The organism is Sphingomonas sp. NY01 (assembly GCF_038809135.1).
Lineage (GTDB): Bacteria > Pseudomonadota > Alphaproteobacteria > Sphingomonadales > Sphingomonadaceae > Sphingomonas > Sphingomonas carotinifaciens.
Genome location: NZ_CP101722.1, coordinates 2,372,666 through 2,483,633, shown reverse-complemented (window position 1 = coordinate 2,483,633; position 110,968 = coordinate 2,372,666). Strand labels below are relative to the sequence as shown.

The following is a 110,968-nucleotide window of genomic DNA, read 5'->3' as shown; positions in this document are numbered from 1 at the left end:
TCCTGCTGTCGAGAGAGGGGCGGGGGATTTTCGTGCGGTACGGGTTTTCGGCGAAGTAGCGGGCGGGTGATGCTGTCGGCGGAGGAATGGGCGATCGTGCGGTTGTCGCTGCTGGTGGGGGGCAGCGCGATGGTGGCGATGCTGCCGGTGGCGTTCGCGCTGGCATGGGTGCTGGCGCGCGGCCGGTTTCCGGGCAAGGTGCTGCTCGACGGGATCGTCCACCTGCCGCTGGTGGTGCCGCCGGTGGTGACGGGATGGGCGCTGCTGCTGGCATTCGGGCCGAACGGGCCGCTGGGCATGTGGCTGGAAAACTGGTTCGGCGTCAGCGTGTTGTTTCGCTGGACGGGGGCGGCGATCGCGGCGGCGGTGATGGCCCTGCCACTGACGGTGCGCGCGATCCGGCTGTCGCTGGAGGGCGTCGACCGGCGGCTGGAACAGGCGGCCCGGACGCTGGGCGCGGGGCGCTGGCGGACGTTCCGGACGATCACGCTGCCGCTGTGCCTGCCCGGTGTGCTGGCGGGTGCGGTGCTGGGTTTCGCGCGGTCGATCGGCGAGTTCGGGGCGACGATCACCTTCGTGTCCAACGTGCCGGGCGAGACGGCGACCTTGCCGCTCGCCATCTATTCGGCGCTGCAACGGCCGGGGGGCGAGGCGATCGTGTGGCGGCTGGCGGGCGTCTCCGTCGCCTTGTCGCTGATCGCGCTGGTGGCGTCCGAGATGCTGGCGCGGCGGATGGGGCGGGGTTTGCATGTCCTTTGACGTCGATGTCGCGGTGACGCGCGGCGATGCGCGGATCGCGGCGTCGTTTCGTACCGGCGAGGGCGCGACGGTGCTGTTCGGCCCGTCGGGTGTTGGCAAGACCAGCGTGTTGCAGATGGTGGCAGGGTTGATCCGTCCCGATCGCGGGCATGTCCGTGTCGGGGGCGAGACGCTGTTCGACGACGCGGCCCGCACCGACGTGGCGGTGGAGCGCCGGCGGATCGGCTATGTCTTTCAGGACCCGCGCCTGTTTCCGCACATGCGGGTGCGCGCGAACCTGCTCTACGGGGCGGGACCGGCGCCGGCGAACTGGGACGCGACGATCGCGATGCTGGGTATCGGCCATCTGCTGGATCGCTGGCCGCGCAGCCTGTCCGGTGGCGAGGCGCGGCGGGTGGCGATCGGGCGCGCCCTGCTCAGCGATCCACGCGTCCTGTTGCTCGACGAGCCCTTGTCCTCGCTCGACCGGGCGCGGCGCGAGGAGGTGATGGCCGCGATCGTCGCGGTGCGCGACGCCACGCGGGTGCCGATCCTGATGGTGACGCACGACCCGGAAGAGGCGGCTCGCATCGGCACCCAGCGCGTGGATATGTAGCGCTATACCAGTTCGAAGCCGTGCCGCTCACCACTCGTGGCGTCGGTCGCGACCCACAGGTCGAAGGCGCCGGGTTCGACCACCCAGCCATCCTCTCCCCAGAAGCGCAGGTCGTCGCGGGTGAGGGTGAAGCGCACCGGCTTGCTCTCGCCGGGTTTCAGATCGACGCGGGCGAAGCCCTTCAACTCGCGCACCGGACGGGTGCGGCTGGCGACGCGGTCGTGGATGTAGAGCTGCACCACCTCGGCACCGGCGCGCGTGCCGGTGTTGGTGACGGTGGCGGCGACCTCGATCCGGTCGGTCATCCGGGGCGGCACGACGATGTTCGACAGGGCGAAGCGGGTGTAGCTGAGGCCGTGGCCGAACGGATACAGCGCCTCGTTCTTCGTTTCGCGGTAGCGCGCCTTGTATTCCTGCGACCCGGTATCGGGGGCGGGGCGGCCGGTATTCTTGTGGTTGTAGAAATAGGGCTGTTGTCCGCTTTCACGCGGAAAGCTGGCGGACAGCTTGGCGGACGGGTTCACGTTGCCGAACAGGACATCGGCGATGGCGTTGCCGCTTTCGGACCCAAGGAACCAGGTGGCGAGGATCGCAGGCGCATCCTTGACCGCGCCCTGCAGCGCCAGGGCGCGGCCATGGCGGAGCAGGACGACGATCGGCTTGCCGGTCGCGGCCACGGCCTCGGCCAGCGCCATCTGCGCCTCGGGAATGACGATCTCGGTACGCGACTGCGCCTCGCCGGACATGAGTTGCGTCTCGCCGAGCGCGAGCAGGACGATATCGGCACCCCGCGCGGCCGCGACCGCGGCATCGATGCCGCCGGCGATCGGCGCCTCGACCTCCGATCCCTTGACCACGTCCACCGCCAGCTTGCGGTTGCGCAAGCCCTGCGCGACCGAGACGTTGAGGCGCGCGTCCGCCATGAACGCCCAGGTGCCCACCACGTTGTCGCGATCCTCGCCGAACGGACCGATCAGCGCGATGCGGCCCGGATCGGCCTTGAGCGGCAGCAGGTCGCCCTCGTTCCGGAGCAGCACGATCGAACGGGCGCCCGCCTCGCGCGAGAGTTTCAGCATCGAAGGGGTCGAGACCTGTGTCCGCTCCGCCTTTGCACTGATCGAGCGATAGGGATCGTCGAGCAGGCCGATCGCGTCCTTGAGTTGAAGGACGCGGCGTACCGCCTCGTCCAGGCGGGCGACCGGCACCTCGCCCGTCTCCACCAGATCGGGAAGCCAGCGATTGAACAGGTCGGAGGCCATGGACATGTCCATGCCGGCCAGGAACGCCTTTTTCGCGGCATCGCGGCCATCGGCGGCATAGCCGTGCGCGACCAGTTCCTCGTCGGCGGTGTAGTCGCCCACCACCATGCCGCGAAAACCCCATTCCCCGCGCAGCAGGTCGGTCAGCAGCCAGCGATTGCCCGAGGCTGGCACGCCGTTCACGTCGTTGAACGACGACATGATGGTGGCGACGCCGGCATCGACGCACGCCTTGAAGGGGGCGAGATGCACCTCGCGCAGCGTCTGCGGCGAGATTTCGGTGTAGTTGTAATCCATCCCGCCCGACACCGCACCATAGGCGGCGAAATGCTTGGCGCAGGCCGCCAGGCTGTCGGATGCGCGCAGCGAGCGGCCCTGGAAGCCGCGGACGCGGGCCACCGCCAGTTGCGTGCCGAGATAGACGTCCTCGCCCGATCCTTCCGCCACGCGGCCCCAGCGCTGGTCGCGCGCGACATCGACCATCGGCGCGAAAGTCCAGTGCATGCCGAGCGCGGTCGTCTCCACCGCGGCGGCGCGTGCGGTGCGCTGCGCCAGATCGGGATCGAAGGCGCATGCCTCCGCGATGGGCAGCGGATAGGCGGTGCGCAGGCCGTGGATCACGTCGCCGGCGAAGATCAGCGGGATCTTCAGCCGGGTCTGCATCGCGGCGTCCTGTGCCGCCTTGGCGCCGGCATAGCCCACGCCGTTGAACAACATGCCGATCGCCCCCGTCCTGATCCGCGCAAGCTGTGCCGTGGCATCGTTGCGGGCGGGAAGGCCGGGGTTGAAGGGCAGGCCGATGGGGCGGATCTGGTCGGAGAAGCAGGAAAGCTGCCCGGCCTTTTCCGCCGGGGTCATGCGGGCGATCAGGGCCTCGATCCGGTCGGACCCTTGTGCCCAGGCCATGCGGCCGAGCGACAGGCCGGCGATGGTCGCACCGGCTTTCAGCACCTGGCGACGGGGGAGGGTGGCGGTCATGGCGGCTCCTGCACCTTGCTGGTCGTGCCTCGATTACCCGGTGTCGGCGCGGCGGGCAAATCGCGGGGCTTCGACCCAAGTCACTATGCAACCAAGGTCTTATCCAATTGCCGATCTTACCCGGAAAATCGTATACCCGGCCACAGGGATGGGGGGCATGGACACAGCGAAACGACGTGCGCAGACGCCGCTGGCCGACATGCTGCGATGGGGGCTGCTGGTCGGCAGCCTGACCTGGCCCGCTATGTCGGTGGCGCAACGTGCCCCGGCGAAGGACGACCGACCGGCGGAGGATATCGTCGTCACCGGACAGCGGCTGAAAGGATCGGTCGTGACCGAGGTGGCGCCGCTCGCGGTGCTGGATGAGAACACCATCCGCAGCCTGGGCGGCACCAAGATCAGGGATCTGCTGCGCGCCGTAAGGGCGCAGACGGCATCCGGACCCGAGACGGAACCGATCCTGCTGCTGAACGGCCGCCGCGTGGCGAGCGACGATCAGATCCACAGCTTGCCGCCGGAGGCGATCGAGCGGATGGAGATCCTGCCGGAAGCGGTGGCGGTGCAGTTCGGCTATGCCCCCACCAAGCGGGTGGTGAACTTCATCACCAAGCGCAATTTCACCGCGCGCACGATGGAGCTGGTGGGCGGCGGGTCCACGGATGGCGGTGCCGGTCAGGGTGGCGGAGAGATCGGCTCCACGATGTTGCGTGGCGATCAACGCTTTACCCTCAGCGCGCGGTATGATCGGACAAACGCGCTGCGGCAGGATGCGCGTCGGATCGTGCCGGACAGCGACATCCTGTTCGATCGCATCGGCAATGTCGTCGCCAGCGGCGGGGCGACTCTGGATCCTCGCCTGGATGCGCTGGCCGGTCGCCCGGTCGCCATCGCGGCGGTGCCGGCGGAGCCCGGCCGGCGATCGGCACTGGATGCCTATCTGGCCGGGGCGGGACAGCCACGCACGACCGATCTGGGCGCGTTTCGCACGCTGGTCCCGGCCACCGACGCCGTGCAGGTCCGCGGCCTCGTCACCCAGCAGGTCGGCCGTGCCATGCTGACGCTGGATGCGTCCTTTGCCGCCAACCGGTCCCGGGCGTTGAACGGTCTGGCGCCGGCGGTGGTGGCCATCGGCCGCGATCACCCCGCCAATCCGTTCGCCACCACGGTCAACCTGTACCGCTATTTCGAGGAAGCGGGGGTGCTGCGCCAGCAGGGAACCGGCACCACCGTTCACACCGGCGGCGGGCTGAACGGGGCGCTGGGCAAATGGAACTGGAACGTCACCGCAGCGTACGACCGATCGACCAGCGTCAACCGGAACGATCTGGGCGTCGATCCGGCCGTCGTGCAGGCGGCGGTCGATTCCGGCGCCAACCCGTTTCAGCCCTTGCCCCCGGCGATCGGGCGTAGCGGCAGCGCGACGGTGACCCGCAGTTTGAGCAACGCGGTACAGGCCAAGGCCTTCGTCAACGGCCCGGCGGCGCGGTTACCCGCAGGACCCGTGTTGATGACGGTGACGCTGGATCAGGCGCGCACCGCCAGCGATGCCGATCTGGGTTTCGCAGGCGCGCCGCGCGCGCGCGTGACGCAGGTGACGCGCAACGGATCGGTCGGGGTGGTGGTGCCGATCGCATCCGCGCGCGAAGGCGTGCTGTCCGCGCTCGGCGAACTGTCGGCCAATGCCGATATCCGCGTGGCGCAGGTGACCAATGCGGGCACCATGCTCAACACCAATTACGGGATGAACTGGACGCCGGTTCGCCCCTTGCGACTCGGCCTGATCTGGGCAGAGACGCGGACGCCGCCGCCGGTCCGGCAACTGACCGACCCCGTCCTGCTGGTGCCCAATGTCCCCTTTTTCGACTTCGCCACCGGGCAGTCGATCCTGGTCACCACCGTCAACGGCGGCAACCCGGCGCTTCGGCCCGAAGAGCGCCGGACACTGACCGTCAACGTCGACGTTCAACCCATCCGGGACGGGAAATTGACGGTCGGCGTCGGCTATACCGATACCGCGATCTCGAACCAGTTGATGATGCTGGGTGCATCGACACCCGCGATACTGGCCGCTTTTCCCCGGCTGTTTCAACGCGATGCCAATGCGCGGCTCATCGAAGTGGACATGCGCCCGGTCAACCTGTTCCGTCAGCGGCAGCAATCGGTGATGGGGCGGTTCAACATGTTCGGTACGATCGGGCCGGAACCGCAGATGCCGGACATGGCGGCGGGCCCACCGCCCGGCCCGCCGCCGCAGCCGAAATTCTATTATATGGGGCTGATGCCGACGTTGCGGCTGCGTGATCGCCTGACGCTGCAAGAGGGGGCGCCGCCGATCGACCTGTTGGCGGGCGACACGATCTCCGGCACCGGCGGGCAGCCACGCATGGAGGTTTTCGGCTTCATGGGGGTGAATGGCGGGGGCTGGAACCTGTCGCTGTCCGGGTTCTGGCGTGGTGCAACGCGGGTGCGCAGCGACTTGCCTGCGTCCGACCTGCGGTTTTCCAGCCTGACCAACATCAGCTTCTCGCTTTCCGCCGAACTGGAGCGGTGGCTGACATCGACGCCGCTTGCCCGGCGCACGACACTGGAATTGCAGATCGACAATCTGTTGAACCAGCGCCTGGACGTGCGCGACGGACTGGGCCGCACGCCGGACCGGTTTCAGCCGGCGTTTCTGGACCCGCTGGGCCGGGTGGCGAAGCTGACGCTGCGCAAGCTGTTCTGACGCGGTGACCCAACGGAAAAGGGCGGCCCGTTGCCGGACCGCCCTTTCGCGTAACGCAGATCTGAACCTGCGACTTAGCGCTTCGAGAACTGGAAGCTACGACGTGCCTTGGCACGGCCATACTTCTTACGCTCGACGGCGCGGCTGTCGCGGGTCAGGAAGCCGGCGGCCTTGACGGGGGCGCGCAGGACCGGCTCGTACTTGGTCAGCGCCTGGCTGATGCCATGCTTGACCGCGCCGGCCTGGCCCGAAAGGCCACCGCCCTTGACGGTGCAGATCACGTCATACTGGCCCTCGCGCTCGGCGACGCCGAACACCTGGTTGATGACGAGGCGCAGCGACGGGCGCGCGAAATAGACTTCCTGATCGCGACCGTTGATCGTGATCTTGCCCGAACCCGGCTTCAGCCAGACGCGTGCAACGGCGTCCTTACGACGGCCGGTGGCATAGGCGCGGCCGAACTTGTCCAGCTCCTGCTCGCGCAGGGGGGCGCGCTGCACGGCGGGCTCGTTGGTCTCGCCGGCGAGATAGGCGTCGGCGCTGGTGGCGGCGCCCGTGTCGGCATCGACGGCCGCATCGCGCTGCTGGTTCAGCGCAGCGCCGAGATCGGCGAGGGACTGACGGTTATCGGACATTATGCGCCCACCTTGTTCTTGCGGTTCATGCCCGCGATGTCGAGGACCTCGGGGTTCTGCGCCTCATGCGGATGCTCGGCGCCCTTGAAGATGCGCAGGTTGCGCATCTGCTCGCGACCCAGCGGGCCGCGCGGGATCATGCGCTCCACGGCCTTTTCCAGAACGCGCTCCGGGAAGCGGCCTTCCAGAACCTTGGCAGCGGTCACGCCCTTGATGCCGCCGGCATAGCCGGTGTGCTTGTAATAGATCTTCTTGGCGGCCTTGTTGCCGGTGAAGCGGATCTTGTCGGCGTTGATGACGATGACATTGTCACCGCAATCGACGTGCGGGGTGAACGACGTCTTGTGCTTGCCGCGCAGGACGTTGGCGATGATCGTGGCCGCGCGGCCGACCACCAGGTCAGTGGCGTCGACGATGTGCCACTTCTTCTCCACCTCGTGCGGCTTGGCCGACTTGGTGGTCTTCATGAGCGCCTTCATGGGCGTTGGACCTTTCGGTTTGAAATGCAGCACGCCGCCCCCGGACAGGAAGCGGCGCGAACGGCAGGTCCAATGATCGAAGAGGCGGTTTAAGTCAAGCTTTCCGCGGGTTTCCTGACGGGTATCTGGATACCGAGAGGGGCGCCGGGGGCGTTCCCAGCCGGTGTGCGGCGGCCACGGTGGCGATCAGCAACAGGGCCGCGTTCAACTGGTGCGCGACCGCCACGTCGATCTGCACACCGCTCAGCAGCGTGGCGATGCCGAGGGCGATCTGCACCCCGACCAGCGCCAGCACGACCGCGCCGGTGCGCAGCGCCCCGCCGCGCGCCGCGCGTACGGCGATCCACGCGAGCCCGGCGGCCGCGACAAAGGCGAACCAGCGATGGATGAACTGCACGACCACGGGATTGTCGACGGCGTTGGCGAGTGCCGGGGAGGCCATCGGCACGCCTTGCGGGAACCAGGCGTCCCCCATCAGCGGCCAACTGGCAAAGGCATAGCCCGCGTCGAGCCCGGCGGTAAGCGCGCCGTAGACGATCTGGACAAAGAGCAGCGCCAGCACGATCCCGGAGCCGCGCGTGAGGCGGGCGGGCGCGGCAAGCGGCGAGCGGCGCAGCGCCATGAGGTCCATGGCGGTCCATATGATCCCGGCAAGGATGACGAGCGCGGTGACGAGATGGACGGTCAGCCGGATATGGCTGACATCGGTGCGCTCGACCAGGCCGGAGGCGACCATCCACCAGCCGATCGCACCCTGCAATCCGCCCAGTGCGAGCAGCGCGACAAGGCGCGGCTTGTAGCCGGCGGGAATGCGCCCCCGCACCCAGAACCAGAGCAGCGGCAGGGCAAAGGCCATGCCGATCACGCGGCCCAGTACCCGGTGAAGATATTCCCAGAAGAAGATCGCCTTGAACCCGGCCAGCGTCATGTGCTGGTTGAAGGTCGTATATTCGGGGATGCGCTTGTAATTGGCGAACTCCGCCTGCCACTGCGCCTCGTTCAGCGGCGGCACGATGCCGGTGATCGGCTTCCATTCGGTGATCGACAGGCCGCTATTGGTCAGGCGGGTGATCCCGCCGACGACGACCATCGCGACGATCAGCGCGGCGACGCCGAACAGCCAATAGGCGATGGAACGGGGACGGGCGGTCGACATGAAGGCGGCACTGGGCTGGAGCATGATGTCCGAACATAGGCGTGTGGGCGGCGGCGGGGAAGGGCCATCGCCGTCGGCACCGCGGTGCACGGTCGCGGAACTTCCGCCGCATTGGCCGGATTTTTCGGCGATGTGATGTTGTAACCTCGTTTCTACTCTCCTAGATGCCGTTGCAAGATGATGACGGTGCAGTCCCGCCCCCGTTGGTTCGCCTCGCTCGATCGTATTGCGATCGGCCTGTCGGGGCTGTGCGTCGTCCATTGCCTTGCCACCTCCGTCCTGCTGGCGCTGATGTCGGCGGCGGGGGGCATGTTTCTCCACCCGGCGGTGCATGAGGTCGGGCTGGTACTGGCGATCATCCTGGGCGCGCTGGCGCTGGGGCGGGGCGCGATGACGCACGGTTACCTGATGCCCGCTGCGATGGGGGCCTTTGGTCTCGGCATCATGGCCGGGGCGATGAACCTGCCGCACGACGGATCGGGCGGGGAGGCGATGTGGACGATCATCGGGGTCGGCCTGCTCGCTTTCGGACATGATCTGAACCGCCGCGCCGAGGCCTGAACGCTTGCCGGTCGGGGGCGGCGCACCTAGGTAGGGTCCATGGCGCACGCGCATGATCATCACGAACCCCTTGGAGAAGACCTGTCGCGAGCCGCGCAGGCGACGCTGGAGCGCGCCGGCGAGCAATGGACGACGATGCGCGCAAGCGTGTTCGCGGCGCTGGCGGGCTTTTCCAAACCGGCAAGCGCGTATGACATCGCCGAATCGGTGTCCAAGTCGGAGGGGCGCCGCGTCGCGGCCAACAGCGTCTATCGCATCCTGGACCTGTTCGTGGCGTCCAACCTGGCGCGCCGGGTGGAAAGCGCGAACGCCTATGTCGCCAATGCGCATCCGGACTGCCTGCACGACTGCATCTTCCTGGTATGCGATTCGTGCGGGCAGACGACCCATCTGGACGACGACCATATCACCCGCGGCGTGCGCAGTGCGGCCGCGGCCGCCGGGTTCACCGCCGAGCGGCCGGTGATCGAGGTGCGCGGTCGGTGCGCGGCATGCGGGACCAAGGCGCGCGCCTGACCCCGTGCGGGGCATTGCTGCCGACATGTCGGTGATCGGCACGTTCGGTTGCAATCGACACCACCGCTTTGCTGCGATAAGCCGCTCCGATGGCTGACCTTCCCGCTACCCCGTTGCTCGACACGGTGAAGACCCCCGACGACCTGCGCACGCTGGCGCCGGAACAGTTGCGCCAGTTGGCGGACGAGTTGCGCGACGAAACGATCTCCGCGGTGGGCACGACCGGCGGCCATCTCGGCTCCGGCCTGGGCGTGGTCGAGCTGACCGTTGCGATCCATTACGTGTTCAACACGCCGCACGACCGGCTGGTCTGGGACGTCGGGCACCAATGCTATCCGCACAAGATCCTGACCGGGCGGCGCGAACGCATCCGCACGCTGCGCCAGGGCGGGGGCCTGTCCGGCTTCACCAAGCGGTCGGAGAGCGAATACGACCCGTTCGGGGCGGCGCACAGCTCCACCTCGATCTCGGCCGCGCTCGGTTTCGCCGTCGCCAACAAGCTGGCGGGGACGCCCGGCAAGGGCATCGCGGTGATCGGCGACGGCGCGATGTCGGCGGGCATGGCCTATGAGGCGATGAACAATGCCGAGCAGGCGGGCAACCGGCTGGTCGTGATCCTGAACGACAACGACATGTCGATCGCGCCGCCGGTGGGCGGGCTTTCGGCCTATCTGTCGCGCATCGTCTCCAGCCGCGAGTTTCTGGGGGTGCGCGAAACGCTCAAGCGCTTCGCCAAGAAGCTGCCGCGCCCCTTCCAGAATGCGGCGCGCAAGACCGACGAGTTCGCGCGCGGCATGACCATGGGCGGCACGCTGTTCGAGGAGCTGGGCTTTTATTATGTCGGCCCGATCGACGGCCACAATCTCGACCACCTGATCCCCGTCCTCGAAAACGTCCGCGATGCCGAGGAAGGGCCGATCCTGGTCCATGTCGTGACCAAGAAGGGCAAGGGCTATGCCCCGGCCGAGGCGGCGGCGGACAAATATCACGGCGTGCAGAAGTTCGACGTGATCACCGGCGCGCAGGCCAAGGCGCCGCCGGGGCCGCCGGCCTATCAGAACGTCTTCGGGGCCGCGCTTGCCCGTGAAGCCGCGCACGATCCGACGATCTGCGCGATCACCGCCGCCATGCCGTCGGGCACCGGACTGGACGCGTTCGCGACCAATTATCCGGACCGCTTCTTCGATGTCGGCATCGCCGAGCAGCACGCCGTCACCTTTGCCGCGGGTCTGGCGGCACAGGGGATGCGGCCCTTCTGCGCGATCTACTCCACCTTCCTGCAGCGGGCGTATGACCAGGTCGTCCACGACGTTGCGATCCAGAACCTGCCGGTACGCTTCGCGATCGACCGCGCCGGACTGGTGGGGGCGGACGGGGCGACGCATGCCGGCTCGTTCGACGTCACCTATCTGGCGACGCTGCCCAACATGGTGGTGATGGCCGCGGCGGACGAAGCCGAACTGGTCCACATGGTCCACACCTGCGTGCAGCATGATGCAGGGCCGATCGCGGTGCGCTATCCGCGCGGCAACGGCACCGGCGTGGCACTGCCCGAGACGCCCGAACTGCTGGAGATCGGCAAGGGTCGCATGGTGCGTGAGGGCAAGAAGGTCGCGATCCTGTCGCTGGGGACGCGTTTGGGCGAGGCGCTGAAGGCGGCCGACCAGCTGGAGGCCAAGGGCCTGTCCACCTCCGTCGCCGACCTGCGTTTTGCCAAGCCGCTGGACGAGGCGCTGATCCGCCGTCTGCTGACCACGCATGAAGTGGCGGTGACGATCGAGGAGGGCGCGATCGGCGGCCTGGGTGCGCATGTGCTGACGCTGGCGTCGGACGAAGGGCTGACCGATGCCGGCCTGAAGATCCGCACGATGCGCCTGCCCGACATCTTTCAGGATCAGGATTCGCCGCAGGTGCAATATGCCGAGGCGGGGCTGGATGCGGACCACATCGTGGAAACCGTGCTGACCGCGCTGCGCCACAACAGCGCGGGGGTGACCGCGGGCGCGCGCGCATGACCGGATGGCGCGCCGTCATCATCCTGACCGCGCTGATGCTGGTCGTGCTGATCGGCGTGAACGTGCGGTTGTGGCGGCGGATGAACGCCGCGGTGCGCAAAGGTCGCGAGGCGGAGAGCCAGTCGCCCCGCGACTGATCCTCAGCGGCCCAGATAATGGCTCTGCGCGGCGGCGGTCGCGTTGACCGCCAGGATCGACCGCGCGTCGCTGGGGTGGCGGGCATGGCCGTGGCCGTCGCTGCTCGCCTGGATCACCCGGTCGAGCAGTGCCTGACCCTCGGTCCACCAGCCAAGGCCGCTGGCCGCATTGATATGCCCCTGTCCGCCGGCATCGACGAAATGGCTGCCCCAGTTCACCGCAAGGCTGTGCGCACGCTCGATCCCGATCCAGGGATCGTCGCGGCTGGCGACCAGGATCGAGGGGAAGGGCAGGGGCGTCAGCGGGCTGGGTGCGAACCCCTTCAACGCGTCGGGCGCATCCGAGCGATCGACATCGGCCGGCGCCACCAGCAGCGCGCCCGCCACCGGCCAGCCATAGGGCTGCGGCGACAATTCCGCCCACCACGCCACCGCCAGGCATCCCAGCGAATGCGCGGCCAGGATGACGGGGGCCTGCGCCCGCCGGATCGCTTCGTCCAGCTTGGTCACCCAGGCATTGCGGTGCGGTGTGTTCCACATGCCCAGTTCGACGCGAACGGTGTCGGGCCGCGCCTCTTCCCACAAACTCTGCCAGTGCGAGCGACCCGAGCCGCCAAGGCCCGGCACGGTCAGGATGGTCGGCTGCGCGGCGTCGAACGGTGCGAACGAACCCATCGTGCATCTCCTGCGCTTTCGTGAGGGAAAGCCCCCGAAAGTCGATGCCGCCAACATATTCCTACTGATCTACTAGGCAATGGATGCTGCGACCGGTGGATGGCGGGTTGCGACGGATTGCCGGGGGTGCGACAGACGCGCCATGGCGAAGAAGAGGGTGGATCAGTTGCTCGTCGATCGCGGCCTGGCCGAGTCGCGCGCGCGTGCGCAGGCGCTGGTCATGGCCGGGCTGGTGTTTGCCGGCGAGGTGAAGATCGCCAAGCCCGGACAGGCGCTGGCGGAGGACGTGACGCTGGACGTGCGCGGCCGCGATCATCCCTGGGTATCGCGCGGCGGGATCAAGCTGGCGCATGGCCTTGATCATTTCGGCTGGGATGTCGCCAACGCGGTGGCGATCGATGTAGGATCGTCCACCGGGGGCTTTACCGACGTGCTGCTGACCCGTGGCGCGACCCGCGTCTATGCCGTGGACAGCGGCACGAACCAGCTCGCCTGGAAGCTGCGCCAGGACGAGCGCGTCATCGTCCACGAACAGACCAGCGCCCGCATCCTGACCGAACAGCATATCCCCGAGCCCGTCGACCTGATCGTCTGCGACGCCAGTTTCATCGGCCTGTCCAAGGTGTTGGAGCGGCCGATGACCTTTGCCGCACCCGGTGCCCGCCTGCTGGCACTGATCAAGCCGCAATTCGAGGCGGGGCGCCAGGAAGTGGGCAAGGGCGGCGTCGTGCGCGACCCAGCGGTCCATGCGCGCGTGTGTGACGCGGTGGTCGAATGGCTGGGGGGCGCGGGGTGGAGCGTTGCCGGCGTGACGCCCAGTCCGATCACGGGGCCAGAGGGCAATATCGAATTTTTGGTGGCTGCGTCCCGGAATTGAACCACTTACGTGGTGATGGGCCTGCCGACTGCAACGAAACTTTGCCATTGGCACTTTACCGATATGGCGTGACCCGCCACACCGGCACAGGTCATAGCGAATGAGGCACGAGTGGGCGCAATTGCTTCCAAGGGTCAGCTGCGGATGTCCTTCCTGCGCTGGGCGATCGTTACCGTACCCGGCGTGTTGCTGCTGGGCTTCGCATCGGGGCGATCGGTACCGTCGGGCAGCGAGAACGGGTGGTATGTCGCGCTGACCAAGCCGGAACTGACCCCGCCCGGATGGGTGTTTCCGGTGGCCTGGACCACGCTGTACATCCTGCTCGGTCTGGCGCTGGCGGTCGTGCTGAACGCGCGCGGCGCCCGGGGGCGTGGTGTCGCGGTCGGCCTGTTCGCCGTGCAACTGGCCTTGAACCTGGCCTGGACGCCGACCTTCTTCGGGGCGCACCGGGTCACGCTGGCCTTTGCGATCATCGTGGCGATGCTGCTGGCGTCGATCGCCACCACCTTCGCCTTTGCGCGCATCCGCCGCGTCGCGGCATGGCTGATGCTGCCCTATCTGGTGTGGATCAGCTTTGCCGGCGTGCTGACCTGGAGCATCGGGCGACTGAACCCCGGTGCCGACACTCTTGTGCCGGGCGCCCGCACCTCCCAAATGCTGTGAAATTTAGCGGGGAATTTGCAATGCAGTCCGACAACCGGATTTTCGACGACTTCGCCAAGATCGTGAATGGCTTTGCCGGCACCGTGGCCGGTATGGGCCGCGAGGCCGAATCGAGCGCACGCACGCGGGCGCGCGAGTGGATCGGCGGCCTGGATTTCGTCTCGCGCGAGGAGTTCGAGGCGGTGAAGGCGATGGCGGTGGCTGCCCGCGACGAGGCGGAAGCGCTGCGCGCGCGTCTCGATGCGCTGGAGGCCGGGCAGGACACGATCGCCGGCACGCAAAAGGATGTCGCGAGCAAGCCGGAAACCACGGCCGAGGCGGCCGCGCCGGAGATCATCCTCTGATCTATCCACAGCTTTCCCGGTGGGTGGGCTTCACAGGCCGATGCCGGGCTTGCGATACGGCGTCGACGCGGGCACGCTGCCCGCGTCACGATCCGTTCGCAGGATGACCTACATGCTCGAACACGCCGACCACGATACCGAAGATGCCGCCCCCATCGACATGCTGGAGGCGTATTACGCCGCGCATGGCTGGGACCATGAACGCCATGAGGACGAGGTGATCGCTACCGTCAAGGGTAGCTGGACCACCTATGAGCTTCGTGCCCTGTGGCGCGAGGACGACAGCGTTCTGCAATTCCTGGCGTTTCCCGACATCAAGGTGACCGATGACCGCCGCGCGGGCGTGTATGAGGCACTGGCCCTCGTCAACGAGCAATTGTGGGTCGGCCATTTCGAACTCTGGTCGTCCAGCGGCATCCTGCTCTACCGCCATGCCGCGATGATCGATGGTGGCGACGACGGCACGATCTCGCTCGCCGCAGCCGAATTGCTGGTCGAATCGGCGATCGAGGAGTGCGAGCGTTTCTATCCGGTGTTCCAGTTCGTGCTGTGGGGCGGCAAGAGCGCCAAGGAGGCACTGGCCGCCGCGCTGATCGAGACGCAGGGCGAAGCCTGAGTGACGTTTCCTGAAGGGCCGCTCTGGCTGATCGGTTGCGGCAATATGGGTGGCGCGATGCTGCGCGGCTGGCTTGCCGCCGGGCTGGACCCGGCCAGCGTCACCGTCATCACCCGCAGCGGCCGCGGCGCGCCGGAGGGTGTCCGCTCCCTCACCGCCCTGCCGGTGGACGAGACGCCGGCCACGCTGATGCTGGGGTTCAAGCCGCAACAGCTTGACGACGTTGCGCCATCGCTGGCGGGGCTGCATCCGCGGTTGTTGCTGTCGATCCTGGCCGGGGTCGAGGTGGCGGCGCTTGCCGATCGCTTCGTCGCCGATGCCATCGTCCGGATGATGCCGAACCTGCCGGTTGCGATCGGGCAGGGGGTGACGGCGCTCCACACGCCGTCCGCCGACGCCGATGTGCGCGCCGCGGCGGAGGCGTTCGCCACCCCGCTTGGCCATGTCGAGTGGGTCGAAGACGAGGGCCGGTTCGATTCGGTCACCGCCCTTGCCGGGTGTGGGCCGGGTTTCGTGTTCCGCTACATCGACGCCATGGCGCAGGCGGGTGTCGCGCTCGGTCTTGATGCCGATCAGGCGCGGAGGCTGGCGATCGCCACCGTGGCTGGCGCGAGCGCAATGGCGGCGGGCGCCGACGTATCGCCCGCGACGCTGGCGGATCGGGTGGCGAGTCCCGGCGGCTCGACGCGGCAGGGGCTCAACGTGCTGGACGATGGCGACGCGCTCGTCCGCCTGATGACCGACACGCTGGCGGCGTCCGACCGACGCAATCGGGAAATGGCGGCGGCGGCCCGGCGATAGGGTTTCCGACTTGCCGGACGGTATCTTGCCAGCGACGGCGCCTGCCCGCACACAGCCGGTCATGTCGCCGATCATCGAAACCGCGCCCGCCAAGATCAACCTGGCGCTGCACGTCCGTCACCGCCGGGCCGACGGCTATCACGAGCTGGAGACGCTGTTCGCCTTTGCCGAGGATGGCGACCGGATCGAGGTGGCGGTTGCCGAGGTGTCGGCGTTCACGATCACCGGTCCGTTCGCGGCGGAACTGGAGGCTGGGGGGGACAATCTCGTCACCCGTGCCGCCGCCGCCTTTCGCGCGCACTTCGCCATCGCGGCGCATCACGCGATCACGCTGCACAAGGTGCTGCCCATCGCGTCCGGCATCGGCGGGGGATCGGCGGATGCCGCCGCGACCCTGCGGGCGCTGGCGCGGCTTCACGGCATCGGACCGGATCATGCCGATCTGTTCGGGATCGCGGCCGGGTTGGGGGCGGATGTGCCCGCATGTCTGCTCGGCCGTACCACGCTCGGGCTGGGCAAGGGGGATGCGCTGGAGGTGATCGCCGGCATCCCGGGGCGTCCGCTGCTGCTGGTCAACCCCGGCGTCGCGGTGTCAACCGCCGCGGTCTTCGCGCGCTGGGACGGCGTGGACCGGGGGGGGATCGTCGAGGGCGATCTGCTGGCGCGGGCGGTCGCGGGCCGCAACGATCTGGAGGCGCCGGCTCGTGCGCTTGCCCCGGCGATCGACGCGGTGCTGGCGCTGCTGGCCGGTGCGCCGGCCACGCTGCTGTCGCGCATGTCGGGGTCGGGGGCGACCTGCTTTGCGTTGTTCGACGATGCCGCGGCGTGCCATGACGCGGCGATTGGCGCGACGGCGCGCGGCTGGTGGACGCTGGAGACGCGGCTGGGCGCCTAGGCGGGCCGGAACGTCATCGCCACGCCGTTCATGCAATATCGCTTGCCGGTCGGCTTGGGACCATCGTCGAAGACATGGCCGAGATGGCCGCCGCAGCGGCTGCAATGCACCTCGGTGCGGGCCATCATCATCGATCGGTCGGTGTGGGTGCCGACCGCGCCGCTGATCGGTGCCCAGAAGCTCGGCCAGCCGGTGCCGCTCTCGAACTTGGTGCGCGATGCGAACAGCGGCTGGGCGCAGCCGCGACAGGCAAAGGTGCCGGCCCGGTGTTCGTCGTTCAGCGGGCTGGTGAACGGGCGCTCCGTGCCTTCCCGGCGCAGCACGTCATAGGCGGGGGCGGGCAGCAGGCGGCGCCATTCGGCGTCGCTGTGCATGACCGGGAAGCGTTCCGCCGCGCGTGCCTCGCGACCGCATCCCCACAGCGCAAGGCTGGCGACACCCAGCGACAGGATGGAGCGACGGTCGGGATCAAATGCCATGCGCGCAAGATGGGATCGCCCCAGCCTGCGCGCAATATCGCATCACAGGGTGGCGGCGAGCGCCTTCAGATCGACCTGCGGGCGGGCGCCATAATGACTGATGATCTCGGCCGCGCAGGCCGCGCCCAGCGTCAGCGATGCGGTCAGGTCGCGTCCTTGCGCCTGTGCGTGCAGGAAGCCCGCCGCGAACAGGTCGCCCGCACCCGTGGTGTCGACCACCTGCTCCACCGGCTGTGCCGGTACCGCGTACCGTTCCCCGCCCCGTACCGCGCACGCTCCCCGCTCCGCCAGGGTAACCACCACCGTCTCCACCTTGTCCTCCACCGCCGCGATCGCCGCCTCGACATCCCCGGTCTCGCTCAACGCCATGATTTCCGCCTCGTTTGCGAACAGGACGTCGATCATCCCGCCGTCGAACAGGCTGTGGAAATCGGCGCGGTGACGCTCGATCACGAACTCGGCCGAAGCGGTAAAGGCGATCTTGCGACCGGCTTCGCGCGCGACCTGGATCGCGGCGCGCATCGCGGCGCGGGGTTCTTCGGGGTCCCAGAGATAGCCTTCGATGTAGAGGTAGGCGGCGTCGGCGATGAGGGCGCGGTCGAGGGCGTCGGCAGGGAGGTAGTGGGAGGCGCCCAGGAAGGTGTTCATGGTGCGCTGGCCGTCGGGGGTGACGAGGATGAGGCAGCGGCCGGTGGAGGGGCCGGCGGGGCGTGCGGGGGTGTCGAAGCGGACGCCGACGGAGCGTATGTCGTGGGCAAAGACCTCGCCCAGCTGATCGTCGGCAACCTGCCCGATAAAGGCGCATTTTCCGCCCAGCGCCGCGATGCCGGCCAGGGTGTTGGCGGCCGAGCCGCCGGAGATCTCGCGGCCGGGTCCCATCTTGCCGTACAGCGCATCGGCGTCGTCGGTGGAGAAGACGAGCTGCATCGCGCCCTTCGTCATCCCTTCCTGTGCGAGAAAGGCGTCGTCGGTGTTGGCAAGGATGTCGACCAGCGCGTTGCCGATCGCGACGACGTCGTAGGAAGGTTGAGTCACAAACAGGCTCCGGGAAACAGGCAGAAAGGCGTTGCCGTACCGGGGCGCATCGATGCGTGCAACGACCGATCCGGCGGGGCGGTTGACAGGGCGGCACCGAGACCGCCATCCCGTCCCCGTGTTCCGCGCCTTCCTCCGCTCACTGGCCCAGTTGGGCGATCCGCCGATCCTGCGGGTGCTGGCGCTGTCGATGGCGTTGACGCTGGCACTGTTCGGGGTGTTGGGCGTCGGTGTGTGGTGGGGGGTGCAGGCGATGCTGGCCCACTGGATCGCATGGGAGACGGACGGACTGGCGGCGGTGGTGGCGGTGGTCGTCACCGGGCTGGCGCTGTGGCTGCTGTTCCGGGCGGTGGCGATCGCGGTCGTGGGGCTGTTCGCCGATACGGTGGTGGAGGCGGTGGAGGCGCGGCATTATCCGGCGGCCTTGAAGACGGCCCGACCGGTGTCGTTCGCCAAGGGGGCCGCCATGGGCCTGCGGTCGGGGGCCCGCGTGATCTTGGTCAACCTGATCGCGCTGCCGGTCTATCTGGTCCTGCTGGCGACGGGCGTGGGGACGGCGGCGGTATTCTTCCTGGTCAATGGCTGGCTGTTCGGGCGCGACCTGGGCGACATGGTGGCGGTGCGCCATCTGGACGATGCGGGGTTGCGTGCCTGGCGCAAGACGACCCGGTCGGAGCGTTTCCTGCTGGGGCTTGCGGGTACGGCGCTGTTCGTGGTTCCGGTGCTGGCAATCCTCGCGCCGGTCCTCGGAGCGGCGATGGCGACGCATCTCTTTCACCGGAACCGGACATGACGACGATAAGGAACGGGCGGCCGGCATGGACGGTGCCGGCAGTGCTGGGCGCGATGCTGGCCGGGTGCGCGACCCCGGCGACCGTGGCGCCGCCAACGGTGGGGCCGGTGACGGTGCCCTATACCAGCGTCGGGCTGGAGCGGGTGGTGGGACAGGACATGGCCGGACTGGTCAAGCTGTTCGGCCAGCCCGATGCCGATGTGCGCGAAGGCAATGCACGCAAGCTTCAGTTCCAGGGCACGTTCTGCGTGCTGGATGCGTATCTGTACCCCAAGGGATCGGAGCCGCCGCGCGTCACCTATCTGGATGCGCGCGAGCCCGATGGCAGCGCGATCGACCGGGCGAGTTGCGTGGCGGCCCTCGTTCGGCGTGACGGCGGGCGGTAGGCGGTAGGCGGCCGTTCGGACCGAGCCATGCCCGTGAGGCAAGGCTCGGGGCATGGACTTCGACTTCGCTCCGTCCGAACGGCCGTTGGTGGCTTTGCCGCCCCTAACGGAGGCCGGTTCTCAGGCGAGGATGTGCATCAGCAGCGGCTGGCCGATGACGCTGGAGCTGCCGCGCAGGCGTTCCAGCGCCTGCGCGACGGCGCGTTCGGGACCCTCATGCGTGACGATCGCGACGAGGACGCCGCCGCCCGCGGTCGCGCCGCGCTGGATCAGACTTTCGATCGAGACACCGGCATCGCGCATCGCCGCGGCGATCTCGGCCAGCACGCCGACCTTGTCCTCCACGGTAAAGCGCAGATAGGCGCGGCCACGACGCTCCCCGGCATCGGCGGGCTTTTCCTGCACCAGCGACGCCGCGGGCATCGCGAAGGCGGGGCCGAATTCGCCGCGGGCGATGTCGATCAGGTCGGCGACCACCGCGCTGGCGGTGGGTCCGTCACCGGCACCGGCACCCTGGAAGAGCAGGCGGCCGACGAAATTGCCCTGTGCCACCACCGCATTGGTCGAACCGGTGACGTGCGCCAGCGGATGATCGAGGGGGACGAGATGCGGATGGACACGCTGGAACAGACCATGGGGCCCCGCCTCGCCGACGCCGACGAGGCGGACGCGGTAGCCAAGGGCGGCGGCCTCCGCGATGTCGGCGGCAAGGACGTGGCGGATGCCGCTGATCGCGACATCGTCAAACGCCGGCTGCGTGCCGAAGGCGATCGCGGCGAGGATCGACAGCTTGTGCGCGGCATCGACGCCGTCGATGTCGAAGCTGGGATCCGCCTCCGCATAGCCCAGCGCCTGTGCCTCGGCGAGCACCTCGGCAAAGTCGCGGCCCTCCGCCTCCATCTTGGACAGGATGAAATTGCAGGTGCCGTTAAGGATGCCGTAGACGTTGCCGATGACGTTGGCCGCCGCACCTTCGCGCAGGCCCTTGATGACCGGAATGCCGCCGGCCACCGCCGCCTCGAACTTGAGGGGGACGCCGGCCCCTTCGGCCTTTTGTGCCAGTTCCAGCCCGTGATGGGCGAGCATCGCCTTGTTCGCGGTGACGAATCCGCGCCCGGCGGCAAGCGTGTTGCGGGCGAGCGTCAGCGCCGGACCGTCCGATCCGCCGATCAGTTCGACCACCACATCGGCCTGAGCATGGGTGGCGAGTGCGGCGGTATCGTCGACCCAGTCGAAACGCGACAGATCGACGCCGCGATCCTTGGTCCGGTCGCGGGCGGATACCGCGACGACCTCGATCGGGCGACCCGCGCGCCGGGTAATCAGGTCGCGATTGGTGTCCAGCAGGCGGATGACACCGCCCCCTACCGTGCCGAGACCTGCCAATGCCACCCGTAGCGCGTCCGCCATCTTCCATCCTTGCTGGTTGAGGTGACCGCCTAGCGGATCGAAACGGTCGCTGTCGAGGCTGTCGGGGATCATTTGTTACGTGGGCTGATACGGGGAGGGGCTTGTTCTTCGACTTCAGCGCTCGGCGCTGAAGTTTATCCTGAGCGGGTGGCTTGCCAGCCAGTCGAAGGGCTCAGCACGAACGGGGGGGGCGGTGGTGCAGACGGTCGCGGGGATCAACCTGTCTCTCGATACACCGTCTCGGTACGCGGCTGCGCCGCTACTCGACGGTTACTCGAGACGAACGGGTGGGGGGTGAGCCGGGTTGGTGGCATTTTGCGCCGGACTGGCGCGGCGGCTGGTGGCGGCGTATAAGGCGTCATGTCCGAACCCGACTTCGTCGTGATCGACGTCGAGACCGCATGTCAGCGTACCAGCAGCATCTGCCAGATCGGCATCGTCGGCTATCGCGACGGGGTCGAGACGTTCGCCTATGAATCGCTGGTCGATCCGCTGGATGACTTCAGCCCGTTCAACACGCGCATCCATGGCATCGCCGCGCATCATGTGACCGGCCAGCCGACCTTTGCCATGCTGCATGAGATCGTGGCGGCGCATCTGGGGAACCGGATCACGGTGGCGCATTCCAGTTTCGACAAGGGGGCGCTGGGCCGGGCGTGCACGCTGCACATGCTGCCGCCGATCGCGGCCCGCTGGCTGGACAGCGTGGGCGTCGCGCGGCGGGCGTGGCCGGACCTGCCCAACCACAAGCTGGGCACGCTGGCGCGCCACCTGGGGCTGGAGCATCGTCACCATGATGCGCTGAGCGATGCGCGGGCGGCGGGGCAGGTGGTCCTGCATGCGATGGCCGTGACGGGGTTGACACTGGCCGAGTGGTTCACGCCCCCTCCACGCCGCAAGCGGACTGTTGCGCCGCAGCAACAGATTTCCTCGTTTAGCTGAGGTTCATGCAACCACGCCGGACCTTCGCCATTTGAAGCGTCCTCCCCAGCTTATCGGGGGAACGGTCAATGAGGGTATCCCATGCGTAAAATTGCTGTTGCTTTGCTTGTCGCCGGTTCGGCGGTCGCCACCCCCGCACTGGCGCAGTCGGGCGTGAACCCGATCTTCACCGGCCCGCGCGTCGAAGGAACGCTGGGTTGGGACCATGTCGGTGCCGGAAGCAGCGTCGACAACGACAATGACGGTAGCGACCAGAATATCGATGGCCTGCTGTACGGCGGTGGCATCGGTTACGACTTCGCGGCCGGCGGGGCGTTGCTCGGCGTTGAGGGCGAGATTACCGGTTCGACCGCCAAGAGCGATCGCCGCGCCTATGACGACCAGTTCGGGTTCGGCCGGGTGAAGACGGGCCGCGACCTGTATGTCGGTGCGCGTGCGGGCATCATGGCCGATCCGGCGACGCTGATCTACGTCAAGGGCGGCTATACCAACCTGAAGCTGAACGTGCTGGCGGGCAACACCAACACGCAGACCGACACCGGCTTCAAGCTGGACGGCTGGCGCCTGGGTGCCGGTGCCGAGCGCGCGATCAGCGGCAACACCTATGCCAAGCTGGAATATCGCTACTCCAACTACAATCGTGGCCAGATCGACTATGCCACCGGCGCGACCAGCGCGCGCTTCGACGTGGACACCGACCGTCACCAGGTGGTGGCGAGCTACGGCATCCGCTTCTGAGGCTTTCGGCCCTTCCCGCACAGGCGGGGAGGGCCGTTGCCCTTTAAGCCCTGGCCCGTTTCCAGAAGGGCCGCGCGCTGCCCGATTGCAGCACCCCGCGACGGAAGAAGCGCGCGCCCAGCGTCACGAAGATCGCGACCCACAGCGCCTGCCACGCCAGTGCCAGTGCGTGGGGCCACAGGTCCGGACTGTTGGCGGCATGCCCCGCCATGGCGAAGGGGGAGGACAGCGGAAACACCTCCGCCACCGTCGCGAGCCAGGAGCCGGGACGCCCCGCGGCGGCCGAGGACAGCGCGAACATGCCGACCTGCAACACCGTGATCGGCAGCGACAGCATCTGGATCTCGCGCATGGTCGAGGCCTGTGCGCCGACGCCGAGGAACACCGAGCCGAGCAGCAGATAGGCCATCGCGAAATAGGCGGCGAAGAGCAGCGCGAAGGTGGGGGCGCCGACCGCGGGGGACAGGTCGCCGAATGCGGCGGCGGCGGCGGGCGGCAGGTAGGACAAGGCCTGGCCCACGACGGTGCCCCAGAAGCCGACGAACAGCAGCGCGACGCCGAACATGCCGACCAGCTTGCCCAGGAACACGCTTTCCAGCGGTACGGCGGCGGCGAGGATCTCGATCACCTTGTTGCTGCGCTCCTCCGCCATGGTGCCGACGACCTGGCCGGAAAGGAACAGGGTGAGAAAGAAGATGCCGAACACCGCCAGGAAGGCGGAGCGGTTCTGCCCCCCTTGCGATCCGGTGGTGCGGGTCACGGAGGTTTTTGTCGCCTGCACGCGGGGCAGGCCGCCGTCCAGCGCCTCCGCGGCGAGCGTGCCTTGCGCCAGCAGGGTGAGATAATCGGCGGTGCGTGCGCCGCGCAGGCCATACAGGATCGTCGGCCGGTCGAGCGGGCCATAGAGGACGGCGGAGGCGTCATACGCCTTTGATTCGAAGGCGGCACGCGCCTGTGCCGCGGGGTCGGCGGACGGCGTCAGCGTCATCAGCGCAGGGGGCGCCTCTTCCTGGCGGAACACGCCGCGCAACCGCGTGTCGACCTCCGCGATCGGGCGGGCCAGCCGGTCGGGTACGATGGCGACGATGCGCGTCTTGTCCGATGCGCCGTCGGCGACCGCGGCGGCACCCGCCCCCCCGATCGCCCCGAACGAGCCCATGATGAGCGGCGCGAACAGGAACAGCAGGAAGATGGGGGTGAAGACGGTGGCGACGAAATCGCGGCGTGCGATGGTCAGCGTCTGGCGGATCAGGCGGCGGGCGTTGCTCATGCGGCCTTCTCCAGCGCTTCGCGGCCGACGATGCGGACGAACGCGTCGTGCAGGCGGGGACGTTCGATCGAGAGGCCGGAAATGCCGTGCCCGGCCTCGATCAAGCGGACGAGCAGTGGCTCGATCCCGCCATCGGGCACCTGGAAGCGCCAGCCCGATCCTTCGGACCGCGCATCGGCGGGCAGGAGCGCGGCGATGGCGGGATCGGGGCGGCGCGGCTGGTAATGAACCTGTGAGGGGAGGGTGGCGCGGGCCTCGTCCACGGTGCCTTCGAACCGGCGCTTGCCGCCCGCGATGATCGCCAGCCGGTCGCACAGCCGCTCGGCATGCGCCATGACGTGGGTGGAGAACAGGATGGTGGCGCCGCGGTCGCGCTCCGCCAGGATCAGCGCTTCCAGCTTTTCCTGATTGACCGGATCGAGGCCGGAAAAGGGCTCGTCCAGCACCAGGAGCGAGGGGCGGTGGACGACGGAGCCGAGCAACTGGACAAGTTGCGCCATGCCCTTGGAAAGCTTGCGGATCTTGGTATCGGCGGCGTGGCCGAGACCGGCGGCGTCCAGCATCTCGACGGCACGGGCGCGGCCGGTTTTCCAGTCGAGGCCCCGCAGCGCCCCCATGAAGGCGATTGCCTCGCGCGCCTTCATCGCAGGGTAGAGGCCGCGTTCCTCGGGCAGATAGCCGACCACGTCGCTGGCATCGCGCGGATGGCGGGTGTTCAGCAGGGTGCGGTGGCCTTCATCCGGCTCGATGATGCCGAGCAGCATGCGCAGCGTCGTCGTCTTGCCCGCGCCATTGGGGCCCAGCACGCCATAGACCGCGCCGGTCGGCACCGCGATATCCACGCCGTCCACCACCCGGCGGTCGCCGAAGCGTTTCACCAGTCCCGAGGCATGTACCGCCCATCGTTCGTCCATGCCCATGTTCCTCCCGCCTTCACGACGTGGTAGCGGGCGGGGGTGCCCCAAGACAAGCTGGAAACCCGGATCAAGGCCAAGGCGGCCGAACTCGGCTTTGCGAGCATCGGCATCGCGCGTGCCGATGCAGCGCCCCGCAGTGCCGCACGGCTGCGCGAATGGCTGGCGGACGGGGCGCACGGCTCGATGATCTGGATGGAGGAGCGCGCCCATCACCGCGAAAGCCCGGCCGGACTGTGGCCCGAGGTGCGCACGGTGATCGCGCTGGGCGTCAGCTATGCGCCGAAGGACGATCCGATGAAGCTGGCGGATGCGGCCGATATCGGGCGGATCTCGGTCTATGCGCAGGGGGCCGATTATCACGATGTGGTGAAGCGGCAGTTGAAGGCGTTGGGGCGGTGGCTGGTGGCGGAGGCGGCGTGCGAGCTGAAGGTGTTCGTCGATACCGCGCCGGTGATGGAGAAGCCGCTGGCGGAGGCGGCGGGACTGGGGTGGCAGGGCAAGCACACCAACCTGGTGAGCCGTGCGCATGGCAGCTGGCTGTTCCTGGGGGCGATCTACACGACGCTGGAGCTGACGCCCGACGTGGCGGGGCGCGATACGTGCGGATCGTGCGACGCGTGCCAGCAGGCGTGCCCGACCGCCGCCTTTCCCAAGCCCTACCGGCTGGATGCCCGGCGGTGCATCTCGTACCTGACGATCGAGCACAAGGGGCCGATCCCGGAAGAATTCCGGGTGGCGATGGGCAACCGCATCTATGGCTGCGACGATTGCCTGGCGGCGTGCCCGTGGAACAAGTTCGCGGTGGCGGCGAGCGCCAACATGGCATTCCACCCGCGCGCGGAGCTGACCGCGCCGGCGCTGGCCGATCTGCTCGATCTGGACGATGCCGGTTTCCGGCAGGTGTTCGCGGGGTCGCCGATCAAACGGATCGGGCGGGAGCGGATGGTGCGCAATGCCGCGATCGCGGCGGGGAACAGCGGCGAGGATGCGCTGGTGCCGGTGTTGCAGCGACTGGCGACGGATGCGTCGGAGACGGTGGCGGAGGCGGCGCGCTGGGCGTTGGAACAGCTAGGAAGACAGGCAAAAAAATAGCGGCCCGAAAGCCGCTATTTCCCTAGCCGAAGCTATGAACAGCTTAGTTGCTGTCGGCGTCGTCGTCCGAGTCGGCGACCACGACGATACCAGCGACAACAGCCGCCGCAGCGAGAACCGCCACGATCACGCCGCCACCGGCCAGCTCGTTCTTCTTGGCCGAAGCCGAACCAGCGCGGGCCGACTTGGCGACCGACAGGCTGGCAGCCGAGTTCGCCGGAGCGGCGAGAGCCGGAGCAGCCGTCATCGACACGGCAGCAGCAGCTACGAGAAACTTTCCAAGACGCATGATGAACTCCCTTTGTGCTCGTCAGGCTGCCCTATGGCAGTGCAGCAAGACCATGACAAGATACTAGTCGATCGACGCAAATTTGTAATATTTCCATGTTGCGCCGCGGTCACACTCGATCAGGCGGCGGAGGCGACATCGGGGGCCAGTATCGCCTCCAGCGTCCAGCTCTGGTCGTCCTGCAACCCCAGGGCGGTCAACCGGCCGCTGGTATAGGCGCCGGTATCGATGCCGATGCGGTGGGGAAGCCATTCGACCTCCTCGCTGACGGTATGGCCGTGAACGATCCGTTTTTCGAGCAGGCCGCGATGATCGAGAAAGGGATCGCGGATCCAGCGCAGATCGGCCGGACGCTGCGCATCGAGCGCGACGCCGGGGCGGACGCCGGCATGGACAAAGGCATAATCGCCGATCATCACCATCGTCTCCAGCGCACGCAGGAACGCCTGATGCTCCGGCGGCACCAGCGCGCCGAGCCGTTCCGCCACCTCGGCATAATCGAGCCGTTCGTAATCGGGCGCCGACAGGCCATAGCTCAGCATCGTCTCGCGCCCGCCGACGCGGCAGAACAGCCGCAGCGCCTTGGCATCGCCGTCCAGCGCGGAGAGCAGGATCTCCTCGTGATTGCCGGCGATCACGCGCACGTCGCGGCCGGTTTGCGACAATTGCAGCAGGCGCGTCACCACGCCGGCCGAGTCGTCGCCCCGGTCGACCAGATCGCCCAGAAAGATGAGCGTGGTTTCGGCCGGACCGCGGCCCGCGTCATCGGCGTCGATCTGCGCCAACAGCAGGTCGAGTAGGTCGAGCCGACCATGGATATCGCCGATCGCATAAACGCGCTGACCGGCGGGAATGGCCGCGTTGGCATCGGATGACCCGCGCCGGCGGCTTCGAAGGAACTTGGCGATCATCGGGCTGCTTCACTGTGGCAGGACCCATGGCCCATAAGCCCTTGGCCTCCGTACCGCAACGTGCGCGGCGACGATGCTCCCTCGCGCAGCCGGCGCGCAGCCGGCCGGTCAGGCAGTCGGTCAGGCCGGGGCGAGCGGCTGATCCGGCCAGAGCCCGCGCGTGTCGAGCACCCGCTTGCCCCGGCGTTCCTCCAGCGGGATCGAGCGGAACAGGTCATGGTCGACCAGCACGATCAGCACGGGGCAGGTTTCCAGCGCGGTATCGATATCGACCAGCGTGGCACCGGCATCGGCCAGCGTCGGCGGCAGCGCCTGTGCGTAGGGCTCGACCACGCGGATGCGGTCGGCATGGTTTTGCGCAAGCGCCTGCACGACGCGCAGCGCAGGGCTTTCGCGGAAATCGTCGATATTGGCCTTGAAGGCGAGGCCGAGACAGGCGACGGGCGCGTCGCCGGTGGCGGCGAGCAATGCCTCCGCCTGTGCGACCACATGGTCGGTCTTGCCGTCGTTCACCTCGCGGGCGGTGCGGATCAGTGGCGTCTCTTCGGGCGCGGCGGCGACGAGGAACCATGGATCGACCGCGATGCAATGGCCACCGACGCCGGGGCCGGGCGACAGGATGTTGACGCGCGGGTGCCGATTGGCGAGGCGGATCACCTCCCACACATCGACGCCGAGCCGGTCGGCAACGAGGCTGAGTTCGTTGGCAAAGGCGATGTTGACGTCGCGAAAGGCGTTTTCGGTCAGCTTCGTCATTTCGGCGGCGCGTGCGGTCGTCGTGACGCAGGCGCCGCGCACGAAGCGGCGGTAGAAGGCGAGCGCCTTTCGCGCACAGCGCGGGGTGATGCCGCCGATCACCCGGTCATTGTCGATCAATTCCACCAGGATGCGGCCGGGCAGCACGCGTTCCGGGCAATAGGCGATGGAGATATCCGGCTGGTCGGTGCAGCGACCGGGGACCTTCAGGTCGGGGCGCAGCTGCGCGATCAGGTCGCGGACCTGTTCGGTGGTGCCAACCGGGGAGGTCGATTCGAGGATGATCGTGTCGCCCGCCTTCAGCACGGCGGCGATGCTGGTCGCCGCTTGCAGGACATAGGCGATGTCGGGCTGGTGATCGTCGGCGAACGGCGTCGGCACGGCGATGACGAAGATGTCGGCGGGTGCCACCTCGGTGGAGGCGCGCAGCGTACCGCGGGCGACGACGCCCGAGACAAGACCGTCGAGATCGACCTCCTCGATATGGACGCAGCCTTCGTTGACGGTGTCGACCACGGTGGCGCTGACATCGATGCCCAGCACGCGGGCGCCCGTGCGGGCGATCACCGCGGCGGTGGGCAGGCCGATATAGCCCAGCCCCATGACGACGACGTTCAATTCAGGCGCGCCCAGCATCGGCGATGATCCTCGCTATCCGTGTCGCCGCCTGGCCATCGCCGAAGGGATTGTGCGCGCGGGCCATGGCGGCATAGGCCCCGCTATTGTCGAGAAGCGTGAAAACTTCGGAAACGATGCGGTTTTCATCGGTACCGACCAGCCGGGCGGTGCCGGCCGCGACCCCCTCGGGGCGTTCGGTGGTTTCGCGCATGACCAGCACCGGCTTGCCGAGCGCCGGCGCCTCCTCCTGCACGCCGCCCGAATCGGTCAGAACGATGTCGCAGAGTTCGAGCGCGCGCACGAAATGCGGATAATCGAGCGGCGGGATGCGCCAGACATTCCCGCGCTCGCCCAGCACGGCATCCATGACGCTGCCTACCGAGGGGTTCGGGTGCATGGGAAAGAGCAGGGCGACATCCTCGCGGTCGGCGATGCGGCCGATGGCGCGGGCGATCGCCCCCATGCCATCCCCGAAATTTTCGCGGCGGTGGGTGGTGACGAGGACGAGGCGGCGGCCGGCCAGGCGATCGGCGATGGGATCGAGCCCGGCGGCCAGCATCGGGTCGGCGGCGATGCGGCCTTGCGTCCAGAGCAGCGCATCGATGACGGTGTTGCCGGTGACATGGATGGCACCCGGATCGATCGTCTCGCGGCGCAGCGCCTCCGCAGCGGTGTCGGTAGGGGCGAAATGCCAGGTGGCGATCGGCGCGACGATGCGGCGGTTCACCTCCTCCGGCCAGGGATGGTAGATGTCGCCGGAGCGCAGGCCCGCCTCGACATGGGCGACGGGCAGCTTGCGGTAATAGGCGGCGAGCGCGCCGGCCATTGCGGTGGCGGTGTCGCCCTGCACGACGACGAGATCGGGGCGTTCGGCATCCATGACCTCGCCAAGGCCGGTGAGCAGGCGCGCGGTGAGCCGGTCGAGCGTCTGGCCCGGCTCCATCAGGTCGAGGTCGATATCGGGCGCGAGATCAGCGATCGCCAGCACCTGATCGAGCAGGCCGCGATGCTGCGCCGTGACGCAGGTGCGGACGCGCAGGGCCGGCTGGTCGGCCAGGGCGCGGACCACGGGAAAGAGCTTGATGGCCTCTGGCCGGGTGCCGAAGATGACGAGAACGGTGCGCTGTGTCATGAACCAAGCATAGCCGTGCGTTGTTTAAGAGCGTGTCAATTCTGGACGCAATCGGATTTGCCGCAAGCAGAACCGCACGCTAGGCGCAATGCACGGAATCTCAGGGAGAATTTCATACGATGACCATCAAGCCGCTCCGCAAGGCCGTGTTTCCGGTCGCGGGCCTGGGCACGCGCTTCCTGCCGGCGACCAAGGCCATGCCGAAGGAAATGCTGACCGTCGTCGACAAGCCGCTGATCCAATATGCGGTGGAAGAGGCGCTGGAAGCCGGGATCGAGCAGATCATCTTCGTCACCGGTCGCGGCAAGGGCGCGCTGGAGGATCATTTCGACGTTTCCTACGAACTGGAAGCGACGATGAAGGCGCGCGGCAAGTCGATGGCGCTGATCGAGGGCATCCGCCAGAAGCCGGGCAGCCCGGTCTATGTCCGCCAGCAGGAGCCGCTAGGCCTGGGCCATGCGGTGTGGTGCGCGCGCGAGATCGTCGGCGACGAGCCGTTCGCGGTGCTGTTGCCCGACGAGCTGATGGTCGGCACCCCCGGCTTCCTGTCGCAGATGGTGCAGGCCTATAACCGGGTCGGCGGCAATCTGGTCGGCGCGTTGGAAGTGGCGGACAGCGAAACCGACAAATACGGCATCATTTCGCCCGGCACGCGCGACGGCGCGCTGACCGAGGTGAAGGCGCTGGTGGAGAAGCCGGCGCGAGGGACCGCGCCGTCGAACCTGATGATCCCCGGCCGCTACATCCTGCAGCCCGACGTGATGCGCATCCTGGAAAAGCAGGAAACGGGTGCGGGCGGCGAGATCCAGTTGACCGACGCGATGGCGCAACTGATCGGGACGCAGCCCTTCCACGGCGTGACGTTCGACGGCGACCGGTACGATTGCGGCGACAAGGCGGGGTATGCGCAGGCGAACTTCGCGCTGGCGCTGGCCCGCGCGGATATCGGGCCGGCGGTGCGCGACTTCGCGCGCAATCTGCTGGGTTGAGGTGACGGGCGCAGGGCGGCGACGATGCCGCCCTGCGCCGCTCAGAATGCGTTGCGGTGAAGAACGACGCGGAAGGTCATCGCGATGATCTTCAGGTCGCGCCAGATCGACCAGCGCTCCAGATATTCCAGATCGGCCTGGAGGCGGTTCTTCAGATCATCCTCGATGATCGTCGCGCCGCGATAGCCGCGCACCTGTGCCAGTCCGGTCAGGCCGGGCTTGGCGGCGTGGCGGTGCCAGTAGCGGCCGTCGACTTCCCAGAACAGCTTCTCGGCCGCGCGGCTGCCCAGGGCATGCGGGCGGGGGCCGACGATGCTCATGTCGCCCTTCAGCACATTGAAGAGCTGGGGAAGCTCGTCGACGCTGGTCTTGCGCAGGATCGCGCCGATGCGGGTAATGCGGTCGTCGTCGCGGCTGGCGGAACGGGCCCCGGCGCTGTCGCAGCCCTCGACCCGCATGCTGCGGAATTTCCAGATGCGGAACATGCGGTTGGCGCGGCCGATGCGAATCTGCTTGAACAGGACGGGGCCGGGGGAGTCGTATTTGATGGCGAGCGCGGCCATGGCGAGCAGCGGGGCGAGCAGCAGGATCGCGGCGAGCGACAGGGTGATGTCGAACACCCGCTTCACGAAGCGTTCGAACAGGCCGAGCGGGCCGGCGGCGACGATGACCGTGGGGGTCTTGGCGTAGGACGAGGCGCCGAGCGGGGCGAGGGTTTCCAGTTCGGGCAGGAACATCTCGGCCTGGACGTTGGCGCCCTTCAGCGCATGCGCCCAGGCGGTGCGCTGCTCGGGCGCGCAGGCAACGATGACACGGTCCGCGCCGGACAGCGTCTCGGCCAGGCGGTCATACATCATCGGGTCGTGCCGGTCGGGGTCGAAGCCGTCGGCCGCGTTCAGGATCATCGAGAAGTCGTGGGTCGGCAGGGGCACGCGCCCGTCATGCAGCAGCATGACGTTGAACGGGCGACCGCCCACCAGCGCGGGCATGTTGCGCACGAACAGGTAGCGCGAGATCGCGACCATGACGAGGGTGGCGGCGGTGCCGATCGAGACCACCAGCCGCGGGAAGTGATCGGTCGCGCGGAAGCAGAAGGCGACCAGGATCACCGCGCAGACGGCGACGGCGGCGGTCTGCACCCCCTTGATCGCGGCGCGCGACGGCTCCTGGAGGTTCCGGGCGTCATAGGCATGCATGTAGAAGGCGGTGAACATGTAGAGCGGCAGCACCGCCGCGACGATGAACGCCCAGTGGGTGGTGCCGGGCTGTGCCTCGCGTGCCCATGCCGCCAGCGCGAAGCCGAGGACGAGGCAGGCGGCATCGAGGGCCACAAGGCCGCAGAACACGCGCGCGCGCAGCGTGGCGGCGGGCGGCTGCCAACGCGACGCCTGTGGCGGCGGCGCGGCCGGAAAAGCCTGTTGGGCGTGATGGGTCATAAGCTGCAACGCTCCCGCCTTCACGTCTGCCGGCGAGTGGCCGGCGGCACGATGATACGCTACTCGAAGCAGGGGGACGGATAAGTTCATCCCGCACCGCAACATGGATGCTGTAGGACGAAACTTCGTCGATCCCAAAGGGGGTTGGCGGGCAGAATGCGGTCAATCCTGTTGACCGGTGCGAAAGGTGCGGCATGCCGATGCCAGGCGTGGCCGCCGAGGCGACTTCGGCCGGTGCTTCAATCGGTTACGGCAAGACTCGAGGGGCCGCAGGCGCGGCAGCCGGGGTCCTTGGGCAGGCGCAGGGTGCGGTAGCGGGCGGCGAGCAGGTCGGCGATCAGGAGCGTGCCGGCCGGGTCCTCGCCAAAGGGGGCGACGGCGCGGATCGCCTCCAGCGCGGCGAGGCTGCCGATCATGCCGGTGACGGGGCCGAGAATGCCGGCGTCGGCGCAACTGAGCGCGGCGGCGTCGGGCGTGTCGCCGACGAAGCAGCGGTAGCAGGGGCGGCCGGGCTCCCAGCCGCGATAGACGGCGAGCTGTCCCTCGAACTGGCCGACCGCGGCGGAGACGAGGGGGACGCGCAGGCCAAGCGCCGCATCGGCGACCGCCAGGCGGGTGTCGAAATTGTCGCTGCCGTCGATCACCACGTCGGCGCGGGCGACGAGCGCGGGGGCTGTCGCGGCATCGATGCGAAGGCGCTGCGTCTCGACCGCGACATGGGGATTGCGCGCGGCGACAAAGGCGGCGGCGGCGTTGACCTTGGGCTGGCCGACCTGTGTCACATCGTAGAGCGTCTGGCGCTGAAGATTGGACAGGTCGACCCGGTCGTCATCGACCAGGATCAGGCGGCCGATGCCGGCGCCCGCCAGATAGGGGATGGCGGGGGCTCCGATACCGCCGGCACCGATGAGGAGCACGGTGGCGCCCTTCAGCCGCATCTGCCCGGCGCCGCCGATTTCCTTCAGGATGATCTGGCGGGCGTAGCGGGTGAGTTCGTCGTCGGACAGGCTCACCATTGATAGGTGATCGTCGCCTTGTACCAGCCGGGGCGCAGCGAGGCGGTCCGGACCGTACCGGTACGCACCATCGTCGAGACATAGCCGGCGGTATATTGTTCGACGGTGGGGCAATCGATCGCCTGCGGCAGCGCGCGGCGCACCGTGCCGTCGGCGGCGAGCAGCAGCGCCACGGGAGCGACGACCTGCGAACGGCCATCGGGGAGCGGATCGGCCTTGCAACGGCCGGCGGCGACCTCGGCGCGGGCATAGGTGATGCGCTCGCCGGCATTTTCGGGAAGCGGCAGCAGCGGCAGCGCGGTCCAGTCGGCGGGGGGCGTTTCCGTGGCCGGCACCTGGAGCGCGGCGAAGAGCAGGAGCGCGATCACCGGCCGGTCGACCCGAAGCCGCCGGCACCGCGATCGGTGTCGTCGAGCGCATCGACCTCGGCAATTAGCGCTCGCTGTACGGGGGCGGGGACGAGTTGCGCGATACGATCGCCGCGCGATACCTCGAACGGCTCCTGACCGAGATTGGCGAGGATCACCTTCACCTCGCCGCGATAATCATGGTCGATCGTGCCCGGCGTGTTGAGGCAGGTGACGCCGTGCCTGAGCGCAAGGCCGGAGCGGGGGCGGACCTGTACCTCATAGCCGGCCGGGATGGCGAGCGCGAAGCCGGTGGCCACCGCGGCGCGCGCGCCGGGCGCGAGCGTCAGCGACTCGGCGGCGACCACGTCCAGCCCGGCGGCACCGGCCGTCGCATAAGCGGGGAGCGGCAGGCCCTCGCCATGGGGCAGGCGGCGCAGGCGAAGAGCGATCGGATCGGTCATGACGCACCTTGTAGCGCATTTGCAATGCGTTGCGCGAGCCTGGCGGCGACGGTCGATTTGGGCAGCCGTTCCCAGCTTTCAACACCGTCCGCGGTGATCAGATGGACGGCATTCGCGTCCGCGCCGAACACGTCGGCCGAGACGTCGTTGGCGACGATCCAGTCCGCGCCCTTGCGGGTCCGCTTCGCGGTCGCATGCGCGACCACGTCCTGCGTTTCGGCGGCGAAGCCGATGACGAGGCGTGGCCGGCGCGGCGAATGGCCAAGGGTGGCAAGGATGTCGGGGTTTTCGACCAGCATGAGGGCGGGGGGGCGCCGTCGCCCTTTTTCACCTTCTGGCCGGCGGCCTCGACCCGCCAGTCGGCGACGGCGGCCACCATGACGGCCGCGTCGGCGGGCAGGGCCGCCTCGACCGCGGCAGCCATGTCGAGCGCGCTTTCCACGTCGATCCGCTCGACACCCGGCGGCGTGGGAAGCATGACCGGGCCGGAAATCAGCGTGACGCGGGCGCCAAGGCCGGCGAGTGCCGCGGCGATGGCATAGCCCTGCCGCCCCGAGGAGCGGTTGGCGATGTAGCGGACGGGATCGATCGCCTCGTGCGTCGGCCCGGCGGTGACGAGGATGTGGCGGCCGGAGAGCGATGGCTGCGCGCTGGCGAACTGCGCGTCGACCGCGTTGGCGATCGCCTCCGGCTCGGGCAGGCGACCGGGGCCATATTCGCCGCAGGCCATTGCGCCCTCGTCGGGGGCCATGACGGTGATGCCGTCGGCGCGAAGCTGCGCGACGTTGCGCTGCGTGGCAGGGTGCAGCCACATGCGGACATTCATCGCAGGGGCCGCGAGCACGGGCTTGTCGGTGGCGAGCAGCAGCGTGGTGGCGAGATCGTTGGACAGGCCGGCGGCCATGCGGGCGAGCAGGTCGGCGGTGGCGGGTGCGACGACGACCAGATCGGCCTCCCGGCTGAGCCGGATATGCCCCATCTCCGCCTCGTTCTTCAGGTCCCACAGGCTGGTATGAACCTGATCCTCGGTCAGGGCGGCCAGCGTCATGGCGGTGACGAAATGGCTGCCGCCCTCGGTCAGCACGCAGCGCACCGCATAGCCGCGGCGGCGGAGCAGGCGGATCAGCTCGCACGCCTTGTAGGCCGCGATGCCGCCGCCGACGATCAACAGGATGCGCTTCATCGTACCACCCGTGTAACCGTGATGCGCCGCGCGTCACGCGCCGAGCCGATCAGGTCGCGCAGGCCATCGAGAGCGAAGAGCAGGCCGATGGGGACGAGCGGTGCGATCAGCAGCACCCAGTAGAAATTGTCGGCGCGCGCAAAGAGCATCAACAGCAGCGCATAGCCCGCGATGACCGAGCCGGTCCGCCGCGCGACGGCATCGTCCCATGCCACCCAGCCGAACAGCGCCAGCACCACGCCGACCGCGGCGACGACCACGGGCAGCAGGGCAAGCGCGGTGGCGCCGGCGATCGCCTGCACAACAAAGCCGGGGCCCATCAGCCCGGTCCAGCCCGGCGAGACGGGGTCGAGCGGCTTGACGACGAGCGAGACGGCATAGGCATGGGCGGCGACCGCGACGGCAAGGACCGCGAGCGCGATCCCCCAGCCCCGCAACTCGCGCACAGCACCGCTGCGCCACGCCCATGCGGCCATGACGAGCAGATACAGCGCCGCCGTTTCGCGAATCAGGGCAGCGGCAAGGCCGAGTGCGGCGGCCTCCGCCCAGCGGCCTTGCGCATGGCGGCCCAGCGACCAGGCGATCAGCAGTCCGGCCCAGCTTTCGTGGAACCAGGCGAGCGACGGCTGGACCACGACGAACACTCCGGCGAGCAGCACCAGCATGGCGCCACCGCGGGCCAGCGGATTGGCGACGGCGACGCGCAGCCGCGGATACCAGCTCGCGATCACCGCCAGGGCCAGCCCCCACAAGGCACTAAGGAGCAGCCAGTGCGGCAGGGCGGCCTGCACCACCGCCAGCGTCGGCAGGCGAAAGGCGATAAAGGGCCGCAGCGGATAGCCGCCGGCGCGCAACTGCTCCGCCAGCGCGGGGTAGTAGTGACCGCCATGGCGCAGCGCCTCCACGACGCCGCTGTAGAGCGCGATATCGGTCTGGCCGTTGGTGGGCGCATCGCCGGCCAGCGGCGCGGCACCGAGCGCGGTCAGGCCGATCAGCAGCAGGACGACGAGCGCCGCCAGCACGACCCGCGCGGTGCGCGCCTCCACCCCGCCGAACCGGGTCGGTTGGGCAAGGATCAGGGGATGGGAGGCGCGGCGGGGCATGATGTCGGCCCGGTTACCGCAGCAGCGCCGCCAGCGTGGCGGCGACACCGGCCGCGCCCGACAGAGCGGCGACGAGCGCATAGCGCCAGCCGCCACCGATGCGCACCACCTCGATCTCCTTCAGCGGCGGGGCGGGGGGCTCGCCACCCGGTGCCGGATAGCGTGCCTCGATCCGGCGGACGAGTTCGGGCAGGCGGGCGAGCGTGCGCACGTCCTGAATCAGCCGGTCGGCGACATAGGCCTCCGGCCCCAATTCGGTGCGGATCCATTCGCGCACGAAGGGTGCGGCCGAGTCCCACAGGTTGATGTTGGGATCGAGGCTGGTCGCCACGCCCTCCACCATCACCATCGTTTTTTGCAGGAGCAGCAGATGCGGCTGTGTCACCATGTCGAAATCGCGGGTGATCGAGAACAGGCCGTCCAGCATCATGCCGATCGACATGTCCTTGACCGGCAGGCCCCGCATCGGCTCGCCCACGGCGCGCAGCGCGGTGGCGAATTCGGCGACATTGTGGTGCGCGGGCACATAGCCCGCCTCGAAATGGATTTCGGCGACGCGCTTGTAGTTGCCGGTGATCAGGCCGTAGAGGATTTCGGCCAGCCAGACGCGCGCGCGCCGGTCGATCCGGCCCATGATGCCGAAGTCGATCGCGGCGATCTTGTTGCCGGGCAGCGCGAACAGGTTCCCCTGGTGCATGTCGGCGTGGAAGAAGCCGTCGGCGATCGCCTGGCGCAGGAAGGCGCGAACCAGCGTCTGCGCCAGCCTGGGCAGGTCATATCCCGCATCGACCAGCGCCTGCCGGTTGGACAGCTTGATCCCGTCGATCCATTCGACGGTCAGCACCTTGGCGGTGGAACGTTGCCAATCGATCTGCGGCACGACGAAATCGGGCTCGGCGGTCATCCCCTCGGCGAGTTCGGAGGCAGAAGCCGCCTCGCGCCGGAAGTTCAGTTCGCGCAAGGTCCAGCGGCGGAAATTTTCAACCGTCAGGCGGGGGCGAAGACGGGCGGCCTCGCGGCTCATCCCCTCCACCTGTGCGGCCGCCCATTGATAGGTGTCGATCGCGCGGGTGAAATCGTCCTCCACACCGGGGCGCAGCACCTTGACCGCGACCTGCCGGCCATCGGTGGTGATCGCGCGGTGGACCTGCGCGATCGAGGCGGCACCGACCGGCATTTCCTCGATCCGCGAGAACAGCGCGGAGGGCGGGCGGCCGAAGCTGGCCTCCATCGCCGCGCAGATCGTCTCGAACGGGACGGGGGGCAACTGATCCTGAAGGCGCAGCAGGTCGTGTGCCGCTTCCTCGCCGACGAGATCGGGGCGGGTGGCGAGCGTCTGGCCGAGCTTGATGGCGGCAGGGCCGATCGCCTGAAACGCGTCCGCATAGGCAGGCTTGGCCGGCTGGCGCGCCCCGAAGCGGGCGACGCGCGCCAGCCGGCGGACGGGGGCGGGGGTGTTCGGGTCCCGCTCGATCCCGCGCAACGCGCCGTGGCGGGCGAGCGTGCGGCCCCATTTCAGCAGGCGCCAGAGATGCGTGACGGACGTGGTCATGCGGTGGTTACTTCCCGTTCCAAAGGCGGAACGGGAGGGTGGCTGCGCGCATCAGATCTTCCAGCCGGAATGGATCGCGACCAATCCGCCCATGATCGGCTCCACCTTGGTTTCGATGAAACCGGCGTCCCGGATCATCCGCTCGAAGGTCGGCATGTCCGGAAAGCGGCGGATCGATTCGATCAGGTAGCGATAGCTGTCGGCGTCGTTCGCCAGCAATTGCCCGAGGCGGGGCACCAGCTTGTGCGAATAGCTGTCATAGACCTCGGCGAAACCCGGCCACTGGGTGGTCGAGAATTCGAGGCAGAAGAAGCGCCCGCCGCGACGCAGCACACGGTGCGCTTCGCACAGGGCCTTGGGAATGTCGGTGACGTTGCGGATGCCGAACGCGATCGTATAGGCGTCGAAGAACCGGTCGGGGAAGGTCAGCGTCTCGGCATTCGCCCCGGTCCAGACCAGGCCGTCGATGCCGCGTTCCTGCGCACGCTTCATGCCGACGTCGAGCATCGCGGGGTTGATGTCGGCCACCGTCACGCTGGCGCCCGATTCGGCGAGGCGGAAGGCGATGTCGCCGGTGCCGCCCGCCATGTCGAGGATCTGGTCGGTCCGGCGCGGCTTCACGCGGCGGACGAAGCGGTCCTTCCACAACCGGTGCAGGCCGCCCGACATCGCGTCGTTCATCAGGTCGTAGCGGGCCGCGACATTGGTGAAGACGCCGCCGACGCGGGCAGTCTTCTCGGCGGGGGTGACGTCTTCGTAGCCGAAGGAGACGGTTTCGCTCATGACCATCGCCCTAGCCCGCCCTTGAGGCGGGGGCAAACGCTACCTAGTTTTGCAGGCACATGCCCGAGCTTCCCGAAGTCGAAACCACCGTGCGCGGGCTGACCCCCGTGCTGTCCGGCCAGCGGCTGACCCTGGTCGAGACGCGCCGCGCCGACCTGCGCCGCGCCTTCCCCGTCGACCTGCGCCAGCGGATGACGGGGGCGGTGGTGACGTCGCTGGGGCGGCGCGCCAAATACGGGCTGATCGACACCGATCGCGGCGACACAATGATCTTTCACCTAGGGATGTCGGGCCGGTGGCGGATCGATCCCGGCGAGGCGCAGCCGCACGACCATCTGGTGATCGAGACGGAGGCCGGGCGGCGGCTGGCGCTGAACGATGCGCGGCGATTCGGCTTTGTCGATCTGGTCCGAACGACGGCGCTGAACGCCTATCCGCCCTTTGCCGCGATGGGGCCGGAGCCGCTGGGGCCGGCACTGACCGGCGCCTATCTGCACGACGCGCTGAAGGGGCGGGCGGCGCCGATCAAGGCGATGCTGCTCGACCAGCGGATCGTGGCGGGGCTGGGCAACATCTATGTGTGCGAGGCGCTGAACGTCGCGGGGATCGCGCCGGGGCGTGCGGGCGGCCAGATCGCGCGGGCGCGGCTCGACCGGCTGGTGGAGGCGATCCGCAGCGTGCTGGAGGCGGCGATCGCGGCGGGGGGATCGTCTTTGCGCGATTATGTGCGTCCCGATGGCGAACTGGGTTATTTTTCCAAGGAATGGCGCGTCTATGGGCGCGAAGGTGAGGGGTGCCCGTGCGGCACGATCGTGCAGCGCCGCGTCGATTCGGGACGGTCGACCTTCTGGTGCCCCGCCTGCCAGAAAGGTTGACGCCCGCGAGCCGGCCGGGTAAGGGCCGCGGCTTCAAAGACGGTGCGCTGGCATCGCTTTTCCCTTTGTTCGAGATTTAGAGGAAACCATGGCGAACACGCCGCAGGCCAAGAAGCGCATCCGTCGTAACGACCGTCGTGCAGAGATCAACGGAGCGCGCATCGGCCGCATCCGCACCTTCGTGAAGAAGGTGGAAGCCGCGCTCGCCGCCGGCGACAAGCCCGCCGCCACCACGGCGCTGGCCGCAGTGCAGCCGGAGCTGGCACGCGGCGTCGCCAAGGGCGTACTCCACAAGAACACCGCCAGCCGCAAGTTTTCGCGGCTGACGAAGCGCCTCGCCGCGCTCGCCTAACCCGTTCCTCGAACGGGAAAAGATGGACCCGCCGGGGGCGACCCCGGCGGGTTTTTTCGTCGCCCGCGCGGGAACGAAATCGACCTTCGTGCAACGGCAGGATCTGCCGCGATTCGAGTGCGCGGCGGAAACGTAGGCGTGCGTCAGGCCTATGGTTAATCGTGCAATTTCAACGACTTACACGATTGTTGGACGCGTTTCTGCGCTCCAGGGGCTGTCAATCCGGTTTATTTCAGAAATGTGGCCGCGAGCGGACTTGATCGAGAGGCCCCAAGCTTCATAATCAGGCCCTCGCCAGCGGTGACCATCGCTGCGTCATGAACATGAATGTGGGCAAGCCGGGCGACCTGTTGGTCGTCCAACGGGGGCTTTTGTCCTGTATCGATTTACACGGCCGGGCGCCTTTCGCGTGCCCGCCGGAGGTGGAGTGCGCGCGTGACGAATTGGCAAGCCTCGCAAGCGACGTCGGACCAGGCCCGGGCCTGGGCGCGCGTTCGCGCGAGCTTGCGCGAGTCGGCAGGCGCGCGGTTGTTCGACCAGTGGCTGAAGCCGATGGAGCTGATCGAGGGCGACGAGCCCGACACGGTCCGCCTGGCGCTGCCGTCCGCCTTCATGACCAACTGGGTGCGCAGCCATTATGCGGACAGGTTGCACCTGGAATTCAAGGCGGCGCTGCCGGGCCTGCGCGCAGTGGTGGTGGAAACGCGCATGCCGTCGCGCACCGCTGCCGTGCTGACCGCCAGCACGCCGGTGGCATCGGCGCCGCGCACCCTGACCCCGGAAAGCCCGCGACCGGCACCGACGCTGTTCGAGGCACCCGCACCGGTCGCCACTGCACCGGTCCCGGCCGCACCGGCGCCGGTGGTGACGATCACCACCGACCGGCCGCCGCTGGACCCGCGCCTCACCTTCGACCGGTTCGTGGTCGACGGATCGAACCGGGTCGCGTTCAACGCCGCCCTGGCGCTGGCCGAGCCGGGCGTGCCGCGTTTCAGCCCGCTTTTCCTTCATGGCGGCACCGGGCAGGGCAAGACCCACCTGATGCATGCGGTCGGCCATGCCTTTCAGGCGAATGAGCCGGGTGCGGCGGTGCTGTGCATGTCGGCCGAGCGATTCATGTTTGAGTTCGTCGCTTCGATGCGCGCCCGCGATACCTTTGCATTCAAGCAGCGGCTGCGCTCGGCCGACCTGCTGCTGATCGACGATCTGCAGTTCATCGCAGGCAAGGACGCGACGCAGGAAGAATTCTTCCACACGGTCAACGAGATCGTCGGCGCGGGCAAGCGGCTGGTCATTTCGGCGGATCGCTCGCCGCAATCGCTGGACGGGGTCGAGCCGCGCATCCTGAGCCGGTTGGGGGCAGGGCTTGTCGCCGACATCAAGGCGCCCGACCTAGTGCTGCGCCGCACGATCCTGGAGCGCAAGGTGCGCGACCTGCCGGCGCAGACGATCCCGGCGGATGTGCTGGATCTGCTCGCCTCGCGCATTCACGCTAATATCCGCGAGCTGGAAGGCGCGCTGAACCGCGTCGTCGCCTATGCGCAGCTGACCGGCGACACGATCGACCTGGAGTTCGCCACCGCCACGCTGGGCGACATGCTGCGTCATACGCAGCGCCGCATTACCATCGACGAGATCCAGAAGCTGGTGAGCGCGCATTTCGAGTTGAAGCCGCTCGATCTGGTTTCCGCGCGTCGCAGCCGCGCCATCGCCCGACCGCGCCAGATCGCCATGTATCTGGCCAAGCGGCTGACGACGCGGTCGCTGCCGGAGATCGGGCGCAAGTTCGGCGGGCGTGACCACTCGACGGTGATCCATGCGGTCAAGAAGATCGAGCAGTTGCGCGATACCGATCGTGACATCGACAATGCGGTGCGCGTGCTGATGCGCGAGCTGGAAGGCTGATCCCTGCGCGGCGTCGCGTGACCTTCTAGTGCAGCATGTGATCGCAGGCGTGGATGAGGTTCACGCGAAGCCGCGAAGTCGCGAAGGGAATGTCGAGGCGATCGTCATGCGGCGGCGCAGAGGGCGCAAAGGCGTTGCGTCCGGGGCGATTACGCGGTTTGCGGCCGCTGCTGCTGGGTCCTGATCGGGCCCTGGGGCCGACAGGAATATGGGGTGGCAGGCAGCCACCCCTGACAGGTCAGATTTGCAGGCCGACCGCATCCTGTGCCGCCCGCAAGGTGGGGGCGGCGAGGGCGCGCGCCTTTTCGGCACCTGCCTCAAGGGCCTGGGCGACGGCGGTGCGGTCGTTCAGCAGGGCGACCATCCGGTCGCGGATGGGGCCGAGTGCGGCGATGGCGACGTCGGCGAGGACCGGCTTGAACTGGCCGAAGCCCTTGCCCTGCTGTTCGGCCAGCACGTCGGCCGGAGTCGTGCCGGCAAGCGCGGCGTAGATCGTCACCAGATTGCGCGCCTCTGGACGGTCGGCCAGTTCGGCCATCGTCGCGGGCAGTTCGGCCGGGTCGGTCTTCGCCTTGCGCAGTTTTTGCGCGATCGCATCGTCGCTGTCGGTCAGGTGGATGCGGCTGGCCTCGGACGGGTCCGACTTGGACATCTTGGCCGAACCGTCGCGCAGGGACATGATGCGCGGTGCCGCCTTGCTGACCAGCGGTTCGGGCAGCACGAACACCTCCGAGCCGAAATCGGTGTTGAACTTGGTCGCGATGTCGCGGGCGAGTTCGAGATGCTGCTTCTGATCCTCGCCGACGGGGACGTGGGTGGTGCGATAGACCAGCACGTCGGCCGCCATCAGCACGGGATAGGCGTAAAGGCCGATGCTGGCGCCTTCGCGGTTCTTGCCCGCCTTGTCCTTGAACTGCGTCATCCGGTTCAGCCAGCCGATGCGTGCGGTGCCGTTGAGGATCCAGGTCAGCTCGCTATGCGCGGGCACACGCGCCTGGTTGAAGAGGATGGAGCGGGCGGGATCGATGCCCGACGCAAGCAGCGCGGCCGCCATCTCGATCGTGTTGTTCGCCAGTTCCTTTGGGTCGATCGCGACGGTCAGCGCGTGAAGATCGGCGAGGAAGAACAGGCAGTCGTCGCCCGCCTTCATCGAATCCTGCATCGCCACCCACTGCTTGATCGCGCCCAGATAGTTGCCGAGGTGGAGATTGCCGGTGGGCTGGATGCCGGAGACGACGCGCATGACTTACCTTTTGATGAGCTTCCTGAGCTCCGCGACCCGGAACGCGCCGGTGGCGAAGCTGGCCGCGGCATAGACGAGGACGCCGGTGCCGACCAGTATGATGAGCGCGCCCCAGCGCTGAAGGCTGGACCCGGTGACATAGGGTTGGAAGAGGTCGTTCAGGAGCCACATGGTGGCGCCCATCAGGAGGGCGGCGACGATGAGGCGGGGGGTGCGGCGGCGGAGTTGCGGGTCGGCGACGAACTGGCCGCGGCGGGCGAGCGTGCGATAGAGCAGGGCGACGTTGACGGTGCTGGCGATTGCGGTGGCGAGGGGCGGGCCCATATGGCCGAGCGGGCGGATGAAGGCGAGGTTGAGGCCGAGGTTCACCAGCATCGACCAAGTGGCATAACGCACAGGCGTTTTCGTGTCCGACCGCGCATAATAGCCGGGCGTCAGCACCTTCACGAGAATATAGGAAGGCAGGCCGATCGAGAAGGCCGCGAGGGCCTGAGCGGTGTAGAAGGTATCGGTCGCGTCGAACTTGCCATGCTGGAACAGCGCGGCGGTGATCGGCGCGCCGCAGACGATCAGCGCGACGGTGGCGGGCAGCGTCAGCAGCAGCGCGAGTTCCATGCCGCGATTTTGCGTTTCCATCGCTTCCGCGTCGCGCCCGCTGCCCAACAGACGCGAGATGGTGGGAAGCAGCACGGTGCCCAGACCGATGCCGATCAGGCCGAGCGGCAACTGGTTCAGCCGGTCCGCCGTGTAGATATAGGACACCGAACCTTCGGGCAGCAGGCTGGCAGCAAGCGCGGTGGAGACGACAAGGTTGATCTGCACCGCACCGGCGCCTGCCGCCGCAGGCCCGATCAGCGCCAGAAGCCGCTTCACGTCCGGATTGATCGTCGGCCGCTTCAGGCGAAGGCGGACGCCGGCGCTGCGACAGGCCCACCACAGCCAGGCGAACTGGACGATCCCGGCCACCGATACCGCGATCGCCTGGTTGCGGGCGGTGAACAGCGGTTCGTGGTCATGGAACGCGAGCAGGGCGACGATCAGCGTCAGGTTGAGCAGGATCGGCGCCGCGGCATTTACCCAGTAGCGGTTCAGCGAATTGAGGATGCCGCCGAGCAGCGAGACGAGGCTGATGAACAGCAGATAGGGAAAGGTCAGCCGGTTGAGCAGCACGATATAGTCGAACTGCGCCGGCGTGCCGCGTGCATAGCCGAACGTCTGTATCCAGGTGACGGGCCAGGCCAGCACCAGGATGATCGCGGTGAAAAGCAGGAGGATCGGCAGCAGGACGGAAAGCGCATCCTCGGCAAAGGCGACGCCGCGGCGCAATCCGCTGCCCTTCTCCGCCGCTTCCCCTTCTGCCACCTTGCGGTTGAACATGGGGATGAAGGCGGCGGAAAAGGCGCCCTCCGCAAAAAGGGCGCGGAACATGTTGGGCAGGCGGAACGCGATCAGAAACGCGTCGGAGGCGAAGCCCGCTCCCACGAAACGCAAGAACAGCGAATCGCGCAGAACCCCCAGCACCCGGCTGGCGAGCGTCAGCCCGCCGACCGAGCCCAGCGCCTTGGCAAGGTTCATTTATGGATTCAGGCGTGACCGGTTTCGGGCGTATTCGGCTGCGCGGTGCCGGCATTGGCCTCGGCCTGCTGCATGTAGAGCTGCGCAAAGTCGATCGGCTCGAGGAGGAGCGGCGGGAAGCCGCCGTCACGCACGGCATCGGCCAGCACGCGGCGGGCGAACGGGAAGAGCAGGCGCGGGGCCTCGCCCAGCATGAAGGGCTGGATCTGGTCGGCGGGCACGTTGCGGAAGCCGAACAGGCCGGCATAGCTGAGGTCGACGATGAACGCGGTCTTGCCCTCGGCCTCGGCGCGAACCTCGATCTTCAGGACCAGCTCGTGCACTTCCTCGCCGACCTGCTGCGCGCCGATGTTGAACTGCACGTCGATGCCGGGCGCGGCCTGGTTCTGGTAGATGGCCGGCGCGTTCGGGTTCTCGAACGACAGGTCCTTGACGTATTGCGAGATCATGCCGGCGGCAGGGGCGGTATCCGCAGCGTCGCCGGCGGTCATGTCGAAGCCCTGCGGGGTGCCCAAATCGTCCATCGTCAATGTCCCATCATCAAGAAGGTGCAGGACCGATTGCACGCGTCATGCGTTCGGCCCGAATGGCCGAGCGGTTAGCAGTGGCCTGAAGTGGTTTCAACGTTGCTTAACGTGGGCGTGGGTTCGAATCGCACCGGGTTTGAATTTGCGGGCATTGAACCTATGTTGAGGCGGTTATCGAAAGGCTCGCAAGCGTTGTTCTACGTCGTTCTTCTCGCGATGGTCGCCCTTTTCCTGGCCCTGCGGCTCTACAGCGTGCTGGGCAAGCGGACGGGGCATGAGCAGCAGCCGCTGGCACGCGGCGCCGACGACCGCGGCGTACCGGTGACGGTCGCCCGGCCAGTCGAGGTCAGCCTGGAAAAGCGCGAAATGCCGAACCGCAATATCGAGGGGCGGGCCGAGCAGGGCGTGCGTGCGGTGATCGCGGCGGAGCCCGGCTTCGACGTGGCGCAATTCCTGAACGGGGCGCAGAGCGCGTATCGGATGACGCTCGAATCCTTCTGGAAGGGTGACGAGGAAGCATTGGCGACGCTGGCCGAGCCCGATGTGCAGGCGGTGTTCGCCGAGGCGATCGCAGCCCGCCGCGAATCGGGCGAAACGCTCGACAACCGGCTGGTTTCGATCGAGCGCGCGGTCATCACCGACGCCCAGGTGCAGGGCCGGGAGGCGCGGATCACGGTGCGGTTCGATGCCGACATCGCCGCGGTGACGCGCGACGCCAGTGGGCAGGTGGTTGCCGGGTCGCTGACCGATGCGGTCGAGACGCATGACGTCTGGACCTTCGCGCGGACGCTGAAGAGCAGCGATCCGAACTGGAAGCTTGCCGACACCGACGAAGCGTGAGCGCGTTTCGTTTCGCCGCGACGGCGGCGCTCGCTCTGGCGCTCTCTGCTTGCGCGGGTCGCATCGTCCCATCGGGCGGCCCGGCCGCGCCGGGTGAGCGGCCGACCGCGACTCGCCCCGGTCCGACGCGCCCGTCCGCAGGCAAGACGCCTGAGATCCGCGAACCGGGCCGCGTCGCCAGCGGTCCGGCGCGAATCGTACCGGCGACGCCGCTGCTGGCCGCGCCGTCGCTCCCCAATCCTGCCGCCACGACGGCGGCGACCGCCGGGGTGCTGCCCGGGCCTGCCATTGCGACCCTGCCGATCACCGATGCACAGGCCGAGTCGGCGCGGGCGGCCTTTGCCCTGTCCTGTCCGGGGCTGATGCGGCGGGCCGATACGTCCGGGCTGACCCGGGGGGCGGACTGGGGCCCGGCCTGTGCCGCGGCGCGAACCGGCGGGCGGGCGCGGGATTTCTTTGCGCGCTATTTCGAGGCGGTGCAGGTCGGGGACGGCAAGGCTTTCGCCACCGGCTATTACGAGCCGGAAATCCTTGGCTCGCGCGAGCGACGCTCGGGATATGACGTGCCGATCTATGCCCGGCCGCGCGACCTGATCGATGTCGATCTCGGCCAGTTCTCGGACAGCCTGAAGGGGCGCAAGATCCGCGGCAAGGTCGCAGGTACGAACTTCGTGCCGTTCGACGATCGCACCGCGATCGAACAGGGATCGCTGGACGGACGGGCGCCGATCCTTGCCTGGGGCAAGGATGCGGTCGAGGTGTTCTTCCTCCAGATCCAAGGCTCCGGGCGGCTGCGCCTGCTCGACGGATCGATCATGCGGATCGGGTACGACACGCAGAACGGGCGGGATTATACCGGGATCGGAAGCCTGATGCGGCAGCGGGGGCTGTTGCAGCCGGGGCAGGCGTCGATGCAGGGGATCGTGCAGTGGCTGCACGATCATCCCGACGAGGGCCGCGCGCTGATGCGCGAGAACAAGAGTTTTGTGTTCTTCCGGGAACTTGACGGGCCGCCCCAGGGCGCGATGGGCTATGCGGTGACGGGCCAGGTGAGTGCCGCGGCCGATCCCAAATATGTGCCGCTGGGCGCGCCCGTGTTCCTGTCGATGGATCGGCAGGACGTGACCGGATTGTGGGTGGCGCAGGATACCGGCGGGGCGATCAAGGGATCGAACCGCTTCGACACCTTCTGGGGCGCGGGCGAGACGGCCCGCAGCGTGGCGGGCGGCATGTCCGGGCGGGGCACGGCGTTCCTGCTGCTCCCCGTGGGCACGCTTGCGCGGTTGCAGGCAGGGGCGGGCGGTGCGGTCCCTCAATTCTGACGAGGCGCTGCTGTGGCAGCGGGTGATGGCGAGCGTGCGCCCGCTGCGCGCCGCCGTCGTACCCGCGCGCCCGGCGCCGGTGCCGGTCGCGGCCGAGACCCTGCCGACGCCCGGTGCGCCCAAGGTGCGCGGGCGCGTGCCGCCGGTACGCCAGCCGGCCGTCGCCCCGCCACCCGTGCGCAAGGGTCCCGGCGAGACGCTGGACGGTGGCTGGGACAAGCGGCTGACCCGCGGCGCGGTGATCCCGGACAGCTCGATCGACCTGCACGGCCACACGCTGGCATCGGCGCATGCGATGCTCGACGGTGGGCTGGAGCGCGCGATCGGGCGGGGCGACCGGCTGTTGCTGCTCGTCACCGGCAAGCCACCGCGGCCGGAAAGCGAACGCCCGCATGCCCGCGGTGCGATCCGCGCCGCCATCGCCGACTGGCTGGCGGGATCGCGCCACGCCGATCATATCGCGGCGGTACGCGGCGCCCATCCCCGCCACGGCGGACAGGGCGCGCTCTATATCGTTCTCAGGCGCCCGCGCGAGCGATGATCCCGGCATAGATGCGGGTGAGCGCGTGGAGATCGTCCACGGCCACCGCCTCGTCCACCTTGTGCATCGTCGCGTTGAGCAGGCCGAACTCCACCGTGGGGCAGAGTTTCGACAGGAAACGTGCGTCCGACGTGCCGCCGGTGGTGGAAAGCTCGGGCCGCGAACCCGTCTCGTCCTCGATCGCATCGGATACCAGCGTCGAAAAGGCGCCGGGCTCGGTCAGGAACGCCTCGCCCGAGATGCGGCCGGTAACCTCGGCGCCGGACGCGTGCGCGGCGGCGAGGGCGGCGATGCGATCGATCAGCGACTGGCCGCTATGTTCGTCGTTGAAGCGGATCGAGAGGCGGGCCTGCGCGCTGCCGGGGATGATGTTGTGGGCCGGGTTGCCGACATGGAGGTCGGTGACTTCGATGTTGGAGGGCTGGAACCAGGCGTTGCCGGTATCCAGGGTGATGGCGTCGATTGCGGAGAGGATGGCGATCAGGCGGGTGACTGGGTTGTCGGCGAGATGGGGGTAGGCGACGTGGCCCTGTCGGCCGGGCACGGTGATCCAGATGTTGACCGAGCCGCGACGGCCGATCTTGACCATGTCGCCGAGACGGGCGGCGGAGGTGGGTTCGCCGACGAGGCAGAGGTCGGGGCGGAGACCCCGCTCGTTCATGCGGTCGATCAGGGCGCGGGTGCCGTAGGTGGCGGGGCCTTCCTCGTCGCCGGTGATGACGAGGCTGAGCGGGATGGCGGCGGGCGCGGCGGCGCAGGCGGCGATGAAGGCGGCGACCGCGCCCTTCATGTCGACCGCGCCGCGGCCGTAGAGCAGGCCGTCGCGGACCGCGCCCGAAAAAGGACTGCCGGTCCAGCCCTCGCCGGCGGGGACGACATCGACATGGCCGGCGAAGGCGAGGTGGGGGGCGAGGTGCGCGCCGGTGCCGCCCCGCACCGCCAGCAGGTTTTCGACCGGGCCGTCCGGCGCCTCGCCGGTAACGAACCGGTCGACCGCGAAGCCGAGCGGGACCAGCGCGGTTTCCAGTATGTCGAACACGGCCCCTTGCGCCGGGGTGACGCTTTCGGCGCGGAGCAGGTCTTGCGCGAGGGTGAGGACGTCGATCACGGCGTCGGCTGCTCGAACCGTTCGATCAGCCATTCCTCTTCCTGCGCGGCGGCGATCCAGTCCTGCATGAAGGGATGCTGGAGCACGGCGTCCATATAGCCGGCGGCGAAGCGGGCGATGGGAAGCTGGTAGGTGACGATCCGGGTGACGACGGGGGCGAACATGATGTCCGCGGCGCCGAAGCTGCCGAACAGGAAATCGCCATTGCCGCCGAAGCGGGCGCGCGCCTGCGCCCAAAGCTCCATGATGCGGGCGAGATCGACCAGCACGTCGTCATCGGGGCGGCGCGCTTCATAGACCTGACGGATGTTCATGCTGTGCTTGCGGCGCAGCGCGGTGAAGCTGGCGTGCATTTCCGCCGCCATCGAGCGCGCCATGGCGCGTGCGGCCTCGTCGGCGGGCCAGAAGCGGTCGCGGCCGACCTTGTCCGCGAGATAGTCGACGATGGCGAGGCTGTCCCACACCACGGCGTCGCCGTCCCACAGGATCGGCACCTTGCCCGAGGAGGGGGCGAATTCCGCCCCCTCGCGCCTGGCGTCCCAGTCCGCGTCGTAGAGCGGCACGACCACCTCCTCGAAGGGGAGGCCGGACTGCTTGGCGGCGAGCCAGCCGCGCAGCGACCAGGACGAATAGGCCTTGTTGCCGATGATGAGCTTCATGCCACCGTGCCTAGCGGGGGTGGCGGCCGGGCTCAATCCGCCTTGGGCCGGCCGCCCGGCTTCCATGTCGGTGCCGCGTCGCTGTCGGCGAGATTGCGGATGGGGTCGACCAGCGCGGCGATCGCCTGCGTCATGAAGGGGAAGTCGATCGCCGCGATCGTGTCGGTCGGCTGGTGATAGGTCGGGACGACGGCCCAGCCGGACAGCGTGTGCGCGACGACGCCGCGCAGCGCGAGCGAATAGTTGTCGGAACGACGGAAGAAATTCTGGTCCGGATAGGGATCGGGCGCGAGGTGGGCGCCGTGGGCCGCGAGGCGCTCGCCGAGGTCGGAGCATTCGTAGCCGGTCATCATCAGCGCGCCCCCGGGCAGTTTCGGGTCCTGCGCGCCGATCATCTCGAACTCGATATTGGCGGCGATACGCTCGACGGGGACGGGCAGGTGGGTGCCGAAATATTTGGAGCCGAGCAGGCCCAGCTCCTCCGCGCCGAACGCACCGAACAGGATGCCGCGCTTCATCGGCTTGCCGGCGGCAAGCGTCCGGGCGAGTTCGAGAACCGCGACGGTGCCCGAGGCATCGTCGTTCGCGCCGTGCATGATCGTGCCGTCCTCGATTCCCAGATGGTCGAGATGGGCGGACAGGAGCAGGATGCCGGCGGCGGGGTCGGTGCCGGGCAGATAGCCGATGGCGTTGGTGGTTTCCTCGCGTTCCTCGCGGAAAGGAAGGTCGAAGCGGATCGTCTGCCGGCCCGCCCGGCGCGCCAGATCGGCGAGGGTAGCCGGTGGCAGCATGGCGATGGTCAGGCCGGGTTCGGCATCGTCGGCCAGCCGGACCCCGAGGGGGCGGCCGACGGCCCAGGCCGGGCCGGGCTTGACCGGCGCGGGGCCGATGATGAGCGATGCGCCCTTGTCGCGCGCGGCGCCGATGGCGGCCGCGAAATCGTCGGCGGGGCCGGTATAGATCACGATCGGTGCGCCGGTACGGATGCGCGATGCGGTGCGGGCGACCTGTGCGCGTCCGGTGACGGTGCCGCCGGGGGCGCGGCCCAGGGTCAGGCCGGCGATGGGCGCATCCCCGAGCGTCAGGCTGGGCGCGCCGGCGACGAAGCGGCGCGAGACAGGCGCTTTCTGGATATAGCCGGTCATGCCGGGCGGGGGCTTCAGGCCGTAAGCCTGGAACTGGGTGGCGACATAGGCGGCGGCGATCGCCTCGTCGCGCGTCGCGCTGCCGCGACCGGCGAGTTCGTCACCGGCGAGGAAGGTCTCGTGGGCGCGGACCCAGTCGGCGCTGACCTGCTGGGCGGATAGAGGCGCGCAGGTGGCGAGTGCGAGTGCCGTGAGGCCGAGTTTCAGCATTATCTTCCCCCTTATGTCGTGGGGGCATGCTTATCGGGTTTTGCGGAGGTCGCTAGCCTATGCGTGAGGCTTTTGCCCTCTCCCCCGCAGGGGAGAGGGAGGGGCCCGCCGCGCAAGCGGTGGGAGGGTGAGGGGGAGACCAGCAGTGCTCCGCTGCTTGGCAGCCCCTCACCCTTCCCACTGCCTGTCGGCAGCGGGCCCCTTCCCTCTTCCGCGGGAGAGAGGGTGCAGAAGATTAACCGATCGCTTCGAGGACGGCGGCGCGGAGTTCGGGGATGCCCATGCCGCCCTCGCTGGAGGTGGCGAGGATGTCGGGATGGGCGGCGGGGCGCTTGCGGGCCTCGGTCTCGGTCGCCTCGCGGACGGCGGCAAGGTCGGTCGCCTTGACCTTGTCCGCCTTGGTCAGGACGATGCGGTAGCTGACGGCCGCCTTGTCGAGCATTTCAAGGATTTCGCGATCAACGTCCTTGATGCCGTGGCGCGCGTCGATCAGCACAAGTGCGCGCTTCAGCGCCTGCCGCCCGCGCAGGAAGTCGTTCACCAGGAACCGCCACTGCTTGAGCATGTCCTTGGGCGCCTTGGCAAAGCCGTAGCCGGGCATGTCGACAAGGCGAAAGACCGGCGGCTGGCCGATGTCGAAGAAGTTCAGTTCCTGCGTGCGGCCGGGCGTGTTGGAGGTGCGGGCCAGACCGTTGCGGTTGGTGAGCGCGTTGAGCAGCGACGACTTGCCGACGTTCGACCGGCCGGCGAACGCCACTTCGGGCACCACCGCATCGGGCAGGTGCTGAAGCGCGGGCGCCGATTTCAGAAAGGAGACGGGGCCGGCGAACAGCTTGCGCGCCGCCTCCACCGTCTCTTCGTCAAAGCTGCCCTGGGGCGCGAAGTCGGTCACTTCGCCGCCGCCTGGTTGAGCCCGGGATGACGGGCATAGAGCAGGCGCTGTTGCAGGATCGAGATGCAGTTGGTGGTGATCCAGTAGACCTGCAGGCCGACCGCGAACGGCGCCATCACGAACATCAGCACCCAGGGCATGATCGCGAACACCTGCTTCTGCGTGTCGTCCATCGGCGCCGGGTTGAGGCGGAACTGGAAGAACATCGAGATGCCGAGCAGGATGGGCACGACGCCGATTGCGATGAAGTGGGGCGGCGTGAACGGGATCAGGCCGAACAGGTTCACCGGGGTCAGCGGATCGGGCGCGGACAGATCCTTGATCCAGGCGACAAAGGGCTGGTGACGCATTTCGATCGTCAGCATCAGCACCTTGTAGAGCGCGTAGAAGATCGGGATCTGGATCAGCGTCGGCAGGCAGCCGGCGAGCGGATTGACCTTTTCCTGCTTGTAGAGCGCCATCACCTCCTGCTGGAGGCGGACCTTGTCGTCCTTGTAGCGTTCCTGCAGCGCCTTCATCTTGGGCTGCACCGCGCGCATCGACGCCATGGAGGCGAACTGGCGCTGGGCGATCGGGAACATCAGCAGGCGGATGGTGACCGTCAGCAGGATGATCGCGACGCCGAAGTTGCCGACCATGCGGAACAGCCAGTCGAGATAATAGAAGATGGGCTTTTCCAGGACGCGCAGCCAGCCCCAGTCGATCGCATAGTCGAGCTTCGTCACGCCTTGCTTGTCGGTATAGCGGTCGAGCAGGCGAACTTCCTTGGCGCCGGCGAAGAAGCGCGAGGTCTGGGTGATGGCCTGACCCGGCGCGACGCTGCGCGGGGCGACCGCGTAATCGGCCTGATAGGTCTTGCCCGCGCCGGCGCGGAACTGGCCGTCGAACTGCGCCGCCTGATCGGGGATCAGCGCGGTCAGCCAGTATTTGTCGGTGAAGCCGAGCCAGCCGCCCTTGGTGGAGAAGCGCTGCGGGCCTTCGTCCACGTCCGAGAAGTCGGGCTTGTAATTCGCAGCGCCGTTGTTGACCGACATCGGGCCGGTGTGGATCGTCCAGCTGTCCGGGTCCTTCGACACGCCCGAGCGGTTGACGAGGCCATAGGCGGCGACGGGCACCGCGGCGTTGCCGGCATTGGCAACGGTCTGGCGGACGGTGAACATGTAGCCGTCGTCGACCGCGATCTGGATCTGGAAGCGCTGGCCGGTCGCGTTGGCGGCGGTGAGGGTGACCGGCTGGCCGGGGCGCAGCACGGGGGCGGAGGCGGTCCACACCGCATCGGCGGCGGGCGGGCTCAGCCCTTCGCTGCGCCAGCCGAAGCCGGCGAAATAGGCGTCCGGCGCACCGGCCGGCGACAACAGGCGGATGGGGGCCGAGTTCTTGGCGACCGTTTCCTTGTAGTCGATCAGCACCAGGTCATCGATGCGCGGCCCGCGCAGGTTGATCGATCCGCGCATCTGCGGCGTCTCGATCGCGATGCGCGGGGTTTCGCGCAGCACCACCTGACGCTCGCGGATCGCCGAGGGGGCGTCGGCGGTCGGGTCCGCGCCCGGCTGGGGCAGGGGCCTGGACTTGCCGTCCACGATCTTGGTGGCGGGTGGATTGGCGGTGGGGAAGAACTTGCCCTGGATCAGCGGCCAGCCGAACAGGATCAGCGCCGCGATCACCGCGAACAGGACGAAATTCTTGCGATCATCATTCACGATAGATGTCCCATATCATCAGGGAACCGGATCGGGCCCACACCCGCCCCAGGGATGGCAGCGCGCGATCCGCTTGAGCGCCAGCCAACCCCCCTTGGCTGCGCCATAGCGGGAGAGCGCCTCAATTGCATAGGCCGAACAGCTTGGCTGGAAACGGCAGGTGGGCGGCAGGATGACCGATGGGCCAAGCTGCCACCCGCGGGCGACGAGGATGAGGAGGCGGGCTATCACGCGTCCTGGCACGCCCGGCGTGCCCGCCCCAGCGCCTTGACCAGCTCCGCGGTCAGCGCCTGATAGTCGCGCTCGATCCCGCCGCTGCGGCCGATCAGCACATGATCCGCGCCGGGCAGGCCGTGCGCGGGTAACAGGTCGCGCGCGAGCGCACGCAACCGGCGCTTCATCCGGTTGCGCACCACGGCGTTGCCGATCTTCTTGGTGACGGTGAAGCCGACGCGCATGCCGGCCTCGCCATCATGGCGCGGGCGCAGCTGGAGCACGAAGCCCGGCATCGCCACGCGCCGCCCGCCATTGGCCGCAAGGAAATCGCGGCGGCGGGTAAGCGTGGTTACGCCGACAGCTTCTTGCGGCCGCGTGCACGACGCGCGCGGATCACTGCACGGCCGCCCGGCGTCGCCATCCGCGAGCGGAAGCCGTGACGACGTGCGCGCACCAGGTTGCTCGGCTGAAAGGTCCGCTTCATGGTTCATTCCTTGAGTACGTCTGAATAGAAAAGGGCCGCCACGGGGACGGCCTTGCTGGGGGTGCGCATAGGCAAAGCGGGTCCCCAAGTCAACGCGCTGCATCATCCGCGGCCCCGCACGATGCCATCTGTTTCGCTGGTGAAAAAGCGTTACAGACGGGGCGGGGGGAATGCATGGCAACGATCGTGTCCACGGTGGCGTATCTGGGGCTGGAGGCGCGCGCCGTCGAGGTGCAGGTGCAATTGATTCCCGGCCTGCCGGCGTTCAACTTGGTGGGACTGGCCGACAAGGCGGTGGGCGAAAGCCGCGAACGGGTGCGCGGCGCGATCGCGGCGATGGGGCTGGCCCTGCCGCCCAAGCGGATCGCGGTCAACCTGTCGCCGGCCGATCTGCCCAAGGAGGGATCGCATTTCGACCTGCCGATCGCGCTCGCCCTGCTGGGTGCGATGGGGGTGATCGATGCCGAGACGCTGGCCGAGCATGTCGTGGTCGGCGAACTGGGGCTGGACGGGCGGATCGCCCCGTCGCCGGGCGTGCTGCTCGCCGCACTGCATGCCGCTGCCGAGGACAAGGCGCTGATCTGTCCGGCGGCGCAGGGGCCGGAGGCGGCATGGGCGGGGTCGGTCGCGGTGGTGGCAGCGCCCGATCTGTTGTCGCTCATCAACCATCTGAAGGGGCATCAATTGCTGTCGGCGCCGGTGCCGGGGGCGGTGGACGATGCGGCGTCGGGGCCGGACCTGGCGCAAGTGAAGGGGCAGGAAACCGCCAAGCGCGCGCTGGAGATCGCGGCGGCGGGCGGGCACAACCTGTTGATGTGCGGGCCGCCGGGATCGGGCAAGTCGCTGATGGCGGCGTGCCTGCCGGGCATCCTGCCGCCGCTGGACGCGGCCGAGGCCCTGGAAGTGTCGATGGTGCAATCGGTGGCGGGCACGCTGGCGGGCGGGCGGCTGACGCGGGTGCGGCCTTTCCGCCATCCCCATCACTCCGCATCGATGGCGGCGCTGACGGGCGGCGGGCTGAAGGTGAAGCCGGGCGAGGTGAGCCTTGCGCATCTGGGCGTGCTGTTCCTGGACGAACTGCCCGAATTCCAGCGCGCGGTGCTCGATTCGCTGCGCCAGCCGCTGGAGACGGGCAGCGTCAGCGTGGCGCGGGCCAATGCGCATGTGACGTTTCCGGCGCGCGTGCAGTTGATTGCGGCGATGAACCCGTGCCGCTGCGGTCATCTGGGCGATGCCGCACTCGCCTGCGCGCGGGCGCCCCGCTGTGCCGCAGACTATCAGGCCAAGGTGTCGGGGCCATTGCTGGACCGGATCGACATCCATATCGACGTGCAGCCGGTAAGCGCGGTCGACCTGATGCTGCCGCCGCCCGCCGAAGGGTCGGCAGAGGTCGCGGCGCGCGTTGCGGCAGCGCGGGGGGTGCAGGCGGCGCGCTATGTGGGGCAGGGCGTGCGGACGAACGCCGAGGCGGACGGCGCGCTGCTCGACCGGGTGGCGACGCCGGACGAGGCGGGGCGGGCGCTGCTGGCGCAGGCGGCGGAGGCGATGCGGCTGACGGCGCGGGGCTTTACCCGCATCCTGCGCGTGGCGCGCACCATCGCCGATCTGGACGGCAGCGAAACGGTGCGGCGCCTGCATGTGGCCGAAGCGCTCAGCTATCGTCGGCGGCCGCCGGTGAATTGATGACTTGCGAAGCGAAGCCTGCTCGTCTAGCGACGCGGCTTCGCTGCCCCTGTGGCGAAATTGGTAGACGCATTCGACTCAAAATCGAACGCCGCAAGGCATGCTGGTTCGAGTCCGGCCAGGGGCACCACAGACCGCTTGAGCAGGACATGCCGACGCCCGGTCAGAGCGTCGGGCGCCAGTCCCAGCCGAGCGGGTCGCCATCCATCACCTCCACGCCGCCCGCCGCCAGTGCGTCGCGAATCGCGTCCGAACGGGCGAAGTCCTTCGCCGTGCGCGCCCCGCGGCGTTCGGCCAGATGCGCCTCGACCTCCGCTTCCGTCAGCGTTGCCGCGGCAGGGCGCACGCGCAGCGCGGCGCGGGTCAGCGTGGTGAGTTGCAGGCCCAGCACCGCGTCGAAATCCTCCAGTGCCGCCAAGCGTCGGGCGGGGGCGATGCGCTTGTCGGCGAGCAGCTCGTCCAGCACGGGGAGCGCGCGGGGCGTCGCGAGGTCGTCGGACAGGGCGGCGTCGAGCCGCTGGCGATAGTCCGCGGCATCGCCCTTGTCGGGGGCGTCGCTGCGCGCGCGCAAGACCTCCACCGACTGGACGAGGCGCTTCAGCCGGGTCTGGGCCGCGGCCAGATTGTCCCAGCTGAACTCCATTTCGGAGCGATATTGCGCCTGAAGGCACATCAGCCGGTAGGCGAGCGGGTGGAAGCCGCGATCGACCAGCGCCTGAAGCGTGAGGAACGCGCCGGACGACTTGGACATCTTGCCCGAGCGCTCGACCAGAAAGTTGTTGTGCATCCAGATCGTCGCGCCGGTATCCGCCGAGCAGCTATGCGCCTGGTTCTGCGCGATCTCGTTGGGGTGGTGGATCTCGCGGTGGTCGATTCCGCCGGTGTGGATGTCGAAGCGTTCGCCCAGATACATCTGGCTCATCACCGAGCATTCCAGATGCCAGCCGGGCGCACCGCGACCCCAGGGGCTGTCCCATTCCATCTGGCGGTTCTCGCCCGGGGTGGAGGCGCGCCAGATCGCGAAGTCGGCGGCGTGGCGCTTTCCCTCGACCGGATCAATGCGGCTTTCGCCCTCGTCATCCTTGTGCCGCGCGAGGCGGCCATAATCGGGCACGGTGCTGGTATCGAAATACAGGCCGTCGGCGAGCCGGTAGCAATGCTTCGCCTCGATCGCGATGGCGAAGTCGATCATCGCTTGCACATGGTCGGTGGCGAGCGGGAAGCGGGTCGGCTCCCGGATGCCGAGGTCGGAAAGGTTCTGCTTGAACGCGGCGGTATAATGGGCGGCGATCGCCCAGATATCCTGGCCGCTCTTTTTGGCGGCGGCTTCCATCTTGTCGTCGCCGGCATCGGCGTCCGAGGTCAGGTGGCCGACATCGGTGATGTTGATGATATGGGTCAGCGTGCCCCAGCCCATCGCGGGGGCTTTCCAGGTCAGCGTGCGCGACAGCGTGTCGGTAAAGACATAGGCACGCAGATTGCCGATATGCGCATAGTTGTAGACGGTGGGACCGCAGGAATAAACGCGGATGTTTGCCGGGTCGAGCGGCTGGAACAGCTCGGGATTGCGCGTCAGGCTGTTATAAAGGGTGAGCGGCGTCGTCATGGCGCTGCCTTAGCGGGGCGGGCGCCGGGCCGAAAGGGGCCCCGGCCGACCATAGGAGGCCGACCGGGGCGGCACGGCGACAGGGGGGAGCACCGTGCCTTTGTACGGCAGGACCGGGAGCGTTCCTGCCGATCCGGTAAAGATCAGCGCGCGATGCCGATGATGGCCGAGCCGGTGTAACCGGCGGTGGGGCTGCCGGTGAGCGTGGGCGTCTGTTGTGCGATCTGGGCGGCGGTGTTGTCGCCGAAGACATTGTCGGACGACAGGCTGATGCGGGCGAAGTTGGTGGCGCTGCCCGGATAGGTGGCAGTGTCGGCATAAACGGCGGTGCAGACCGCGCTTGGCAGGGCCAGTTGCGAGACCAGCACGGCGTAGCGGCCGCTGGTCGCGGCGGTCAGGCTGGAAAAGACCTCGAAATGGATATGTGGCCAGCGTCCGCTGTAGCAGCCGGGGACGATCATGGTGAACGTCACCTCGCCATTCGCGTCGGTCACCTGCACGCCGCGCAGATAGCTTTCGGTCGCGGCGGTGTAGAGCGAGTAGTTGCCGCTGCGATCGCACATCCAGATATAGACGGCATAGCCCGAAAGGGCGGCGCAGGTGGCGTTGACGTTGACGACCTTCAGGGTGAGGGTGAGTTGGACGCCGGTGGCGACGGTGCTGCTGCTGATGAAGCTGGCGCGGAGGTCGGAGCGGAGGATGCCGCTGGTGGTGAGTGCGTTGGACGTGGCGCCGCTGGAGGTGTTGGTGCCGTCGGCGGGATAGGGGCCATTGGTTTCGGTCGGGTCGGCGATGCAGGCGGCCGAGGTGCCGACGCTGGGTGTCGGCGTCGATGTCGGTGTCGGTGTGGCGGTGGTGCTGCTGACCACGGCGACCGCATCGTCCTCGCTGCCGCCGCATCCGGCGACCATGGCCGCGGTGCCGGCTCCGGCGAACCATTTCAGCGCCCGGCGGCGGGCCATCATCGCACCCATCACCGTCAGGTCATGGGCGAGACCCAGATCGTGATCCTCCGGTTCGTGATCGTGTCGCATGCGCATCCTCCTTGCTCCCCTGTCGGGCGTCGATCGGCAGGGTGGCGGGGGCATGTCGCCGGCATGTTTCGACACGCTGAAATATTGTAACGGAGGAGATCTCAGCGCGAGAGGGGCAGCGTCACGCTGGCCCGCGCCCCGGTGCCGCCAGGACGATTGGCGAGCGTCGCTTCGCCGCCATGGTGTTCGGTGATCGCGCGAACGATGGCGAGACCCAGCCCAGTGCCGCCGGTCGCGCGATTGCGCGACGGATCGCCGCGGACAAAGGGGTCGAACAGACGCGCCACCTGTGCCGGATCGACGCCGGGGCCGGCGTCATCGACGGTGACGGTCACCATGTCGTCGTCGATGGTCCAGCCGACGGTTGCATGTTCGCCGTAGCGGATCGCATTGGCGATGAGGTTGGTGAACACGCGGCGCAGCGCAACCGAATCGCCGCGGACGATGGCACGCGGGCTGGCGACCAACGTTACCGGCTCCCCGGCCTCCGCCATGTCCTCGACCAGCGAATCGAGCAGTGCGCCGAGATCGATGCGGGTGCGCACCGGCGCCACCGTTTCGTCGCGAGCGAAACGCAAGGCCGCGCCGATCATCGCGCGCATCTCGTCCAGGTCGGCGCTGGCGCGGGCATGGGCGGCCTCCGGCAGCTGTTCGATCCAGAAGGCGAGGCGGGACAGCGGGGTGCCGAGATCGTGCGCGATCGCGGCCAGCATCACGGTCCGCTGTTCGGCATGGCCGGCCAGCCGCGCATGCATGGCGCGCACCGCGGCGGACAGGCGGCGAACCTCGCGCGAGCGGCTGTCGGGCAGGGGGGGGAGGTCGGCGCCGGCGCGGGCGTGGTCAGCGGCGGCGGCCAGTTGGCCGAGCGGGCGGGAGATCGCGCGGGCGAGCATCCAGGCGGGGATGGAAAGGAGCAGGATCGCGGCAAGCATGCCGAGCAGGACGGCGACGTGCCAGGGCGTGAAGACGCTGTAGGGCGCATTGCGCAGCACGTGCCAGCGACCGTCGCGGCGCAGGGCGACGGTGAAGCGGCCGCCGAGCCAGTCGGGGCGGATGGGGGTGATGCCGGGGGGCGGGCGGCCCGCGAAGTCGCGGGAATGGTCGAAGGGAAAGCGCTGCGGCCCGGGGCCGGAATAGACGCGGACCCGTGCGACAGGCGCGTCGAGCAGCTCGGCGAGGCGCTGGGCGACGCGGGGGTCGGGGCGCTCGCCGGGCTGGGGGACGGGCGGGGCGGTTTCGTGGCGGACGACGAGGGCGGGGCCGCGCTGATCGGGGCTGCGGCCGGTGGCGAGGGTGGAGGCGAGAATGCTCAAGGGGCGCGGCGGGTCGCGCGGCGGGGGGCCGTTGAAGGTGATGATGAACGAGGCGAGCGTCGCCACCATGACCGAGGCGATGACCAGCGCGAAGATCGGCCGGGCAAGGCTGGGCAGCCGGGCCGGATCAGCGCGTTTCGACATTGGCGACGAACATATAGCCTTCGTTGCGCACGGTGCGGATCAGATCGTCGCCGCCTCGCCCGTCGCCCCGGCTGAGCTTTCGGCGCAGCCGGCTGACCTGCACGTCGATCGCACGGTCGAAATGCTCGGCGGTGGGCCCGCGTGCATGGTCGAGCAGGAAGTCGCGGCTGAGGACGCGGCGGGGGTGATCCACAAAGGTCATCAGCATCCGGAACTCGCCGTCCGACAGGTTGATGACGACCTCGTCCGGGTCGAGCAACTGGCGGCCGATCGGGTCCAGCCGCCACCCGGCAAAGCGCTGCATGGGGCGGGCGGCGGGGATCGGCGCCTCGGCGCGCGCCGATGCGGTGGCGTTGCGGCGCAGCACCGACCGGATGCGGGCGAGCAACTCGCGCGGGTTGGCGGGCTTGGCGATATAGTCGTCCGCGCCCATTTCCAGCCCGATGATACGGTCCACCTCCTCGCCGATGACCGACAGGATGATGACCGGCGGCGCGGTCGCGCGGTCGAGCGTGCGCAGGACCGAGAGGCCGTCCTCGCCGGGCATCATCACGTCCAGCACGATCAGCGCATAGGCCTGCCGCGCTATCTGCGCGCGCATCTCGGCGGCGTCGGCGGCGGTATCGACCACATAGCCGTGCGCGGACAGGAAGCCCGCGGTCAGCTCGCGAATGCCGGGATCGTCGTCGACGATGAGAAGGCGGGTGGATAGGTCCAAGCTGGCGGCCGTTTGCAACATGTCCCGGGGGATCGGACATATGCGTATCGCGCACATGTCGGGGCTGCAACATCGTGCAACGAATGTCCGGGCGCCTCCCGATCGTGGCATCATGGCCACACCGGCGGACCCCGTCGACGGGCGGCGAGACGTGCTTGCCAAGGATGCCCGGTGCTGCTAGGCGCCGCCTGTTCTCGACGCGGACTCGTTCGCGCCGGCTATTCGCCATTCAGATTGATTGCTGTTCCGGCATGGGCAGCGCATATCGACCGGAGTTTTTGGATTTTATGCAGATCATCGTTCGCGACAACAATGTCGACCAGGCTCTTCGTGCGCTCAAGAAGAAGCTGCAGCGCGAGGGCGTGTATCGCGAAATGAAGCTGCGCCGTCACTACGAGAAGCCGTCGGAGAAGCGCGCCCGCGAGCGTGCCGCCGCCGTGCGTCGCGCCCGCAAGCTTGAGCGCAAGCGCGCCGAGCGCGACGGCGCCCGGTAAGCGACTTAGCCGGATGTGATGCCGCTCCCCCGTATCGGCGGGAGGGCGGATCCCCCGGCACCGCGTTTCCCGACCTATCACCGGTGACGGCCGGACCGGCACCACAGAATCAGGTGCCTATCGATGTCCACCGTCACCGCCGTGCCGCTGCAGCCCGTCAAGCGCAGCTATCTCATCTATCTGTGGCTGGGTCTGGTGCTCGCCTGTGTCGCGGCCGTCGCGCTGGCGACGCAGGGTGACGACTTCCTGACCCGCAACGCCCGCGCCAAGGGCGTGGTGACCACCGCTTCGGGCCTGCAATACAAGGTGCTGGAGCCGGGTCAGCCGGGTGCGGCCAAGCCCACCGATGCCGATGTCGCGCTGGTCCAGTATGAGGGCAAGCTGCTGAACGGCACCACGTTCGACAAGTCGCAGCAACCGACGCCGATGCCGGTCTCGGCGGTGGTGCCCGGCTTCTCCGAAGCGCTGAAGCTGATGCCGAAGGGCGCCAAGTACCGCGTCTGGATCCCGTCGGCGCTGGGCTATGGCGAGCGCGAGGCGGGACCGATCCCGGCCAATTCGACGCTGGTGTTCGACGTGCAGTTGCTCGACTTCCTGCCGGAAAGTGTCGTGCGGCAGATGCAGATGCGCCAGGGCATGGGCGGCGCGATGCCGGGTGGCGCGGTCCCCGGTGGTGCGATGCCGGGCGGCGCCGTTCCGGGCGCACCGACGCCGACGAACTGATCGCGGGCAATCGCCAAAGGTTCAGAAGGGCTCCGCCAGATGTGGCGGGGCCCTTTTTCGTTGCTGTCCTGCGATCGACGGCATGGCGTAGCATTTGACAGCGGATGTCGGGCAAGCGCCTGCAACACGGTGTGTCGGTACCGGGCGACTGCGGCAAGCAAACTGGTTTCCCTGCCCCGGCCTTGGTCATGCATGGGGGGCTGATCGACCGCGGATGTTCGGCGGCTGGTAGAAAGCCGTTTTGTTGCCCTTTACAGTCGCCGCCATGGAGCAACGAACGACCAGCTCGGGCAGCAGCAGCGCCCCCTCCCTGACTGAACGGGAGAAGGAAACGCTTCGTTTGCTGCTCAAGGGCCACGATGCCAAATCGATCGCCCGCCAGCTTCAGCTGTCCGTACACACCGTCAATGAGCGACTGCGCGATGCGCGTCGCAAATTGGGTGTGGCGAGCAGCCGTGAGGCGGCGAGACTTTTTGCCGAAATGGACGACGCGGGCCCCGGGAATCTCGGGGACAAGGTTTTGGGGGTGGCGGCCACGCCTGTCCCCATGGACTCGGTTGGGCCGGGAAATCGCCAGCAGGGTGCAATGCACCGGTTGGCCTGGCTCAGTGGAGGAATGTTCGTCATGTCGCTTGTCATCGCCGCCTTTGCCCTTGCATCGGCCTTTCATGGAAACGGCGCGTCGAATGCGCAGGTGCCGGAGACGAGCGCCCCAGCCGCCGATGCTTCGGCTTCGATGAGTCAGGGCGAAGCCCGTCAATGGTTGAGCTTGTTGGACAAAGGCGAATGGGAGGCGAGCTGGCGCGCCACCGCAAGCCTGTTCAAATCCCAGATATCGGCGCCGCAATGGGCGGCGGTCATCCAGCCGGTGCGGCTACCGCTGGGCGCGGCTTCCTCACGCACCTTTCAGAATGTGACGAGGACCAAATCGCTTCCCGGCGTGCCGGCGGGAGATTACGAGGTTCTTCAGTTTCGCACGAACTTTGCGCACAAACCCGGCGCTGTCGAGACGATCACCCTCGCGCGCGAAGGCGCGACATGGAAGGTGGCCGGCTATTTCATCAAGTGAGGCGGCGGCCATTAGCAATGGCCGTGTCCGGTGGGGCCCCCGATAGCGGCGCGATCATGACATGAGCTTTGGCGGCCGGTTACCGGGTCGACGCTGAGACGCCCGACATGTGCGGCCATGCCATCGCTTGCCGTTCGCGCGACATCCTCCTAATCATTGGTCAATAATACCAATTCGATACCGGAGAACAGGGATGACGCGACGCATGGGCAGGATCGGCGCCAACTCGATGATGGTCGCGGCGGCGGCGCTGGCGGTGATGGCGGCGCCCGCATCCGCACAGCCGGCGACGTTGCCGGCGATCTTTCCCGCGCCGGTGTCGATGACGTTGGGGCAAGGGGTGGTCGCCCTGGGTTCCTCGGTGGTGCTGGTCGCCGGCGCCGATGCCGATCCCGCAACGGTGGCACTGGTGCGTGGCATACTGACCTCGGCCGGGGTGGAGACGGTCACCACCGCGCGGCGGGTGCCGGCAACGCTGGACGGGGTGTATGTCGTGGTGGGCACCGGCGGCGATGCGGTGGTGCGCGATGCGCTGGCGCGCAGCGGGGCCAGGATCGGTGAAGAGGCCGAGGGCTATACGATCGCCAGCGTGGCGCAAGGGCGCGGCGGGCTGATCACGCTGGCGGGGCGCGATGGCGACGGGGTGTTCCATGCCGCGCAGACATTCCGCCAACTGGCACGGCGCGGCACGATCCCCGCGCTGGTAATCCAGGACCATCCGGCCATGCCCATCCGCGGTACGATCGAGGGCTTTTACGGCGCGCCCTGGACAATGGCGGACCGGACCAAGCATCTGGACTTCCTCGCCAGTGTCAAGGCGAACACCTATGTCTACAGCCCCAAGGACGATCCTTACGCCCGCGACCGCTGGCGCGAGCCCTATCCCGCCGAGACGCTGTCGGCGCTGGGCACGCTGGCCGCGGCGGCGCGGCGCAACCATGTCGACTTCGTTTATGCGATCTCGCCAGGGCCAACGGTGTGCTTTTCCGATCCGGCCGACCTGAGCGCGCTGGAGCGCAAGTTCGATGCGCTGCGCGGGATCGGCGTCCACAGCTTCTATGTGGCGCTGGACGACATCGAATATACCAAGTGGAACTGCGAGCAGGACAAGGCGGCCTTCGGCCCGTCGGGCGCGGAGGCGGCGGGGATCGCGCAGTCGAAGCTGTTGAACGCAGTGCAGGCCGATCTCATTGCCAAGGACCGGGCGTCGCGACCGCTGATCATGGTGCCGACCGAATATTTCGACGCCAAGGAAAGCCCGTACAAGGCGGCACTGCGCAAGCATCTCGACCCGCGCATCGTGGTGCAGTGGACCGGCACGGACGTGGTGCCGCCGGCGATCTCGGTGCCCGACGCCAAGGCGGCGACCAAGGCGTTCGGGCGCAAGACGCTGCTGTGGGACAATTATCCGGTCAACGACTATGCGCAGACGACGGGACGGTTGCTGATGGCGCCCTATGCGCGGCGGGAGGCGGGGCTGGCGAGCGAGCTGACCGGTATCCTTTCCAACCCGATGAACCAGGAGGCGCCGAGCCGGGTCGCGGTGACGGGCGTTGCGGCCTTTGCCTGGAACGACAAGGGCTATGATGCACAGCGGACTTGGCATGCCGCGGCGCGCGAACTGGCGGGGGGCGATGCCCGCGCGACCGAGGCGTTGCTGGTGTTCTTCGATACGCAGCACATGGCGCCGACCTTTGGCAGCCAGCCCTGGCAGGAGCAGGCGCCGCGGCTGAAGGCGGTGCTGGACCGGGTGCGCGAGGCGATCGCGGACGGCGATGCGGCGGCGCGGGCCGAGGCGATCGCCGAACTGCGCGAAACGGCGGATGCGATGGCGGGGGCGCCCGACATCATCCGCTCAGGCACCGTCGATCCGGGCTTTGCGGCCCAGTCGGCCCGTGGCTGGATGCGATGCAGCGCTGGGGCCGTGCGTTGCAACTGACCGCGGCCGGGCTGGATGCCGCCGACCGGGGCAATGGTGCGGCGGTGCGCTACTTCGCCGATGCCAAACGCATCGCGGGCGAGGCGGCGGCCGTCCAGAGCATTCCCGGCGCGACGCGCTTCGACGGACCGATCAGAATCGCGGACGGCGTGCTGGACGTGTTCGTCGCGGATGCGCCGACGCTGATCGCGCTGCCGCCGGCCGCTCCCGCACGGTAAAGCGGCCGATTGCGGCGATGCTCAAAGGGTGAGCATCGCCGTGGCGGCGGAGGCGGGGTCGGCGCGCGCCGCCAGCGATGCCTGAATGGCGGCGGCGGTGCGCGGCACCTTGCCCTTGTAGGCGATGCGGCCGTTCACCGTCACGGTGACGGGGCGGTCGAGGTTTAGCAGGTGATCCGACAGGCGCAGGGACGTGCCGGCCGGCACGTCTCCGGTCAGGGTGATCGACTGGCCATCTGCGGTCGCGACGATCTTGTCGCCCGCCTTGGCGGCGGCGGCGTCTGGGATCTGCAGCCAGTAGAAGCGGTCGCTGGTCACGTCGTCCTGCACCCAGACGACACGCTTCGGCCAGGGATTGCGGGTGAACTGCGCCATCCAGGGCAGCGCCTCTGCATCCTTGCGGTTCATCCAGTGGGGCAGGCCGGGATAGATGCGCGCCATGTGGACATAGCCGCCCGGGTCTGCGGCGTGCAGACGGTCCATCTCGGCGGCCTTTTGCGCGGCGATCTTGTTGCGGTCATAGGCACTGTCCGCGCCGCCCATGAAGATGGCGAAGGGCAGGTTGCGCAAGGGGAGCAGCGTCGATTCATTGGGGTGGCCCGCCATTGTCGCGGCGGCGGCGAAGCGGTCCGCCATGCGTGGCGCCAATTGCCAGACGCCGTCGCCGCCGGCGGAATAGCCCATGAGATAGACCTTGTTCGGGTCGACGCCGTTCAGCGCGACCTGCGCATCGATCAGCCGCTGGAACAGGGGATCGATATGCCCCTCGTGCCACAGGTTCCAGGTGTCGGTGGGCGCGCGGGGGGCGAGATAGATGCCCTCGGCCGGCTCGTAGAGGCGGATCTGGTTGCGCCATTGCTGGTCGTTCACCGCCGGCTCGGCATTGCCGCCGCCGTGCATGGAAATCCAGAGACTGCGACCGCCCTTCGGCGCGGTGCCGAAGACCTTGCTCTCCCATTTCAACGTCTTGTCGCCAATGGTGATCGACTTTGCCGCAAGCTGGGTCCGGTATTCGTCGGCCACCGCCTGAAGCCGGGCGGCCGCCATCTGGTCAAGCATCCGGGCAGCGGCGTCGCGGGATAGTCCCCTGGCGGCATGGGCGGTCGCCGGCCGTGGCGCAGGGGTCTGGGGAAGCGTCGCGGCGATGGCGGCGGCAAGGACGGGGGTAAGCCAGAAATGCATGGCGGGGCTTTTAGCGGGCATGGTGGCGGTGTCGATGGTGGGGGGCGCGGTGGCGGTTCATTTCCCATTCGGCCGGCATCCGCTTAAGGTGCAGCCATACTGACCTTTGGAGTTGCCATGCCTGCCACCGTTCTGGCGCTTGCCCCCATTCTCGCCCTTGCAGCACAGACGGCGCCTGTGCTCGCCACGCCGGAAGCGCGCGACGTGCACAGCCATGCCCGGCCGCTGGAGGCGCGGGTTTCCCATGTCTCGCTGAACCTGTTCGCCGATTTCGACAGCCATGTGCTGCGCGGGGTGGCGACGCTGTCGATCGATGCCCGGCCGGGGGCGGGGCAGGTGGTGCTGGACGATAACGGCTTGCGTATCGTCTCGGTCACCGATGCCGGTGGCAAGGCGCTGCCCTATACGGTGGGCAAGGGTGACGCGGTGCACGGCGCGCCCCTGACCGTGACGCTGAACGGGGCCAAGACGATCCGCATCGCCTATGCCTCCGCGCCCGAGGCGAAGGCGCTGCAATGGCTGAGCCCGGCGCAGACTGCGGGCAAGACGCAGCCCTTCCTGTTCAGCCAGGGCGAGGCGATCCTGAATCGCAGCTGGATCCCGACGCAGGATTCGCCGGGCATTCGCCAGAGCTGGGACGCGACGATCGATGTGCCGGCCAAGCTGACCGCAGTGATGAGCGGCGAGGCGAGGGGCAAGGCGGTGTGCAAGGCGGATCGCTGTACCTACCGTTATGCGATGGACAAGCCGGTGGCGCCCTACCTGATCGCGCTGGCGGTAGGGGATATTGCGTTTCGGGCGACGGGGGCGCGGACGGGGATCTGGGCGGAGCCGGTGACGCTGGACAAGGCAGCGTATGAGTTCGGGGAGCTGGACAAGTTCGTGGCAGCGGCCGAGGGGCTGTACGGGCCTTATCGCTGGGGACGGTACGATGTGCTTGTGTTGCCGCCCTCTTTTCCGTTCGGGGGCATGGAGAACCCGACGCTGACCTTTGCCACGCCGACCGCGATCGCGGGCGACCGCAGCCTGGTCAGCCTGATCGCGCACGAGCTGGCGCATAGCTGGTCGGGCAACCTGGTGACGAACGCGACCTGGAACGATTTCTGGCTGAACGAGGGCTTCACCAGCTATTTCGAGAACCGGATCATGGAGTCGCTGTACGGCCAGCGCCGCGCGGCGATGGAGGCCGATCTGGCGTGGACCGACATGCAGGCGGCGGTGAAGGATGCGGGCGGCCCGCAATCGCCCGATACGCGGCTGCATCTGGAACTGGACGCGTCGCGCGATCCCGACGACGGCATGACCCAGATCGCCTATGACAAGGGCGCGACCTTCCTGCGCACGATCGAGGCGACGGTGGGGCGGGCGCGGTGGGACGCGTATCTGCGTCGCTATTTCGACGTGCATGCCTTTCAGCCGCAGACCAGCGCGGGGTTCCTGGCCGATCTGAAGGCCAATCTGTTGAAGCCGGGCGAGGCGGAGCGGATCGGGGTGGACGCGTGGGTGTACCAGCCCGGCGTGCCCGCCAACGCGGTGCACGTGAAATCCGACGCGTTCCCGGCGATCGATGCAGCGGCCAAGGCGTTCGCGGCGGGCGGCCCGGTGTCGGCCGTACCTGGCGAGGTGACCACCCAGGAATATGTCCGCTTCCTGACGCAGTTGCCGCGCAGCATGCCGGCGGAGCGGCTGCGCGCGCTGGACGAGCGGTTCCACTGGAACGGGACGGGAAACAGCGAGATCCGCTTTGCCTGGCTGCAATTGGCGCTGGCCAATCGCTATCCCCCGGCCGAGACGTCGGCGGAGGCGTTCCTGACCGGTCAGGGACGGCGCAAGTTCGTCGCGCCGCTGTTTGCGCAGCTATGGGGGCAAGGCGACTGGGGTCGGGCCCTGGCGACGCGCATCTATGCCAAGGCACGGCCGGGCTATCACGCGGTGACGGCGACCACGGTCGACCGCCTGATGAAGGCGGCGAATTAACCATTCGGTAAGCTTTTGGAAGAGCGCGCGACGATCGGTGCATGCCAAGCATGCAAGTCGGCGACGATGAAACACAGTTCGTCGGATAAGGTTCCCGGCGCTCTTCCAAAAAATATCGGCACCCCGTAGCCAAAATTCATCACCTAGATTGGACCGGGGGGTCGCACGTGAGTGGAAAGTCGTTGGCAGCGCGTTTTGCGCTGGTGGTTTCGTGCGGCCTGATGATGGCCACGCCCGCAGCCGCACAATTCTGGCAGTGCGCACCCTATGCCCGCGAAATCTCGGGCATCGACATTCATGGCAATGCAAATACCTGGTGGGGCCAGGCCGAGGGCCGGTACGAGCGCGGCCATACCCCGCAGGCCGGATCGGTACTGGCATTCGAGGCGACGCGCCGGATGCGGGTCGGCCATGTCGCGATGGTATCGCGCGTGGTGAGCGAGCGCGAAGTGCTGCTGACCCATGCCAACTGGTCGCGCCGCGGCGGCATCGAGCGTGACGTGCGCGCCATCGACATCTCGCCGAACAACGACTGGTCGCAGGTCAAGGTATGGTACGGCCCCAATGGCGGGCTGGGCACCTCCAGCTACCCGACCAAGGGCTTCATCTATGCGGGCCATGCCCCGAAGGCGCCGATGGTTGACGCACTGCCGCCGGTGCAGATCGCCAGCCAGGGGCCCGATCCGATGACGGGGATCTATACCTTTGCGGGTGAGGTTAAGTAACGTTTGAGCCCTCTCCCCCACGGGGAGCATCAGGTGAACAGCGCCCCGCGCTGTTCAGCCCATGCCGGGGGCATGGGCGACCTGATGCTGGAGGGGACCCGCGGCTTTAGCCGTGGTGAGGCTGAGGGGTAGTCCAGCAATGCTGCGCTGCTTGGCGGCCCCTCACCCTCCCGCCGCTTTGCGGCGGGTCCCTCCCTCTCCCCGGAGGGGAGAGGGGTTATTGCGCTTGCATTGACGTTTAGGCGACTTCCCTTCCCTTTCCCCGGAGGGGAGAGGGCGTAAAGGTCAATCCTCGACGATCAGGCTGTTCTTCCGGGTGTCGCGCATGCGCAGGTAGATGACCAGCGAGATCGCGATCATTGCCGTTACATACCAGTAGAAGCCGCGCTCGAACCCGGCGTCCTTAAACTTCAGCGCGACGAACTCGGCGGTGCCGCCGAAGATGGTGTTGGCGAGCGCATAGGGCAGCGCGACGCCGAGCGCGCGGATATGCGCGGGGAACAGCTCCGCCTTCACCACGGCGTTGATCGAGGTGTAGCCGGTGACGATGATCAGCGCAGCCATGACGAGTGCGCCGGCGACCCAGGGGTCGCGGGTCGTCTCCAGCGTGGAGAAGATCGGATAGGTGAAGCAGACGCCGGCGATGCCGAACGCAACCATCAGCGGCTTGCGCCCGATCCTGTCCGACAGGCCGCCGGCGAGCGGCTGAAGCAGCATGAAGACGAACAGGGTGGCGGCGTTGATCTGGCTGGCGACCGGGCGGCTGAAGCCCGACGTGTTGACCAGGAACTTCTGCATGTAGATCGAATAGGCGTAGAAGGCGAGCGTGCCGCCCGCGGTCAACAGCATCACCGTCAGCGTTTCGCGCGGATGATGCTTGATGAGCTGCAGGAAGCCGGACTTGGGCGCGCCTTCCTTCTTGGCGTTCTGATAGCTTTCGGTCTCGGCCAGGCCGCGGCGGATGTAGAAGACGACGACCGCCAGCACCGCGCCGATCGCGAACGGGATGCGCCAGCCCCAGGCGTCGAGATCCGCCTCGGGCAGTACCGTCTGGAGGATCAGCAGCACGCAGATGGCGAGCAACTGGCCGGAGATCAGCGTGACATATTGGAAGGACGAGAAGAAGCCGCGCCGGTCCTTGCCCGCCATTTCGGACAGGTAGGTGGCGCTGGCACCATATTCGCCGCCGACCGACAGGCCCTGCATCAGGCGCGCGATGACGAGCGCGGCGGGGGCAAACAGGCCGATCGTCGCATAGCCCGGCGTGACCGCGATGATGAGCGAGCCCGCGCACATCAGCGTGACCGACAGGGTCAGCCCCGCCTTGCGCCCCTTGCGATCGGCATAGATGCCCATGATCCAGGCACCGATCGGGCGCATGATGAAGCCGACCGCGAACACCGCCGCGGCGGACAGCAACTGGGCGGTGCGATCTTCCGATGGGAAGAAATGCGGCGCGAAATACAGGGTGAAGGCGGAATAGACATACCAGTCGAACCATTCCACCAGATTGCCGGTCGATCCCCCGATGATCGATTTCAGCCGGTGGTTGCGGGTGTCCGCACCCATTGCGGTTGATGCCATGTCTATTCCTCTTCGTAGGATATCAGAACCGGAAGCTAAACCACCCCGCGGCGAAAAACGAATTGTTCAACCCGGCCCGGTCGAGCACGGTCTTCGCCTGGAGATGTTCCAGTCGGCCGGTGAAGGAGAGGCGGGGCGTGATGCTCCACACCGCCTGAAGCCGGGCGACCTCGGCGATGGCGCGGCCGTCGACGGTTTGCGTGCGCGGCAGCGCGGCACCACTGGCGCGGTACACCGCATCGTTTTCATCCGGGCGCCAGGCAAAGCCGTATTCGGCCGCGAGGCGCACGCCCTTGATCGGGGTGAAGGTGAAATTCGGTGCGGTGTAGAGCAGGTTCGTCGGCGTCAGGAACAGGCCGTAGCTGTAATAGATGTTGTTGCCGAACAGGCCGCTGGTCGTGTTCAGCGTGCCGCCGTCATAGCTGCCGCCGCCCGAGCCGTAATCGACATGGACGCCGACCCGCGGGGCATCGGCCGTCTTGCCCAGCTTGTAGGTCTGCGCGACGAACGCCTGCCAGCCGGAGATCTTCTGGTTGCCGAAGGTGCCGCCCTGATGGTTGACCGTCCAGTCGATGGTGACCGGACCGATGTCGCCATAGGTGTGCAAGCCAATGAAATAGCGTTCTTCACGCGCGATGCGGCCGCCCCAGGTCGCCGCGCGGTTGCGCAGGCGCCAGACGAACGGATCGGCATACAGCTTCGAGCCGCCGAACAGGTCGGTGGGGATCTTGAAGCCGAAGGTCGCGCCGGAGAACCGGACATTGTCGTTCTTGCGATCGTCGCTCAGGCCTTCATAGCCATAGGAGACGTAGTTCAGGTCGAACACGTCGAGCCGGGTGGTGGCATTGCGTGCATAGGCGCGGACGCCGTCGAGGACGAAGAACAGCGTGTTGTTGTCGCGCGGCACGGTCAGCAGCTGCGGGCCGTCGGCAAAGGTCTGGCGACCGGCGCGGATGCCGCTGTCGAAGCCGGCGACATTGCCCTTCACCTCGGCGAAAAGCTGCTGCACGGCCAGATCGTTGCGCAGGTTCGCGTTGGGATTGCCCAGGTTGCGGCCGTTCAGGCTGGCATGGCCGACCTCGCCGAAGACGCGGAAGTGATCCCCCAGATGGACGTCGGCGCCGCCGACCAGGCGGAGAATGTCCTGGCGCTGGGCTTCGCGGTCCTGAAGATTGGGGTTGGTCGTCAGGTTGGTGCGGACGCGCGCCTCGCCGGAGAAGGTGACGTAGACATCGCCCTCCTGCGTCAGCTTCACGCATTTCAGGGCATCCAGCGGATCGTCGCGCTTGGCCGGGTCGCACATCCGGCGCCAATCCTCTGCCCAGCGCGACTGGTTGTAGCCGCCGGTGGTGGTGCCGTCGCCGGCGGCCGCGGACGGGTAGGCGCCGGTGGACGGGCTTGCACGCTCCGGGCTGTTGCCGGGGATCGCGCTCTGGGCGTTGGCGGCCATGGGGGCGAGCCCCGGGGCGAGGGCGATCGCGGCCCCCGCCAACCAGACGTTCTTCATTCTATTCCTCTCTGAAAGGCGGGAGCGCGGTCTTATGCCGCGTTGATTGCCGAGCCGTTAACGATGGCCGGGGCGGTGCGGCTGTTCAGCGCGGCATCCAGCGCATCCTTGTCGAGCGCGTTTTCCCAGCGGGCGACGACCACGGTCGCCACCGCATTGCCGATGAAGTTGGTCAGGCTGCGGCATTCCGACATGAAGCGGTCGATGCCCAGGATCAGCGCCATGCCCGCGATCGGGATGGTGGGCACGATCGAGAGCGTCGCGGCGAGCGTGATGAAGCCCGCGCCGGTGACGCCGGCGGCCCCCTTCGAACTCAGCATCGCGACCAGCAGCAGGGCGAGCTGCTGACCCAGCGACAGGTCCACGCCGCAGGCCTGGGCGATGAACAGTGCCGCCAGCGTCATGTAGATGTTGGTGCCGTCGAGGTTGAACGAATAGCCGGTGGGGACGACCAGGCCGACGACCGACTTCTCGCAGCCGGCCTTTTCCATCTTCTGGAGCAGGCTGGGGAGGGCGGCCTCGGACGAGGAGGTGCCCAGGACGAGCAGCAGCTCGGCCTTGAGGTAGCGGATCAGCTTGAACACCGAGAAGCCGTTCACCCGCGCGATCGTGCCGAGCACGACCGCGACGAACAGGAAGGCGGTCAGGTAGAAGGTGGCGACGAGCGCGCCCAGGTTGACGAGGCTGCCCAGCCCGTACTTGCCGATGGTGAAGGCGATCGCGCCGAAGGCACCGATCGGGGCCGCGCGCATCAGGATGCCGACCAGCTTGAAGACGACGATGCTCAAACGCTCGAGGCTGCTCAGCAGCGGCTTGGCGGGCTCGCCGATCAGCGCCATCGAGATGCCGAACAGGATGGCGACGAGCAGGACCTGAAGGATGTTGCCCTCGGTAAAGGCGCTGACCAGCGTGTCGGGGATGATGCCGAGCAGGAAGCCGGTGATCGTGGTGTCGTGCGCCTTGGCGGCATAGTCGTTGACCGCGGCGGCATCGAGCGTCGCCGGGTTGATGTTCATGCCGGCGCCGGGCTGTACGACATGGGCGACGATCAGGCCGACGACGAGGGCGAGCGTCGAGACGGTGATGAAGTAGAAGAACGCCTTGCCCGCGACGCGGCCGACCGAGGCGAGTTCGCGCATGCCGGCGATGCCGGTCACCACCGTCAGGAAGATGACGGGGCCGATGATCATCTTGACGAGCTTGATGAAGCCGTCGCCCAGCGGCTTCAGCGAGGCGCCGAAGCTTGGGTAGAGATGGCCGATGATCGCGCCCAGCGCGATGGCGACGAGGACCTGGACATACAGGTGCGACCATATTCTGGCGCGCTTGGGCGCCTCGGCCACGGCATAGTCTTGTGCGATCACGCTTTCGTCATCCTCTGCAAGAATGGGAGGCACCGTTGATCCGGGCTCTTGGAACCGCGAGTGTGCGCTGGAAGTGGCCGGGGTATCAACGGGCGGGTGGAATGACGCTAAATCCCCGGAAAACAGCCGAAACCGATTGGCCGATCGATACGGGGTGAGCGAATTTTCGCATGGCGCGGACGGCGTTGCTGCGATAGTCCGCACAGATGGGCGTTTTCTCCGCCAAGTCGATCCGCGTCCGCGTCGCGCTGGCGGCGGGGCTGGTCATGATCGTGACGCTGATCGTCGCGTTCGGTTTGCGGACCTATGCCTATCGCGACGCGATCGGCGATCTGCGCCGCGATGTCGGTCGGGTGGCGCGGCAACAGGAACGGCTGTTGTCGAGCGAGCTGCAACGCTTTCGGCTGCTGCCGATCGTGTTGGGCGAATATCCGGACCTGCGCAGCGCGTTGATCGCGGGACCGGGTCGGGCGGCCGACCGGATGAACGAGAAGCTGGCGCTGCTGGCGGGGCGCACCGGGGCGCCGGTCATCTACGTCATCAATCCGCAGGGGCGGACGATTGCTGCTTCCAATGCACGGAAGCCGGACAGTTTCGTGGGGCGCGACTATGCTTTTCGGCCCTATTTCCGGCGGGCGATGGCGAACGGGACGGCGGAATATTTCGCGCTGGGCAATGTCAGCCGCCGTCCCGGCCTCTTCCTGGCCCGCCGGTTGGGGCCGGTCGGGGCGCCGGTCGGCGTGGTCGTGGTGAAGGTTGAATTCGACGGACTGGCGCGTGCCTGGACGACGGATGTGGGGCAGACGCTGTTGGTCGACGGGCACGGCGTGGTGGTGGTGGCGACCGACCCGCCCGCGCGCTTTTCCACGCTGCGTCCGCTATCCTCGGGCGAGCGTGCCGAAATCCGGCAGACGCGGCAGTTCGGGTCCCTGCCGTTGCCACTGTCCGGCTATCGGCTGGGAAGGAACGGGAACGGGCGTGACCGGGTGGGCGACGAGGTGCTGGCGGCGGCGGTGCCGGCGCCGCTGCCGGGGTGGCGGCTGATCCATGTGGCGCCGGTCGGGACTGCGCTGCGCGAGGCGGATGCGTGGGTGCGGGCGGCGACGGTGCTGGTCGGCGTCGCGCTGGCGCTGCTGGCGGCGGGATGGCTGTGGCGGCAGACGCGCGCGGAGCGGCAGCTGGCGGCGAGGGCGGCGCTGGAGGAGGAGGTGACGCGGCGGACGGCCGAGCTGCGCGAGGCGAACGGGCGACTGACGGTGGAGATCGGCGAGCGCATCCGCGCCGACCAGCGCTTTCGCGCCGCGCGCGAGGAACTGGCGCAGGCCAACCGGCTGGGATCGCTGGGATCGATCACCGCGGGCGTGGCGCACGAGATCAACCAGCCGGTGGCGGCGATCCGCACGCTGGCCGACAATGCCCGCATCTTCCTGGAGCGCGCCGCACCCGAGCGCGCCGGACAGAATCTGGCCTCCATCGTCGAGCTGACCGAGCGGATCGGATCGATCGTGCAGGAGATGCGCCGCTTCGCCAGACGGGGTACGCACGGCATCGGCCCGGTGGCGATCGCCGAGATCATCGAGGGCACCATGCTGCTGATCGGCGACCGCTTTCGCAGCGCGGGCGTGACGCTGGACCGGCCGATGGCGGGCGATGCGCTGCCCATGGTGATGGCGGGGCGGGTGCGGCTGGAGCAGGTGCTGGTCAACCTGTTGCAGAATGCGCTGGATGCGGTGGCCAGGCAGGCGGTGCCGAGGGTCGCGCTATATGTGGAAGACGATGGCGGCGACACGGTTGCGATCGTCGTCGCCGATAATGGTTCGGGGCTGGACCCGGCGCTGGCGCCGGTGATCTTCACCCCGTTCGTGACCGGCAAGCCCGACGGGCTGGGCCTGGGTCTGGGGATTGCACGCGATATCATGACGGAATTCGGTGGCATGCTGGAGACGGTTCCATCCAGGCTGGGCGGCGCGGCGTTCCGCGTGACGTTGCGGCGGGCGTGAGCGGGGATATGGCGAGCGGAAAGAGCGCGAGCGCGACGATGCGCGTGCTGCTGGTGGATGACGACACGACGCTGCGCGGCGCGCTGGCGCAGTCGTTCGAACTGGCGGGGATCGAGGTGGAGCCGCATGCCGACCCGCAGGGCGCGCTGGCCACGATCGATGCCGATTTCGCCGGCATGGTGGTGACCGACATCCGCATGCCCGGCATGGACGGCACCGAGCTGTTCCGCCGCATCGCGGCGATCGATGCGGATATCCCGGTGATCCTGATGACCGGGCATGGCGACGTGCCGATGGCGGTGGCCGCGCTGAAGCAGGGCGCGTTCGACTTCGTCGCCAAGCCGTTCGCCGCCGATCACCTGATCGCCAGTGCGCAGCGCGCGCTGGAGATGCGCCGGCTGGTGCTGGAGAACCGGCGTCTGCGGCTGGCGGCAGAGGAAGCGCAGGGCGCCTATCCGCTGATCGGCGAGACGCCGGTGATGATGCGGCTGCGCGACATGGTGCGACAGGTGGCGCAGGCCGATGTCGACGTGCTGATCGAGGGGGAGACGGGCACCGGCAAGGAACTGGTCGCGCTGCTGCTCCACCGCTGGAGCGCGCGGCGCACGCGACCCTTCGTCGCAGTCGATTGCGCCGCGCTGCCCGAGACGATCGCGGAGGGCGAACTGTTCGGACAGGCGCATGGCCGCACGCCCGGGCGGATCATGGCGGCCAATCGCGGCACGCTGTTCCTGGACGAGGTCGACAGCATGGCGCTGGCGCTGCAGGGCCGGATGCTGCGCGTGGTGGAGGAGCGCGAGGTGCGCGCGATCGGCGCGGAGGAACGGCAGATGCTGGACCTGCGCATCGTGGCGGCGGCGAAATCGGATCTGGCGGGCGCGGTGGCGGAGGGGCGGTTCCGGGCCGACCTGCTCTACCGGCTGGATGCGGTGCGGCTGCGCGTGCCGCCGCTGCGCGAACGCCGGGCCGACGTGCCGCTGCTCTTTGCGCATTTCCTGCGCGAAGCGGCGGAGCGGTTCGGGCGCGAGGTGCCGATGATCGACGCCGATGTGGAGGCGCGGCTGTTGTCGCACGACTGGCCGGGCAATGTGCGCGAGGTGCGCAACTATGCCGGTCGCGTCGCGCTGGGTTTGCCGGGGGAGGGTAGCGGCGCGGGGAGCGACGGATCGCTGTCGCTGCCCGAACGCGTCGAGCGGTTCGAGGGGGCGACGATCCGCGCCGCGCTGGAGGAAGGCGGCGGCGACGTGCGCGCCGCGCTGGTGACGCTCGGTATTCCGCGCAAGACCTTTTACGACAAGATCCAGCGGCATGGCATCGACCTGAATGCGTATCGGCAGGGGCGGGGGTAGGGAGTTATCGAAAGGCGCCGTCCCGCATAGCCCGTTTTTTGGCCATTGATGGCAGTCAGATGGAAAATCTTCCGTTCGTCTCGATTTGTCATCCCGCTTGTCGAGATGGCGTATCGAGAGACCGTTGCCCGGGGCGATGATGTCTCGATACGCGGTCTCGATACGCTCCTCCGGAGCTACTCGACACGAACGGGTCTCGGGGGAAATTGGAGGCGGGGGCGCGAGGCGGCTCAAGACCACACCCCAGGAAATGCATGATCCATGTTGGACGATGCGCGCCAAGTGGCCGGTTTTGGCAACTTTCATGCCGTTGTTGCATTGCTGGAATAAAGGGAGACGCAATGACACAGACGACGGCAGACGAGGAACGGATCGTACCCCCGGCCAGCAAGCGGGCCTTGCTGCAACGATTGACGATGCCGTGGTGGACGCTGATCTTCCCCCTGCTCGGCGTCGGCGCGGTCCTGATCTCGCTCTACAAGATGGGAACGCCCGGCCTGATCGCGGCGGCGGTGATCCTGATGGGATGCGTGCTGGCCGCGGTGCATCATGCCGAGGTGGTCGCGCACCGGGTGGGCGAGCCGTTCGGCACGCTGGTGCTGGCAGTCGCGGTGACGGTGATCGAGGTGTCGCTGATCGTCAGCCTGATGCTGTCGGATGCGGGCGATGCTTCCACGCTGGCCCGCGACACGGTGTTCGCGGCGATCATGATCATCCTGAACGGCATCGTCGGACTGTGCCTGTTGTCGGGCGGCGTACGGCATGGCGAGCAGCGCTTTTCACTGCGCGGGGCGAGCGCCTCGTTGAACGTGCTGGTGGCGATGGTGGTGCTGTCGCTGGTGCTGCCCAATTACGTGTCGAGCGCGCCGGGGCCGACCTATGCCCCGTCGCAACTGATATTCGTCGCGATCGTCAGCCTGATCCTCTACGGCACCTTCGTGTTCGTGCAGACCGGGCGGCACCGGGAGATGTTCCTGCCCGCCGACGAGGACCTGCCGGCGGATGCGCACACCACCGTGCCATCGGGCAGCGACACGCTGGTGGCGCTGGGGCTGTTGCTGGTCGCGCTGGTCGGCGTGGTGCTGCTCGCCAAGGGGTTGTCGGCCAAGGTGGAGGAGGCGATCCTGGGCGCGGGCCTGCCGCTCGCGATCGTCGGCGTCATCATCGCCGGACTGGTGCTGGCGCCCGAAAGCCTCGCCGCCTACCGCGCGGCCAAGCGTAACCGGTTGCAGACGAGCCTGAACCTGGCGCTGGGCTCGGCGCTGGCGACGATCGGGCTCACCATCCCGTCGGTGGCGATCGTGTCGCTGGCGCTGGACCTGCCGCTGGCGTTGGGGATCGGGCCCAAGGAAATGACGGTGCTGGTCCTGTCGCTGTTCGTCATCACCCTTTCGCTGGGCACCGGGCGGACCACGCTGCTGGGCGGCGCGGTCCATCTGGTGATCTTTGCGGCCTATCTGTTCATCACCGTGGTGCCCTGATCCCGCGCACGCTGCCGGGCCGCCAGCGCCAGCCCGGCGGCGAGTTGCAGCGCGCCGTAGAGCCGGCGGCGGGTCGGCCGGCCGGCAAAGGGCCGGACGAGCAGGTCGACCGCCGGGGTGCGCGAGCGCCACAATGCGACATGGCGTTCGGGCTGGAGCAGCCCGAGCAGCCCGTCGCCGATCATGAACACCGCGGCCATCTCCGCCGTGCGGCGAAGGGCGGCCTGCGTGTCGGTCAGTTCTTTCGTGTCGCGCGCCATGCCTGAAACTCCTCGATTGCCGTCGAGCGTTTCAACACGCGAGCCCAGGGATCGATCACCACATGGGCGTCGGCGGGCACGACAAGCGTGCCGGAGCCGCCCGTCATCGGCAGCTTTTCGATGCGGTCGCCGACCTGTACCTCGATCGGCATGGGGAAGGGGCGGTCGTTGGCGACCTTCCAGCGCAGCGTCAGCCGGTCGCCATCGCGGGTCTGTTCAAGGTCCGGCAGTGCCGCCTCGCGCAGATAGACATCGAAGAACCAGCGATAATCCCGGCCGGTGACCTGACGGACGAAGCCTTCATATTCCCGGCTGGAGCCGAAGCGCGGCTTGAAATTGCCGGGCTTCGGATCGGTGCGGCCATAGACGGCGAGGCGGGTGACATCCCAGAAGGCCTTGTCGCCGATCAGGTTGCGCAGGGTGTGGAGCATCCACGACCCCTTCATGTAGATGTCGAGGCCGGGGCCGCCATTGGCCGCCTCGTACACATCCTCCTCGGTGATGACGCGGTCGCGCACGATCGGCACCTTGGCGGCGATCTGGGGGCGTTGCAGGTCCATCATCGCGGCATAGCGGGCCTCGCCCTCGCGCCAGCGGCCATAAGCGGGCTGCATGTAGCTGCCATAACCCTCGTGCAGCCAGAAATCGTCCCAGTTGGCCGCGGTCAGCTGGTTGGCGAACCATTCATGGGTGAATTCGTGCTGGAACAGCCAGTCGAACCCCTCGACCGCCTTGGCATATTCATTGCCATAGGCGTTGATCGTCTGGTGCTCCATGCCCTTGTGCGGGGTTTCGACCACGCCGACCTTCTCGTCCCCGAACGGGAAGGGGCCGACGAGCGATTCAAAGAAGTCGAGCGTGGGGGCGAATTCGGCGAACAGCTTTTCCGCCTGCGGCTTCTCGCCGGGCAGATACCAGTAATGCATCGGGATCGTGTTGCCGAAGCGGCTCTTGTAGGTGCCGCTGATCTCCTCATAGGGGCCGACATTGAGCGCGATGGCATAGGTGTTGGGATTGCGCGTGCGCCAGTTCCAGCGGGTGCGGCCGTCCGGCAGCGTATCGACGCCGAGCAGGCGGCCGTTCGATGGCGCCTTCAGGCCGGCGGGAACGGTGATGTGCAGCGTCACCTGCTCAGGCTCTGCGGTGGGAAAGTCGAGACAGGGCCAGAACAGGTCGCAGCCATAGCCTTGCGCGGTGGTGGCGAACCACAACCTGCCGTCCGGCGTCTTCGACCAGACCACGCCGTCATCCCATGGCGCGCGGACCGCAACGTGCGGCGTGCCGCGATAGGTGATGCTGGCCCTGATCTTCTGTCCTGCTCCCTTCGCGCGGGGGAGAGGAATGACGAGCTGCCCGTCCGGATTGGACCATGTGCCGGGTTTCAGCGCCACGCCGTCGATCGACACGGCGGAAACCGGCAGGTTCCTGTCCAGGTCGATCAGCAGGCGGGACACGGGCGCGGTGGCGGTGAAATCCAGCACCGCGACGCCGGCCAGTTCCTGCGTTTCGGGCAGGACCTCGAACGACAGGTCGGCGGTGTCGAAGCGCAGCGCCAGTTGCTCGGCCGGGCGGATGCCGCCGGAACGCTTGGTCTGCTCGGTCAGCGGCGGCTCCCCCTTTTTGGGGAGCGGCGTCGCCATTGCGGTGGAGGCCAGGAGAATGACGGCGAGCATCGGTATACGATTCATGCGCAAACTTGTTGCCGGTCGTCGCAAGCTTGGCAAGGCGTGATTGATGGATGCTTCACCCTCCCCATATAAGGGAGCATGAGGGTCCCCCCGGCGGGACCCATCGGAGACTCCATGACTCAGACCTACCCCGTACTTCCGCTCCGTGACATCGTCGTGTTCCCGCACATGATCGTGCCGCTGTTCGTGGGCCGTGACAAATCGGTGGCGGCGCTGGAAGCCGCCATGGCCGCCGACAAGGAGATATTCCTGGTCGCGCAGCTCGATCCGGGCGAGGACGATCCCGCCCGCGAGGACCTGTATGAAATCGGCGTGTCGGCGACCGTGCTGCAACTCCTCAAGCTGCCCGACGGCACGGTGCGCGTGCTGGTCGAGGGCAAGCAGCGCGCCCGGCTGGTCGAGCTGACCGCGGGTGAGACGCATCTGACCGCCACCGTCGATACGGTCGAGGACAGCGGCGCGGACAATGACGAAATCGCCGCGCTGATGCGCTCGGTGGTCGACCAGTTCGAAAATTATGCCAAGCTGAACCGCAAGCTGCCCGCGGAAACTGCGGTGCAACTGGGCGAGATCGACGAGCCGTCGCGGCTGGCCGATGCGGTTGCGGCCAATATCTCGATCAAGGTGGCCGACAAGCAGGCGCTGCTGGTCGAGACCGATCCGGCCAAGCGGCTGGAGATGGCCTATGCCCTGATGGAGGGCGAGCTGGGCGTCCTGCAGGTCGAGAAGAAGATCAAGAGCCGCGTCAAGCGCCAGATGGAGAAGACGCAGCGCGAATATTACCTCAACGAGCAGTTGAAGGCGATCCAGCGCGAGCTGGGCAATGAGAGCGACGAGGGCGACGGCGACGAGATCGCCGAGCTGACGCAGAAGATCGCCACGCTGAAACTGTCCAAGGAGGCGCGCACCAAGGCGACGTCGGAGCTGAAGAAGCTGAAGACGATGGCGCCGATGAGTGCCGAGGCGACCGTGGTGCGCAATTACCTGGACGTGCTGCTCGGCCTGCCATGGGGTAAGAAGTCTAAGATCAAGAAGGACATTCCTGCCGCCGAAGCAGTCCTGAACGAGGATCACTATGCGTTGGAGAAGGTGAAGGACCGGATCGTCGAATATCTGGCGGTCCAGGCGCGCACCAACAAGCTGAAGGGGCCGATCCTGTGCCTCGTCGGCCCGCCCGGTGTGGGCAAGACCTCGCTCGGCCATTCGATCGCCAAGGCGACGGGGCGCGAGTTCATCCGCCAGTCGCTGGGCGGCGTGCGCGACGAGGCCGAGATCCGCGGCCACCGGCGTACCTATATCGGCAGCCTGCCGGGCAAGATCGTGACGAACCTGAAAAAGGCCGGCACGTCCAACCCGCTGTTCCTGCTCGACGAGATCGACAAGCTGGGCCAGGACTTCCGCGGCGATCCGGCGTCGGCGCTGCTGGAGGTGCTCGACCCCGAACAGAACGGCAAATTCAACGACCATTATCTGGAGATCGACATCGATCTGTCCGACGTGATGTTCGTGTGCACGGCCAACACGCTGAACCTGCCGCAGCCGCTGCTCGACCGGATGGAGATCATCCGGCTGGAGGGCTATACCGAGGACGAGAAGGTCGAGATCGCCGAGCGGCATCTGATCGCCAAGCAGGTCGAGGCGCATGGCCTGAAGGACGGCGAATTCACGCTGACCAATGAAGGGCTGCGCGCGCTGATCCAGCGCTACACCCGTGAGGCGGGCGTGCGGACGCTGGAGCGCGAGGTCGCCAAGCTGGCGAGAAAGGCGCTGCGCCAAATCTTGGAGGGCAAGACGCAGAGCGTGACGATCACGCCCGAGAACCTGCACGAGTTCGCAGGCGTGCAGAAGTACCGCCACGGCCTGTCGGAAACCGAGCATCAGATCGGCGCGGTGACGGGGCTGGCTTGGACGGAGGTGGGCGGCGAGCTGCTGACCATCGAAAGCGTGACGGTGCCCGGCAAGGGACAGGTGAAGACGACCGGCAAGCTGGGCGACGTGATGAAGGAGTCGGTGCAGGCCGCCTTCAGCTTCGTGCAGGCGCGCAGCCCGAGCTACGGCATCAAGCCCAGCCTGTTCCATCGCAAGGACATCCATATCCACCTGCCCGAAGGGGCGGTGCCCAAGGACGGTCCGTCGGCGGGTATCGGCCTCGTCACCTCGATCGTCTCCACGCTGACCGGGGTTCCGGTGCGCAAGGAGGTGGCGATGACCGGTGAGGTGACGCTGCGCGGCCGGGTGCTGCCGATCGGCGGATTGAAGGAGAAGCTGCTCGCGGCGCTGCGCGGCGGGATCGAGACGGTGCTGATCCCGCAGGAGAACGAGAAGGATCTTGCCGACATCCCCGCCAACATCAAGGAAGGGCTGAAGATCATCCCCGTCGCGCATGTCGACGAGGTGCTGCGTCTGGCGCTGACCGAGCCGTTGGAGGCGATCGACTGGACCGATGCGGACGAACTGGCCGCGCTGCCGCCATCGGGCGTGGCGCCGGCCGGAGGCGAGCTGCACCACTGATGAGGTTGGTACGGTCGGGAGCGGAGGTTTCCGTCGCTTTCGGCCGACCGTCCGCTACGGGTCTTTGAAATCTAAACGATTTCGCTACCCATCCTGCCGCACGGGGGCCTACCGGATTTGTTTGACAGCCTGTAAAGGCGTCGCATTATCCACGGCTTTCACGGTCCATCGATTCTTTCGACAGCGAAATGATTCGGCAAGGGGGGTTTCAGAATGAACAAGCAGGAGTTGATCGCCACGGTCGCCGACACGTCGGGGCTGGTTCGCGGGGACGCGGTCAAGGCGGTCGAGGCGGTGTTCGATGCGATTTCCGCCGCGCTGAAGAAGGGCGACGAAGTGCGCCTGGTCGGCTTCGGCACCTTTTCGGTTTCCAAGCGCAAGGCGTCTACCGGCCGCAACCCGCGCACCGGCGAACCGATGACGATCAAGGCCTCGTCGCAGCCCAAGTTCAAGGCCGGCAAGGGCCTGAAGGACTCGGTGAACTAATCTGTTTTTTTGGGCTGGACAGGCGCGCAGGTGCCGCCTAAAGGCCCGTCTCCCGGTTACGGGCGCGTAGCTCAGCGGTAGAGCACACCCTTCACACGGGTGGGGTCACAGGTTCAATCCCTGTCGCGCCCACCATATCCTGGATATGGTTCAACAAAACGGCCGCCCGGTCGCCTTCCTCGGAGAGCGCGACCGGGCGGCCGTTTTGCGTTGTCGTGGCCGCTTTTGTTTAAGCCGCTGGCCTTTTGGGTTGGGGCGCGGCAATCGGTCTCTCGATACACCGTCTCGATACGCGGCTTTGCCGCTACTCGACGGTTACTCGAGATGAACGGGTGAGGAGGGAGGTCAGGAGCGTTTGGCTCTGCTCCACGATGGAAGCCTGCGCCGCTTCAGCCCAGCGGATCGCGGTTGCCGTAGCGGGTTTCGATGAAGCGCAGATTGTCGGCGAAATTGTCGAGATTGTCCTGCGCCATGGTGCGGCATAGCGTGCGAAGCCGGTCGAGCATCTTTTCCAGACCCTCGGTCAACACATAGCTGGCCGAGCGACCGGTCTGGCGGAAGATTTCGGCGCGGTGGGCTGGGGGGATATCGGCATAGCTGGAGACGAGTTGCGGCAGGTGGGTGTCGCGCATCTGGCGTACTTCGGTCAGCGCCGAGACGAGCAGCGGGTCATCCTTGGCGCGCCGCTCGATCTGGGTGGCGAGGTCGAGCAGTTCGGCGACCTTGGGGCGTGCTGCGTCGGGCAGGCGAGGGTCGTCGGCGGAAAAGCCGGCGGGCGCGCGATCGGGCGTGAGGGGCACCGATGGGCGGTGGGCGGGCGATGGCAATGACGACGGGGAGGACGGCGCGGGCTGCGCCGTGCCGAACAGGTCCGAGAAGAATTTCATCAGGCCGCTCACCGCTTACCCCGTATTCCCGCGCGCCCCGACGGCGCCCTGCCATGGGTAATCATCGCGCGCCCGCAAATCCAGTCGTGGCGGCAGCGAGCGCGTGACGCATCTGTTCCACCGCATCGTCCAGAGCGCGGGTGGCGCTTGCCCGGTCCGAACCGGCGGCGGCCTGCGCGGTACGATCGAGGGCGGCCGCCTGCGTGGTCATCCGCTGCCCCTCGGCAAGTGCGGCGCGGGCGGCCAGCGCGGTGCGCAAGGCGGCCATCATCGTCTGGCCAGCGCGGCCGATCGCGGCGCCGAGCGCTTCATGCCCGTCCAACAGAATGTCGAGCGTCATCCAGCCCTGGCGGGTGACGAGAAGCTGGGTCAACACGTCACGCAGGCGTTCCTGCACCGTAGCGCCGGCGCGGGTGCGCAACAGGTCGGCGCGGGGTGGATTGTCCACTGCGATCTCGCGTGCGGCGGCCTCAACCGCCTGTTCGGCCAGGCGCAGGAACTGACCGGCTTCCTCCAGCCGGTGGTCGGCGGCGAACAGCCGTTCGCGGTGGCCGCGTAAGGTGATCGCCTCGCGCAGCAGGGCGTCGCGCTGACGTTCCAGGTCGGCAAGCAGGTCGGTGAGCAGGGTGCCGGAGTCGACCGTCGGGACGGGCGGGGGCGGGCGGCCGAACAGCCGGTCGGCAAAGCTCTGTCGCGGCGGCGCCGGCGGGGTGGCAAGCGCCTCCACCTCGGTCCTGAGGCGGGTCAGGATCGCGTCCGCTTCGGCGGCGGCGGGGGTGGTGGACTGGGGGAGCCGGCGGCTTTGTTCGGCCGCATGGGCGATCTCGTCGCGGCCCAGTCGGCTGAGCAGGGCGAGCAGGGCATCGTCATCGGCGGCGAGCCATTGGCGCAAAGCCTCGCGAACGCGGCCCTGCACCATGCGGCGGCGATCGGGGTCGAGCGGGGCAAGCGCGGTTTCGGGCGAATCGGCAGGCGGCGAAAGCATCACGCGAATGTGGTATCAGGCGTCGCCCTCGTCCACATCGGGCGCGTCATCGGCATCGGCACCATCCGCCAGTTCGGCTTCGTCCTCGCTGAGTTCGGCGGCATCCTCGGCAGTGATACCGAAGCGGGCGGCGACGTCGGGGGCGAAGCGCAACATGTCGGGGCGCAGCTTGATGAGGCTGATGTCCTTGGACTTGCCTTCCAGCATCACGTCGAATTCCAGGCCCTCGGCGGTGCGCATGAAGGTGCAGAATTCGAACGGGTTGGTGAAGTCGGCATGGCCGGTCCAGATCGGCGGGCGCAACACCGTCTTGACCCGCGCGCCGGGCTTCAGCGGCGCCTTAAGCTGTTCGCCCTTTTTGGGTTTGGCGCCGGGGGCGACCTTTTGCTTGATCTCGCGCAGCTCGGTGCGGGGGCTGGAGAAATGGATCTTGGGCCGGACGCCGGCGGGCCAGCTTGCCATGAATTTTTCGAGCGTGTCGCGCAGGTCGAGCCGCTCGGGATTGAGGCACCAGAAATGCTGATAGTCGAAGATCAGGCGGACGCCGGTGCGCTCGTGAATCCACAGCACGTCGGCCGCCGAGAAGCGGATGTCGTCGTTTTCAAGGACGAGACGGCGGCGAACATGCTCGGGGCACTGCTCCCACCCCGCAATCCAGCGGGCGCGGCTGGCCTCGTGATCGTCGTAGACGCCGCCGACATGGGTGACCATGACCGCTTCGTCGTCCAGCTCCATACGGTCGAGCATTTCGGCCTGGCTGGACAGATCCCAGATGCTCTTCGTGGTCAGCGCCGGATTGGGGGCGTTGAGCAGCACATATTGTGAGGGGTGGAAGGACAGGCGCATGTCGAGCGCGCGCGCCTTGGCGCCGAGCGCGCGCAACTCCGCGTCGCTTTCCGCGACCATGTTGTGGAATTGCGGCATGTCGGGGTGCGTGGCGTAGGGCGCTAGATCCGACGAGAGGCGGTACATGTCGATCTTCTGGGTCGCCAGATAGTCGAGGATGGCGTCGACATATTCGAGCGAACATTTGAGATGCGGATTTTTCTGCCAGCGCCGGGTGTCGTTCGATTTCATCCCCGGTTTGCCCATGACCTTGACGGGGAAGCCGAGGCGTAAGGGGCGATCGGTCATGCGGCGGGGCCGGCGTCGATGCGGTACTGGATCGGCTTGAACGAGCCGCCGTTCGACTGGAGGGCGGAGCAGGCGGTGAGGCCGATGACGAGGTCCATCTCGGCGCGGAAGCGGATGAAATCACCGGCCTTGCTGAGCGGGGGCTCGACAGTGAAGGTGCCGGTGGCGCCGTCGATCGGCACGTTCATGAAGCAATTGAAGGCGGTGGGGATCATGTCCGGCTCGACGCCGTAGGGCTCCAGCGCGGCAGCGAGATTGCCGAAGCAGCCGCGATGGGGATCAGTGTCGCCGTAGATGATACGGAACGTGTCCTTCGAACAGGGCGTCAGCAGGAAGTCGTGCCGGCCGACCGTGTCCTCCAGGATGGAGAGCATGACGTTGGACCGGTTCGAATAAAGCGGGTCGCCCGTGGTCAGGTAGAGCCGGCTGGCATAATCGAGCGTGCGGCCCGACGAGATGACCTCGCGCAGATCATCCGCGTTGAACGCGAGCAGGTCGGAGACCTGACAGCCTTGCGGATCGATCACGGTCAACTCGGCGCCCTTCGGTAGCCGGAAACCGGCACCGGAGCGGGGCGGGATCGTCTCAACCATGCGCCGCACCTCCGCCGCGATGAAAGGGGCAGCGCCAGTCGGATGGCACTTCACGACCGCTATACTGGCGCGCCTCGCTGATCTCGCCGTGGCGGGCGAGCATCGGGTTGAGCGAGCCGGCGAGATCGAGATCGCGCGCAAGGATGGAGGCGCGCAGCTTCTCGTAACGCTGCTGTTCGCGCAGCACCTCGAACTGGTCGTGCAGGTTGAACACCATGGCCGGCGTCGCGAAACGCCGTGCGGGGCGGCTGGCGGCGGGGTGGAGGCCGACGACGAAGAACGCCTCGCCCGCAAAGCTCAGCGAGAAATGCGGATCATCGGGATCAGTGCTGACGCTGGGGTCGGGTTGGTAGCCGAGCCATTCGTCCTTGTCGGACAGTGACTGGGCACGTGCCCACAGGTGCTGCTCGAACCCGGCCTCGTCCAGATCGCCGGGGCCTTCGAACAGGATGACCAAGGTCCGGAACAGCGCACGGTCGGCGCGATATTTGGCGACGGTGGTGGTGAGCGCAGGCAGGATGCGCATATCGTCCCAGGCGGAGCGCAGGTCGCGGGCGACCAGAATGTCCATCTGCCCCTTGGCCAGTGCCGATTTCGCCCCCACGCACGGAAAACTTGCCTCCCGTATCGCGCCGATGAATTCCTCGGCGAGGGGGTGGTCGTTCTGGTAACTGATCGTTCGCATGGCCGATGGAACCCGCGGGGTCCAACAATGTTGCGTCAGATGATGATGTATTGACCTGGATTAAGACGAATGTTCGGTCCCCGAAATACAGGCGGTGAACGAGGAGCGGACAGCATGATAACGGATCTGTTTTTGCGAGGCCGCGGGCGGGAGAGGATGTCCGCCACCGATATCCAGGCGCTGGAGGACTCCGTCGAGGATGTCCGCACGCTGGGCCCGCGCCAGTTGCTGGTCGAGCGGGGGCGCGAGGTGCAGAACAGCACGTTGCTGCTCGAAGGCCTGATGTGCCGGTACATGGACGACCGGGAAGGGCACCGGCAGATCGTGGCGTTCCATGTGCCGGGCGATTTCGTCGACCTGCACGGCTTCACGATGAAGCGGCTGGACCATGACATCGGTACGCTGACCCCGGTCCGCTACGGCGTGGTGCCGCATGCGCGACTGACGACCGTGACCGAGTCCTGGCCGCGCCTGACCCGGCTGCTGTGGTTCTCGACCCTGCTGGATGCCGCGATGCACCGCGAATGGATCTTCCGTCTCGGACGGCTGGGCGCCGAGGGGCGGGTGGCGCACATGTTCTGCGAACTGCACGCGCGCATGGCGATGATCGAACGGGTGACCGACGGCAGCTTCACCCTGCCCGTCACGCAGGTCGACATCGCGGAGGCGTGCGGGCTGACCAGCGTGCATGTGAACCGCGTGTTGCGGAGCCTGCGCGAGCGCAATGCGTTGACATTCAAGGGTGGCGTTGCGCGTATTCTCGACCTGAAGGTGTTGGAGACGCTGAGCGAATTCGACCCGCTTTATTTGTACGGCTCCGATGTCGAACTCGGGGCCGGCTAGGGAGATGTGCGTATGGCTTCGATCGAGCCGGAGAGTGTGGCGGGGCGGGCGACCGCGGAGAATGGCATCGTCATGCTGGATGGACCGAACGGCGTGGCCGTGGCGATGACACCGGCGGCGGCGCGCGATACCGGTCGCTCGCTGATCGCCGCGGCGGATGCAGCCGAGGGGCAGGCGCAACCGTCCCAGGAATGAACGCCGGCGGTCGCAACAGGCGAAACGGGTCAGGGACCTTTACGCATTGTGGCAGAGGCTTATGGTGGCAGGGTTTTTCCAACGGGAGCCCTTTGTGCGCCATGCCTTTCTCGCCGCCGGACTTGCGGCGTTGATGTCCACCACTGCCATTGCCGGGGAACAGGCCGCTGCACCCGCCGCCGCCCCGGCCGCCAATGCCAATCCGCTGCTTGCCACCTGGACCGGCCCTTATGGCGGCGTGCCGCCCTGGGACAAGGTAAAGCCGGAGCTGTTCCCGCAGGCGTTCGAAGTGGCGCTTGCCGAGCGGGCGGCGGACTATGCCAGGATCGCCAACGATCCCGCCAGGCCGACCTTTGCCAACACCTTCGTGCCGATGCAGAATGCGGGCGAGCGATTGGGCCGGGTGATGACGCTGTTCGGCGTGATGACCGGCAACATGAACACGCCCGCCTATCAGAAGATCGATCGCGAATGGTCGCCCAAGCTGGCAGCGGCGCAGGACCGGATCACCTTCGATCCCAAGCTGTTCGCGCGGATCGAGACGATCTATCAGGCGCGCGACACGAGCGGGCTGAACGCGCAGCAGAAGCGGCTGGTGACGCGGACCTACGACATGTTCGTGCGGCAGGGTGCGAAGCTGGATGCGGCGCAGAAGGCGCAACTGTCGCAATATAACCAGCAACTCGCCACCGCCTTCTCGGAATTCTCCGAAAAGCTGCTCGGCGACGAGGGCAAGGCGATCCTGGTCACCGACGAGCGGCAACTCGCCGGTGTGCCCGACAGCGTGAAGGCGGTCGCCAAGGCGGCGGCCACCGAGCGGGGACAGACCGGCTGGGCGATCGTCAACACGCGCTCCGCGGTCGATCCGGTGCTGACCTTCGCGACCGATCGCGCGCTCCGGGAAAAGGTGTGGCGCGGCTTCGTCAATCGCGGTGATAACGGGGACGCCAACGATACGAACGCGACGATTGCGCGAATCGTGAAGCTGCGCGCGGACCGGGCGCACCTGCTCGGCTTCAAGACACACGCCGACTGGCGGATGCAGGACACGATGGCCAAGACACCGGCCGCGGCGATGGACCTGATGATGCGCGTCTGGCCCGCCGCCAAGGCGCGGGTGGCCGAAGAGGTTCGCGACATGCAGGCGATCGCGGATAAGGACGGCGGCGCGAAGATCACGATCGAGCCGTGGGATTACCGGTTCTACCAGGAAAAGGTGCGCAAGAGCCGCTACGACCTGGATCAGGCGGAGCTGAAACCGTATTTCGAGCTGAACAACATCATCCAGGGATCGCTCTATGCCGCCAACCGGCTGTACGGGCTGAACTTCAAGGAGATTACCGGCACCGTGCCGGTGTTCGAGCCGAACATGCGCGTGTGGCACGTGACCGACCGGGCGGGCAAGGAAGTGGGCCTGTTCTACCGCGACGATTTCGCGCGGACGGGCAAGCGATCGGGCGCCTGGGCAAACACCTATCGCAGCCAGCGCAACCTGCCGCCGGTGCGCAACGTGCTGTCGTCGAACAACAACAACTTCGCGAAGGGCGCGCCGGGCGAGCCGATCCTGATCAGCCTGGACGATGCCGAGACGCTGTTCCACGAGTTCGGCCATGCGATCCACGCGATGTTGCAGAACGTCTATTATCCGGGGCTGGCGGGCACGCCGCGCGACTTCGTGGAATATCCCAGCCAGGTGAACGAGCATTGGCTGCTGACCCGCGACGTGCTCGACAAATATGCACGCCACTACCAGACCAAGGCGGCAATGCCGCAGGCGCTGCTCGACAAGATCAAGGCGTCCGAGACGTTCAACCAGGGCTTTGCGACGACCGAATATCTGTCCTCGGCGATCGTGGACATGAAGCTGCACACGGTGGCGGACGGGGTGGTCGATCCCGACCGGTTCGAGCGTGAGACGCTGACCGAGATCGGCATGCCCAAGGAACTCGTGATGCGGCACCGCCTGCCGCAGTTCAATCACCTGTTCTCCTCCGACAGTTATTCGGCGGGCTATTACAGCTATTTGTGGTCCGAGACGATGGACGCGGACACCTTTGCGGCGTTCGAGGAAGCGGGCAGCCCGTGGGACAAGGCGACGGCGGATCGCTTCGCCAAGGTGCTGCTGTCGACGGGGAACGAGACCGACCGGGCGGATGCCTATCGCGCGTTCCGGGGGCGTGGCCCGGACGTGAACGCGCTGTTGAAGCAGCGCGGCTTCCCGGCGCGGTAAGGACCTCCACCTTCCAACCAGAACCGGTTTCCGGTTACGTGGGCGCGCCGCCGGTCCTATGATCGGCGGCGCGTTTTCATGTCGGGGGACGGCATCGCCCCGGCTAAGCTGTGGGGGCGGTCATGCGGGTCAGACGAATTGCCAAGCGGGCCGGGCTGATCCTGCTGGCGGTCGTGATCTGCCTTGCCGCATGGCTGTTGATCGCGCCGCCGACGCTGCTGCGCATCGGCAGCGGCTATACCGCCAAGATCGTCTGCTCCAACGTCTTCCTGGCGGGGCGGGATGCCGATCAGGTGCGACGCATCGACGTGCAGGCGCCGGGCAATCCGCTGTTGCGGCTGATGTCGGTGGATGTCGACCGGGCACGGCGCGTGGTGTCGGTGGCCATGCTGGGCGTGATCGGGCGCAACCAGGCGGTGTACCGCGAGGGGCTGGGCTGTACCACGGTGCCGGACGGCGATGTGGAGCGGGTGCGGGCGCAGGTCGCACCATCGCGGCCGATGCTGCCGCCGCCTGCATCATCGGCGTCCTGGCCGACGGGAAGCGCGCCGGGGAACGCCGACCCTGCGGTCGCGGCTCTGCTGGCCGACGACGCGCTGGTCGGTCCCGGCATGCGTGCGGTGGTGGTGGTGCGGGACGGGCGGATCGTGGGCGAGCGCTATGCGCCCGGGTTCACCGCCGATACGCGATTGATCGGATGGTCAATGACGAAGACGGTGACGGCGGCGCTGGTCGGCACCGTACTCGACCGGTTCGGGGGCGTGGGCGCACAGGGCCTGCGGCCGGAATGGACCGATGCACGGGCCCGCATCACCTTGGCGCAGTTGCTCGGCATGGAAAGCGGTCTGGCCTTCAACGAGGATTATGGCAGCACGTCCGACGTGAACCGGATGCTGTTCACCGCGCCCGATCCGGCCGGCTATGCCGCGGCCATGCCGCTGGCGGTGACGCCGGGGACGGTGTTCGATTATTCGTCGGGCAGTTCGGTGATCCTCGCCCGACTGTTCCAGGATCGGTTCGCACGGCCGGCGGATGCGCTGCGCTGGCCTTATGACAGGCTGTTCGGGCCCGTGGGCATGCGCAGCGCGGTGCTGGAGGTCGATGGACGGGGAACGTTCGGAGGGGCGTCGTTCCTCTATGCCACGGCGCGAGACTGGGCGCGGTTCGGGCAATTGCTGTTGCAGGATGGGGTGTGGGCGGGTGCCCAACTGCTGCCGCGCGGCTATGTCGCGTGGATGCACGCGCCGAGCCGGGCGTCGGGTGGGCGATATGGACGCGGACAGGTGTGGCGCCGCCTGCCGCAGGGAATGGACCGGGCGGGCCTGCCGGCCGATACCTACTGGATGCTGGGGCATGACGGGCAGTCGATTGCGATCATCCCCTCGCGCCAGATGGTGGTGGTGCGCATGGGCCTGACGCCGCGATGGGCGGGATATTCGCCTGCACCGCTGGTGCTGGGGGTGACCGCGGCCGGCCGTGCGAAGGGGAGGGTGGTGGACGCACTTGGGCTCGAACCAAGGACCCGCTGATTAAGAGTCAGCTGCTCTACCAACTGAGCTATGCGTCCGTACCCGTCAGGGGCGGAAAAGGGATGGTGGACGCACTTGGGCTCGAACCAAGGACCCGCTGATTAAGAGTCAGCTGCTCTACCAACTGAGCTATGCGTCCATTCCCGCCCGCGCCGCGATGGAGCGCCTTGGTGAAGCGCCCCGGCATCGGGGAAGCGCGCGGTTAGCACCCGCCGCGGAGTTTGCAAACCCTTTTTTGCCCTACCAGCGCGTTGCGCGGCGATTTTCCCGGTCGAGGCTCATCAGGATGCCCAGGCACAGCAGCACCGTCATCTGCGACGACCCGCCATAGCTGACCAGCGGCAGCGGAATGCCGACAACGGGGGCGAGCCCCATGACCATCATCAGGTTGATCGCGACATAGAAGAAGATGGTGGTGGACAGGCCGGCGGCGGCCAGCCGCGCAAAGCGTGTCTTGGCGCGCTGGCCGACATCGATGCCCCAGCGGATGACCAGCAGGAAGGCCAGGATCAGCAGGCAGCCGCCGACCAGACCCCATTCCTCCGCCATGGTGGCGAAGACGAAGTCGGTATGCCCCTCCGGCAGATAGTCGAGATGGCTTTGCGTGCCGTTCAGGAAGCCCTTGCCCCAGATACCGCCCGAGCCGATCGCGATCTTGGATTGGCTGATATGATAGCCGGTGCCGAGGGGATCGCTTTCGGGATCCATGAAGATCAGGACCCGGTTCCGCTGGTAATCGTGGAGCAGCAGATTGAAGGCCAGCGGTGCGGCGATGGCGACGCTGATCGCGCCACCGATGAAAAGCCGCAGGGGCACGCCCGCCAGGAACATGACGGTGACACCGCCGGCGCAGATCATCAGCGCGGTGCCGAGATCGGGCTGCTTCATCACGATGACCGCCGGAATGCCGATCAGCACCGCCGCCGGCCAGATGCCCGACCAGCGCCGCGTCTCGGCGGGGGGCAACACCTCGTAGAAGCGGGCACAGGCCAGCACGATCAAGGGCTTCATCAACTCGGAGGGCTGAAGGCGGATGAAGCCGACATCCAGCCAGCGCTGGCTGCCGCCGCGTACCGCGCCGAGCAGCTCGACCAGGATCAGCGCGGCGACGATTGCAATATAGCCGGGCACCGCGATCCCCTTCCAGAATCGCTCCGGTAGGCGGGCCAGCACCAGCGAGCCGGCGAGCAGCACGAAGAAGCGGATGCCCTGCAGCATCGCCCAGGGCTTCAGCGATCCGCCGGCCGCCGAATAGAGCACGACGAGGCCGAAGCTGCCGATCGCGGTGACCAGCAGGATGACGCGCCACGGAATGCGTGCCAGCGGTTCGGGGATGATCCGGTTGCGGCTCATTCGTCGCCCTCGGGGATGGAGGCTTCCGCGACCGTGTTGCCGGTGGTCTGGGTGGCGCGCGTCTCCGCCTCGCGGTCGGCGGCGGCGGCGGCGGCCTCGACCGCGGGCGCGTCGGTGGGGATGACGGCGTCGGTCTTGGTCGCGGGCATCGGCGCGTTGACCGCGCGGTAGGCCGCTTCCTGGAAAGCCATGCGCGTCTCGATATTGCCGCCCCAGGTCGGCTCCACCTCGGCGAGGCTTTTGAGCGCGCGCTCGCGGTCGAACAGATAGGTCATGATGTCGCGCCCGATCATCGGCGTGTCGAGGTTGCGGACCGTATGGCCGTTATGTTCGAGCACGATGCCCGCGGCATAACGCGGATTGTCGGCAGGCGCGAAACAGACGAGCAGCGCGTGGTCGCGCAGACGGAAGGGCAACTGGCCGTTCTTCAGCACGCCTGCACGCCGCTCCGCCATGGTGATGCGGCGGACCTGTGCGGTGCCTGTCTTTGCCGCCAGACTGACGCCCGGCACATACATGCGCGCCGCACCGCCGGTGCCGCCGCCATTCACCACCCCGAACATCGCCTCTCGGATGATGCGAAAATGATCCTGGTCCAGCGACAGGAACGGTGCGTTGCGGTGAACGTCGGCGGCCAGCAGGCTGGGCTGTAGCGCGCGGCCGGAAGCGAGCCGCGCCGCCATCACCGCCAGTTGCAGCGGATTGGCAAGCACATAACCCTGCCCGATCGAGGCGTTCAGACCGTCGGCGACGGTCCATTTGGTCTTGTACTTACGCTGCTTCCATTCGGAATCGGGCACGGTGCCATAGCGCTGGGTCGCGAGCGGCAGGTCGAATTTCTGGCCCAGGCCCATCATCCGCGCGACCGGGGCGATCCGGTCATAGCCCATGCGGCGGATCATCTCGTAGAAATAGATGTCGCAGCTTTGTTCGATCGCGCGCTTCAGATCGACGGGGCCGTGCCCGCCGCGCTTGTGACAGTGGAACACGCCGGTGCCGACGCGCATCGCACCGGAACAGAATACGCGCTCCGACGCCGGCACGCCGGCATGGAGCAGCGCCAGCCCGTTCATCGGCTTGACCGTCGAGCCCGGCGGGTAGAGCCCTTGCGTTACCTTGTTCATCAAGGGGATGTGATCATCGTCCGACAGCATCTTCCATTCGAGATGGCTGATGCCATCCGAAAAGCTGTTGGGGTTGTAGGCCGGCATCGACACCATCGCGAGCATCTCGCCGGTGAGGCAGTCCATCACCACCGCGGAGCCGGAATTGGTGCCGAGACGCCGGGCGACATATTCCTGCAGACCGGCATCGATCGTCAGGCGCGTATTGTGGCCGGGTATGTCGGGGCGGGTGGCCAGTTCGGCGACCAGCTTGCCGCGCGCGGTGACCTCGACCCGCTTGGCGCCGGGAATGCCGCGCAGCCGCTTCTCCAGCGTCTTTTCCAGCCCGTCCTTGCCCAGCTTGAAACCGGGCGTGACCAGCAGGGGCTCGCGCGTTTCCTTATATTGCTCGGCAGTGGGGACGCCGACATAGCCGGTCAGGTGCGCGACCGCGGCGCCGGCGGGGTAGTAGCGCGCAAAGCCGCGCGTCGGCTGTACGCCCGGCAGTTCGGGCAGGCGGACACTGACCGCGGCGAAGCGCTCCCAATCCAGGCGTTCGGCGACTTGCACCGGCTTCAGCCCCTTGGCATCCTTCAGGTCGAGGCGCAGGCGCTCCATGTCCTCGGGCGGCAGGCGCAGGATCTGTTGCAGCCGGGCCAGGACCGCGTCCTTGTTCTCCAGCCGCTCCGGGATGATGTCGACGCGAAAATCGGTGCGGTTGTTGGCGATCGGCAAACCGTTGCGATCGATGATCCAGCCGCGGCGGGGCGGGATCAACGTGGTGTTGACGCGGTTGCTTTCCGACAGAAGCTGGTACTTCTCGTTCTGCGCGATCGACAGCCACGCCATGCGGCCGGCGAGCAGCAGGCCGATACCCGCTTGCCCCGCGCCCAGCACGAAGGCGCGGCGCGAGAAGCTGTAGGCCTGGGCGGCCTCGGTCATGGTGCGGGCGGGGCGCTTCACGCCGCCTCCCGGCCGCGCTTGCGATCGATCCAGGCGACGGTGCGCGCCGCCAGCGGAAAGAGCATGATCGTCATCACGATCTGCGCCACTAGCACGGTATCGACCTGCGCGCCCAAGGGAACCGCGATCAGCCGGCCCATGACCAGGCAAAAGGCGATACCGCCGGCCGCGATCAGCCAGTCCTGCCAGAAGTCGCGAAACACCAGGCGCTGTTCGATAAGCTCGATGGCGAGAAACGTCGCGGACCAGAGCAATACCGCCGAGCCGAGCGGCTGGCCGCTGGCGAGATCGTCGAACGCCCCCAGCGGCGCCGCCGCCCAAGGGCGCAGCGCGAATCGGGCGAGCAGCCGCCAGGCGAGCAGCATCAGCAGCCCGAACGGCGGCAGCACGGGGAAGGTGGCGATCGCCGGCAGGATGGTGACGAGCGACCCCGCCATCACCGTGATCCACGGCAGTGCGCGGGCGCGCCCCGGCGGCAGGCCGGGGTCGAAGGGTTTATAGTCCTGGGGGCTCACGGGCGGGGTGCGGGCGGGGCGGGGGGAAGGGGCAGGAAGGCGCGCTGGACGATCGCGAAATCGAGCGAGTCGGGGCGCGCGAAGGTACGGGCAGGCATGGAGTCATTGCCGGTCCGCACCACGCGGGCGACCGGGATGCCGGGCGCGTAGAGGCCGCCGGTGCCGGAGGTGACGAACAGGTCCCCGGTGGCGAAGCGCACATTGGTGGTGTTGACCGAGCGGATATCGACCATGCCGTCGCCGCGCCCGACCGCGAGCGCGGGCAGGCCATCGCGGGTACGGCGAACGGGCACGATGCTTTCGGCATCAGTGAGGAGCAGGATGCGGGCGACCGCCGGACCCGTTTCCACGACGCGGCCGATCAACCCGTCGGGCCCGCGCACGGGCATGCCGGGCTCCACGCCCTGCGCGCGCCCGGCATTGAGCAGCGCGAAGCGGCGGCCGCTGGACGCGGTGGAGCTGACCAGCCGCGACGTCACCACCGTATCGGCCGAACGGTCGCGAACGGCGAGCAGTGCGCGCAGCCGGCGATTGTCATAGGCGATGGTGCGGGCACGCAGCAGCAGCGCCTCCGACCGCTTCAATTCGGCACGCAGGCGGGTGTTCTCGTCATGGACGAAGAAATAGGTGGCGATCGTATCGGGCACCGACACCACGCCGTCGATCGCCCAGGCGGCGCTGGCGGAGACGGGCGCGGTGACGCTGGCCACCGCCATGCGCATCGCGGCGAAGGCGGGCGGGTTGAACCGCGATGCGACAAGCAACGCCGCCCCCACCAATGCGCCCGCCACCGCGAGCACATAGGCCAGAAACGCTCCATATTGCCGCCGCCGCGAAAACCCCGTGCGACGGTCGCGGGCAGGCGCCATGCGCCGGTCCCCCTGTCCTTCGAGGATTAGCCGTTGAGCAGAACGCCGCGGTACATCGGGTCTTCCAGCGCCCGGCCGGTGCCCAGTGCCACGCAGGTCAGCGGGTCCTCCGCAACGGTGACGGGGAGGCCCGTCTCGTCGCGCAGCACCTCGTCCAGACCCTGGAGCAGCGCGCCGCCGCCGGTGAGCACGATGCCCTGATCGACGATGTCGGCGGCCAGTTCGGGTGCGGTGTTCTCCAGCGCGACGCGAACGCCCTCGACGATCGTGGCGACCGGTTCCGACAAGGCCTCGGCGATCTGGCCCTGATTGATCTGAATTTCCTTGGGCACGCCGTTGACGAGGTCGCGGCCCTTGATGTGGATCACGGTGCCGATGCCGTCGACCGGCGGCTTGGCGCAGCCGACCTCCTGCTTGATCCGCTCCGCGGTCGCCTCGCCGATCAGCAGATTATGGTTGCGGCGGACATAGCTGACGATCGCTTCGTCCATCTTGTCGCCGCCGACACGCACCGAGGTGGTGTAGGCGAGGCCACGCAGGCTGAGCACGGCGACCTCGGTGGTGCCGCCGCCGATGTCCACGACCATGCTGCCGATCGGTTCGGTCACCGGCATGTCGGCGCCGATCGCGGCGGCCATCGGCTCCTCGATCAGCCACACCTGGCTGGCGCCCGCGTTAGAGGCGGCGTCGCGAATCGCGCGGCGCTCCACCTTGGTCGAGCCCGAGGGCACGCAGATCACGATTTCGGGCCAGCGGGCGAACTTGCGCGGACCGTGCACCTTCTGGATGAAATATTTGATCATCTGCTCGGCGACGTCGATATCGGCGATGACGCCGTCGCGCAGCGGCCGGATCGCCTCGATCGTGCCGGGGGTCTTGCCCATCATCAGCTTGGCGTCGTCACCGACCGCCTTCACGCGCTTCACGCCGTTCAACGTCTCGACCGCGACGACCGACGGCTCGTTGAGCACGATACCGCGACCGCGCACATAGACCACGGTATTCGCGGTGCCGAGATCGATCGCCATGTCGTGCGACATGAATTTCAGGAAGCGGGGCAGGGGCATCGACACTCTTGTTCCGTCTGGAGGCCGGGGGGACGGCCGTTCGCACATCATCCAGCGAGCCCCAAGGCCTAAGAGCCGGAACAAAGCCAGGAGCCAGAACAGGCGCCGGTTCCGTCACGTTTGCGGGTCGCGGGATGCCGCCGCTTGGGCTAGGGAATGATGCATGTCAATACGGCGTCTCCCTGCGCATCTCGTCAATCGTATCGCGGCCGGTGAAGTGGTGGAAAGGCCCGCCAGCGCGTTGAAGGAACTGGTTGAGAATTCGCTGGATGCCGGTTCCACCCGAGTCGCGGTAACGCTGTCCGCGGGCGGCACGCAGCGCATCGAGGTGGCCGATGACGGGTGCGGGATGGATGCCGGCGACATGGCGCTGGCGCTGGAGCGGCACTGCACCTCCAAGCTGCCCGACGAGGCGATCGAGAACGTCACGACCCTGGGCTTTCGGGGCGAGGCGCTGCCCTCGATCGCGTCGGTCGCGCGGGTGACGATCGAAAGCCGGCCGGCGGGGCGGGACGGATGGTGCCGCGCGGTCGACAATGGCGAGGTGGTGCGCGACGGCCCCGCCGCGACGCCGCCGGGCACGCGGATCGTGGTGGAGGACCTGTTCGCGCGGGTGCCGGCGCGGCGCAAGTTCCTGCGCTCCGCCCGGTCGGAATATGCCGCCTGCCTGGATGCGGTGCGGCGGCTGGCGATGGCGCGGCCCGACATCGCCTTCTCGCTGGAACATGACGGGCGCCGGGTGCTGACCGTGCCGGCGGGGCAGGACCGGCCGGCGCGCGTCGCGATGCTGACCGACAAGGCGCTGGCCGAGAATGCGGTGCCGATCGACTGGGTGCGCGAGGAGCTGGTGCTGGGCGGGGTGGCGGGCATCCCGACCTTCAACCGCGGCATTGCCGACCACCAGTATCTGTTCGTCAACGGGCGACCGGTGCGCGACCGCCTGCTGATGGGGGCGATCCGCGGCGCCTATGCCGAGATGATGCCGCGTGACCGGCATGCGGTGGTGGCGCTGTTCCTGGACGTGCCCGCGCATCAGGTGGACGTGAACGTGCATCCCGCCAAGACCGAGGTGCGCTTTCGCGACCCGGCGATGGTGCGCGGGCTGATCGTATCGGGCCTGCGCCGCGCGCTGGACGAGGCGGGGCATCGCAGCGTGCAGCGGCCGGCGGAGTCGGCGCTGGCGATGTGGCGCCCGGAACCGGTGGCGCCCGTCGCGGCGGCTGCCTGGCCCGCTGGTCCGACCGAAACGCCGGTGCTGGAGCGGCGATCGCTGTTCGAGCCGCGGCCGCATTTCAACGCACCCCCGCCGCTCGCCCGCGCCGAGCCGGCCTGGGCGCCGCCGCCGCAGATCGCCGCGCATCCGCTGGGCGTGGCGCGTGGGCAGGTCGCCAAGACCTATATCGTCGCCGAATCGGAGGATGGGCTGGTGCTGGTCGATCAGCATGCGGCGCATGAACGGCTGGTGCTGGAGCGGATGCGCGCGGCGCTGGCCGGAGGGCGCGTGGCGTCGCAGGCATTGTTGCTGCCCGAGGTGGTGGAACTGGACGAGACCGCCTGCGACCGGCTGGAGGCGCGGGGGGCGGAACTGGCGGAGTTCGGGCTGGAACTGGAGCGGTTCGGACCGGCGGCGATGCTGGTGCGCGCGACCCCGGCGCTGCTCGGGCAGAGTGACCCTCGGGGCCTCGTCGCCGATCTGGCGGACGAGCTGGCGGCGTATGACGAGGCGCTCAGCTTGCGCGAGCGGCTGGACCATGTCGCATCGACCATGGCGTGCCACGGATCGGTGCGGGCGGGACGCATATTGTCGGTCGCGGAAATGAACGCGCTGCTGCGCGAGATGGAGGCGACGCCGCATTCGGGCCAGTGCAACCATGGCCGGCCGACCTGGGTGAAGCTGGCGCATGGCGATATCGAGAAGCTGTTCGGGCGGAAGTGATTCGCCAAGGCTTTTGGCCGGCCGTTTCGCGGAAGTGGACACTACGTCCCCCATCCCGTGTCCACTTACCATTTTTGCAATCGTCCCATGGTGCCGGATGATCGACGGGGACGGCGTGCAGGCCATGACCCCCGCATAGCAGAGTGCGAACCTGTAGGACAGGCGCGGGCATGAGGGTGGTGGTGTCTGGCGCGGGGGCGGCTAGGATGGCCGCCCTAGCCACAGGGAGGTATGGGATGCGCTGGACGACGGGGTTGATGCTGCTGGCCTTGCCGGCCGCACTGGCGGCGCAGGAGCGCGAGCCGGCGGTGATCCAGGTTGCCGGTACGGGGTCGGTAAAGACCGATCCCGACATGGCGTCGATGACCTATTCGGTGACCGGCGAGGGCGCGACGGCCGATGCCGCATCACGCGCGCTGGCGACAAAGGCCAAGGCGATCGAGGCGGGGCTGTTGAACCTGCTCGGTCGTGGAACGGCGATCACGACCAGCAACGTCAACGTGGCGGAGGTGCGGGGGGCCGAGTGCCGGACGAACTATGGTGAGCAAAGGCTGAGCGAGGGCGCCTGTGCGGTGATCGGTTACATCGCGTCGCTGCGTGGCGCGGTGGAGACGGGCGCGGTCGGCAAGGTGGGGACGGGCGTGGGGCTGGCGACCCGGCTGGGCGCGCAGCAGGCGCAGATGGGTGGCTTTGCCCTGCGCGATCCAGCGGCGGCGCAGGCCCGCGCGACGCAGGTGGCAGTGCGCGATGCCAAGGCGAAAGCGACGGCGCTGGCCGCGGCGGCGGGCGTGCGGCTGGGTGCGATCCTTGCGCTCAACGACGGTTCGGGACCCGGCGTCGAAAATCTGCTGATCGAGGCTGACGATATAGGCAGCTTCACTCCACCTCCGCCGCCGCCCCCTCCTCCGCCGCCGCCGGTCGTGATCGAGGTGAAGCCCGCACCGATCGAGACGAGCGCGCGGGTCTCGGTTCGGTACGCTATCCTGCCCTGAAGAAACCCCAGCGGTTCATCTTTGCGCAACCTTTCCATGGGTCGCGCATTCTATCGCCAAAGACACTCCACTCGTCGGAAATCGGATCATGAAGCAGATCGTCCCCATCCTGTTCGCCGCCATTCCGCTGGCCGCCATGGTCGGTGCCTGTGTGATGTGCCCATAACGATAGCGGCGTGATCCGCGCTTGCGCGGGGCGAGGGAAAGGGCCTGCCGGTTTGCCGGGAGGCCTTTTTCGTTTTCTGGGGGTACGCGGTTTTCTGACTGGAGGTAGCATCAACCGACGCTTGCGTTGCGAATGGCGATCGAGTGCTTGGTATCGAGAGGTGCTCTCCCTTCGCCGGGTCTCTCGATCCGTCATCTCGACAAGCTCGATGCCTGTGCGAGACGAACGGGGTGGGAAGGATTGATGGTCGGCGATGAGCGTCCATCCTGCTTGGCCATGCCATGCAGTTGCCGCACTTGTTCGCCTTCCTTTTCCGATGCGGCAGGGGTGATACGGAAAGGGCCGCCCGGATTGCTCCGGGCGGCCCTTCCTGTTTTCACGTCGTAAGCGAGCGGGCGATCAGGCCTGCTGCTCCTCCGGCTGAACTTCGGCCGTCGCGCCGGGTTCGGCGTTGGGGTCGTAGTCCTCGGTGAAGCCGGCCTCGTCGCGCTCGAACATCTGCGACATGACGTCGACGCCCTGCGCCTGCATCTCGGCTTCTTCCGGGCTGCGGGCGACGTTGACCTTGACGGTCACGATGACCTCGGGGTGCAGCGCCACGCGCACCTCGTACACGCCGATCGCCTTGATCGGCTTGTCGAGGATGACCTGGCTCTTGGTGACCTTGTGGCCTTCGCCTTCCAGGATCTCGACCAGATCGCGCACCGCGACCGATCCGTAGAGCTGGCCGGTGTTCGACGCCTGACGGATCAGGGTGACGGTCACGTCGCCGAAGGTCTTGGCCTCCGCCTCGGCGTCGGAGCGACGCGCGGCGTTCTCGGCCTCGATCCGGGCGCGGTTCGCCTCGAACACCTTCTTGTTGGCTTCGTTGGCGCGCAGCGCCTTCTTGCGGGGCAGCAGGAAGTTGCGGGCAAAGCCGTCCTTCACCGTCACCACATCGCCGATGCCGCCGAGCTTCTCGACGCGCTCAAGCAGAATAACGTCCATGTGTAGGACTCCTTACTTCACGACGTAGGGCAGGAGCCCCAGGTGACGGGCGCGCTTGATCGCCTGGGCGAGTTCGCGCTGCTTCTTGGCGCTCACCGAGGTGATGCGCGACGGGACGATCTTGCCACGCTCGGACACGAAGCCCTGCAGCAGACGCACGTCCTTATAGTCGATCCGGGGCGCGTCCTTCGCGGAGAAGGGGCAGCTCTTGCGGCGGCGGAAAAACGGGCGGGCCATTATGCGGCTTCCTCTTCACGGTCACGACGGGGGCGTTCGCTGCGCTCGCCACGGTCGGCGCGACGCTCGCGGTCACGCTCCTGCTTGCGCATCATCACCGTCGGGCCGGCTTCATGCTCGTCGACCTTGACCGTCATGTAACGGATCACGTCTTCGTTGATCTGGGTCTGGCGCTCCAGCTCGGCGACCACGCCGGCCGGCGCGTCGATCTCGAGCATCACGTAATGCGCCTTGCGGTTCTTGGCGATGCGATACGCCAGCGAACGCAGGCCCCAGGTTTCGGTCTTGACGACCTTGCCCTGATTGTCCTCGACGATCTTCGTGGCGGCTTCCGCCAGCGCGTCCACCTGCGCCTGTGCCAGATCCTGGCGCGCAAGGAACACGTGCTCGTAAAGAGCCATGCAGCTTACCTTATGTTGGCCGATCGCTGACGCCCGCCCCATGCGGTACGCCCCTCCGGCTGTCGTCCATCGATGTAATGGCGCCGGGGCGGCGGACCGATGCCCGTCGCCCTGACGGTGCGGCCATAGCGATATCGGCGTGAAACGCAAGCTGCGATCGGCCCTTCGACGCTTGCCAGCGTGGAACAGGGTGCCTAACGCCCGCGGATCATTTGCCAACAGGGTAAGGCGGTCAAGGATCATGCGCGCGTTCATCTTTCCGGGTCAGGGCAGTCAGGCGGTGGGCATGGGGAAGGCCCTGGCGGAGGCCAGTGCGGTGGCCCGCGAAGTGTTCGGGGAGGTGGACGAGGCGCTGTCGCAGAACCTGTATCGGCTGATGTCCGAGGGACCGGCGGACGAGCTGATGCTGACCGCCAATGCGCAGCCCGCGATCATGGCCAATGCGGTTGCCACCCTGCGCGTGCTGGAGCGCGAGGGGGGCGTGCGGCTGTCGGAGAAGGCGGACTTCGTGGCGGGGCATTCACTGGGCGAATACAGCGCCTTGTGCGCGGCGGACGCGCTGGACCTGGCGACAACCGCACGGCTGCTGCGCCTGCGGGGTCAGGCGATGCAGGCCGCGGTGCCGGTGGGCGAGGGGGCGATGGCCGCCCTGCTGGGTGCCGACCTGGACAAGGCGCAGGTGATCGCCGGCGCGGCGGTGGATGCGATCCTGGCCGAAGGGGGCGAGGAACTGGTGTGCACCGTCGCCAACGACAATGATCCGTCGCAGGTGGTGATTTCGGGTCACCGCGCAGCGGTGGAGCGGGCGGTTTCGCTGGCCAAGGAACTGGGTGCCAAGCGCGCGGTGCTGCTGCCGGTGTCGGCGCCGTTCCATTGCCCGCTGATGCAACCGGCGGCCGATGCGATGGACGCGGCGCTGGCCGAGGCGGACCTGCGGGCGCCGCTGGTGCCGGTCTATGCCAATGTCGATGCGGTGGCGGTGGCCGATCCGGGCGTGATCCGCACGCTGCTGGTGCAGCAGGTGACGGGCATGGTGCGCTGGCGCGAATCGGTGGCGGCGATGACGCAGGCGGGCGTGACGCAGTTCGTGGAGTTCGGCGGCAAGGTGCTAACCCCGATGGTCAAGCGCATCGCGCCGGATGTGGATGCGGTGAGCGTGGTCGGCATGGACGATATCGAGGAATTGCTTAAAAGGCTTTGATGTTCACGCGAAGCCGCGAAGACGCGAAGATGATGGATCTGGAGGCGGCCGCTTCCGATGTCATCGACGTTTCGCTGCGGCTTCATCGTGATCTTGGGCCGGGTTTGCTGGAAAGCGTTTACGAGACGGTGCTTGCGGCCAAGTTGAGCGCGCTGGGCCACAGCGTCGAGCGGCAGATGCCGGTTTCGTTTACGTTTGAAGGGCTTTCGTTTGACGCGGCTTTCCGGGTCGACCTTGTGGTGGCCGGTGCGCTGCTTGTCGAAATCAAATCGGTCGAGCGGCTGAACGCCGCTCATGGCAAGCAGCTGCTGACCTATCTTCGACTGACGAAACAGCCCCTGGGGCTGCTCATCAATTTTGGAGGCGCAACGCTGAAGGAAGGGCTGCGACGTATCGTCAACGGCCACACCGCCTTCGCGTCTTCGCGTCTTCGCGTGAACCAATAAGGATTGCGAAGCATGTTCGATCTGACGGGAATGACGGCGCTGGTGACGGGGGCTTCGGGGGGATCGGGTCGGCGATCGCCCGGGCGTTGGCGGGGCAGGGGGCTCGGCTGGCGGTGTCCGGGTCGAACGTCGCGAAGCTGGAGGCGTTTCTGGGGGAGCTGGGGGGCGATCATGTCGCGCTGCCGTGCGACCTGTCCGACGCCGCGGCGGTGGATGCGCTGGTGCCGCAGGCGGTGGACGCACTGGGCGGCCGGCTGGACATCCTGGTCAACAATGCCGGGGTCACGCGCGACAACCTGACGATGCGGATGAAGGATGACGAATGGGATCAGGTGATCTCCGTCAATCTGGAGGCCGCGTTCCGCCTGATGCGCGCCGCCGCCAAGCCGATGATGAAGGCGCGGTTCGGCCGCGTGATCTCCATCACCTCGATCGTCGGCGCGACCGGCAATCCGGGGCAGGCGAACTATGCCGCGTCCAAGGCCGGCCTGGTCGGCATGTCCAAGGCGATCGCGCAGGAACTGGCGAGCCGCAACGTGACGGTGAACTGCGTCGCGCCGGGCTTCATCCGATCGGCGATGACCGACGTGCTGCCCGAGGTGCAGAAGACCGCGCTGCTGACCAAAATTCCCGCCGGCGACCTCGGCAAGGGGGAAGACATCGGCGCGGCAGTCGTCTATCTCGCCAGCCGCGAGGCCGGTTACGTGACCGGACAGACCTTGCATGTGAACGGCGGCATGGCGATGTTGTGAGCGAAGTCCGATGGGCTTCGAGTGGGCTGTAATCGGGGTCCAGGAGGAACCCGACGGGCTTGCCACAGCGTTTTGCCCGTTCTACGTGCGTTCAGAATACCGTTAAACCCCGCAGGATACGAAGAGGGATTACCATGAGCGAGACCGCCGACCGCGTGAAGAAGATCGTCGTCGAGCATCTCGGCGTCGAAGCCGACAAGGTGACCGAGGACGCGAGCTTCATCGACGATCTCGGTGCCGACAGCCTCGACATCGTCGAGCTCGTCATGGCGTTCGAGGAAGAGTTCGGGGTCGAGATCCCCGACGATGCCGCCGAGAAGATCACGACCGTCAAGGACGCGATCACGTACATCGACGAGCATAAGGGCTGATCCCTTCGGGGATTGACCTAGCCCGTCAAGGGCCGGAATTTAGCGGCTTCCCGACCCCGGCATAGTGGGCGGGGAGCCGTTTTCGTTGTGAATGGAGTGGAATATGCGGCGCGTCGTCGTCACCGGACTGGGTCTTGTCACGCCGCTGGGTGCTGACGTGGAAACCGCCTGGGCCAATCTGATCGCTGGCAAGTCGGGCGCCGGTCCGATCACCCGCTTCGATACCACGGGGCAGAAATGCACCATCGCGTGCGAGGTGAAGCCCAAGGATCACGAATATGGTTTCGACCCCGACAAGCGTGTCGACCACAAGGTCCAGCGTCAGGTCGATCCGTTCATCGTCTATGGCATCGACGCCGCCGGGCAGGCACTGGAAGATGCCGGCCTGACCAAGATGGACGAAGAGACGCGGCTGCGTGCGGGCGTGTCGATCGGATCGGGTATCGGCGGCCTGCCGGGCATCGAGCTCGAATCGGTCAATCTGGACCAGCGCGGCCCCGGACGGGTCAGCCCGCACTTCGTGCATGGCCGCCTGATCAACCTGATCTCGGGTCAGGTCAGCATCAAATACGGCCTGATGGGCCCCAACCATGCGGTGGTCACCGCCTGTTCGACGGGCGCGCACTCGATCGGTGACGCGGCGCGGATGATCCGCGACGACGATGCCGACATCATGCTGGCCGGTGGCGCGGAGAGCACGATCAACCCGCTGGGCGTGGCGGGCTTCGCACAGGCGCGCGCGCTGAACATGAGCATGAACGACCGGCCGACCGAGGCAAGCCGTCCCTATGACAAGGGCCGCGACGGCTTCGTGATGGGCGAGGGTGCGGGCGTCGTCGTGCTCGAGGAATATGAGCATGCCAAGGCGCGCGGCGCCAAGATCTATGCCGAAGTCGTCGGTTACGGCATGTCGGGCGACGCCTATCACGTCACCGCGCCGCATCCCGAAGGCAAGGGCGCCGAGAATGCGATGCGCATGGCGCTGCGCAAGGCGGGCATGGAGCCGTCGGACATCGATTACATCAACGCCCATGGCACGTCGACCATGGCGGACACGATCGAACTGGCGGCCGCCAAGCGGGTGTTCGGCGATGACCTGTCGGGCGCGTCCATGTCGAGCACCAAGTCGGCGATCGGCCATCTGCTCGGTGGCGCCGGTGCGGTCGAGAGCATCTTCTGCATCCTCGCGCTGCGGGACCAGATCGTGCCGCCGACGCTGAACCTCGACAATCCCGACGAGGGGACCGAGGGCGTCGACCTGGTGCCGCACACGGCCAAGAAGCGTGAGGTCAAGGCGGTGCTGAACAACTCCTTCGGCTTTGGCGGGACCAACGCCTCGCTGGTGATGAAGGCGATCTAAACGTCGATAGGTCAGGGTGCCGGGCTTGTCCGCGCGCTGACGCTCCCGCAAAGCGGGGGCATAAGGGGCGCTTCGCTTCTGTCGTTCGTTACGGACGGCGAGGCGGGGCGCCTCTGTTTATGACAAGCAGGTGAGGGACGATGCGCAAGCTGGGCTGTCTGTTGGTGCTGATCGCCGCCATCGTGCTGGCGGGGTTCGTCGCGGCGAACATGTGGGCGGGCGCCGGCCCGGCCGAGCGGCCGGTGACGGTGGTGGTGCCGCAGGGCGCCAGCCTGGCACGCGCGGCGACCGAGCTGGAACAGGCCGGGGCGATCCGCTCCGCCACCCGCTTCCGCCTGCTCGCGCGGGTCTTTGGCGGTGGCGGGTCGATCAAGGCGGGCGAGTATGACGTGCCCGCCGGAGCCAGCGCCAGCGAGGTCTATGCGCTGTTGCAGGACGGCAAGGTCCGCCAGCGGATGGTGGTGGTGCCGGAGGGTTACCCGTCGGCCCTGGTGCATGATGCGCTGATGCGGGCGGACGGCCTGACCGGGGAGGTGCCGGTGCCGGCCGAGGGGTCGATCCTGCCGGACAGCTACGCCTTTCAGCGTGGCGACACGCGCGCGGCCGTGGTGACGCGGATGCAGGCGGCGATGGACCGCTATCTGGCGGACGCCTGGGCGAAACGGAAACCCGACATCGCGGTATCGACGCCCGAACAGGCGATCATCCTCGCCTCGATCGTCGAGAAGGAAACGGGCAAGCCGTCCGAGCGGCGGATGGTGGCGGCGGTCTATGGCAACCGGCTGCGCATCGGCATGCCGTTGCAGGCGGACCCGACGGTGATCTATCCGATCACCAAGGGACGGCCGCTGGGGCGGCGCATCCTGCGGTCCGAACTGCATGCCAAAAATGGGTACAATACCTATGCCAGCGCCGGCCTGCCGGTGGGGCCGATCGCGAATCCGGGGCGGGCGTCGATCGATGCGGTGCTGAACCCCGCGTCGAGCCCGGCGCTGTATTTCGTGGCGGACGGGACGGGCGGGCATGTCTTCGCCAACACGCTGCCCGAGCATAACGCCAATGTGGAGAAATGGTACGCCATCCGCCGCTCGCGCGGAGAGATGTGAGGGGAGGGGGCCGGGGGTGACCGGCCCCTCGCTCGTTAAAAGGACTTAGAGACGGTCAGGCCGTAGGTGCGCGGATCGCCGGGCTGTCCGACGATCAGGCCGGTCGAGCCGGACTGGGTGGCGAGCAGCTCGTAATAATCATGGTCGAAGGCGTTGCGCAGCCAGGCAAAGACGTTCCAGCTGTTCGGTGCCTTGAAGCCCAGGCGGAAATTGGACAGGCTGTAGCCGTTCACGTCGGTATAGGCCGAGCGTGACGGGTTGGACGAGAATTTCGACCGGTAGCTGCCGTCATAGCCCAGGTAGAAGGCACCCTCGACCCCGGCGACGGTGGCGGGCAGGTCGTATTCCGCGCCGTAGGAAAAGGCCCAGCGCGAGATGCCGGGCAGCCACTGGCCCGAGATGTTGCAATTGTCCGGGCTGGCACCGGGGGTACCGGCGGGGGCGGGTGTCTGGCCCGGCTGGAGGGCGGTGCCGCCGGCGAGTTCGGGCGGGCAGGGCGCATCGACGAAGCGAACATATTTCGCGTCGGTGAAGGCGCCGTTGGCGTAGAGGTTGAGGCGCGAGGTCGGGCGGAAGGCGCTGTCGATCTCGATACCGCGGGTGCGGACCTTGCCGGCATTGGCCAGATAGCCGCGCAGCACGCCGACCTGATTGTTGGTGACGGTAGCCTGATAATCCTCGATCTCGGTCCAGAAGGCGGCGACGTTGACGGTCGCACGGCGGTCGGCGAACTGCGTCTTCAGGCCGAGTTCGAAGTGGTTGACCTTTTCCGGGTCGATGCGCGCCGATTCCAGGATCGGGTTGTTGTTGCGATCGAGCGGCAGGCCCGACAGGTTGATGCCGCCCGATTTGTAGCTGCGCGCATAGGTGGCATAATAGTGCACGTCGGGCGTGACGTCATAGGCGACGGTGATGTCGCCGGACACGTTCCAGTTGTCGAAACTGGGCTGATAGCTTTGCGGGGCGAGGACGCCGCGCTGGTCGGCGGTCAGCGGCGTGTTGGTGCCGTTGGTGACGACCGAGACATAGGAGCCGTCCTTCTTGTCATAGTTCAGGCGCAGGCCCGGTGAGATCGACAGGCGATCGGTGGCGTGCCAGGTCAGCTTGCCGAACAGCGCCGCCGACGTGTTCTTGAAGCCAATGGTGTTGCGCGAGGTCAGGCCGTCGAGGGTCGCGGGGTTGCGGCCGCCGGCGCTGGTCGGGTTGAGCAGGAAGGCGCTGGCGGCGGGGCCCTGTACCTGCAAACCCTGCGTGTCGATCGACTGCCAGAAGTAGAAGAGGCCGGCGACGTAATCGAGGCGGCGCTCTCCGGTCGAGGCGATGCGCAGTTCCTGGCTGACCTGGCTCTGCTGCGAGGGGTTGGCCGAGACGGTGGTGATGGGCAGGCCGATGAAATCGCGGTCGTTGGACGGGTCCCAATGCCAGAAGCGCCAGGCCGAAACCGAGGTGATCGCGGCCCCGCCGATATCCCAGTTGGCGAGCAGCGACAGGCCGCCCAGTTCCTGCCGGGCGCGCAGATCGGTGTCGACGTCGGTCAGCCGGTCGAAGGCGTTGGTGGAGGGGACGGCATAGCCCTGCGCGGCGGCGAGCGCGGCATATTGGCGGTTGAGCGGACGCTGGGTCGCGCCGGTGCGGGCATAATATTGCACGCAGCAATTGGGGTTCTGGCGGTTGTAATCGCCCGACAGGGTGAGGTCGAGCGTGGGGGTGGCGTGCCAGAGGATCTGGCTCTTCACACCGACATTGTCCTGGCTGTTCTGCCATTCGTCCTGCCGGACATTGTAGATCGTGCCGCGGCGAGTGGTGACGGAGGCGGAGAGGCGCATCGCGACCAGATCGTCGACCAGCGGGCCGGAAATCGAGGCCTTGCCCTGGAAGAAATCGAGATTGCCGCCGGTCAGCTCGACCCTGCCCTCCGGCGTGAAGCTGGGCGCGCGGGTGGAAATGTTGATCGCGCCGGCGGTGGTGTTCTTGCCGTAGAGCGTCCCTTGCGGCCCGCGCAGGATCTCGATGCGCTCGGTATCGGTGAAGTCGAACGTCGCGGACGCGATGCGGCTGTAATAGACCTGGTCGACATAGATGCCGACGCCCTGTTCGATCCCGTCGTTGGTGAGGCCGAAGGGGGCGCCCAGACCACGGATATTGGCGGCGGAATTGCGCGGGTTGGTGGAATAGAATTGCAGCGTCGGCTGAAGCTGGGTCAGGCGGCTGACGTTATAGGCGCCGGTTTCCGCCAGCGCGGTGCCGCCGATGACCGATATGGCGATGGGCACGGACTGCACGGTTTCGTTGCGGCGGCGCGCGGTGACGACGATGTCGCCGCCGCCCTGCTGCGCGGTGCCGAGGCGTCCCTGCTCGGCGGGGGGCGCGGGGTCCTGCGGTCCTGCCGTCTGGTCCGGCGGGGTCTGCTGGCCGGCGGCGATCTGGCCGGCGAGCAACAGCGCGAGCGTGAGCGACATGAACGATTTCCCTTTTGATCCCTGGTCGCCGCGTAATCTCTATTGATATGATGGATATTCAACATGGCTGTGCCTTGCCGGCGGCAAAGCGCAGCTATTGCGTCGAAATTCGCATCCTGGTTCTTGAATGGCGGTTGGCGCGAACCAAATAGGTTCCGTGCGGTGCCGCTACGGGCCGCGCCTGGATGTCGCAGCGAACTGGACATCCCGCAGACGTCAACTCGCTTCTTTTGGAGGTTTTGCAAATGCGACTCGACCTGACCCCTTATCGCCGTTCGACCATCGGCTTCGACCGGCTGTTCGACCTTCTCGAAACCAACGCACGCAGTGCCACGGCCGAGAATTATCCCCCCTTCAACCTCGAGCGTCTGGCCGAGGATCGGTATCGCATCACCATCGCGGTCGCCGGTTTCAGCCGTGACGAGATCGAGATCACCGCGCAGCAGAACCTGCTGCTCGTCGCCGGCCGCAAGGATGAAAAGGCGGGTGCGCCCAACTTCCTGCATGTCGGCATCGCCAATCGCTCGTTCGAGCGGCGCTTCGAACTCGCGGACTTCGTGTTCGTGGAGGATGCGCGCCTGAACGACGGGCTGCTCGTCATCGACCTCGTGCGCGAGGTGCCGGAGG

Annotated in this window: 107 protein-coding genes, 4 tRNA genes and 2 pseudogenes (2 of these 113 cut by a window edge); 53 read left to right on the top strand and 60 right to left on the bottom strand. The window is 67.7% G+C overall.

The features are described from left to right. The 3 genes in view from modA to NPJ82_RS11995 are tightly spaced (at most 10 nt apart) and all read left to right on the top strand, a layout consistent with a single transcriptional unit that may run on beyond the window. Positions 1-59: the end of a molybdate ABC transporter substrate-binding protein gene (modA, locus tag NPJ82_RS12005; protein ID WP_342659013.1), read on the top strand. 673 nt of this gene lie to the left of the window's left edge; 59 of the gene's 732 nt are visible here — the last part of the coding sequence; the start codon falls outside the window, past its left edge; it ends in the stop codon at positions 57-59. Positions 60-69: 10 nt separating this feature from the next. Next, positions 70-759, top strand: a complete 690-nt coding sequence (modB, locus tag NPJ82_RS12000) for a molybdate ABC transporter permease subunit (protein ID WP_112380996.1) — start codon at positions 70-72, stop codon at positions 757-759. Then, positions 749-1,354, top strand: coding sequence for an ATP-binding cassette domain-containing protein (locus NPJ82_RS11995; RefSeq protein ID WP_342657508.1), 606 nt, complete (start codon positions 749-751; stop codon positions 1,352-1,354). The genes modB and NPJ82_RS11995 overlap by 11 nt, the downstream gene beginning before the upstream one ends. Positions 1,355-1,356: 2 nt before the next feature. Here NPJ82_RS11995 and NPJ82_RS11990 read toward each other — a convergent pair whose 3' ends face one another. After that, positions 1,357-3,591: a glycoside hydrolase family 3 N-terminal domain-containing protein gene (locus tag NPJ82_RS11990; protein ID WP_342657507.1), complete on the bottom strand. Its 2,235-nt coding sequence runs from the start codon at positions 3,589-3,591 to the stop codon at positions 1,357-1,359. A 157-nt stretch (positions 3,592-3,748) separates the two neighbouring features. Here NPJ82_RS11990 and NPJ82_RS11985 point away from each other — a divergent pair, with 157 nt between their 5' ends. Beyond that, entirely contained in the window at positions 3,749-6,316 is a 2,568-nt protein-coding gene (locus NPJ82_RS11985; RefSeq protein WP_342657506.1) for a TonB-dependent receptor, read from the top strand. Positions 6,317-6,390: 74 nt separating this feature from the next. Here the strand turns inward: NPJ82_RS11985 and rpsI are convergent, their stop codons facing one another. The 3 genes from rpsI to NPJ82_RS11970 form a co-directional block, all read right to left on the bottom strand. Next, positions 6,391-6,951, bottom strand: a complete 561-nt coding sequence (gene rpsI, locus NPJ82_RS11980; protein WP_149680800.1) for a 30S ribosomal protein S9 — start codon at positions 6,949-6,951, stop codon at positions 6,391-6,393. Next, entirely contained in the window at positions 6,951-7,430 is a 480-nt protein-coding gene (gene rplM / locus NPJ82_RS11975) for a 50S ribosomal protein L13 (RefSeq protein ID WP_112380991.1), read from the bottom strand. Before rplM ends, rpsI begins: the two co-directional genes overlap by 1 nt. A 94-nt stretch (positions 7,431-7,524) precedes the next feature. After that, on the bottom strand, positions 7,525-8,610 hold the full coding sequence (locus tag NPJ82_RS11970; protein WP_342657505.1) for a COX15/CtaA family protein: 1,086 nt from the start codon (positions 8,608-8,610) through the stop codon (positions 7,525-7,527). Between the two features lie 153 nt (positions 8,611-8,763). Here NPJ82_RS11970 and NPJ82_RS11965 point away from each other — a divergent pair, with 153 nt between their 5' ends. The 4 genes from NPJ82_RS11965 to NPJ82_RS11950 all read left to right on the top strand — a co-directional run bounded on the left by NPJ82_RS11965 (position 8,764) and on the right by NPJ82_RS11950 (position 11,815). Further along, positions 8,764-9,147: a MerC domain-containing protein gene (locus tag NPJ82_RS11965; RefSeq protein WP_112380990.1), complete on the top strand. Its 384-nt coding sequence runs from the start codon at positions 8,764-8,766 to the stop codon at positions 9,145-9,147. Positions 9,148-9,186: 39 nt separating this feature from the next. Further along, positions 9,187-9,663, top strand: coding sequence for a transcriptional repressor (locus NPJ82_RS11960; RefSeq protein WP_342657504.1), 477 nt, complete (start codon positions 9,187-9,189; stop codon positions 9,661-9,663). Between the two features lie 89 nt (positions 9,664-9,752). Next, positions 9,753-11,678, top strand: a complete 1,926-nt coding sequence (dxs, locus tag NPJ82_RS11955; protein ID WP_112380988.1) for a 1-deoxy-D-xylulose-5-phosphate synthase — start codon at positions 9,753-9,755, stop codon at positions 11,676-11,678. Then, positions 11,675-11,815 carry a hypothetical protein gene (locus tag NPJ82_RS11950; protein ID WP_160146713.1) on the top strand — a complete coding sequence of 47 codons (141 nt, stop codon included), beginning with the start codon at positions 11,675-11,677 and terminating at the stop codon, positions 11,813-11,815. The genes dxs and NPJ82_RS11950 overlap by 4 nt, the downstream gene beginning before the upstream one ends. Before the next feature lie 3 nt (positions 11,816-11,818). On the opposite strand, the gene NPJ82_RS11945 is transcribed toward NPJ82_RS11950, so the two are convergent. Further along, complete coding sequence (locus tag NPJ82_RS11945; RefSeq protein ID WP_342657503.1) at positions 11,819-12,490, bottom strand: alpha/beta hydrolase; 672 nt, start codon at positions 12,488-12,490, stop codon at positions 11,819-11,821. A gap of 142 nt (positions 12,491-12,632) precedes the next feature. Here NPJ82_RS11945 and NPJ82_RS11940 point away from each other — a divergent pair, with 142 nt between their 5' ends. The 6 genes from NPJ82_RS11940 (at position 12,633) to NPJ82_RS11915 (ending at position 16,686) form a co-directional block, all read left to right on the top strand. Next, positions 12,633-13,367: a TlyA family RNA methyltransferase gene (locus tag NPJ82_RS11940; protein ID WP_342657502.1), complete on the top strand. Its 735-nt coding sequence runs from the start codon at positions 12,633-12,635 to the stop codon at positions 13,365-13,367. Between the two features lie 144 nt (positions 13,368-13,511). Further along, the gene (locus tag NPJ82_RS11935; RefSeq protein WP_112380985.1) at positions 13,512-14,030 is read left to right on the top strand and encodes a TspO/MBR family protein; all 519 of its coding nucleotides are present in this window, start codon (positions 13,512-13,514) and stop codon (positions 14,028-14,030) included. A gap of 20 nt (positions 14,031-14,050) precedes the next feature. Then, on the top strand, positions 14,051-14,374 hold the full coding sequence (locus tag NPJ82_RS11930) for an accessory factor UbiK family protein (protein WP_149680797.1): 324 nt from the start codon (positions 14,051-14,053) through the stop codon (positions 14,372-14,374). A gap of 112 nt (positions 14,375-14,486) precedes the next feature. Further along, positions 14,487-14,990 carry a YbjN domain-containing protein gene (locus tag NPJ82_RS11925; protein WP_112381712.1) on the top strand — a complete coding sequence of 168 codons (504 nt, stop codon included), beginning with the start codon at positions 14,487-14,489 and terminating at the stop codon, positions 14,988-14,990. Between the two features lie 45 nt (positions 14,991-15,035). Beyond that, a complete protein-coding gene (locus tag NPJ82_RS11920; RefSeq protein ID WP_342659012.1) occupies positions 15,036-15,791 on the top strand; it encodes a pyrroline-5-carboxylate reductase dimerization domain-containing protein in 756 nt (251 codons plus the stop codon). A gap of 61 nt (positions 15,792-15,852) precedes the next feature. Next, positions 15,853-16,686: a 4-(cytidine 5'-diphospho)-2-C-methyl-D-erythritol kinase gene (locus NPJ82_RS11915; protein ID WP_342657501.1), complete on the top strand. Its 834-nt coding sequence runs from the start codon at positions 15,853-15,855 to the stop codon at positions 16,684-16,686. Here NPJ82_RS11915 and msrB read toward each other — a convergent pair. Next, positions 16,683-17,165, bottom strand: coding sequence for a peptide-methionine (R)-S-oxide reductase MsrB (gene msrB, locus NPJ82_RS11910; protein WP_342657500.1), 483 nt, complete (start codon positions 17,163-17,165; stop codon positions 16,683-16,685). The genes NPJ82_RS11915 and msrB overlap by 4 nt on opposite strands. Before the next feature lie 42 nt (positions 17,166-17,207). Further along, positions 17,208-18,200, bottom strand: a complete 993-nt coding sequence (locus NPJ82_RS11905) for an adenosine kinase (RefSeq protein WP_342657499.1) — start codon at positions 18,198-18,200, stop codon at positions 17,208-17,210. Positions 18,201-18,252: 52 nt separating this feature from the next. Between NPJ82_RS11905 and NPJ82_RS11900 the strand changes: the two genes are divergently transcribed. Both NPJ82_RS11900 and NPJ82_RS11895 read left to right on the top strand, forming a co-directional pair. Then, positions 18,253-18,993: an EI24 domain-containing protein gene (locus tag NPJ82_RS11900; protein WP_342657498.1), complete on the top strand. Its 741-nt coding sequence runs from the start codon at positions 18,253-18,255 to the stop codon at positions 18,991-18,993. 53 nt (positions 18,994-19,046) lie between these two features. Further along, the gene (locus NPJ82_RS11895; RefSeq protein WP_342659011.1) at positions 19,047-19,379 is read left to right on the top strand and encodes a hypothetical protein; all 333 of its coding nucleotides are present in this window, start codon (positions 19,047-19,049) and stop codon (positions 19,377-19,379) included. Between the two features lie 120 nt (positions 19,380-19,499). Here the strand turns inward: NPJ82_RS11895 and NPJ82_RS11890 are convergent, their stop codons facing one another. Beyond that, complete coding sequence (locus NPJ82_RS11890) at positions 19,500-20,789, bottom strand: homoserine dehydrogenase (protein WP_342659010.1); 1,290 nt, start codon at positions 20,787-20,789, stop codon at positions 19,500-19,502. A gap of 360 nt (positions 20,790-21,149) precedes the next feature. On the opposite strand from NPJ82_RS11890, the gene NPJ82_RS11885 reads away from it, so the two are divergent. Both NPJ82_RS11885 and NPJ82_RS11880 read left to right on the top strand, forming a co-directional pair. After that, positions 21,150-21,731, top strand: a complete 582-nt coding sequence (locus NPJ82_RS11885; RefSeq protein ID WP_342657497.1) for a 3'-5' exonuclease — start codon at positions 21,150-21,152, stop codon at positions 21,729-21,731. Between the two features lie 81 nt (positions 21,732-21,812). Continuing rightward, positions 21,813-22,469, top strand: a complete 657-nt coding sequence (locus NPJ82_RS11880) for an outer membrane beta-barrel protein (RefSeq protein ID WP_112380978.1) — start codon at positions 21,813-21,815, stop codon at positions 22,467-22,469. 43 nt (positions 22,470-22,512) lie between these two features. Here the strand turns inward: NPJ82_RS11880 and NPJ82_RS11875 are convergent, their stop codons facing one another. Further along, complete coding sequence (locus NPJ82_RS11875; protein WP_342657496.1) at positions 22,513-23,739, bottom strand: ABC transporter permease; 1,227 nt, start codon at positions 23,737-23,739, stop codon at positions 22,513-22,515. After that, positions 23,736-24,653 carry an ATP-binding cassette domain-containing protein gene (locus NPJ82_RS11870; RefSeq protein ID WP_342657495.1) on the bottom strand — a complete coding sequence of 306 codons (918 nt, stop codon included), beginning with the start codon at positions 24,651-24,653 and terminating at the stop codon, positions 23,736-23,738. The genes NPJ82_RS11875 and NPJ82_RS11870 overlap by 4 nt, the downstream gene beginning before the upstream one ends. Positions 24,654-24,695: 42 nt before the next feature. Here NPJ82_RS11870 and queG point away from each other — a divergent pair, with 42 nt between their 5' ends. Then, on the top strand, positions 24,696-25,748 hold the full coding sequence (gene queG / locus NPJ82_RS11865; protein ID WP_342657494.1) for a tRNA epoxyqueuosine(34) reductase QueG: 1,053 nt from the start codon (positions 24,696-24,698) through the stop codon (positions 25,746-25,748). Positions 25,749-25,791: 43 nt separating this feature from the next. Here queG and NPJ82_RS11860 read toward each other — a convergent pair whose 3' ends face one another. From NPJ82_RS11860 to wecB, 4 genes are all read right to left on the bottom strand, one after another. Then, entirely contained in the window at positions 25,792-26,037 is a 246-nt protein-coding gene (locus NPJ82_RS11860; RefSeq protein WP_112380974.1) for a hypothetical protein, read from the bottom strand. A 119-nt stretch (positions 26,038-26,156) separates the two neighbouring features. Then, positions 26,157-26,948, bottom strand: a complete 792-nt coding sequence (locus NPJ82_RS11855) for a metallophosphoesterase family protein (protein WP_342657493.1) — start codon at positions 26,946-26,948, stop codon at positions 26,157-26,159. Between the two features lie 120 nt (positions 26,949-27,068). Beyond that, on the bottom strand, positions 27,069-28,340 hold the full coding sequence (wecC, locus tag NPJ82_RS11850; protein WP_342657492.1) for a UDP-N-acetyl-D-mannosamine dehydrogenase: 1,272 nt from the start codon (positions 28,338-28,340) through the stop codon (positions 27,069-27,071). Beyond that, entirely contained in the window at positions 28,324-29,454 is a 1,131-nt protein-coding gene (wecB, locus tag NPJ82_RS11845) for a UDP-N-acetylglucosamine 2-epimerase (non-hydrolyzing) (RefSeq protein ID WP_342657491.1), read from the bottom strand. The genes wecC and wecB overlap by 17 nt, the downstream gene beginning before the upstream one ends. Positions 29,455-29,573: 119 nt before the next feature. Here wecB and galU point away from each other — a divergent pair, with 119 nt between their 5' ends. Beyond that, entirely contained in the window at positions 29,574-30,443 is an 870-nt protein-coding gene (gene galU, locus NPJ82_RS11840) for a UTP--glucose-1-phosphate uridylyltransferase GalU (RefSeq protein ID WP_112380970.1), read from the top strand. A gap of 41 nt (positions 30,444-30,484) precedes the next feature. On the opposite strand, the gene NPJ82_RS11835 is transcribed toward galU, so the two are convergent. From NPJ82_RS11835 to NPJ82_RS11800, 8 genes and pseudogenes are all read right to left on the bottom strand, one after another. After that, positions 30,485-31,879: a sugar transferase gene (locus tag NPJ82_RS11835; protein WP_342657490.1), complete on the bottom strand. Its 1,395-nt coding sequence runs from the start codon at positions 31,877-31,879 to the stop codon at positions 30,485-30,487. 239 nt (positions 31,880-32,118) lie between these two features. Then, positions 32,119-32,892: a molybdopterin-synthase adenylyltransferase MoeB gene (moeB, locus tag NPJ82_RS11830; RefSeq protein WP_342659009.1), complete on the bottom strand. Its 774-nt coding sequence runs from the start codon at positions 32,890-32,892 to the stop codon at positions 32,119-32,121. Then, on the bottom strand, positions 32,889-33,263 hold the full coding sequence (locus tag NPJ82_RS11825; RefSeq protein ID WP_342657489.1) for a hypothetical protein: 375 nt from the start codon (positions 33,261-33,263) through the stop codon (positions 32,889-32,891). The genes moeB and NPJ82_RS11825 overlap by 4 nt, the downstream gene beginning before the upstream one ends. After that, positions 33,260-33,706: a dUTP diphosphatase gene (gene dut / locus NPJ82_RS11820; RefSeq protein WP_342657488.1), complete on the bottom strand. Its 447-nt coding sequence runs from the start codon at positions 33,704-33,706 to the stop codon at positions 33,260-33,262. Before dut ends, NPJ82_RS11825 begins: the two co-directional genes overlap by 4 nt. After that, positions 33,703-34,889: pseudogene (gene coaBC, locus NPJ82_RS11815) on the bottom strand (bifunctional phosphopantothenoylcysteine decarboxylase/phosphopantothenate--cysteine ligase CoaBC). The gene dut and the pseudogene coaBC overlap by 4 nt, the downstream one beginning before the upstream one ends. Continuing rightward, complete coding sequence (locus NPJ82_RS11810; RefSeq protein ID WP_342657487.1) at positions 34,886-35,992, bottom strand: hypothetical protein; 1,107 nt, start codon at positions 35,990-35,992, stop codon at positions 34,886-34,888. The pseudogene coaBC and the gene NPJ82_RS11810 overlap by 4 nt, the downstream one beginning before the upstream one ends. A gap of 13 nt (positions 35,993-36,005) precedes the next feature. Continuing rightward, complete coding sequence (gene ubiB / locus NPJ82_RS11805) at positions 36,006-37,544, bottom strand: 2-polyprenylphenol 6-hydroxylase (RefSeq protein ID WP_342657486.1); 1,539 nt, start codon at positions 37,542-37,544, stop codon at positions 36,006-36,008. 51 nt (positions 37,545-37,595) lie between these two features. Then, a complete protein-coding gene (locus NPJ82_RS11800; RefSeq protein ID WP_342657485.1) occupies positions 37,596-38,327 on the bottom strand; it encodes a class I SAM-dependent methyltransferase in 732 nt (243 codons plus the stop codon). A 59-nt stretch (positions 38,328-38,386) separates the two neighbouring features. Between NPJ82_RS11800 and mutM the strand changes: the two genes are divergently transcribed. The 3 genes from mutM (at position 38,387) to dnaA (ending at position 41,459) form a co-directional block, all read left to right on the top strand. Continuing rightward, entirely contained in the window at positions 38,387-39,202 is an 816-nt protein-coding gene (gene mutM / locus NPJ82_RS11795) for a bifunctional DNA-formamidopyrimidine glycosylase/DNA-(apurinic or apyrimidinic site) lyase (protein WP_342657484.1), read from the top strand. Positions 39,203-39,290: 88 nt separating this feature from the next. Next, on the top strand, positions 39,291-39,554 hold the full coding sequence (gene rpsT / locus NPJ82_RS11790) for a 30S ribosomal protein S20 (RefSeq protein WP_112380963.1): 264 nt from the start codon (positions 39,291-39,293) through the stop codon (positions 39,552-39,554). Positions 39,555-39,989: 435 nt separating this feature from the next. After that, positions 39,990-41,459 (top strand): chromosomal replication initiator protein DnaA, encoded by a 1,470-nt coding sequence (gene dnaA, locus NPJ82_RS11785; RefSeq protein ID WP_342657483.1) that lies wholly within the window; start codon positions 39,990-39,992, stop codon positions 41,457-41,459. 238 nt (positions 41,460-41,697) lie between these two features. On the opposite strand, the gene trpS is transcribed toward dnaA, so the two are convergent. Genes trpS through secB form a run of 3 tightly spaced genes read right to left on the bottom strand, consistent with a single transcriptional unit; the run spans position 41,698 to position 44,801 of the window. Beyond that, the gene (gene trpS, locus NPJ82_RS11780; RefSeq protein ID WP_342657482.1) at positions 41,698-42,702 is read right to left on the bottom strand and encodes a tryptophan--tRNA ligase; all 1,005 of its coding nucleotides are present in this window, start codon (positions 42,700-42,702) and stop codon (positions 41,698-41,700) included. Positions 42,703-42,705: 3 nt separating this feature from the next. After that, complete coding sequence (murJ, locus tag NPJ82_RS11775; protein ID WP_342657481.1) at positions 42,706-44,277, bottom strand: murein biosynthesis integral membrane protein MurJ; 1,572 nt, start codon at positions 44,275-44,277, stop codon at positions 42,706-42,708. Positions 44,278-44,285: 8 nt separating this feature from the next. Continuing rightward, entirely contained in the window at positions 44,286-44,801 is a 516-nt protein-coding gene (gene secB, locus NPJ82_RS11770) for a protein-export chaperone SecB (RefSeq protein WP_112380959.1), read from the bottom strand. 195 nt (positions 44,802-44,996) lie between these two features. Between secB and NPJ82_RS11765 the strand changes: the two genes are divergently transcribed. The 3 genes from NPJ82_RS11765 to NPJ82_RS11755 are packed head-to-tail and all read left to right on the top strand — an operon-like array spanning position 44,997 to position 47,507. Beyond that, the gene (locus NPJ82_RS11765; protein ID WP_149680777.1) at positions 44,997-45,644 is read left to right on the top strand and encodes a Tim44/TimA family putative adaptor protein; all 648 of its coding nucleotides are present in this window, start codon (positions 44,997-44,999) and stop codon (positions 45,642-45,644) included. Beyond that, the gene (locus tag NPJ82_RS11760) at positions 45,641-46,966 is read left to right on the top strand and encodes an MltA domain-containing protein (RefSeq protein ID WP_342657480.1); all 1,326 of its coding nucleotides are present in this window, start codon (positions 45,641-45,643) and stop codon (positions 46,964-46,966) included. The genes NPJ82_RS11765 and NPJ82_RS11760 overlap by 4 nt, the downstream gene beginning before the upstream one ends. A 25-nt stretch (positions 46,967-46,991) precedes the next feature. After that, positions 46,992-47,507: a Smr/MutS family protein gene (locus NPJ82_RS11755; protein WP_342659008.1), complete on the top strand. Its 516-nt coding sequence runs from the start codon at positions 46,992-46,994 to the stop codon at positions 47,505-47,507. Here NPJ82_RS11755 and dapE read toward each other — a convergent pair. The 8 genes from dapE to rpmH form a co-directional block, all read right to left on the bottom strand. Next, positions 47,485-48,648 (bottom strand): succinyl-diaminopimelate desuccinylase, encoded by a 1,164-nt coding sequence (dapE, locus tag NPJ82_RS11750; protein WP_342657479.1) that lies wholly within the window; start codon positions 48,646-48,648, stop codon positions 47,485-47,487. The genes NPJ82_RS11755 and dapE overlap by 23 nt on opposite strands. Beyond that, positions 48,612-49,274, bottom strand: coding sequence for a glutathione S-transferase family protein (locus NPJ82_RS11745; RefSeq protein ID WP_149680775.1), 663 nt, complete (start codon positions 49,272-49,274; stop codon positions 48,612-48,614). The genes dapE and NPJ82_RS11745 overlap by 37 nt, the downstream gene beginning before the upstream one ends. Positions 49,275-49,306: 32 nt before the next feature. After that, positions 49,307-50,629 (bottom strand): M28 family peptidase, encoded by a 1,323-nt coding sequence (locus NPJ82_RS11740; RefSeq protein ID WP_342657478.1) that lies wholly within the window; start codon positions 50,627-50,629, stop codon positions 49,307-49,309. A gap of 235 nt (positions 50,630-50,864) precedes the next feature. Beyond that, positions 50,865-51,521 (bottom strand): ribosome biogenesis GTP-binding protein YihA/YsxC, encoded by a 657-nt coding sequence (gene yihA, locus NPJ82_RS11735; RefSeq protein ID WP_112380955.1) that lies wholly within the window; start codon positions 51,519-51,521, stop codon positions 50,865-50,867. After that, positions 51,518-53,221: a membrane protein insertase YidC gene (gene yidC / locus NPJ82_RS11730; protein WP_342657477.1), complete on the bottom strand. Its 1,704-nt coding sequence runs from the start codon at positions 53,219-53,221 to the stop codon at positions 51,518-51,520. Before yidC ends, yihA begins: the two co-directional genes overlap by 4 nt. Positions 53,222-53,239: 18 nt before the next feature. Further along, entirely contained in the window at positions 53,240-53,452 is a 213-nt protein-coding gene (gene yidD / locus NPJ82_RS11725; RefSeq protein WP_112381703.1) for a membrane protein insertion efficiency factor YidD, read from the bottom strand. Next, entirely contained in the window at positions 53,449-53,730 is a 282-nt protein-coding gene (gene rnpA, locus NPJ82_RS11720) for a ribonuclease P protein component (RefSeq protein WP_235903876.1), read from the bottom strand. Before rnpA ends, yidD begins: the two co-directional genes overlap by 4 nt. A 56-nt stretch (positions 53,731-53,786) precedes the next feature. Further along, positions 53,787-53,921, bottom strand: a complete 135-nt coding sequence (rpmH, locus tag NPJ82_RS11715; protein ID WP_042490346.1) for a 50S ribosomal protein L34 — start codon at positions 53,919-53,921, stop codon at positions 53,787-53,789. A gap of 174 nt (positions 53,922-54,095) precedes the next feature. Between rpmH and NPJ82_RS11710 the strand changes: the two genes are divergently transcribed. Continuing rightward, on the top strand, positions 54,096-55,604 hold the full coding sequence (locus NPJ82_RS11710) for a YifB family Mg chelatase-like AAA ATPase (RefSeq protein WP_342657476.1): 1,509 nt from the start codon (positions 54,096-54,098) through the stop codon (positions 55,602-55,604). Between the two features lie 45 nt (positions 55,605-55,649). Next, positions 55,650-55,734, top strand: a tRNA-Leu gene (locus NPJ82_RS11705). A gap of 33 nt (positions 55,735-55,767) precedes the next feature. Here NPJ82_RS11705 and cysS read toward each other — a convergent pair. From cysS to NPJ82_RS11685, 4 genes are all read right to left on the bottom strand, one after another. Next, positions 55,768-57,210: a cysteine--tRNA ligase gene (gene cysS, locus NPJ82_RS11700; RefSeq protein ID WP_342657475.1), complete on the bottom strand. Its 1,443-nt coding sequence runs from the start codon at positions 57,208-57,210 to the stop codon at positions 55,768-55,770. Between the two features lie 143 nt (positions 57,211-57,353). Beyond that, positions 57,354-58,244, bottom strand: a complete 891-nt coding sequence (locus NPJ82_RS11695; RefSeq protein WP_342657474.1) for an intradiol ring-cleavage dioxygenase — start codon at positions 58,242-58,244, stop codon at positions 57,354-57,356. Positions 58,245-58,345: 101 nt separating this feature from the next. Then, positions 58,346-59,701 carry a HAMP domain-containing sensor histidine kinase gene (locus tag NPJ82_RS11690; RefSeq protein WP_342657473.1) on the bottom strand — a complete coding sequence of 452 codons (1,356 nt, stop codon included), beginning with the start codon at positions 59,699-59,701 and terminating at the stop codon, positions 58,346-58,348. Next, the gene (locus NPJ82_RS11685; RefSeq protein ID WP_342657472.1) at positions 59,685-60,440 is read right to left on the bottom strand and encodes a response regulator transcription factor; all 756 of its coding nucleotides are present in this window, start codon (positions 60,438-60,440) and stop codon (positions 59,685-59,687) included. The genes NPJ82_RS11690 and NPJ82_RS11685 overlap by 17 nt, the downstream gene beginning before the upstream one ends. A 266-nt stretch (positions 60,441-60,706) precedes the next feature. On the opposite strand from NPJ82_RS11685, the gene rpsU reads away from it, so the two are divergent. The 5 genes from rpsU to NPJ82_RS11660 all read left to right on the top strand — a co-directional run bounded on the left by rpsU (position 60,707) and on the right by NPJ82_RS11660 (position 64,862). Next, entirely contained in the window at positions 60,707-60,913 is a 207-nt protein-coding gene (gene rpsU, locus NPJ82_RS11680; RefSeq protein WP_007404630.1) for a 30S ribosomal protein S21, read from the top strand. Between the two features lie 123 nt (positions 60,914-61,036). After that, entirely contained in the window at positions 61,037-61,636 is a 600-nt protein-coding gene (locus tag NPJ82_RS11675; RefSeq protein ID WP_342657471.1) for an FKBP-type peptidyl-prolyl cis-trans isomerase, read from the top strand. Positions 61,637-61,901: 265 nt separating this feature from the next. Continuing rightward, positions 61,902-62,705, top strand: coding sequence for a DUF4019 domain-containing protein (locus NPJ82_RS11670; protein ID WP_342657470.1), 804 nt, complete (start codon positions 61,902-61,904; stop codon positions 62,703-62,705). A gap of 193 nt (positions 62,706-62,898) precedes the next feature. Next, positions 62,899-64,644, top strand: coding sequence for a beta-N-acetylglucosaminidase domain-containing protein (locus NPJ82_RS11665; protein WP_342657469.1), 1,746 nt, complete (start codon positions 62,899-62,901; stop codon positions 64,642-64,644). After that, positions 64,614-64,862 (top strand): hypothetical protein, encoded by a 249-nt coding sequence (locus tag NPJ82_RS11660; RefSeq protein WP_342657468.1) that lies wholly within the window; start codon positions 64,614-64,616, stop codon positions 64,860-64,862. Before NPJ82_RS11665 ends, NPJ82_RS11660 begins: the two co-directional genes overlap by 31 nt. 21 nt (positions 64,863-64,883) lie before the next feature. Here the strand turns inward: NPJ82_RS11660 and NPJ82_RS11655 are convergent, their stop codons facing one another. After that, positions 64,884-66,044: a dienelactone hydrolase family protein gene (locus NPJ82_RS11655; protein WP_342657467.1), complete on the bottom strand. Its 1,161-nt coding sequence runs from the start codon at positions 66,042-66,044 to the stop codon at positions 64,884-64,886. A gap of 117 nt (positions 66,045-66,161) precedes the next feature. On the opposite strand from NPJ82_RS11655, the gene NPJ82_RS11650 reads away from it, so the two are divergent. Both NPJ82_RS11650 and NPJ82_RS11645 read left to right on the top strand, forming a co-directional pair. Beyond that, the gene (locus NPJ82_RS11650; RefSeq protein ID WP_342657466.1) at positions 66,162-68,021 is read left to right on the top strand and encodes a M1 family metallopeptidase; all 1,860 of its coding nucleotides are present in this window, start codon (positions 66,162-66,164) and stop codon (positions 68,019-68,021) included. 167 nt (positions 68,022-68,188) lie between these two features. Then, positions 68,189-68,746, top strand: a complete 558-nt coding sequence (locus NPJ82_RS11645) for a CHAP domain-containing protein (protein ID WP_112382700.1) — start codon at positions 68,189-68,191, stop codon at positions 68,744-68,746. Positions 68,747-69,031: 285 nt separating this feature from the next. Here NPJ82_RS11645 and NPJ82_RS11640 read toward each other — a convergent pair whose 3' ends face one another. The 3 genes from NPJ82_RS11640 to NPJ82_RS11630 are packed head-to-tail and all read right to left on the bottom strand — an operon-like array spanning position 69,032 to position 73,201. Further along, positions 69,032-70,330: an MFS transporter gene (locus tag NPJ82_RS11640; RefSeq protein WP_342657465.1), complete on the bottom strand. Its 1,299-nt coding sequence runs from the start codon at positions 70,328-70,330 to the stop codon at positions 69,032-69,034. Positions 70,331-70,352: 22 nt separating this feature from the next. Next, the gene (locus NPJ82_RS11635; protein WP_112382702.1) at positions 70,353-71,837 is read right to left on the bottom strand and encodes an alginate export family protein; all 1,485 of its coding nucleotides are present in this window, start codon (positions 71,835-71,837) and stop codon (positions 70,353-70,355) included. Positions 71,838-71,869: 32 nt separating this feature from the next. After that, a complete protein-coding gene (locus tag NPJ82_RS11630; protein ID WP_267351507.1) occupies positions 71,870-73,201 on the bottom strand; it encodes a dicarboxylate/amino acid:cation symporter in 1,332 nt (443 codons plus the stop codon). 206 nt (positions 73,202-73,407) lie between these two features. Here NPJ82_RS11630 and NPJ82_RS11625 point away from each other — a divergent pair, with 206 nt between their 5' ends. The 3 genes from NPJ82_RS11625 (at position 73,408) to NPJ82_RS11615 (ending at position 78,031) form a co-directional block, all read left to right on the top strand. Then, positions 73,408-75,201: a cache domain-containing protein gene (locus NPJ82_RS11625; RefSeq protein ID WP_342657464.1), complete on the top strand. Its 1,794-nt coding sequence runs from the start codon at positions 73,408-73,410 to the stop codon at positions 75,199-75,201. 8 nt (positions 75,202-75,209) lie between these two features. Continuing rightward, positions 75,210-76,550, top strand: coding sequence for a sigma-54 dependent transcriptional regulator (locus NPJ82_RS11620; RefSeq protein WP_342657463.1), 1,341 nt, complete (start codon positions 75,210-75,212; stop codon positions 76,548-76,550). Between the two features lie 341 nt (positions 76,551-76,891). Continuing rightward, the gene (locus tag NPJ82_RS11615; RefSeq protein WP_235903819.1) at positions 76,892-78,031 is read left to right on the top strand and encodes an ionic transporter y4hA; all 1,140 of its coding nucleotides are present in this window, start codon (positions 76,892-76,894) and stop codon (positions 78,029-78,031) included. Here the strand turns inward: NPJ82_RS11615 and NPJ82_RS11610 are convergent. Then, entirely contained in the window at positions 78,004-78,291 is a 288-nt protein-coding gene (locus NPJ82_RS11610; RefSeq protein ID WP_342657462.1) for a hypothetical protein, read from the bottom strand. The genes NPJ82_RS11615 and NPJ82_RS11610 overlap by 28 nt on opposite strands. After that, positions 78,267-79,979 carry a M1 family metallopeptidase gene (locus NPJ82_RS11605; protein WP_342657461.1) on the bottom strand — a complete coding sequence of 571 codons (1,713 nt, stop codon included), beginning with the start codon at positions 79,977-79,979 and terminating at the stop codon, positions 78,267-78,269. Before NPJ82_RS11605 ends, NPJ82_RS11610 begins: the two co-directional genes overlap by 25 nt. A 114-nt stretch (positions 79,980-80,093) precedes the next feature. Here NPJ82_RS11605 and lon point away from each other — a divergent pair, with 114 nt between their 5' ends. From lon to NPJ82_RS11590, 3 genes are all read left to right on the top strand, one after another. Further along, entirely contained in the window at positions 80,094-82,490 is a 2,397-nt protein-coding gene (gene lon / locus NPJ82_RS11600; RefSeq protein ID WP_149680756.1) for an endopeptidase La, read from the top strand. Between the two features lie 213 nt (positions 82,491-82,703). Further along, positions 82,704-82,976 carry an HU family DNA-binding protein gene (locus NPJ82_RS11595; RefSeq protein ID WP_112382708.1) on the top strand — a complete coding sequence of 91 codons (273 nt, stop codon included), beginning with the start codon at positions 82,704-82,706 and terminating at the stop codon, positions 82,974-82,976. A gap of 60 nt (positions 82,977-83,036) precedes the next feature. Further along, positions 83,037-83,111 (top strand) — tRNA-Val (locus NPJ82_RS11590). A 254-nt stretch (positions 83,112-83,365) separates the two neighbouring features. Here NPJ82_RS11590 and NPJ82_RS11585 read toward each other — a convergent pair. From NPJ82_RS11585 to gntA, 5 genes are read right to left on the bottom strand one after another with little or no spacing between them, the layout of a single operon-like run. After that, positions 83,366-83,875, bottom strand: a complete 510-nt coding sequence (locus NPJ82_RS11585; protein WP_342657460.1) for a hypothetical protein — start codon at positions 83,873-83,875, stop codon at positions 83,366-83,368. A 49-nt stretch (positions 83,876-83,924) separates the two neighbouring features. Continuing rightward, the gene (locus tag NPJ82_RS11580; RefSeq protein ID WP_342659007.1) at positions 83,925-84,848 is read right to left on the bottom strand and encodes a toxic anion resistance protein; all 924 of its coding nucleotides are present in this window, start codon (positions 84,846-84,848) and stop codon (positions 83,925-83,927) included. 15 nt (positions 84,849-84,863) lie between these two features. Then, positions 84,864-85,982 carry a UV DNA damage repair endonuclease UvsE gene (gene uvsE, locus NPJ82_RS11575; RefSeq protein WP_342657459.1) on the bottom strand — a complete coding sequence of 373 codons (1,119 nt, stop codon included), beginning with the start codon at positions 85,980-85,982 and terminating at the stop codon, positions 84,864-84,866. Continuing rightward, on the bottom strand, positions 85,979-86,575 hold the full coding sequence (locus NPJ82_RS11570) for an urea carboxylase-associated family protein (protein ID WP_112382712.1): 597 nt from the start codon (positions 86,573-86,575) through the stop codon (positions 85,979-85,981). Before NPJ82_RS11570 ends, uvsE begins: the two co-directional genes overlap by 4 nt. After that, a complete protein-coding gene (gene gntA / locus NPJ82_RS11565) occupies positions 86,568-87,260 on the bottom strand; it encodes a guanitoxin biosynthesis heme-dependent pre-guanitoxin N-hydroxylase GntA (RefSeq protein ID WP_342657458.1) in 693 nt (230 codons plus the stop codon). The genes NPJ82_RS11570 and gntA overlap by 8 nt, the downstream gene beginning before the upstream one ends. A 156-nt stretch (positions 87,261-87,416) precedes the next feature. Between gntA and NPJ82_RS11560 the strand changes: the two genes are divergently transcribed. From NPJ82_RS11560 to NPJ82_RS11550, 3 genes are all read left to right on the top strand, one after another. Beyond that, positions 87,417-88,103: a Crp/Fnr family transcriptional regulator gene (locus NPJ82_RS11560; protein WP_342657457.1), complete on the top strand. Its 687-nt coding sequence runs from the start codon at positions 87,417-87,419 to the stop codon at positions 88,101-88,103. A 12-nt stretch (positions 88,104-88,115) separates the two neighbouring features. Beyond that, complete coding sequence (locus tag NPJ82_RS11555) at positions 88,116-88,298, top strand: hypothetical protein (RefSeq protein ID WP_112382715.1); 183 nt, start codon at positions 88,116-88,118, stop codon at positions 88,296-88,298. A 94-nt stretch (positions 88,299-88,392) separates the two neighbouring features. After that, positions 88,393-90,528 (top strand): M3 family metallopeptidase, encoded by a 2,136-nt coding sequence (locus NPJ82_RS11550; protein WP_342657456.1) that lies wholly within the window; start codon positions 88,393-88,395, stop codon positions 90,526-90,528. Positions 90,529-90,817: 289 nt separating this feature from the next. On the opposite strand, the gene NPJ82_RS11545 is transcribed toward NPJ82_RS11550, so the two are convergent. The 8 genes from NPJ82_RS11545 to NPJ82_RS11510 all read right to left on the bottom strand — a co-directional run bounded on the left by NPJ82_RS11545 (position 90,818) and on the right by NPJ82_RS11510 (position 97,927). Beyond that, a complete protein-coding gene (locus NPJ82_RS11545) occupies positions 90,818-91,141 on the bottom strand; it encodes a hypothetical protein (protein WP_342657455.1) in 324 nt (107 codons plus the stop codon). Positions 91,142-92,019: 878 nt separating this feature from the next. Then, positions 92,020-92,095: transfer RNA gene (locus NPJ82_RS11540), tRNA-Lys, on the bottom strand. Between the two features lie 25 nt (positions 92,096-92,120). Continuing rightward, positions 92,121-92,196: transfer RNA gene (locus NPJ82_RS11535), tRNA-Lys, on the bottom strand. 101 nt (positions 92,197-92,297) lie between these two features. Further along, positions 92,298-93,410, bottom strand: a complete 1,113-nt coding sequence (rodA, locus tag NPJ82_RS11530) for a rod shape-determining protein RodA (RefSeq protein WP_112382716.1) — start codon at positions 93,408-93,410, stop codon at positions 92,298-92,300. Further along, a complete protein-coding gene (gene mrdA, locus NPJ82_RS11525) occupies positions 93,407-95,476 on the bottom strand; it encodes a penicillin-binding protein 2 (RefSeq protein ID WP_342657454.1) in 2,070 nt (689 codons plus the stop codon). Before mrdA ends, rodA begins: the two co-directional genes overlap by 4 nt. Continuing rightward, positions 95,473-95,991, bottom strand: coding sequence for a rod shape-determining protein MreD (locus tag NPJ82_RS11520; protein ID WP_112382718.1), 519 nt, complete (start codon positions 95,989-95,991; stop codon positions 95,473-95,475). Before NPJ82_RS11520 ends, mrdA begins: the two co-directional genes overlap by 4 nt. Then, positions 95,988-96,860 (bottom strand): rod shape-determining protein MreC, encoded by an 873-nt coding sequence (gene mreC, locus NPJ82_RS11515; RefSeq protein ID WP_112382719.1) that lies wholly within the window; start codon positions 96,858-96,860, stop codon positions 95,988-95,990. The genes NPJ82_RS11520 and mreC overlap by 4 nt, the downstream gene beginning before the upstream one ends. A gap of 26 nt (positions 96,861-96,886) precedes the next feature. Further along, positions 96,887-97,927, bottom strand: coding sequence for a rod shape-determining protein (locus NPJ82_RS11510; protein WP_112382720.1), 1,041 nt, complete (start codon positions 97,925-97,927; stop codon positions 96,887-96,889). Positions 97,928-98,090: 163 nt separating this feature from the next. Here NPJ82_RS11510 and mutL point away from each other — a divergent pair, with 163 nt between their 5' ends. Both mutL and NPJ82_RS11500 read left to right on the top strand, forming a co-directional pair. Continuing rightward, the gene (gene mutL, locus NPJ82_RS11505) at positions 98,091-99,863 is read left to right on the top strand and encodes a DNA mismatch repair endonuclease MutL (protein ID WP_342657453.1); all 1,773 of its coding nucleotides are present in this window, start codon (positions 98,091-98,093) and stop codon (positions 99,861-99,863) included. Positions 99,864-100,099: 236 nt separating this feature from the next. Then, entirely contained in the window at positions 100,100-100,855 is a 756-nt protein-coding gene (locus tag NPJ82_RS11500; RefSeq protein WP_342657452.1) for an SIMPL domain-containing protein, read from the top strand. Positions 100,856-101,420: 565 nt separating this feature from the next. Here NPJ82_RS11500 and rplI read toward each other — a convergent pair. Genes rplI through rpsF form a run of 3 tightly spaced genes read right to left on the bottom strand, consistent with a single transcriptional unit; the run spans position 101,421 to position 102,646 of the window. Next, positions 101,421-102,008, bottom strand: a complete 588-nt coding sequence (rplI, locus tag NPJ82_RS11495; RefSeq protein ID WP_112382723.1) for a 50S ribosomal protein L9 — start codon at positions 102,006-102,008, stop codon at positions 101,421-101,423. A 12-nt stretch (positions 102,009-102,020) separates the two neighbouring features. Further along, positions 102,021-102,245, bottom strand: coding sequence for a 30S ribosomal protein S18 (rpsR, locus tag NPJ82_RS11490; protein WP_007403456.1), 225 nt, complete (start codon positions 102,243-102,245; stop codon positions 102,021-102,023). Further along, positions 102,245-102,646, bottom strand: coding sequence for a 30S ribosomal protein S6 (gene rpsF / locus NPJ82_RS11485; RefSeq protein ID WP_112382724.1), 402 nt, complete (start codon positions 102,644-102,646; stop codon positions 102,245-102,247). Before rpsF ends, rpsR begins: the two co-directional genes overlap by 1 nt. Before the next feature lie 241 nt (positions 102,647-102,887). Here rpsF and fabD point away from each other — a divergent pair, with 241 nt between their 5' ends. From fabD to mltG, 6 genes and pseudogenes are all read left to right on the top strand, one after another. Beyond that, positions 102,888-103,847: an ACP S-malonyltransferase gene (fabD, locus tag NPJ82_RS11480; RefSeq protein WP_342657451.1), complete on the top strand. Its 960-nt coding sequence runs from the start codon at positions 102,888-102,890 to the stop codon at positions 103,845-103,847. A gap of 29 nt (positions 103,848-103,876) precedes the next feature. Next, positions 103,877-104,293, top strand: coding sequence for a GxxExxY protein (locus NPJ82_RS11475; protein WP_149680745.1), 417 nt, complete (start codon positions 103,877-103,879; stop codon positions 104,291-104,293). Positions 104,294-104,305: 12 nt separating this feature from the next. Further along, positions 104,306-105,045: pseudogene (gene fabG / locus NPJ82_RS11470) on the top strand (3-oxoacyl-[acyl-carrier-protein] reductase). 134 nt (positions 105,046-105,179) lie between these two features. Then, a complete protein-coding gene (locus NPJ82_RS11465; protein WP_019515010.1) occupies positions 105,180-105,416 on the top strand; it encodes an acyl carrier protein in 237 nt (78 codons plus the stop codon). A gap of 103 nt (positions 105,417-105,519) precedes the next feature. Next, positions 105,520-106,776, top strand: a complete 1,257-nt coding sequence (gene fabF / locus NPJ82_RS11460; protein ID WP_342657450.1) for a beta-ketoacyl-ACP synthase II — start codon at positions 105,520-105,522, stop codon at positions 106,774-106,776. 140 nt (positions 106,777-106,916) lie between these two features. Continuing rightward, a complete protein-coding gene (gene mltG, locus NPJ82_RS11455; RefSeq protein WP_342657449.1) occupies positions 106,917-107,882 on the top strand; it encodes an endolytic transglycosylase MltG in 966 nt (321 codons plus the stop codon). Between the two features lie 35 nt (positions 107,883-107,917). Here mltG and NPJ82_RS11450 read toward each other — a convergent pair whose 3' ends face one another. Then, the gene (locus NPJ82_RS11450) at positions 107,918-110,341 is read right to left on the bottom strand and encodes a TonB-dependent receptor (RefSeq protein WP_149680742.1); all 2,424 of its coding nucleotides are present in this window, start codon (positions 110,339-110,341) and stop codon (positions 107,918-107,920) included. A gap of 245 nt (positions 110,342-110,586) precedes the next feature. On the opposite strand from NPJ82_RS11450, the gene NPJ82_RS11445 reads away from it, so the two are divergent. Continuing rightward, positions 110,587-110,968 carry the 5' portion of an Hsp20 family protein gene (locus NPJ82_RS11445; protein ID WP_112382730.1) on the top strand. The gene runs 89 nt beyond the window's last position, so the window shows 382 of its 471 coding nt (coding positions 1-382); the start codon lies at positions 110,587-110,589; its stop codon lies off the right edge, out of view.

Coding starts and splice junctions, on each gene's coding strand:
- NPJ82_RS11560 (WP_342657457.1), top strand. CDS start 87,417: ATGTCCGCCACCGATATCCAGGCGCTGGAGGACTCCGTCGAGGATGTC.
- NPJ82_RS11605 (WP_342657461.1), bottom strand. CDS start 79,979: ATGAATCGTATACCGATGCTCGCCGTCATTCTCCTGGCCTCCACCGCA.
- msrB (WP_342657500.1), bottom strand. CDS start 17,165: ATGGCATTTGATCCCGACCGTCGCTCCATCCTGTCGCTGGGTGTCGCC.
- NPJ82_RS11925 (WP_112381712.1), top strand. CDS start 14,487: ATGCTCGAACACGCCGACCACGATACCGAAGATGCCGCCCCCATCGAC.
- NPJ82_RS11745 (WP_149680775.1), bottom strand. CDS start 49,274: ATGAAGCTCATCATCGGCAACAAGGCCTATTCGTCCTGGTCGCTGCGC.
- NPJ82_RS11800 (WP_342657485.1), bottom strand. CDS start 38,327: ATGAGCGAAACCGTCTCCTTCGGCTACGAAGACGTCACCCCCGCCGAG.
- NPJ82_RS11545 (WP_342657455.1), bottom strand. CDS start 91,141: ATGCCGGGACCGACCAGCGCGTCGTCGGCCAGCAGAGCCGCGACCGCA.
- NPJ82_RS11710 (WP_342657476.1), top strand. CDS start 54,096: ATGGCAACGATCGTGTCCACGGTGGCGTATCTGGGGCTGGAGGCGCGC.
- NPJ82_RS11885 (WP_342657497.1), top strand. CDS start 21,150: ATGTCCGAACCCGACTTCGTCGTGATCGACGTCGAGACCGCATGTCAG.
- fabD (WP_342657451.1), top strand. CDS start 102,888: ATGCGCGCGTTCATCTTTCCGGGTCAGGGCAGTCAGGCGGTGGGCATG.
- NPJ82_RS11875 (WP_342657496.1), bottom strand. CDS start 23,739: ATGAGCAACGCCCGCCGCCTGATCCGCCAGACGCTGACCATCGCACGC.
- dut (WP_342657488.1), bottom strand. CDS start 33,706: ATGACCGATCCGATCGCTCTTCGCCTGCGCCGCCTGCCCCATGGCGAG.
- rpsR (WP_007403456.1), bottom strand. CDS start 102,245: ATGGCCCGCCCGTTTTTCCGCCGCCGCAAGAGCTGCCCCTTCTCCGCG.
- NPJ82_RS11500 (WP_342657452.1), top strand. CDS start 100,100: ATGCGCTGGACGACGGGGTTGATGCTGCTGGCCTTGCCGGCCGCACTG.
- NPJ82_RS11960 (WP_342657504.1), top strand. CDS start 9,187: ATGGCGCACGCGCATGATCATCACGAACCCCTTGGAGAAGACCTGTCG.
- uvsE (WP_342657459.1), bottom strand. CDS start 85,982: ATGACCGATCGCCCCTTACGCCTCGGCTTCCCCGTCAAGGTCATGGGC.
- rpmH (WP_042490346.1), bottom strand. CDS start 53,921: ATGAAGCGGACCTTTCAGCCGAGCAACCTGGTGCGCGCACGTCGTCAC.
- NPJ82_RS11810 (WP_342657487.1), bottom strand. CDS start 35,992: ATGCCCCGCCGCGCCTCCCATCCCCTGATCCTTGCCCAACCGACCCGG.
- NPJ82_RS11965 (WP_112380990.1), top strand. CDS start 8,764: ATGATGACGGTGCAGTCCCGCCCCCGTTGGTTCGCCTCGCTCGATCGT.
- dapE (WP_342657479.1), bottom strand. CDS start 48,648: ATGGCTGATCGAACGGTTCGAGCAGCCGACGCCGTGATCGACGTCCTC.
- NPJ82_RS11655 (WP_342657467.1), bottom strand. CDS start 66,044: ATGCATTTCTGGCTTACCCCCGTCCTTGCCGCCGCCATCGCCGCGACG.
- NPJ82_RS11895 (WP_342659011.1), top strand. CDS start 19,047: ATGCTGGCCGGGTGCGCGACCCCGGCGACCGTGGCGCCGCCAACGGTG.
- gntA (WP_342657458.1), bottom strand. CDS start 87,260: ATGCGAACGATCAGTTACCAGAACGACCACCCCCTCGCCGAGGAATTC.
- NPJ82_RS11665 (WP_342657469.1), top strand. CDS start 62,899: ATGACGCGACGCATGGGCAGGATCGGCGCCAACTCGATGATGGTCGCG.
- NPJ82_RS11625 (WP_342657464.1), top strand. CDS start 73,408: ATGGGCGTTTTCTCCGCCAAGTCGATCCGCGTCCGCGTCGCGCTGGCG.
- NPJ82_RS11945 (WP_342657503.1), bottom strand. CDS start 12,490: ATGGGTTCGTTCGCACCGTTCGACGCCGCGCAGCCGACCATCCTGACC.
- modB (WP_112380996.1), top strand. CDS start 70: ATGCTGTCGGCGGAGGAATGGGCGATCGTGCGGTTGTCGCTGCTGGTG.
- NPJ82_RS11950 (WP_160146713.1), top strand. CDS start 11,675: ATGACCGGATGGCGCGCCGTCATCATCCTGACCGCGCTGATGCTGGTC.
- lon (WP_149680756.1), top strand. CDS start 80,094: ATGACTCAGACCTACCCCGTACTTCCGCTCCGTGACATCGTCGTGTTC.
- NPJ82_RS11835 (WP_342657490.1), bottom strand. CDS start 31,879: ATGACCCATCACGCCCAACAGGCTTTTCCGGCCGCGCCGCCGCCACAG.
- NPJ82_RS11570 (WP_112382712.1), bottom strand. CDS start 86,575: ATGGTTGAGACGATCCCGCCCCGCTCCGGTGCCGGTTTCCGGCTACCG.
- NPJ82_RS11930 (WP_149680797.1), top strand. CDS start 14,051: ATGCAGTCCGACAACCGGATTTTCGACGACTTCGCCAAGATCGTGAAT.
- NPJ82_RS11855 (WP_342657493.1), bottom strand. CDS start 26,948: ATGATCGCCAAGTTCCTTCGAAGCCGCCGGCGCGGGTCATCCGATGCC.
- rpsT (WP_112380963.1), top strand. CDS start 39,291: ATGGCGAACACGCCGCAGGCCAAGAAGCGCATCCGTCGTAACGACCGT.
- NPJ82_RS11610 (WP_342657462.1), bottom strand. CDS start 78,291: ATGGCGCGCGACACGAAAGAACTGACCGACACGCAGGCCGCCCTTCGC.
- NPJ82_RS11860 (WP_112380974.1), bottom strand. CDS start 26,037: ATGCGTCTTGGAAAGTTTCTCGTAGCTGCTGCTGCCGTGTCGATGACG.
- rodA (WP_112382716.1), bottom strand. CDS start 93,410: ATGAGCCGCAACCGGATCATCCCCGAACCGCTGGCACGCATTCCGTGG.
- NPJ82_RS11985 (WP_342657506.1), top strand. CDS start 3,749: ATGGACACAGCGAAACGACGTGCGCAGACGCCGCTGGCCGACATGCTG.
- rpsF (WP_112382724.1), bottom strand. CDS start 102,646: ATGGCTCTTTACGAGCACGTGTTCCTTGCGCGCCAGGATCTGGCACAG.
- NPJ82_RS11935 (WP_112380985.1), top strand. CDS start 13,512: ATGTCCTTCCTGCGCTGGGCGATCGTTACCGTACCCGGCGTGTTGCTG.
- NPJ82_RS11890 (WP_342659010.1), bottom strand. CDS start 20,789: ATGGCGGACGCGCTACGGGTGGCATTGGCAGGTCTCGGCACGGTAGGG.
- rpsI (WP_149680800.1), bottom strand. CDS start 6,951: ATGTCCGATAACCGTCAGTCCCTCGCCGATCTCGGCGCTGCGCTGAAC.
- ubiB (WP_342657486.1), bottom strand. CDS start 37,544: ATGACCACGTCCGTCACGCATCTCTGGCGCCTGCTGAAATGGGGCCGC.
- NPJ82_RS11675 (WP_342657471.1), top strand. CDS start 61,037: ATGTCCACCGTCACCGCCGTGCCGCTGCAGCCCGTCAAGCGCAGCTAT.
- NPJ82_RS11915 (WP_342657501.1), top strand. CDS start 15,853: ATGTCGCCGATCATCGAAACCGCGCCCGCCAAGATCAACCTGGCGCTG.
- mutM (WP_342657484.1), top strand. CDS start 38,387: ATGCCCGAGCTTCCCGAAGTCGAAACCACCGTGCGCGGGCTGACCCCC.
- NPJ82_RS11555 (WP_112382715.1), top strand. CDS start 88,116: ATGGCTTCGATCGAGCCGGAGAGTGTGGCGGGGCGGGCGACCGCGGAG.
- NPJ82_RS11995 (WP_342657508.1), top strand. CDS start 749: ATGTCCTTTGACGTCGATGTCGCGGTGACGCGCGGCGATGCGCGGATC.
- rpsU (WP_007404630.1), top strand. CDS start 60,707: ATGCAGATCATCGTTCGCGACAACAATGTCGACCAGGCTCTTCGTGCG.
- NPJ82_RS11660 (WP_342657468.1), top strand. CDS start 64,614: ATGCAGCGCTGGGGCCGTGCGTTGCAACTGACCGCGGCCGGGCTGGAT.
- mreC (WP_112382719.1), bottom strand. CDS start 96,860: ATGGCGCCTGCCCGCGACCGTCGCACGGGGTTTTCGCGGCGGCGGCAA.
- NPJ82_RS11620 (WP_342657463.1), top strand. CDS start 75,210: ATGGCGAGCGGAAAGAGCGCGAGCGCGACGATGCGCGTGCTGCTGGTG.
- NPJ82_RS11685 (WP_342657472.1), bottom strand. CDS start 60,440: ATGTTGCAAACGGCCGCCAGCTTGGACCTATCCACCCGCCTTCTCATC.
- rnpA (WP_235903876.1), bottom strand. CDS start 53,730: ATGCCGGGCTTCGTGCTCCAGCTGCGCCCGCGCCATGATGGCGAGGCC.
- galU (WP_112380970.1), top strand. CDS start 29,574: ATGACCATCAAGCCGCTCCGCAAGGCCGTGTTTCCGGTCGCGGGCCTG.
- rplM (WP_112380991.1), bottom strand. CDS start 7,430: ATGAAGGCGCTCATGAAGACCACCAAGTCGGCCAAGCCGCACGAGGTG.
- fabF (WP_342657450.1), top strand. CDS start 105,520: ATGCGGCGCGTCGTCGTCACCGGACTGGGTCTTGTCACGCCGCTGGGT.
- NPJ82_RS11615 (WP_235903819.1), top strand. CDS start 76,892: ATGACACAGACGACGGCAGACGAGGAACGGATCGTACCCCCGGCCAGC.
- NPJ82_RS11740 (WP_342657478.1), bottom strand. CDS start 50,629: ATGCTGAAACTCGGCCTCACGGCACTCGCACTCGCCACCTGCGCGCCT.
- dxs (WP_112380988.1), top strand. CDS start 9,753: ATGGCTGACCTTCCCGCTACCCCGTTGCTCGACACGGTGAAGACCCCC.
- trpS (WP_342657482.1), bottom strand. CDS start 42,702: ATGCGCGTCGTCTCCGGCATCCAGCCCACCGGCAATCTCCACCTCGGC.
- rplI (WP_112382723.1), bottom strand. CDS start 102,008: ATGGACGTTATTCTGCTTGAGCGCGTCGAGAAGCTCGGCGGCATCGGC.
- mltG (WP_342657449.1), top strand. CDS start 106,917: ATGCGCAAGCTGGGCTGTCTGTTGGTGCTGATCGCCGCCATCGTGCTG.
- NPJ82_RS11465 (WP_019515010.1), top strand. CDS start 105,180: ATGAGCGAGACCGCCGACCGCGTGAAGAAGATCGTCGTCGAGCATCTC.
- NPJ82_RS11450 (WP_149680742.1), bottom strand. CDS start 110,341: ATGTCGCTCACGCTCGCGCTGTTGCTCGCCGGCCAGATCGCCGCCGGC.
- NPJ82_RS11510 (WP_112382720.1), bottom strand. CDS start 97,927: ATGCCCCTGCCCCGCTTCCTGAAATTCATGTCGCACGACATGGCGATC.
- NPJ82_RS11650 (WP_342657466.1), top strand. CDS start 66,162: ATGCCTGCCACCGTTCTGGCGCTTGCCCCCATTCTCGCCCTTGCAGCA.
- NPJ82_RS11870 (WP_342657495.1), bottom strand. CDS start 24,653: ATGGACGAACGATGGGCGGTACATGCCTCGGGACTGGTGAAACGCTTC.
- NPJ82_RS11690 (WP_342657473.1), bottom strand. CDS start 59,701: ATGTCGAAACGCGCTGATCCGGCCCGGCTGCCCAGCCTTGCCCGGCCG.
- cysS (WP_342657475.1), bottom strand. CDS start 57,210: ATGACGACGCCGCTCACCCTTTATAACAGCCTGACGCGCAATCCCGAG.
- NPJ82_RS11920 (WP_342659012.1), top strand. CDS start 15,036: ATGGGTGGCGCGATGCTGCGCGGCTGGCTTGCCGCCGGGCTGGACCCG.
- NPJ82_RS11475 (WP_149680745.1), top strand. CDS start 103,877: ATGATGGATCTGGAGGCGGCCGCTTCCGATGTCATCGACGTTTCGCTG.
- NPJ82_RS11640 (WP_342657465.1), bottom strand. CDS start 70,330: ATGGCATCAACCGCAATGGGTGCGGACACCCGCAACCACCGGCTGAAA.
- mutL (WP_342657453.1), top strand. CDS start 98,091: ATGTCAATACGGCGTCTCCCTGCGCATCTCGTCAATCGTATCGCGGCC.
- NPJ82_RS11900 (WP_342657498.1), top strand. CDS start 18,253: ATGCGTGCAACGACCGATCCGGCGGGGCGGTTGACAGGGCGGCACCGA.
- NPJ82_RS11755 (WP_342659008.1), top strand. CDS start 46,992: ATGGCGAGCGTGCGCCCGCTGCGCGCCGCCGTCGTACCCGCGCGCCCG.
- NPJ82_RS11580 (WP_342659007.1), bottom strand. CDS start 84,848: ATGCTTTCGCCGCCTGCCGATTCGCCCGAAACCGCGCTTGCCCCGCTC.
- NPJ82_RS11695 (WP_342657474.1), bottom strand. CDS start 58,244: ATGCGACACGATCACGAACCGGAGGATCACGATCTGGGTCTCGCCCAT.
- secB (WP_112380959.1), bottom strand. CDS start 44,801: ATGGACGATTTGGGCACCCCGCAGGGCTTCGACATGACCGCCGGCGAC.
- NPJ82_RS11635 (WP_112382702.1), bottom strand. CDS start 71,837: ATGAAGAACGTCTGGTTGGCGGGGGCCGCGATCGCCCTCGCCCCGGGG.
- NPJ82_RS11970 (WP_342657505.1), bottom strand. CDS start 8,610: ATGCTCCAGCCCAGTGCCGCCTTCATGTCGACCGCCCGTCCCCGTTCC.
- NPJ82_RS11595 (WP_112382708.1), top strand. CDS start 82,704: ATGAACAAGCAGGAGTTGATCGCCACGGTCGCCGACACGTCGGGGCTG.
- murJ (WP_342657481.1), bottom strand. CDS start 44,277: ATGAACCTTGCCAAGGCGCTGGGCTCGGTCGGCGGGCTGACGCTCGCC.
- NPJ82_RS11940 (WP_342657502.1), top strand. CDS start 12,633: ATGGCGAAGAAGAGGGTGGATCAGTTGCTCGTCGATCGCGGCCTGGCC.
- wecC (WP_342657492.1), bottom strand. CDS start 28,340: ATGCTGGGCGCGCCTGAATTGAACGTCGTCGTCATGGGGCTGGGCTAT.
- NPJ82_RS11990 (WP_342657507.1), bottom strand. CDS start 3,591: ATGACCGCCACCCTCCCCCGTCGCCAGGTGCTGAAAGCCGGTGCGACC.
- wecB (WP_342657491.1), bottom strand. CDS start 29,454: ATGACACAGCGCACCGTTCTCGTCATCTTCGGCACCCGGCCAGAGGCC.
- NPJ82_RS11880 (WP_112380978.1), top strand. CDS start 21,813: ATGCGTAAAATTGCTGTTGCTTTGCTTGTCGCCGGTTCGGCGGTCGCC.
- NPJ82_RS11670 (WP_342657470.1), top strand. CDS start 61,902: ATGGAGCAACGAACGACCAGCTCGGGCAGCAGCAGCGCCCCCTCCCTG.